The organism is Streptomyces sp. NPDC013187 (assembly GCF_042899705.1).
GTDB classification, from domain to species: Bacteria; Actinomycetota; Actinomycetes; order Streptomycetales; family Streptomycetaceae; genus Streptomyces; species Streptomyces hawaiiensis_A.
In genome coordinates this window covers 164,805-247,856 of sequence record NZ_JBIBAF010000012.1, presented here as the reverse complement: position 1 = coordinate 247,856, position 83,052 = coordinate 164,805, and the positions used below count along the sequence as shown (strand labels likewise).

The 83,052-nt window shown below is 71.8% G+C and carries 72 protein-coding genes and 3 pseudogenes (1 of these 75 cut by a window edge); 36 read left to right on the top strand and 39 right to left on the bottom strand.

The features are described from left to right. Nucleotides 1-162: 162 nt before the first annotated feature. Nucleotides 163-3,594: an NACHT domain-containing protein gene (locus ACFY5B_RS26420; RefSeq protein ID WP_389973346.1), complete on the bottom strand. Its 3,432-nt coding sequence runs from the start codon at nt 3,592-3,594 to the stop codon at nt 163-165. A gap of 240 nt (nt 3,595-3,834) precedes the next feature. On the opposite strand from ACFY5B_RS26420, the gene ACFY5B_RS26415 reads away from it, so the two are divergent. Next, on the top strand, nt 3,835-4,926 hold the full coding sequence (locus ACFY5B_RS26415) for a GDSL-type esterase/lipase family protein (RefSeq protein ID WP_389973343.1): 1,092 nt from the start codon (nt 3,835-3,837) through the stop codon (nt 4,924-4,926). A gap of 29 nt (nt 4,927-4,955) precedes the next feature. Here the strand turns inward: ACFY5B_RS26415 and ACFY5B_RS26410 are convergent, their stop codons facing one another. The 8 genes from ACFY5B_RS26410 to ACFY5B_RS26375 all read right to left on the bottom strand — a co-directional run bounded on the left by ACFY5B_RS26410 (nt 4,956) and on the right by ACFY5B_RS26375 (nt 16,935). After that, the gene (locus ACFY5B_RS26410) at nt 4,956-6,440 is read right to left on the bottom strand and encodes an MFS transporter (RefSeq protein WP_389973340.1); all 1,485 of its coding nucleotides are present in this window, start codon (nt 6,438-6,440) and stop codon (nt 4,956-4,958) included. Nucleotides 6,441-6,693: 253 nt separating this feature from the next. Further along, entirely contained in the window at nt 6,694-8,097 is a 1,404-nt protein-coding gene (locus ACFY5B_RS26405) for a cytochrome P450 (protein WP_389973337.1), read from the bottom strand. A gap of 131 nt (nt 8,098-8,228) precedes the next feature. Further along, nucleotides 8,229-9,335 (bottom strand): NAD(P)/FAD-dependent oxidoreductase, encoded by a 1,107-nt coding sequence (locus ACFY5B_RS26400; protein ID WP_389973334.1) that lies wholly within the window; start codon nt 9,333-9,335, stop codon nt 8,229-8,231. A 167-nt stretch (nt 9,336-9,502) separates the two neighbouring features. Further along, nucleotides 9,503-10,666 carry a substrate-binding domain-containing protein gene (locus ACFY5B_RS26395; protein WP_389973331.1) on the bottom strand — a complete coding sequence of 388 codons (1,164 nt, stop codon included), beginning with the start codon at nt 10,664-10,666 and terminating at the stop codon, nt 9,503-9,505. 44 nt (nt 10,667-10,710) lie between these two features. Then, nucleotides 10,711-11,769, bottom strand: a complete 1,059-nt coding sequence (locus tag ACFY5B_RS26390) for an ABC transporter permease (protein WP_389973328.1) — start codon at nt 11,767-11,769, stop codon at nt 10,711-10,713. After that, a complete protein-coding gene (locus ACFY5B_RS26385) occupies nt 11,766-13,316 on the bottom strand; it encodes a sugar ABC transporter ATP-binding protein (RefSeq protein WP_389973325.1) in 1,551 nt (516 codons plus the stop codon). Before ACFY5B_RS26385 ends, ACFY5B_RS26390 begins: the two co-directional genes overlap by 4 nt. An 88-nt stretch (nt 13,317-13,404) precedes the next feature. After that, a complete protein-coding gene (locus tag ACFY5B_RS26380; protein WP_389973322.1) occupies nt 13,405-16,368 on the bottom strand; it encodes a SpoIIE family protein phosphatase in 2,964 nt (987 codons plus the stop codon). A 144-nt stretch (nt 16,369-16,512) separates the two neighbouring features. Continuing rightward, a complete protein-coding gene (locus ACFY5B_RS26375) occupies nt 16,513-16,935 on the bottom strand; it encodes a YjbQ family protein (RefSeq protein WP_344464665.1) in 423 nt (140 codons plus the stop codon). Between the two features lie 123 nt (nt 16,936-17,058). Between ACFY5B_RS26375 and ACFY5B_RS26370 the strand changes: the two genes are divergently transcribed. From ACFY5B_RS26370 to ACFY5B_RS26350, 5 genes are all read left to right on the top strand, one after another. Next, nucleotides 17,059-17,142 (top strand): putative leader peptide, encoded by an 84-nt coding sequence (locus tag ACFY5B_RS26370; RefSeq protein WP_349817350.1) that lies wholly within the window; start codon nt 17,059-17,061, stop codon nt 17,140-17,142. A gap of 130 nt (nt 17,143-17,272) precedes the next feature. Continuing rightward, nucleotides 17,273-18,142 (top strand): ABC transporter permease, encoded by an 870-nt coding sequence (locus tag ACFY5B_RS26365; protein ID WP_389973320.1) that lies wholly within the window; start codon nt 17,273-17,275, stop codon nt 18,140-18,142. Then, complete coding sequence (locus tag ACFY5B_RS26360; protein ID WP_389973317.1) at nt 18,115-18,855, top strand: ABC transporter ATP-binding protein; 741 nt, start codon at nt 18,115-18,117, stop codon at nt 18,853-18,855. The genes ACFY5B_RS26365 and ACFY5B_RS26360 overlap by 28 nt, the downstream gene beginning before the upstream one ends. 53 nt (nt 18,856-18,908) lie before the next feature. Next, nucleotides 18,909-19,940 (top strand): ABC transporter substrate-binding protein, encoded by a 1,032-nt coding sequence (locus ACFY5B_RS26355; RefSeq protein WP_389973314.1) that lies wholly within the window; start codon nt 18,909-18,911, stop codon nt 19,938-19,940. A 146-nt stretch (nt 19,941-20,086) separates the two neighbouring features. Continuing rightward, complete coding sequence (locus ACFY5B_RS26350; RefSeq protein ID WP_389973465.1) at nt 20,087-21,163, top strand: NAD(P)-binding domain-containing protein; 1,077 nt, start codon at nt 20,087-20,089, stop codon at nt 21,161-21,163. A 22-nt stretch (nt 21,164-21,185) separates the two neighbouring features. Here ACFY5B_RS26350 and mltG read toward each other — a convergent pair whose 3' ends face one another. Both mltG and ACFY5B_RS26340 read right to left on the bottom strand, forming a co-directional pair. Continuing rightward, the gene (gene mltG / locus ACFY5B_RS26345; RefSeq protein ID WP_389973312.1) at nt 21,186-22,037 is read right to left on the bottom strand and encodes an endolytic transglycosylase MltG; all 852 of its coding nucleotides are present in this window, start codon (nt 22,035-22,037) and stop codon (nt 21,186-21,188) included. Between the two features lie 43 nt (nt 22,038-22,080). After that, nucleotides 22,081-23,883, bottom strand: coding sequence for an ABC transporter ATP-binding protein (locus ACFY5B_RS26340; protein WP_389973309.1), 1,803 nt, complete (start codon nt 23,881-23,883; stop codon nt 22,081-22,083). A gap of 86 nt (nt 23,884-23,969) precedes the next feature. On the opposite strand from ACFY5B_RS26340, the gene ACFY5B_RS26335 reads away from it, so the two are divergent. Continuing rightward, nucleotides 23,970-24,419: a MarR family winged helix-turn-helix transcriptional regulator gene (locus ACFY5B_RS26335; protein WP_389973306.1), complete on the top strand. Its 450-nt coding sequence runs from the start codon at nt 23,970-23,972 to the stop codon at nt 24,417-24,419. 195 nt (nt 24,420-24,614) lie between these two features. Here ACFY5B_RS26335 and ACFY5B_RS26330 read toward each other — a convergent pair whose 3' ends face one another. From ACFY5B_RS26330 to ACFY5B_RS26320, 3 genes and pseudogenes are all read right to left on the bottom strand, one after another. After that, nucleotides 24,615-26,045, bottom strand: a complete 1,431-nt coding sequence (locus ACFY5B_RS26330; protein ID WP_389973303.1) for a cation:dicarboxylate symporter family transporter — start codon at nt 26,043-26,045, stop codon at nt 24,615-24,617. Between the two features lie 172 nt (nt 26,046-26,217). Then, nucleotides 26,218-27,821 (bottom strand): annotated as a pseudogene (locus ACFY5B_RS26325) (peptide-N4-asparagine amidase). Nucleotides 27,822-27,942: 121 nt separating this feature from the next. After that, nucleotides 27,943-28,674, bottom strand: coding sequence for a L,D-transpeptidase family protein (locus ACFY5B_RS26320; protein WP_389973300.1), 732 nt, complete (start codon nt 28,672-28,674; stop codon nt 27,943-27,945). A gap of 404 nt (nt 28,675-29,078) precedes the next feature. Here ACFY5B_RS26320 and ACFY5B_RS26315 point away from each other — a divergent pair, with 404 nt between their 5' ends. The 4 genes from ACFY5B_RS26315 (at nt 29,079) to ACFY5B_RS26300 (ending at nt 33,626) form a co-directional block, all read left to right on the top strand. Then, nucleotides 29,079-30,884, top strand: a complete 1,806-nt coding sequence (locus ACFY5B_RS26315) for an ABC transporter ATP-binding protein (RefSeq protein WP_389973298.1) — start codon at nt 29,079-29,081, stop codon at nt 30,882-30,884. After that, nucleotides 30,881-32,662, top strand: coding sequence for an ABC transporter ATP-binding protein (locus ACFY5B_RS26310; RefSeq protein WP_389973295.1), 1,782 nt, complete (start codon nt 30,881-30,883; stop codon nt 32,660-32,662). Before ACFY5B_RS26315 ends, ACFY5B_RS26310 begins: the two co-directional genes overlap by 4 nt. A 212-nt stretch (nt 32,663-32,874) precedes the next feature. Then, nucleotides 32,875-33,345, top strand: a complete 471-nt coding sequence (locus ACFY5B_RS26305; RefSeq protein WP_344464639.1) for a DUF5709 domain-containing protein — start codon at nt 32,875-32,877, stop codon at nt 33,343-33,345. A gap of 35 nt (nt 33,346-33,380) precedes the next feature. Next, nucleotides 33,381-33,626: a type B 50S ribosomal protein L31 gene (locus ACFY5B_RS26300; protein ID WP_389973292.1), complete on the top strand. Its 246-nt coding sequence runs from the start codon at nt 33,381-33,383 to the stop codon at nt 33,624-33,626. Nucleotides 33,627-33,719: 93 nt separating this feature from the next. On the opposite strand, the gene ACFY5B_RS26295 is transcribed toward ACFY5B_RS26300, so the two are convergent. Then, complete coding sequence (locus tag ACFY5B_RS26295; RefSeq protein WP_389973289.1) at nt 33,720-34,514, bottom strand: metal-dependent hydrolase; 795 nt, start codon at nt 34,512-34,514, stop codon at nt 33,720-33,722. Between the two features lie 145 nt (nt 34,515-34,659). Between ACFY5B_RS26295 and ACFY5B_RS26290 the strand changes: the two genes are divergently transcribed. The 3 genes from ACFY5B_RS26290 to ACFY5B_RS26280 all read left to right on the top strand — a co-directional run bounded on the left by ACFY5B_RS26290 (nt 34,660) and on the right by ACFY5B_RS26280 (nt 39,145). Then, nucleotides 34,660-37,173, top strand: a complete 2,514-nt coding sequence (locus ACFY5B_RS26290; protein ID WP_389973286.1) for a DEAD/DEAH box helicase — start codon at nt 34,660-34,662, stop codon at nt 37,171-37,173. Between the two features lie 38 nt (nt 37,174-37,211). Beyond that, the gene (locus tag ACFY5B_RS26285; protein WP_389973283.1) at nt 37,212-38,084 is read left to right on the top strand and encodes an acyl-CoA thioesterase; all 873 of its coding nucleotides are present in this window, start codon (nt 37,212-37,214) and stop codon (nt 38,082-38,084) included. A gap of 164 nt (nt 38,085-38,248) precedes the next feature. After that, a complete protein-coding gene (locus ACFY5B_RS26280) occupies nt 38,249-39,145 on the top strand; it encodes a DMT family transporter (protein ID WP_389973462.1) in 897 nt (298 codons plus the stop codon). A 150-nt stretch (nt 39,146-39,295) separates the two neighbouring features. Here ACFY5B_RS26280 and ACFY5B_RS26275 read toward each other — a convergent pair whose 3' ends face one another. From ACFY5B_RS26275 to ACFY5B_RS26260, 4 genes are all read right to left on the bottom strand, one after another. Next, the gene (locus tag ACFY5B_RS26275) at nt 39,296-40,081 is read right to left on the bottom strand and encodes an Fpg/Nei family DNA glycosylase (RefSeq protein WP_389973280.1); all 786 of its coding nucleotides are present in this window, start codon (nt 40,079-40,081) and stop codon (nt 39,296-39,298) included. A 10-nt stretch (nt 40,082-40,091) separates the two neighbouring features. Further along, nucleotides 40,092-40,463, bottom strand: a complete 372-nt coding sequence (locus tag ACFY5B_RS26270) for a VOC family protein (RefSeq protein ID WP_389973277.1) — start codon at nt 40,461-40,463, stop codon at nt 40,092-40,094. Between the two features lie 97 nt (nt 40,464-40,560). Next, nucleotides 40,561-41,565 carry a DUF6397 family protein gene (locus ACFY5B_RS26265; protein ID WP_389973274.1) on the bottom strand — a complete coding sequence of 335 codons (1,005 nt, stop codon included), beginning with the start codon at nt 41,563-41,565 and terminating at the stop codon, nt 40,561-40,563. 231 nt (nt 41,566-41,796) lie between these two features. Beyond that, entirely contained in the window at nt 41,797-42,210 is a 414-nt protein-coding gene (locus ACFY5B_RS26260; protein WP_389973271.1) for a roadblock/LC7 domain-containing protein, read from the bottom strand. 104 nt (nt 42,211-42,314) lie between these two features. Between ACFY5B_RS26260 and ACFY5B_RS26255 the strand changes: the two genes are divergently transcribed. Next, entirely contained in the window at nt 42,315-42,743 is a 429-nt protein-coding gene (locus ACFY5B_RS26255) for a PPOX class F420-dependent oxidoreductase (RefSeq protein WP_362045974.1), read from the top strand. A 21-nt stretch (nt 42,744-42,764) separates the two neighbouring features. Here ACFY5B_RS26255 and ACFY5B_RS26250 read toward each other — a convergent pair whose 3' ends face one another. From ACFY5B_RS26250 to ACFY5B_RS26230, 5 genes are all read right to left on the bottom strand, one after another. After that, nucleotides 42,765-43,370: an ATP/GTP-binding protein gene (locus ACFY5B_RS26250; protein ID WP_053674300.1), complete on the bottom strand. Its 606-nt coding sequence runs from the start codon at nt 43,368-43,370 to the stop codon at nt 42,765-42,767. A gap of 126 nt (nt 43,371-43,496) precedes the next feature. Then, a complete protein-coding gene (locus tag ACFY5B_RS26245) occupies nt 43,497-43,907 on the bottom strand; it encodes a DUF742 domain-containing protein (RefSeq protein WP_389973459.1) in 411 nt (136 codons plus the stop codon). A 22-nt stretch (nt 43,908-43,929) separates the two neighbouring features. Then, a complete protein-coding gene (locus tag ACFY5B_RS26240) occupies nt 43,930-44,367 on the bottom strand; it encodes a roadblock/LC7 domain-containing protein (protein WP_389973267.1) in 438 nt (145 codons plus the stop codon). After that, nucleotides 44,364-47,015 (bottom strand): nitrate- and nitrite sensing domain-containing protein, encoded by a 2,652-nt coding sequence (locus tag ACFY5B_RS26235; RefSeq protein WP_389973264.1) that lies wholly within the window; start codon nt 47,013-47,015, stop codon nt 44,364-44,366. Before ACFY5B_RS26235 ends, ACFY5B_RS26240 begins: the two co-directional genes overlap by 4 nt. Before the next feature lie 239 nt (nt 47,016-47,254). Next, complete coding sequence (locus tag ACFY5B_RS26230) at nt 47,255-48,028, bottom strand: MHYT domain-containing protein (RefSeq protein WP_389973261.1); 774 nt, start codon at nt 48,026-48,028, stop codon at nt 47,255-47,257. Nucleotides 48,029-48,180: 152 nt separating this feature from the next. Between ACFY5B_RS26230 and ACFY5B_RS26225 the strand changes: the two are divergent. Continuing rightward, nucleotides 48,181-48,779, top strand: a pseudogene (locus ACFY5B_RS26225) (class I SAM-dependent methyltransferase). A 34-nt stretch (nt 48,780-48,813) separates the two neighbouring features. Here ACFY5B_RS26225 and ACFY5B_RS26220 read toward each other — a convergent pair. After that, a complete protein-coding gene (locus ACFY5B_RS26220) occupies nt 48,814-49,713 on the bottom strand; it encodes an oxygenase MpaB family protein (protein WP_389973258.1) in 900 nt (299 codons plus the stop codon). A 97-nt stretch (nt 49,714-49,810) separates the two neighbouring features. Between ACFY5B_RS26220 and ACFY5B_RS26215 the strand changes: the two genes are divergently transcribed. Both ACFY5B_RS26215 and ACFY5B_RS26210 read left to right on the top strand, forming a co-directional pair. After that, nucleotides 49,811-50,107: a hypothetical protein gene (locus ACFY5B_RS26215; protein WP_389973255.1), complete on the top strand. Its 297-nt coding sequence runs from the start codon at nt 49,811-49,813 to the stop codon at nt 50,105-50,107. A 135-nt stretch (nt 50,108-50,242) separates the two neighbouring features. Next, entirely contained in the window at nt 50,243-51,139 is an 897-nt protein-coding gene (locus ACFY5B_RS26210) for a hypothetical protein (RefSeq protein WP_389973252.1), read from the top strand. A 56-nt stretch (nt 51,140-51,195) separates the two neighbouring features. Here ACFY5B_RS26210 and ACFY5B_RS26205 read toward each other — a convergent pair whose 3' ends face one another. Beyond that, nucleotides 51,196-51,378: a hypothetical protein gene (locus tag ACFY5B_RS26205; protein ID WP_010040978.1), complete on the bottom strand. Its 183-nt coding sequence runs from the start codon at nt 51,376-51,378 to the stop codon at nt 51,196-51,198. A 365-nt stretch (nt 51,379-51,743) separates the two neighbouring features. Between ACFY5B_RS26205 and ACFY5B_RS26200 the strand changes: the two genes are divergently transcribed. Then, a complete protein-coding gene (locus tag ACFY5B_RS26200; protein ID WP_389973249.1) occupies nt 51,744-54,467 on the top strand; it encodes a DEAD/DEAH box helicase in 2,724 nt (907 codons plus the stop codon). Further along, entirely contained in the window at nt 54,464-55,738 is a 1,275-nt protein-coding gene (locus ACFY5B_RS26195; protein ID WP_389973246.1) for an SWF or SNF family helicase, read from the top strand. The genes ACFY5B_RS26200 and ACFY5B_RS26195 overlap by 4 nt, the downstream gene beginning before the upstream one ends. A 62-nt stretch (nt 55,739-55,800) precedes the next feature. Here the strand turns inward: ACFY5B_RS26195 and ACFY5B_RS26190 are convergent, their stop codons facing one another. Both ACFY5B_RS26190 and xylA read right to left on the bottom strand, forming a co-directional pair. After that, nucleotides 55,801-56,151 carry a hypothetical protein gene (locus ACFY5B_RS26190; RefSeq protein WP_389973243.1) on the bottom strand — a complete coding sequence of 117 codons (351 nt, stop codon included), beginning with the start codon at nt 56,149-56,151 and terminating at the stop codon, nt 55,801-55,803. Between the two features lie 150 nt (nt 56,152-56,301). Continuing rightward, nucleotides 56,302-57,468 carry a xylose isomerase gene (gene xylA, locus ACFY5B_RS26185; protein ID WP_389973240.1) on the bottom strand — a complete coding sequence of 389 codons (1,167 nt, stop codon included), beginning with the start codon at nt 57,466-57,468 and terminating at the stop codon, nt 56,302-56,304. 130 nt (nt 57,469-57,598) lie between these two features. Between xylA and xylB the strand changes: the two genes are divergently transcribed. From xylB to ACFY5B_RS26155, 6 genes are all read left to right on the top strand, one after another. Beyond that, complete coding sequence (gene xylB / locus ACFY5B_RS26180) at nt 57,599-59,044, top strand: xylulokinase (protein WP_389973237.1); 1,446 nt, start codon at nt 57,599-57,601, stop codon at nt 59,042-59,044. A 15-nt stretch (nt 59,045-59,059) separates the two neighbouring features. Further along, nucleotides 59,060-60,268 (top strand): ROK family protein, encoded by a 1,209-nt coding sequence (locus ACFY5B_RS26175; RefSeq protein ID WP_389973234.1) that lies wholly within the window; start codon nt 59,060-59,062, stop codon nt 60,266-60,268. Between the two features lie 225 nt (nt 60,269-60,493). After that, the gene (locus tag ACFY5B_RS26170) at nt 60,494-61,093 is read left to right on the top strand and encodes an N-acetylmuramoyl-L-alanine amidase (RefSeq protein ID WP_389973231.1); all 600 of its coding nucleotides are present in this window, start codon (nt 60,494-60,496) and stop codon (nt 61,091-61,093) included. Between the two features lie 118 nt (nt 61,094-61,211). Continuing rightward, nucleotides 61,212-61,610: a luciferase family protein gene (locus ACFY5B_RS26165; RefSeq protein WP_389973228.1), complete on the top strand. Its 399-nt coding sequence runs from the start codon at nt 61,212-61,214 to the stop codon at nt 61,608-61,610. Between the two features lie 3 nt (nt 61,611-61,613). Further along, the gene (locus ACFY5B_RS26160) at nt 61,614-62,786 is read left to right on the top strand and encodes an NUDIX domain-containing protein (RefSeq protein WP_389973225.1); all 1,173 of its coding nucleotides are present in this window, start codon (nt 61,614-61,616) and stop codon (nt 62,784-62,786) included. Between the two features lie 127 nt (nt 62,787-62,913). Beyond that, nucleotides 62,914-64,146, top strand: a complete 1,233-nt coding sequence (locus ACFY5B_RS26155) for a phosphodiester glycosidase family protein (protein WP_389973222.1) — start codon at nt 62,914-62,916, stop codon at nt 64,144-64,146. Between the two features lie 2 nt (nt 64,147-64,148). On the opposite strand, the gene ACFY5B_RS26150 is transcribed toward ACFY5B_RS26155, so the two are convergent. The 4 genes from ACFY5B_RS26150 to ACFY5B_RS26135 form a co-directional block, all read right to left on the bottom strand. Then, a complete protein-coding gene (locus tag ACFY5B_RS26150) occupies nt 64,149-64,343 on the bottom strand; it encodes a hypothetical protein (RefSeq protein WP_104782004.1) in 195 nt (64 codons plus the stop codon). A 389-nt stretch (nt 64,344-64,732) separates the two neighbouring features. Further along, nucleotides 64,733-65,422: a glycine-rich domain-containing protein gene (locus ACFY5B_RS26145; protein ID WP_389973219.1), complete on the bottom strand. Its 690-nt coding sequence runs from the start codon at nt 65,420-65,422 to the stop codon at nt 64,733-64,735. Beyond that, a complete protein-coding gene (locus ACFY5B_RS26140; protein WP_389973216.1) occupies nt 65,397-66,461 on the bottom strand; it encodes a hypothetical protein in 1,065 nt (354 codons plus the stop codon). The genes ACFY5B_RS26145 and ACFY5B_RS26140 overlap by 26 nt, the downstream gene beginning before the upstream one ends. Further along, nucleotides 66,428-66,880: a hypothetical protein gene (locus ACFY5B_RS26135; RefSeq protein ID WP_389973213.1), complete on the bottom strand. Its 453-nt coding sequence runs from the start codon at nt 66,878-66,880 to the stop codon at nt 66,428-66,430. The genes ACFY5B_RS26140 and ACFY5B_RS26135 overlap by 34 nt, the downstream gene beginning before the upstream one ends. Nucleotides 66,881-67,058: 178 nt before the next feature. Here ACFY5B_RS26135 and ACFY5B_RS26130 point away from each other — a divergent pair, with 178 nt between their 5' ends. After that, nucleotides 67,059-67,388: an ankyrin repeat domain-containing protein gene (locus ACFY5B_RS26130; protein ID WP_389973210.1), complete on the top strand. Its 330-nt coding sequence runs from the start codon at nt 67,059-67,061 to the stop codon at nt 67,386-67,388. 208 nt (nt 67,389-67,596) lie between these two features. Here ACFY5B_RS26130 and ACFY5B_RS26125 read toward each other — a convergent pair whose 3' ends face one another. The 5 genes from ACFY5B_RS26125 to ACFY5B_RS26105 all read right to left on the bottom strand — a co-directional run bounded on the left by ACFY5B_RS26125 (nt 67,597) and on the right by ACFY5B_RS26105 (nt 72,667). Continuing rightward, nucleotides 67,597-68,484, bottom strand: coding sequence for a phosphatidylinositol-specific phospholipase C/glycerophosphodiester phosphodiesterase family protein (locus ACFY5B_RS26125; protein WP_389973207.1), 888 nt, complete (start codon nt 68,482-68,484; stop codon nt 67,597-67,599). Between the two features lie 202 nt (nt 68,485-68,686). Next, on the bottom strand, nt 68,687-69,787 hold the full coding sequence (locus ACFY5B_RS26120; RefSeq protein ID WP_389973204.1) for an acyl-CoA dehydrogenase family protein: 1,101 nt from the start codon (nt 69,785-69,787) through the stop codon (nt 68,687-68,689). Continuing rightward, the gene (locus ACFY5B_RS26115; protein WP_389973201.1) at nt 69,766-70,983 is read right to left on the bottom strand and encodes an acyl-CoA dehydrogenase family protein; all 1,218 of its coding nucleotides are present in this window, start codon (nt 70,981-70,983) and stop codon (nt 69,766-69,768) included. Before ACFY5B_RS26115 ends, ACFY5B_RS26120 begins: the two co-directional genes overlap by 22 nt. Next, a complete protein-coding gene (locus ACFY5B_RS26110; protein ID WP_389973198.1) occupies nt 70,980-71,945 on the bottom strand; it encodes an NADPH:quinone oxidoreductase family protein in 966 nt (321 codons plus the stop codon). The genes ACFY5B_RS26115 and ACFY5B_RS26110 overlap by 4 nt, the downstream gene beginning before the upstream one ends. A gap of 149 nt (nt 71,946-72,094) precedes the next feature. Next, on the bottom strand, nt 72,095-72,667 hold the full coding sequence (locus ACFY5B_RS26105; RefSeq protein WP_389973195.1) for a helix-turn-helix domain-containing protein: 573 nt from the start codon (nt 72,665-72,667) through the stop codon (nt 72,095-72,097). A gap of 77 nt (nt 72,668-72,744) precedes the next feature. Here ACFY5B_RS26105 and ACFY5B_RS26100 point away from each other — a divergent pair, with 77 nt between their 5' ends. The 8 genes and pseudogenes from ACFY5B_RS26100 to ACFY5B_RS26065 all read left to right on the top strand — a co-directional run bounded on the left by ACFY5B_RS26100 (nt 72,745) and on the right by ACFY5B_RS26065 (nt 80,468). Further along, complete coding sequence (locus tag ACFY5B_RS26100) at nt 72,745-73,722, top strand: NAD(P)/FAD-dependent oxidoreductase (protein ID WP_389973192.1); 978 nt, start codon at nt 72,745-72,747, stop codon at nt 73,720-73,722. 267 nt (nt 73,723-73,989) lie between these two features. Further along, nucleotides 73,990-75,528, top strand: a complete 1,539-nt coding sequence (locus ACFY5B_RS26095) for an ATP-dependent DNA ligase (protein ID WP_389973190.1) — start codon at nt 73,990-73,992, stop codon at nt 75,526-75,528. Continuing rightward, nucleotides 75,525-75,983 carry an NUDIX domain-containing protein gene (locus ACFY5B_RS26090; RefSeq protein ID WP_389973187.1) on the top strand — a complete coding sequence of 153 codons (459 nt, stop codon included), beginning with the start codon at nt 75,525-75,527 and terminating at the stop codon, nt 75,981-75,983. Before ACFY5B_RS26095 ends, ACFY5B_RS26090 begins: the two co-directional genes overlap by 4 nt. A gap of 76 nt (nt 75,984-76,059) precedes the next feature. Beyond that, nucleotides 76,060-77,445: an NADP-dependent succinic semialdehyde dehydrogenase gene (locus tag ACFY5B_RS26085; protein ID WP_389973184.1), complete on the top strand. Its 1,386-nt coding sequence runs from the start codon at nt 76,060-76,062 to the stop codon at nt 77,443-77,445. Nucleotides 77,446-77,470: 25 nt separating this feature from the next. Further along, entirely contained in the window at nt 77,471-77,707 is a 237-nt protein-coding gene (locus ACFY5B_RS26080; protein WP_033307522.1) for a DUF6213 family protein, read from the top strand. Nucleotides 77,708-77,912: 205 nt separating this feature from the next. After that, nucleotides 77,913-79,010 (top strand): annotated as a pseudogene (locus ACFY5B_RS26075) (type III polyketide synthase); the annotation flags it as partial. Continuing rightward, complete coding sequence (locus tag ACFY5B_RS26070; RefSeq protein WP_389973181.1) at nt 79,007-79,936, top strand: cytochrome P450; 930 nt, start codon at nt 79,007-79,009, stop codon at nt 79,934-79,936. The pseudogene ACFY5B_RS26075 and the gene ACFY5B_RS26070, both read left to right, overlap by 4 nt. A gap of 7 nt (nt 79,937-79,943) precedes the next feature. Further along, on the top strand, nt 79,944-80,468 hold the full coding sequence (locus tag ACFY5B_RS26065) for a cupin domain-containing protein (protein ID WP_389973178.1): 525 nt from the start codon (nt 79,944-79,946) through the stop codon (nt 80,466-80,468). A 9-nt stretch (nt 80,469-80,477) separates the two neighbouring features. Here ACFY5B_RS26065 and ACFY5B_RS26060 read toward each other — a convergent pair whose 3' ends face one another. Next, entirely contained in the window at nt 80,478-81,704 is a 1,227-nt protein-coding gene (locus ACFY5B_RS26060; protein ID WP_389973175.1) for an acyl-CoA dehydrogenase family protein, read from the bottom strand. Nucleotides 81,705-81,876: 172 nt separating this feature from the next. Between ACFY5B_RS26060 and ACFY5B_RS26055 the strand changes: the two genes are divergently transcribed. After that, the gene (locus ACFY5B_RS26055) at nt 81,877-82,521 is read left to right on the top strand and encodes a TetR family transcriptional regulator (RefSeq protein ID WP_389973172.1); all 645 of its coding nucleotides are present in this window, start codon (nt 81,877-81,879) and stop codon (nt 82,519-82,521) included. A gap of 90 nt (nt 82,522-82,611) precedes the next feature. On the opposite strand, the gene def is transcribed toward ACFY5B_RS26055, so the two are convergent. Next, nucleotides 82,612-83,052: the 3' portion of a peptide deformylase gene (gene def, locus ACFY5B_RS26050; protein WP_389973169.1), read on the bottom strand. The gene runs 105 nt beyond the window's last position; only the last 441 of its 546 coding nucleotides appear in the window; its start codon lies beyond the right edge, outside the window; its stop codon occupies nt 82,612-82,614.

The window sequence follows — 83,052 nt, the reverse complement described above, 5'->3', positions numbered from 1 at the left end:
GTCGGGCCCCGGACTCACACCTCCTGGCCGCGACGGGTCGGGCCCCGGACTCACACCTCCTGGCCGCGACGGGTCGGGCCCCGGACTCACACCTCCTGGCCGCGACGGGTCGGGCCCCGGACTCACACCTCCGGTCAGGCGAAAACGGCGTGGCGCCGCTGCTCACCGCGGCCGTGCGTTGTGCTGTGCCCGATGCCCCATCGACTCCCAGAACGCCCGCAACTCCGCGATGCTCGTGCGGCGCTGCCAGGACGCCCTGCGGTGCAGGCCGGAGCGGGAGTGGGACAGGAGGGTGGCCTGGGCCCGGCAGAAGGCCTCGCCGAGTTCGACCCGCTGGCCGTCGAGGCCCTTGGGCGGGTAGGGGCACAGCTCGAAGGCGCAGTCGTCGCGGCAGTTGGATCCCGCCTGGGAGGACGCCGTGCGGACGGTGGTGCGGCCGGGGTCGAGCGGGCTGCGGTCCAGGGTGAGGCAGGGCGGCAGGTCGGGGCGGGCGGTGTGCCGCAGACGGCGGATGCGGTCGGTGGGCCAGTCGCCGCGCTCGGCCAGGTTGAGAAGCAGCAACACGTCGGCGAGGAGCTGCTGCGCGCTCGGGTGGAGGGCGCTCCAGCCGGTGGAGGGCGGGATCCAGAGGTTGTGCTTGCGGGCCTCACCCCGGGACGTCTGGGAGCCGACGTGCGCCGCGACGCCCGACTCGTCGACCCACAGGAACCGTTCGGGCTGCCGGGTCTCGAGCGCCCACACGCACAGCTGCCCGGCCGCCGTGACGAAAGGGTGCTCCGGTTCGCCGTCCGGCCGGGCCAGCCATTGGCGGACCTGCTGGGCGGGGTCGGAACCGTGGCCGCTCGAGGGGCGTGAGGTCGTGGCGCCGTCCGGCAGGTCCCACAGGGTCAGCGCGTGCAGCAGCGTCAGGCGTGTGAACCAGAAGCGGGTGCGCTTGAGCATGTCCCAGGCCTGCTCGCTGAGGTACTCGCGGGCTTCGGCCCGGGCGTGCGGATGGCGGTGCCGCCGGTTCGCCGCGTACTTGAAGCCCTGCGCGAGTGCAACCTCCACGTTGAGGTCGAGTGCGGCGCGCGCGTCCGGGCTGTCCTCGGGGATACCGACGCGGCGCACCCAGCTCTCCAGGAACGCGTAGGGGGTGTCCTGGTGCCGGTGGGTGGTGACCGAGCCGACGAGCAGCGGGACCAGCCAGGCGCACAGGGTGTTGTCCCGCCACTGCCGTTCCTCGGCCTCACGGTCCTCGCGCTCCCGTCGCCGTTCCTTACGCCGCTGCTGGTCACGCTCCTTCAGTTCCCGCTTCATACGGGCGACCTGGCCCTCGCCGTGCCGGCGGCGTCGGCTCTCCCGCTCGCCGACGACCTCGGGCTGCTGGCCGCCCCACATCTCCTCCGTCCAGTCGGGCTCCCGCTCCACCCGCCCCGTCTCGACCACCTGCGGTCCGCGCAGCCTGGGCTGGAGCGCCTCGAAGGCGAGGTCGCCGCCGGCGCCGATCTCCTGCGCGATGGCGAGACGGACGGCGTACGAGGACTCCAGGCGCGCGATCTCGAACAGTTCCAGGTAGGCGGGCCGCAGGGTCTGACGCTGGGCGACCCCGCGCATTGCCTCGCCGAACCGGGTCACGAGCAGGGCCTTGGCGGTTTGCAGGGTGTGCGGGTCGCGGGCCCGCAGCTCCGGCCAGGAGGTGCACAACCGCATGGCGATCAGGTGCTGCTCCGGCTCGGCGTCGACGCTGTCGATCTCCAGGGCCGCCGCGTAGAGCTCCAGGGCCTTGCTGTGCAGGGTGCGGCCGAAGAGGGGGCGCACCTCCTGCTTGTCGTCGTTGTCGTGTCCGGAGGTGCGAACCGACTGGGCCTGGCAGGCGGCCTCCATCAGAAGGTCGCGGGCGGCGCTCACCGGGCACCAGCAGGTCCCGTCCGGGTCCGTGGCGCCCGGCTCGTCGTGGACGCACGCGCCGTCCGGCAGCCGGGAGTGCAGCACCATGGCGATCAGCAGCTCCCGTCCCGGACTGCGCAGGGCCGCCGGGAAGAACGATCCCTCGCGGGGCTCGTCCGGGACGTCGGGGTGGATCACCGCGTTCAGGAAGCGGGCGCCCAGCTGGGCCTGGATGACGCTGTGCTGGAAGCGGACGCGGTCCCCGCCGAGCTCGACCAGCTCCATCCGGCCGCCCCAGTGGGCGGCGAGCCTGAGGTCGATACCGCTGTCGCCGACCCTGCGGGCCAGTTCGCGGACGATCTCGGGGAAGCGGGAGCTGGCGGGGTCCTGCTCGTTGACGACGTCGGCGAAGCGCACCTCGGAGGTGTCGAGGGCGAGTCCCACACACGCCAGCGCGGACAGGTAGTGGACGGTCGCGCGGCGCTCCTCCGGGGAGAGCGGCAGGTGCGGCCGGAAACGGCCGCTGATGAGGGCGCTGAGCCAGGTCTCGAACAGATGGAACCGCAAGGACGCCCGGTCGCCGCCCCTGGTCTCCACCGCCTCCTCCTCCGTGGGGACGCTGAGGGCGCGCTCCAGCAGCCCCTGTTCGTGCAGTTCGGCCGCGATCTCCAGATAGGTCGGGGCCTCGGAGATCCCGGCCCGCTCGACGATCCAGTCCAGCCGCTGGCGGTCCTCCCCGGCGCCCCCGGAGGAGATGTAGGTGAGGGCGGCCTCCTCGCTCAGCGGCTCCAGCTCGGTGAGGGAGGCCTCCATACCGCGCAGTGAGTCGTGCGGCCGGGAGGTGATGATCAGCGGCAGCCCCTCCTCGTTGGCCCGGCGGATGGCCAGCCGGATGACGGTGTCGCGCTCCTCCGTCAGGGCTTCCGTGGTGAGCGCTTCGTCCAGTCCGTCCGCGAGCACCACGATCCGGCCCTGCTGGCTCAGCCGCCGCCACACCTTCTCCGCTTCGGCGGCGGAGCGGATGGTGCCCTGCACCTCCCGGCAGAAGCGGTCGAAGGCCAGTTCGCGGAAGTCGAGATTGTTTTCGGCGGCGCGCAGCCGCAGCGGCACGGGCACCGCCCCGCGCTCCGCGAGCCGCTGCGTCAGCAGCACCACCAGCGCCGTCTTGCCGGTGCCGATGCCGCCGACGACGACGTGCGTTCGGCGGAAGCGGCGGTCGCGGAGGTCCTCCATGAGGACCGAGCAGAGCTGGTCGCGGCCGACGACCCGGCCGAAGATGCCGCCCGCGGTCTCCACGAGTTCGTGGGGATCCTCCAGTGCCTTGCGCACGTACGCCCGGCGCACGTGTCGGAAGCGGAAGAACAGGTAGGTGACGGTGGCCAGAGCGAGGGTGAGGAACGGCATGAAGAGCGACTGCAGGACGGTGCAGCTGAAGCCGTCGCGGCCGTCGCACTGATCGTCGATCCACCGGACAGGCGTTTGGACCCCCTTCTCCTGCGGCAGGCTGACGAGGGCCGTGATGGCCAGGAACAACAGGAGCAGCGCCCCGATGAACGTCAGCACCAGCAGTGCCACGTATGCGCCGTTCTTGCGGACCCGCCAGGTCCTGGTCCGGTCGTAACCCTGCCGCATCAGCCGGTGCCGGTGCAGGGCGGCGCGGACGCCGAGCCCGTCGCGCAGCAAGCGCCCGAGCCGCCGGTGGGGTGGTCCTCCTCCTTCGTTCACCCTGTGAGCCTTCCGCCGCGAACGCTGATCAGAGCGCCGACGGCCTCGGATTCACCCGACGGAAGCGCCGCGGGCACCCGCCACCCGGCCGTATGGCGCCGCTGCCGCGCGAGAGGCAGCCGGGTGCTTCCCCCTGGACTCCCCTCAACGACTGCGCGCTTGACGCTGAACCGTTTCACTGCTTCCCTCGAATGGCTGCCTATGGGAGCGCTCCCAGTCGTCCTACGTGAAGGGAACCCCGTGCAGACCTCCCCCCACACCGTCCCGAGACACACCCTGCCGGCCCTCCTCGCGGCCGTGCTCATGGCCTGCCTGCTCTCCTGGGCCGACGGCTCGCCCGCGCGGGCCGCCGCGGCACAGACCGCCTTCACCGGCACCACGGTGAAGGCGGCGGCCCCCGGACAGCCCGGCGACCCGAACATCAAGTTCGTCGGCCGCTGGGACACCAGCAGCTCCTCCACCGCCTACACCCCGTACTGGGCGGGCGCGTACTACCGGGCCGGCTTCACCGGCAGGACGGTCAAGCTGAAGCAGCGCGGCACGATCGACCTGTGGGCGCGGATCGACAACGGTCCGGTGAAGTTCTACGACGACGTCAAGGGAACGGTGAACCTGACCCCGTCGGCGCTCTCCCCCGGCAACCACACCCTCCAGGTCAACTACCAGGTGGTGGCGGGGTCGTACAAGGGTGACGCCGTCTTCCAGGGACTGGTCCTGGACAGCGGCGCGACGACGTTCGCGCCGCCGGCCCCGGCCAAGCTGGTCGAGTTCGTCGGCGATTCGATCACCGTGGGGACCACGAGCTCGCAGAACGCCCGTACCGCCTACGGCTGGCTGATCGGCGAGCGATTGGGCGTCGAGCACACGCAGATAGCGCAGGGCGGGGCGTGTCTGGTGGCCGCGGCGGACGGATGCGTGGGCCTGGAGCGGCAGTTCAGCAAGCTCAATCCGAACGCTTCGACGCCCGACTGGAACTTCTCCCGCTACCGGGCCGACGCGGTCGTCATCAACCTCGGCACCAACGACGTCGGTCACGGCGTGAGTTCGGCGCAGTTCCAGTCGGCGTACAGCAGTCTGCTGCGCAAGGTGCGGGCCGCCTATCCGCAGGCGTGGATCTTCGCGCTGGAGACGTTCCGCGGGCGGTTCGTCCCGCAGACCGAGGCCGCGGTGAAGGCCGCCGTCGCCGGGGGTGACGCGCGGGTCTCCTTCGTCGACACCACCGGCTGGCTGGGCTCGGGCGATCTGACGGACTCGGTGCACCCCAACGACCGGGGACACCGGGTCATCGCCGACCGGCTGGCGCCGGTCATCGCGGCGCGGATCGGGTCGTAGCGGACCTGACAGGGGCGGGCCTCACCTCCTCACATCGGGCCGGGGCCTGCTCCTCCTCCCTTGAGGCGTTCCAGGTCGGAGGGGCGGACCTGGATGACGACCAGGGCGATCAATGCGGCCACCGCGGTGAAGATCGCCGCCATGATGAAGGCGGCCGAGACACCGGAGGTGAGGATCTCGTCGGACCAGGGTTTGGGCAGTTGCCCGGTCTGTTCGAAGCGGATGCGTTCGGCCGGGGTCGCCTGCCGGAGGAAGTCCGGGATCTGCTCCTTCGCCTCGTTGGTGCTGGCGGTGCCGTACATCGTGACCAGGATGGACAGACCGAGGGAGCCGCCGACCTGCTGGGTGGCGTTGAGGAGTCCGGAGGCCGCCCCGGTCTCCGGCGTGGACACGTTGGACAGCGCCATGAGGGTCAGTGACACGAACTCCATGCCCATGCCCAGGCTGAAGACCAACATCGGACCGAGGACGCTGCCCGCGTACGTGGAGTGAACGTCGGTCAGGGTCAGCCAGGCCAGACCGGCCGCCGCCAGGATCGCGCCCACCACCATGAACGGCTTGGGCCCGTAGACCGGCAGGAACCGCGAGGCCAGTCCGGCACCGACGGCGATGACCGCGCTGACCGGCAGGAAGGCGAGTCCGGCCGCGAGCGGGCTGAACCCGAGCACGTCCTGCACGAAGAGCGTGAGGAAGAAGAACATGCCGAAGATGGCGGCGGCCAGGCACAGCATGATGCCGTAGGTGCCCGCACGGTTGCGGTCGGCGAACATGTGCAGCGGCGTGATGGGCTGTTTCGAACGTCGCTCGATCATGATGAAGGCCGCCAGGACCACGACCGCCCCGGCGAACGAGGCGAGGGTCAGGGCGTCCCGCCAGCCTTCCTGCGCCGCTCTGATGAAGCCGTAGACGAGCAGCACCATGCCCGCGGTGGAAGTGAGTGCGCCGGCGATGTCGAAGCGCCCGGGGTGGCGTTCGGACTCCCTGATGAAGCGCGGTGTGGCGAGCACGATGAGCAGGCCGATGGGCACGTTGACGAACAGCACCCATCGCCAGTCCAGCCACTCCACCAGCATGCCGCCGGCGAGCAGGCCGATCGCGCCGCCGCCGGCCGAGACCGCGGCGAAGACCCCGAAGGCACGGTTGCGTTCCGGTCCCTCGCGGAAGGTGGTGCTGATCAGGGCGAGCGAGGTCGGGGAGGCGATGGCACCGCCCACGCCCTGCAGGGCGCGTGCGCCGAGGAGTTGGCCGGAGTTCTGGGCGAAGCCTCCGAGCAGGGAGGCGAGCGCGAAGAGCAGCACGCCGAAGATGAAGACGCGCCGCCGGCCGAGGATGTCGCCGGCCCGGCCGCCCAGCAGCAGCAGACCGCCGAAGGTGAGGGTATAGGCGTTGACCACCCAGGACAGGCTGGTGGTGGAGAAGTCCAGCGCACTCTGGATGTGCGGCAGCGCGATGTTCACGATGGTGATGTCGAGGACCACCATCAACTGGCACGAGGCGATGACGAGAAGTGCCATCGTGTTTCCGCCACCACCGGATTCCCTGGTGGTGGTCGCCTGTGGTGAAGCCGGCTGCGGGCTGCTGCCTGCGGTGTCCACCGTTCGACGGTACGCCCGGCCCCCGCACCCCACCACTCGATCACTGTCGGCCACAGCCGGCCCGGGACCGGCTCGGACGGGGACGTCGGTTGCGGAGCGGCCCACCGGTGGCCGCAACCGGATCCGCGGTGGGCCGGCCCGCCGCGGGCCCTCGCCGCTCGGTCCGCGCGGCTCAGCGGCCGCCGCGGATGAGGCCCGTCAGATACCGCCACAACGAGGAGCGCTGCCGGGCGGACGGGTCCGGCAGGACCTCCTCGGCCACCCCGGGTGCGGGGTCGTCGGCCCACGGTCGCGGGGGCGGCGCGGAGGCGAGTTCGTAATGCACGGGCAGGGAGCGCAGGCCACGCATGAACGGCGAGGAGCGCCAGGGCAGTTGGTCGGCGGGCAGCGCGAGGTCGAGGTGGTCGAACCGCTCGAACAGGCGCCCCACGCCGGCCGCCGCGACCGCCGAGGCGAGTTCCCGAGCCGGGCACTGACGCGGCCCGGCTCCCCAGGAGAGGTGGGCCCGGGTGCTGATGGTGGTGCCCGAGGCGATGTGGTCGGCGAAGAGCGGGTCGGCGTGGGCGGCTCCCGGGGAGACCCACACGGGGTCGCCGGCCCGGATCGTGTAGTTGCCGAGGGGCGTGTCCCGGGCCGCGAAGCGCGGGACGAAATTGACCAGGGGCGGCTTGCGCATGACGACCCGGTTCATGCTCTCCCTGACCATCCCGGCGGACAGGCTGGCGCGCACGCTGCCCTCGCCCGAGATGACCTCCACGACGGTGTTGGAGATGAGGATGCCGACGTGGTCGGACGTCATGCCGAGCAGCATGAACAGCTCGCGGGCGAGCTGGTCGAGCGAGAGGTCCGGGTGGGCGGCCAGCAGGTACGAGGGGAAGTCGTCGCCCGGCTTCTGGAGCTTCAGCGCGGCCAGTTCGGCCAGTGTCGCCAGCAGGCGTTCCAGCGCGGCCTCGGCGTCCTGGCCCGCGTCGAGCACCCGCCACATGTCCATCAGCGCGTCGTCGCCCTGCGAGCCGGGGAAGCCCAGCAGATGGCTGGCCACCATCAGCGGCAGCGGCCGGGAGAACTGCGCGGACAGGTCCGCCACACCCGTTTTGCCGCCCTGTCCGACGAGGGTGATCAGTTCGTCGGCGTAGGCGGTGACGGCGGCCTTCAGGCGTTTGGCCTGGGGGTGACGGGGGTCCTGGAAGGGCTTGAGGGCGACGTCCCAGGCGGTGCGCAGCGGCCGGTAGCCGGGGCCGCCCTGGATCAGGATGTGGTTGACCTCCAGGGAGGGTCCGAGCGGCCAGTCGGCCGGAACCCGGCCCTCGGCGCGGGCCCGCCAGTTCTCCAGGCCCTTGGGCCAGCCGTCGTCGTCCTGGAGCACCTGGAGCGATTCGCGGTAGCCGAGGACCAGCCAGGCCGGCACCCCCAGCAGATCGACCGGCGCGACCGGGCCGTGCTGTTGCCGCAACCGTTCGTACACGAGCGCGGGACGGGTCTCGTAGTCCCTGGTCAGCAGCGGTTCGGGAGCGAGCGCCTCCAGTCCCGTGCCGTCCAGGTCCACGGATCCGCCGTCACCCCGCTGGGATTCCATTTTCTTGCCACCCTCCGACACGCCCTGTACCGGCACACCATCAGCCGGTAGCCGGAAACGGTGGGGACCCTACCCCAGGCTGAACTCGCGGGTAACGACCGGGGGTGGGGTGGTGGGGAGGGCCCGGCCGGTCAGGCGGCCGTGTACCCGAGTTGACGGCGCATGTAGGGCGTCATGAGGCTCTTCGCCTTGGCCAGGGTGGTGGTGCGGCTGCCGAGGACGGCGGACTCGCCGCCGGGCACCGGCAGCACGGTCAGTCCGTCGGCGGACCCGAAGGGCACGATGAGCGGGGTGCGCCGGGTCGGGCGGTAGAGGCGCGGTTCCCTGCGGTGCTTGCCCGAACTCTGCAGGTAGGTGCGGATGTTGTGGGCGGCGGTGTCGGCCTGGGCGAGGGCGGCGGGGGTGACCTTGAGTTCGCTGACGTCGTTCACGTCGCCGACGGCGAACACGTCCAGCCTGCCCTCCACCCGGAGCGTCCGGTCGACCTTCACGCGGCCGGCCGCGTTGAGCCAGTCGCCGTGTCCGGCCAGGCGCAGCCAGAGTGTGTTGGGGGTGGTGCCCGTCGCCCAGAAGGACAGGTCGGCCTCGACGATCGTGCCGCGGGCGTCGCGGTAGGTGCCGAAGTCGGTGCCGGGCGACATGAAGGAGTCGAGCAGCACCTCGACGTCGTGGGACTCCAGCCAGGCCAGGGCCTTGCGCCCCGGGCGGGCGTTGCCCGCGGAGTCGAGCAGCGCGGACCCGGAGTGGGCGAGGGTGACCCGGGCGTCCGGGCGGGCGAGGCGGATCTCGGCGCTGAGTTCGACGCCGCCCGGGCCGCCGCCGACGACCAGGACGTGCTCGGCCGTGGCGACCTCGCGCTGGTGCTCGGCGAACGACTTGGCCGCTTCCTCGGTGGTGGTGCCGGTGAAGCGGGCCGGTTCGGGATAGTCGGCGCCGGTGGCGATCACCACCACGTCGTAGGGCAGCCGCTCGCCGGTGGCGAGGACGACCTGCCGCTCGGCGGTGTCGACGCGGACGGCCTTGCCGGTGACCAGGCGGCCGTGGCGCAGCAGCCGGTCGTAGGGGATGAAGGGCGTGTGCGTCCACTCGGGGTGCACCCCGGCGCGCAGGGAGGCGATGCGGTGGAAGAAGACCTCTTTGCGGTCCACCAGCGTGACCCGGGCCGTGCCGTCGAGCCGCCTGGCCAGCCGGACACCGGCGTAGCCGCCGCCGATCACCACTACGTCGCCGTCGAACACACCGAGTCTCCTGTGCCTGGTGGGGGAAAGCGAGGGCCGCCGCGGACGGGCCCCGCTCGGATCGACCCCCGACGGCCACTCGACTGACGTGACAGTAGCGCTTGAAACTTAAAGGGATTCCGAGGTTCCGTGCATGTTCCGTGAAGGGATGGGCACCTGAACGGCCGTCACTTCCCCCAGATCTCGCGGTAGGCCTCCCGGTAGCCCGACGGGTCCCAGGCCGTGGCCCCTTCGCTGTTGTCGGCCGTCGCGATGTGCACGGGGGCCACGTACCCGCTGTGGGGGCGGCCGGAGAAGGCGCGGTTGAACTCGTCGACGATCTGCCAGCCCTGCAGGGACAGCGGTTCGGGCACGGTGGCGGCCTGGTACTGCTCACTGTTGACGCGCTGGAAGGCGGACGGGTCGCCGTCGCCGGCCCCGATGTTGAACGGCGGGCCGGACCCCTTCTCGCCGGCGGCGCGGAAGGCCGGGGCGGCGTCGGCGAAGTACAGGTCGTTGATGGCCACGGAGTGGGTCCAGCGGTCCTGGAAGCGGGAGAGCAGGGAGGAGATCTCCCGGGGGGTACGGCTGCTCGCGTCGGGGATCGGGATGTTCTCCACCGAGAGCAGCCTCACGCCCTGGCAGTCGGCCAGTTCCTCGCGGATCAGGTCGGACTTGTTCCGGGCGAAGGGGATCGACGCGTCGGTGATGAGCACGACTCCGGCGCGGCCGTTGGAGTCGGAGATGATCCACTGCGCGCTGATGCGGGCCACGTCCTCGACGCGGGTGGTGACGTTGGTGAAGAGGTCGGGCCGGCGGCTGGGGCCGGGGTCGGGGACCGCGTGCCAGCCGATCAGCGGAATGCCCTGGGCGTTGGCCCGGGCGGTCTGCTGGGCCGTCGAGTCGGGGTCGAACCCCCCGATGACGATGCCCGAAGGCCGCAGGGCGACGGCTTCGCTCATGGCCGCCTGGATACCGGCCGGGGTGCCGCCGCCGTCGATCACCCGGACGTTCCAGCCGATGGCACGTGCGGCGTCACGCACTCCGTCGGCCGCGCCCGCGACACCGGGGTTGGTCATGGTCTGGGCGACGTAGACCAGGGTCTTGCCGGACACCGCCCGGGGGCCGCTGGTGGGTCCGCCCCAGGGGATGTCGGTCCGCTCGGCCCGGGCGACGGCCTCCCGGGCGCGGGTGTGGACGGCGGGGCAGCCGCTCGGGCCCGTGGTGCTCTCGTCGGCGTCGTCGGAGGAGCCGCGTTCGCAGCCGGTGAGGACGGCGACCGTGGCCAGCAGGGCGCAGGAGGCGAGCCGCGCGGCGCGGACTGCGGGGGCGGCCTTGCGGGTGTGGTGCACGGGAGCTCCAGTGAGGGTCGACGCGGCGGGGCGAGCCACGAGGGTCAGGGCGGGGCCGTGCCGCCCTCTCGCGCGGGAGAGGACGGGGGTGGCGCGGCGGGCGTGTCGCGGGCCGCGCCGCCGCGCAGCCGGCGGCGGGCGGCGTATCCGGCCAGGCCCACGGCGATGAGCAGGGTGCCGCCGTTGAACAGCGGGACCGTCCAGAACTCGGCGCCCAGCTGCGCGATCCCGGTGAGGCCGACGGCGAGGACCGCGACGGCGACGACGGTGCCGAGGGCGTTGGGCCGGCCGGGTTTGATCGCGGTGGAGCCGAGGAGGGCGCCGACGAAGGCGGGCAGCAGGTAGTCGAGGCCGACGCTCGGGTTGCCGATCTGCTGCTGGGCGGCGAGCAGCACCCCGGCGAAGCCGACGATCAGGCCCGAGGCGGCGAACGCGTAGACGGTGTACCTGCGGGTCGGGATGCCCACGAGGTCGGCGGCGCGCGGGTTCGACCCGACGACGTACAGGTAACGGCCGAGCGGCAGCCGCTCCAGCACCAGCCAGAGGGCGGCAGCGAGGGCGAGCACGTAGAAGGCGGGGACCGGGAGGCCCAGGAACGAGGAGTCGTAGAGGTCGGTGAACCCGGGGGGCAGGCCCTGCGGGCCGGGGACGATCCGGCCGCCGTCGGTGATCCAGCCGGTCACGGCGTACATCATGCTGCCGGTGCCGAGGGTGGCGATGAAGGAGTCGATCCGGCCGAACTCGACGACGGCACCGTTGAGGACGCCCACGACCAACCCTCCGGCGAGCACGGTGAGGCAGGCGAGCGGCCAGGGCCAGCCCTCGTTGACGACGAGCTGCAGCACCATCACATGGGCCAGGCCCAGGCCGTAGCCGATGGAGAGGTCGAACGCGCCGGTGACGACGGGCACGGTGGCGGCGAGCGCGAGGACGGCCGGGATCGACTGGTTGGACAGGATCGAGTCGAGGGTGTCCAGCGTGGGGAAGGTGTCCGGCAGGGCGAGGGAGAAGGCCAGGTAGAGCAGGGCGGTGAGGGCGAGCAGGCCGTAGGCGCCGATGTGGTGGCCGCCGGGCCGGCGCCGCGGCCGGGGCGGGGCCGTCACGGGTGCCCGGCCTGGGACGGGGGCATGGCCGAGGCCGCCCGGGTGAGTCCGGCGACGGTGAGCGCGGGGCCGCGCAGCTCGGCCGTCACGGTTGCGCGCACGAAGACCAGCGTGCGCCGGCACACGCTCGCCACCTCCTCGAAGTCGGTCGACAGCAGCAGCACCGCGAGGCCCGCCTCCAGCGCCTCGTGGAGCAGGCGGTGGATCGCGGCCTTGGCGCCGACGTCGACGCTCGCGGTCGGCTCCTCCAGGATCAGCAGCCGCAGATCCGCCCGCAGCCAGCGACCGAGCACGACCTTCTGCTGGTTGCCGCCGGACAGGGTGGCGATCGGCGTCTCGCTGTCGCGGGGGCGCACCGAGAAGCGGTCCATCAGGGCGGCGGCCCGGGCCCGTTCGCCGCGGGGGCCGATCCAGCGCGGTGCGGGCGGGCCTCCCACGCGGGGGTTGGCCAGGAGGTTCTCCCGCACGGTCAGCTCGGCGAGGCAGCCCTCCCGCAGCCGGTCGCCCGGCACCAGGCCGACCCCGAGGGCTACTGCCTCCGCGACCGTACGGGGGTGGTACGGCCGTCCGTGCAGCACGGCTCGCCCGTCCAGGAGGGGGCGGGCACCGGCGAGGGCGCGGCCCAGGTCCATGTGCCCGGCGCCGGAGAGGCCGACCAGGCCGAGGACCTCCCCGGCGGCGAGTTCGAGGGACACGGGCCCGGCCCGGGCGGTGCGCACGCCGTCGAGGCTCAGGACGGGGGGTGCGCCGGCCGCAGTTCCGGCACGGCGGTCGGCGGCCGGTTCGTCCACCTCGCCGACGATGTCGTGAACCAGGCGCGCGGGGCCGCGCTCGGCGAGCCGGCCGTGACTGACGAGCCGGCCGTCACGCAGGACGGCGAAGGTGTCGGCGACCCGGTAGACCTCGTCCAGGCGGTGGCTGACGTAGAGGACCGCGTGTCCGCGGTCGCGCAGCTCGTGCAGGACGCGGAAGAGCCGGTCGCAGTCCGCGGCGGGCAGGCGGGCGGTCGGCTCGTCGAGGACGATGAGCCGTGCGCGTGCGGCCAGGGCCCGGGCGATCGCCACCAGCGAGCGGTCGGCCGGCGCGAGATCGGAGACCGGCGTGTCCGGATCGAGGTGCGCGGCGACGATCCGCAGGGCCTCGACGCAGTGCGCGCGGGTGCGCCGCCAGGAGATCAGCCCGGACCGGCGCCCGTACCCGGTGGTCAGGGCGATGTTCTCGGCCACCGTCATCCACTCCACGAGACCGAGGTCCTGGTGGATGAACGACATGGCCCGGGTGGCGGTGGGGGTGCCGAGGGACTCCCCGGCGACGGTGACCTGCCCCGCGTCGGCGTGGTGGACTCCGGCGAGGATCTTGATGAGGGTGGACTTCCCGGCGCCGTTGGGCCCGAGGAGGGCCAGGACGCTGCCGGGGTGGACGTCGAGGTCGGCCCCGGCCAGCGCGACGGTACCGCCGAACCGCTTGCTGAGTCCGCGGATCCGGACCAGGGGCTCCGGCCCGAAGGGCGAAGCCGTCTGCGGGGGCGTGTCGGGAGCGTCGCGCACTCGATCAAATTACAGCATTCCGGGCATTTTTCAGCCTGCTACGGCTCCGATGGGGAGTGGCCCGCCCGGCGCCCGGCCGATGGTCGCCTCACACCGCGCCGAGCCCGCACTCGGCCCAGATGACCTTGCCCTCGGGCAGGTAGCGCGTGCCCCAGCTCTGCGACAGCTGCGCGACGAGGAACAGGCCGCGTCCGCCCTCGTCCGTGCTGGCCGCCCGCCGCAGGTGCGGTGCGGTGTTGCTGGCGTCGGAGACCTCGCAGATCAGGGTCTGGCCGTACAGCAGCCGCACCCGGATGGGCTCGGCGCCGTGCCGGATGGCGTTGGTGATCAGCTCGCTGAGGATCAGCTCCGCGGCGAACGCGGTCTCGTCGAGCCCCCGGTCCGACAGCCATCGCACGGCGGCCGCCCGGACCTCGCCGACGAGGACCGGGTCGGCGGACAGCTCCCAGGCGGCGATCCGGTCGGGGTCCATGGCGTGGACGCGGGCGACGAGCAGGGCGATGTCGTCGTGCGGGTGCGCGGGCGCCACGGTGTCCAGGACGGCCTGACAGGTCTCCTCCGGGGCACGCTCGGGATGGGCCAGGGCCTCGCGCAACTGCTCCAGGACCACGTCGACGTCGCGGTGCCGGTCCTCGATGAGCCCGTCGGTGTACAGCACGAGCTGGCTGCCCTCCGGAAGGTCAACCTCGACGGCGTCGAAGGGCAGGCCGCCCAGGCCGAGCGGGGGCCCGGCGGGCAGGTCGGGGTAGGTCACGGTGCCGTCGGGATGGACGACGGCGGGTGGCGGGTGGCCGGCACGGGCCATCAGGCACCGCTGCGCCGTCGGGTCGTAGACGGCGTAGAGGCAGGTCGCACCGATGACGCCGGCGCCCTTGCCGTCGGGGTCCTCCCGGTCCAGGCGGCCCACCAGGTTGTCCAGGTGGGTGAGGACCTCGTCGGGCGGGAAGTCGAGCTCGGCGAAACTGCGGGCGGCGGTGCGCAGCCGGCCCATGGTGGCCGCGGAGAGCATGCCGTGGCCGACGACGTCGCCGACGAGGAGGCCGACGCGGGCGCCGGAGAGGGGGATGACGTCGTACCAGTCGCCGCCCACGTCGGACTCGGCGGGCAGGTAGCGATGGGCGACCTCGACGGCGTCCTGGTCGGGCAGGCCGTGCGGGAGGAGCCGGCGCTGGAGGGCCAGGACCATGGTGCGCTCATGGGTGTAGCGCCGGGCGTTGTCGATGGACAGGGCGGCGCGGGAGGCGAGCTCCTGGGCCAGGGAGCGGTCGTCGTCCCCGAAGGCGCTGCCCGCGCGGTAGAAGGAGGCGACACCCAGGACGACACCGCGGGCGAGCAGCGGTACCGCGATGAGGGAGTGGACGTGGGCCAGCAGATGTGCGGTGTGCTCGGGGTCCTGGGCGAGCCAGCCCGCGGCGGCGTTGAGATCCGGCTCCAGCACGGCCTCGCCGCTGCTGAGGCAGCGCAGCTGGGGCGTGGTCGGGCCGAAGTCGACGCGCTTGCCGGGGGGCGTGAAGGGCAGGCCCTCACGGATGCCGTGGACGACCGTGCGGCGCAGGTCGGCGATGGGGTCGGCGGACTCCTCGCCGCGCAGCACGGCGTCGGGCAGGTCGATGGTGACGAAGTCGGCCAGTCCGGGGGCAGCGGTTTCGGCCAGCTCCTCGGCCGTGCGGCGCACGTCCAGCGTGGTGCCGATGCGGGTGCTGGCCTCGGACAGCAGCTCCAGACGGCGGCGCGCGGCCAGGGCGTAGGCCCCGACCTGCGGCTCCCCCAGCATCACCAGTCCCCGGGCCGGGAAGGCCTCCCCCGGCTGCTGCTCGTCGGCGGCACTCCCGCCGCCGTCGGCCGCGGGGGCCCCGTCGGGCTCGGCAACGCCCCGAACCCCGTCGCTCGGGACGGCCGCACCCGGCTCGACGCGACGCCGACCGCCGCCGACCGTGCGGAGCCCGTCGGTGCCGTCGGGACCCGCCGTTGCGCCGTCGCCGCCGGGCGTCACGGCCGGGCGGGGCGATGCGGTGAGGTGCCCGGTCGGCAGGGTGAGCGCCGGGCGCGCGAGGGAGAGCGCGACGGCGGAGGCGCCGAGGCCGGGCAGCTCGTCCGTCTGGTGCGGTATGACGAGCGGCTCCCCCGCCGGGAAGTCCGGCAGCAGGGCCTCGATGGCGAAACCCCGGACTCCGGAACCGCTCGTCACCGGACGGCTCACCAGCGTCACCCGCCGGCCGTCGGGGAGGGCCACCTCGGCGGCGCCGCGCTGCGCACCGGAGATCAGCTCGGCGGCCTTCTCCTGGAGGATGGCCTGGTCACGGGGGTGGAACTCGTTCGCCAGCGCATCCAGCGCCATACCTCGGTGCGAACCGGCGGCCTCGGCTCCGGTGGCCAGGTACGTCCGCAGCAGGGCCTGCTCGCGCGCGGAGCTCTGCCCCAGCAGCCGCCGCTCGATCCCCTCGGCCGCCCGCCGGATGGCGACCCCCAGCGCGGGCCGCTCGAAGGCGCGCGGATAGCCGAGGCACAGGACGCCCTCGATGCGCCCGCTGAGCGGGTCCCGGACGGGCATCGCGACGCAGGCGTTCTGCTGGGAGCGCTGCGCGAAGTGCTCGGCGCCGTAGACGCGGATGAGCTGTCGCTCCGCCAGGGCCAGTCCGATGCCGTTGGTGCCGGCGACCTGCTCGGCGAACACGAACCCCGGGACGACCTGGATGGCCGGGAGGCTCCGGGCCATCGACGCGTCCCCGAAGCGGCGCAGCAGGACCGTCCCGTTCGCGTCGGCGACCGAGATGTTGACCTGACTGCCGGCGAACGTGGACTGCAGCCGGTCGAGCACCGGCACGGCCGCCCGGACGATACGGCCGCCCGCGTCGAAGTCCTCCCGGTAGGGCAGGTCGAAGGTGTCCGGCGACAGTCCCAGGGACCGGCAGCGCCGCCACGAGTTCAGGATGGACGCCCGTACGCCCGTCTCGACGGGCTCGCCCTGGAGGAACAGCTCGCGCAGACTGACGGGCCCCGTGCCGTCCGTCGCACGCCCCGCCGGCCTGGGTTCCTCGCCGGACCGAACCACGCTTCGCCTCACTTGCGCCCGCGGTAATCCGCTGCTCGGAAGAGAATCTGGCATTGATGAGGATACGGGCATTACGGGCGGTCGTCACGGCGCGCCGGGGTCCCGGGGGGCCGGCGGCCGGGAGCCGGGACGGCGGGACCGCGCTCACCCCAGGAAACTCAGCCGCACCTTCCGTTCAGGGTTGTCCTTGTTGGTGTCCACCAGGCACACCGACTGCCAGGTGCCGAGCTCCAGCCGGCCGCCCAGCACGGGAAGGGTGGCGTGGGGCGGGACGAGGGCGGGCAGGACGTGGTCGCGGCCGTGGCCGGGACTGCCGTGCCGATGCTGCCAGCGGTCGTCGGCGGGCAGCAGGCTGTGCAGCGCGGCCAGGAGGTCGTCGTCGCTGCCGGCGCCGGTCTCCAGGACGGCGATGCCGGCCGTCGCGTGCGGCACGAAGACGTTGAGGAGGCCGTCGCGGCCGGCCGCCGCCTCACGCAGGAAGGACTCACAGTCGCCGGTGATGTCGAGGACCCTCTCGGCCGCTCCGGTGCTGACGTTCAGAACTCGGGTGGTGAAGACATCTGACATGCCCCCATCCTGACGCACGCGCCGGACTTTCACCGGGCTCTGCCGGGCCGAGTGGCGATACAGGCGTCCCATTGATCGAGACGCCGTTGACCGTGTGCATGCCGGCTGGCTAGGTTCGGCCGCATGTTGCGTTCAGCCCTGCTCACCACGCGCGGTCACATCGACCTGCTGCGGGTGGCCTCCGCCGCGTGTCGCCGCGGCTGCTGACGCCCTTCCCCTCCTCCCTCACGGCTTCCTCACCTTCGTTCCGCCTGCCCGGAGATCACTTCTGATCGCCTGGGCACGGCGGCGGTGAGGCACGCCTGTCCCGGCCCGCGCTCTCCCCCGTGGATCACTCATGAGCATCAGTCATGCCCCACCCGTGTCCGAAGAATCCGACATTTCGCCTGTATCGGGTTCCGATCTCGACCTCCAGCCCCTCGTCCCCACCTCTTCCCGCCGCGCCCGCATCCCGCGCTGGCTGCGCCGCACCACCGGCCCGGTGCTGCTGCTGGTGTTGTGGCAACTGCTGAGCAGCACAGGCGCGTTGCCCCCCGACGTGCTCGCCTCGCCCAGCCGGATCGCCCAGGTCGGCGGAGACATGCTGGCCGACGGTTCACTGCCCACGGCCATGGGCACCTCGCTCCAGCGGGTCGCGGTCGGGCTGCTGCTCGGCTTGGTCGTCGGCACCGGACTCGCCTTGCTCTCAGGTCTGTTCCGGATCGGCGAGGACCTCGTGGACGCGCCCGTGCAGATGTTGCGGACCGTGCCGTTCGTGGGGCTCATCCCGCTGTTCATCATCTGGTTCGGCATCGGCGAGGCCCCCAAGGTCGCCATCATCACGCTCGGCGTGACCTTCCCGCTCTACCTCAACGTCTACGCCGGAATCCGCGGTGTGGACGCCCAGTTGATCGAGGCCGGCGAGTCCCTCGGACTGTCGCGGTGGGGACTGGTGCGGCACGTCGTCCTGCCCGGTGCCCTGCCGAGCGCCATGACCGGCCTGCGCTACTCGCTCGGCATCGCCTGGCTCGCGCTGGTCTTCGCCGAGCAGGTCAACGCCGACTCCGGCATCGGGTTCCTGATGGTGCAGGCGCGGGACTTCCTGCGGACCGACGTGATCGTGGTCTGCCTCGTCGTCTACGCCTTCCTCGGCCTGCTCGCCGACTTCATCGTCCGCTCTCTCGAAAAGGTGCTGCTGCAATGGCGACCGACGTTCACCGGCCGGTGACCCCCCAGGCGGTCCACGTCGAGGGCCTCACCCGTTCGTTCGACGGCCGGGCCGTCATCGACGACCTGCGACTGGACGTCCGGCCGGGCGAGTTCGTGGCCCTGCTCGGCCGCAGCGGCTGCGGCAAGTCGACGTTGCTGCGCATCCTCGCCGGGCTCGACCGTGACATCGAGGGCACCGTGCTGGTCCCCCGCCGCAAGGCCGTCGCCTTCCAGGCACCGCGGCTGATGCCGTGGAAGAAGGTGTGGCGCAACGTGCTGCTCGGTCTGCCGGGCAAGCCCGAGCGCGCCGTCGCCGAGCAGGCCCTGGACGAGGTCGGCCTCGGCCACCGCACGGACGCCTGGCCCAAGACCCTCTCCGGCGGTGAGGCCCAACGCGCGTCCCTGGCCCGGGCGTTGGTGCGTGAACCCGATCTGCTGCTGCTCGACGAGCCGTTCGGCGCGCTCGACGCTCTCACCCGGATCAAGGCCCAGCGGCTCGTGGGCGAGTTGTGGCAGCGCCGCGGCTGCGCGGTACTCCTCGTCACCCATGACGTCGAGGAGGCCGTACTGCTCGCCGACCGCGTCCTGGTGATGGACCGCGGGGTCATCGCCCACGAACAGCGCATCGACCTGGACCGCCCCCGCGACATCACCGACCCCCGCTTCGCCGCCCTGCGCGCCGGTCTCCTCGAACGTCTCGGCGTCGAGGCGACGGCCGCCGAAGCCGCCTGACCCTCCCCGCGTACCAGCCGTACGCCCGTACGACCCACACGAACGGAACCACCATGCGACGACGACGCCTCTTCCCCACCGCCCTGCTCCTGCCCCTCGCCCTGCTGCTCACCGCCTGCGGCGGCACCTCGGCAGCCGACACGTCGGAGGGCCGTGTCGACGGCAAGGGCTCCGTGACGCTCGACGTCGGTGACCAGAAGGGCGGTTCGGAGGCCATCCTGCGGGCCGCCGGGGAGCTGAAGAACCTCGACTACAAGATCAAATGGTCGACGTTCACCTCCGGCCCGCCGCTGCTGGAGGCCATCAACGCCGGGGCCGTCGACACCGGAGGCGTGGGCAACACCCCGCCGGTCTTCGCGGCCGGCGCGGGTTCGAAGATCAAGGTGGTGGCGGCCTGGCACGGCACGTCCAAGGGCGACACCATCCTCGTCCCGAACGACTCCCCCCTCAAGAGCCCCGAGCAGCTCAAGGGCAGGTCGGTGGCCGTCGCCCAGGGTTCCTCCGCGCACTTCCAACTGGTCGCCTCCCTCAAGAGGGCCGGACTGACGCTGAGCGACGTCAAGGTCAAGTACCTCCAGCCGGCCGACGCCCTGGCCGCGTTCACGTCCGGCAAGGTCGACGCGTGGGCGGTGTGGGACCCGTACACCTCACAGATCCTCCAGGGCGAGCAGGGGCGGGTGCTGACCGACGGCGACGGCGTGACCAACGGGCACACCTTCCAGGTCGCTGCCCCGGCCGCCCTGAAGGACAAGAAGAAGGCAGCCGCCCTCAAGGACTACCTGGAGCGACTGCGGCGCGCGTACACCTGGGTGTACGACCACGAGGAGGAGTGGGCGAAGGTCTGGGCCGAGGACACCGGGCTCCCGAAGGACGTGGCGCTGGCCGCGGTGAAGCGCACCTACGCGACGCGGATCGCGGTCGCCGTCGACAAGCCGCTGATCGCCTCCGAGCAGGAGATCGCCGACACCTTCACGGCGTTGAAGCTCATCCCGCGCAAGATCGACTTCGCCGAGTTCACGGACACGCGCTTCAACGGCGGCCTGCCGCCGTCGACGACCCAGGCGCGTCCTTCCACCGGTTCGTGACGCGGTCGTAGCGAGTCCCCCGCCGCCTGGCGGGGGACCACTCGGGGCCGCCCGCCGGAATGGTCCATGGGGAAGATCCATGGGGAAGATCCATGGGGAAGATCCTCGGCGGGAAGATCCACCGTCCCGCTGCGGTTAGTAGAAATGTGAACAACGCACGCGAGGTCGAGGTAGTCGTCATAGGAGCAGGTCAGGCCGGTCTGGCCGGCGCCTATCACCTGCGACGATCCGGTTTCGAGCCGGACCGCGACTTCGTCGTGCTGGACCACTCCCCCGGCCCCGGCGGCGCCTGGCAGTTCCGCTGGCCGTCGCTGACGTACGGCAAGGTGCACGGCATGCACGCGCTGCCGGGCATGGAGCTCACGGACGCGGACCCGTCACGACCGTCGGCCGAGGTGATCAGCGCGTACTTCGACCGCTACGAGCGGGCCTTCGACCTGCGGGTCAGGCGCCCGGTGGGCGTACGGGCCGTGCGCGAAGGACCGGGCGGACGGTTGCTCGTGGAGACCTCGGACGGCGTGTGGTCGGCGCGGGCGCTGATCAACGCGACCGGCACCTGGGACCGACCGTTCTGGCCGCGTTATCCGGGCCAGGAGACCTTCCGCGGGCGGCAGTTGCACACCGCTCAGTACCCCGGGCCCGAGGAGTTCGCGGGGCAGCGGGTCGTGGTGGTGGGCGGCGGCGCCTCGGGCACCCAGCACCTGCTGGAGATCGCCTCGTACGCGTCGGCCACCACCTGGGTCACGCGGCGCCCGCCGGTCTTTCGGGAGGGGCCCTTCAACGAGGACGCGGGCCGCGCGGCGGTGGCGCTCGTCGAGGAGCGGGTACGGCAGGGACTGCCGCCCCGCAGTGTCGTCTCGGTCACCGGGCTGCCGCTCAACGACGCGATCCGGCAGGGCATCGAGGACGGGGTGCTCGACCGGCAGCCGATGTTCGACCGGATCACTCCCACCGGTGTCGAGTGGGCCGACGGGCGCCACCTCGACGCGGACGTCCTCCTCTGGGCCACCGGCTTCCGCGCCGCGATCGACCACCTCGCACCGCTCCGGCTGCGCTCCCCCGGCGGCGGCATCCGCATGGAAGGCACGCACGCGGCCGCCGATCCCCGCGTCCACCTCGTCGGCTACGGCCCTTCGGCCAGCACCATCGGGGCCAACCGGGCCGGCCGCGCGGCCGTACGGGACATCAGGCGACTGCTGGACCGCGAGCCGGCCGCGGCATGACACAGGCGGGGGCACGGGGCCGTCATCCGGCCGCCCGGGACCCGCTCTTCTTGCTCTGCGCGTTGAACTCCGCGACGTTGCGCTGATGTTGCTGATAGTCCGCCGTGAACCGGGTGTCGCCCGGGCGGACGGTGACGAAGTACAGCCAGTTGCCCGCGGTCGGATTGACGGCCGCGCGCAGCGCCTCCTCGCCCGGGCTGCCGATCGGCGTGGGTGGCAGGCCCATGCGCTGGTACGAGTTGTAGGGGCTCTCGATCCGGGTGTCGCTCTCCGTCGTGCGGAGGGCGGAGCGATTGAGGGCGTAGTTGATGGTGGAGTCCATCTGCAGGGGCATACCGCGTTCGAGGCGGTTGAAGATGACCCGGGCCACCTTCCCCATGTCGGCCCTGGTGGCGGCCTCGGCCTGGACGATGCTCGCGATGGTGACGGCCTGGTACACGTTCATGGCGTTGCGCTGCGCCCCGGCGGCGATGGGCGCACCGTTGAACTTCTCGTTCGCGGTGTCGACCATGAGCGCGAGGAGCTTGTCCGGAGTGGTCGTCTCCTGGAGCGGATACGTGGCCGGGAAGAGGTATCCCTCCGGATTGCCCTCGGCGTCGTTGGGCAGCTTCAGCGCGGCCTTGTCCAAGGACTTCTTCGTACTGCCGGCAGGCAGGGAGAGGGCCTTGTCGACGGCCGCGTAGACCTGGCTCGCGCGCCAGCCCTCCGGGACGGCCAGAGTCGTGGGCCTGCTCTCCTCCTCGGTCCCGGTCCGCAGGGTCAGCAGCGGCACCGCCACGGCGGTACCGACCACGACGGCTCCGGTCGCGACGAGGGCGATGCGGCCCCTGCGCGTCAGTCGAATCGTGCTCCGTGGCGGAGTGTTCTTCTCCATGCGGGCACGGTAACCCCCATAGCGGCATAAACCCGGCATATTTTCATCTTGTCGGCTCCAGTTGGGCGTCCCGGCGTACGAGTGCCGCATACCGGCCGCCCTCCTCCATGAGGTCCTCGTGCGTACCGCGTTCGACCGCGCGGCCCGCGTCGAGGACCACGATCTGGTCGGCCCCCCGCACGGTCGAGAGCCGGTGGGCGATGGTGAGGGTGGTGCGGTCGGCCGACAGGGCGTCGATGGCGTCCTGGACGGCCGCCTCGGTCCGGGTGTCCAGCGCGCTGGTGGCCTCGTCGAGGATGAGAACCGGCGGGTCGCGCAGGATGGTGCGGGCGATGGCCAGGCGCTGCTTCTCACCGCCGGAGAAGCGGTGACCGCGCTCACCGACGACGGTGTCGTAGCCGTCGGGCAGGGCCGCGATGTGGTCGTGGATCTGCGCAGCCTTCGCCGCTCGGTGGAGCTCCTCGTCGGTGGCGTCGGGCTTGGCGAAGCGCAGGTTCTCGGCGACCGAGGCGTGGAAGAGGTACGTCTCCTGCGACACGACGCCGACCGCGCGCGCCAGGGTGTCGAAGTCGAGGTCGCGGACGTCGGTCCCGTCGAGGGTGACGCGGCCGCCGGTGACGTCGTAGAGCCGGGGCACGAGGTAGCCGAGGGTGGACTTGCCGGCACCGGTGGGTCCGACGACGGCGAGGCTGCCGCCGGCCGGGACGGTGAGGTCGATGCCGTCGAGGACCGGGCCGCCCTTGTCGTCGTAGCCGAAGGAGACGTTCTCGAAGCGGACCTCGCCCTTGATGCGGTCGAGGCGGACCGGGTCGGGGCGCTCGGTGATGTCGACCGGGAGGTCGAGGTACTCGAAGATGCGCTGGAACAGGGCGAGCGAGGTCTGGATCTGCACACCGGTCGACAGCAGACTGACGGCCGGGCGGAACAGGCCCTGCTGGAGCGAGACGAAGGCGACGATCGTGCCGATGGAGACCGCGGGGCCGCCCAGTTGGAGGGCCATACCGGCGGTCCAGTAGATGACGGCGGGCAGGGCGGCCATGACGATCGTGATGACGGCCATGCGCCACCGGCCGGCCATGTTCGACCGCACCTCCAGGTCGACGAGCTCCTCGGACTCGTCGGCGAAGGACTTCGTCAGCGAGTCCGAGCGGCCCATCGTGCGGCCGAGCAGGATGCCGCTGACGGAGAGCGACTCGGTGACGGTGGCGGCCATGGCGGCCATCTGTTTCTGACGCTGGGTGGTGATCTTCCGGCGTTCGTTGCCGACGCGGCGGCTGATCCACACGAACACCGGCAGCAACAGCAACGAGACGACCGTCAGGCGCCAGTCGAGGGCGATCATCGCGACGATCGTGGCGACCACGCTGGTGACGTTCGAGACCAGGGAGGTCGCGGTGGAGGTGACGGTCGCCTGCATGCCGCCGATGTCGTTGGCGATGCGGGACTGCACCTCGCCCGTGCGCGTACGCGTGAAGAAGGCGAGGGACATGCGCTGGAGCCGGCCGTAGACGGCGGTGCGCAGGTCGTGCATGACGCGCTGCCCGACCGTCGTGGAGATCAGGGTCTGCAGAACCCCGAAGACGCTGGTGAGGACCGCGCTGAGGATCATGCCGAGGGCGAGCAGGCTGAGCAGGCCCGTGCGCCCTTCGGGGATCGCGACGTCCAGGATCTCCTTCAGCAGGAAGGGCGTGGCGACCGAGACCAGGGACGCGGCGCCGACCAGCAGGCCGACGATCGCGAGACGGCCCCGGTAGGGGCGGAAGAGGCCGAGGATGCGGCGGACCTGCCGGGGCTGCTCCTTGGAGTCGGCCGGCGGGGTCCAGGGGGCTTCACGGTCGGGATGCATGGGCTCCTACGAGGGATGCGGCGGATCGGATCACAGCTCATTGTTACCTATACTCACAATGAACTGCATCCTGATATTGTTCCCGCATGACCACGCCCGATCCCGACGGTCTGCTCGCCGAGCAGTTGCTGCGGCTCACCCGCCGGGTGCACCGCATCCAGAAGCGCCACTTGGAGCACCGGGAGCTCGGCATCACCCCGGCCCAGTCCCGTCTGTTGCGCACGCTCGCGCACTGGGGCTCGCCGCCGCGCATGGCCGATCTGGCCGAGCGCCTCGAGGTGGTGCCGCGGGCCGTGACGACGCTGGTGGACGGCCTGGAGGCGAGCGGCAAGGTCCGGCGGGTCCCGGACCCGGCGAACCGGCGGGTGATCCGCATCGAGCTGACGGACGACGGCCGGGGCGCGCTGCGCGAGCTGCGGGCGGCGCGCAGGTCGGCCGCGGAGGAGATCCTCGCGCCCCTGTCGGAGGATCAGCGGAAGGCGCTCGGGGGGTTGCTGGACACGCTGATCGACGGGACACCGGTGCAGTCCTGCTGACGGGCGGAACCACCGAACACCGGCACGGCCCAGCCGACCGGCGGAACCGCAACACCGAACACCGGCACGGCCCAGCCGACCGGCGGAACCACGACAGCGGACACCGACAGGGCCCAGCCGACCGGCGAGAGCACGACGCGGCCGCGGCCTCCGCTCGTCCTGCCGGAGCGGAGGCCGCGGCCCACTCGGTTCTGCTCAACCGGCCTCGGGCGCGGGCTCCTTGAGCTCCTTGGGCTTCTGGGCCGGGATGCCCGGCGCCAGCGCCTCGGTGCCGGTCTCGCCGCCGAGGTCCTTCTCAGCGCCGACACCCTTCTCACCGTCCTCCGGCGCGGAGGTGTCCTTTCCGTCCAGCGTCCTCTTCGCCCGATCGATGTCCAGGGCCCCCTCCCAGCGGGACACCGCGAAGACGGCGACGCAGTTGCCGAGCAGGTTCGTGACGACGCGCATCGAGTCCATGATGCGGTCCACGCCGAGCAGCAGCGCGACGGCTCCGGCGGGGATCGCCCCGAGGGACGAGGCGGTCGCGGACAGCGCGAGGAACGCCGAACCCGGAATGCCCGCCATGCCCTTGCTGGTCAGCATCAGCACCAGCACCACGGTGATCTGCTGGCCGAGGCTGAGGTCCACACCCACCGCCTGGGCGATGAACAGCGTGCCGATGGACAGGTACAGCGAGGCGCCGTCGAGGTTGAAGGAGTAGCCGGTGGGGAGCACCAGCCCCACGGCGTCGTCGCGGGCGCCGGCCCGGCGCAGCTTCTGCATGACGCGGGGCATCACCGACTCGGTGGACGCGGTGCCGAGCGCGAGCAGCATCTCCTCGCGGATGTAGCGCAGGAACTTCCAGAGGCTGAGCCCGGTGACGAGCTTCAGAGCGACGGCGAGCAGCGCGACGAACAGCGCCGCGGCCACGTAGCAGAGCACGATGAGCTTGGCGTACGTCCTCATCACGCCCAGGCCGTAGTTGCCGACCAGGTGGGCCATCGCGCCGAACACCGCGAGCGGGGCGAGCCGCATGATGAAGCCGACGACCGCGAAGATGATCTCCTGGGCCTGCTCGATCGCGGGCAAAATCTTCGGCACCCTGGTGTGCCCGAGGTGCAGCAGGGCGGCGCCCACCAGGCAGGCCAGAATGAGGACTTGGAGCAGCTCGTTCTCGGCGAAGGCCCCGACGAAACTCTGAGGCAGCGCGTTCAGCACGAACTCGGCCGTCGTGGGCAGCTGGCCACCGCCCGTCGTCTCGTCGACCGCAGCGGTGTTCAGCGAGGAAGGGTCGACGTTCATGCCCTTGCCCGGGCCGACGACGTTGGCGGCGACGAGTCCGATGACCAGGGCGGCCGTGGAGGCGATCTCGAACCAGATGAGGGCCTTCACCCCGATCCGGCCGAAGGCCTTCAGGTCACCGGCCTTGGCGATGCCGACGACGACCACGCAGAACACCAGCGGCGAGATCACCGTCTTGATGAGCCGGGTGAAACCGTCGCCGAGCGGCTGGAGAGCCGTGGCCGTGTCCGGCCACAGCTTTCCGACGACGATTCCGAGGACGAGCGCGCAGGTGACCTGCACGAAAAGCGAGGTGCGCACAGTGCGGGCGACGCGTCGCGGGAGGGACGGTACGGAGGGCGGCACGAAGCCTCCTAGGGGGGACGGGACACATCGAAGCCGGAGGGGACTTCTGTGATGCGGAATGGGGATTCCGCTTCCGACACCCTGAAGGCTTTCTTGATCGCGCACAAGACCGCAGCGTTTCAGCCAAGTAAAACGTCATGAGTGACACACGTCACACGTCTCGGTGTTCACCTCAGCAACGGTTTCGTTCTTCCGTGAGCACCCCCTGCACGGCGGTCAGGGTGCGGTCGTAGCAGCCGCGCGAGCCGTACAGCCGGTAGCGCTCGCTCGTGGTGCCGACCGCGTGGCGCTGGTCGCGCGGCACGTTCGCCGTGTAGGTCGCGTCGCCCGTGTACGAGTTGTCGAGCCGTGACCACGCGGTGCGCCGCCCGCCGTTCGTCCCGACGACCGTGGCGCGGTCGCCGAGCCTCAGTACCGTGCGCAGGCGGTCGCCCGTGCCCAGGATCGTCGTGCCGTCCATCGTGTAACTGCGGTGGGTGCGCGTGGTGCGTGCGCCGACGGTCACCGACTCGTCGTCGGTCCAGACGGCTTCGAGAGCGTCACGCGTCTCGCCGTCGGTCCAGCGGTGCGTGGAGGTACCGGTCAGCGAGCGGCTGACGGTGGTCCTGACGCGGCCGTGCGATGTGTCGACGTAGCCGCCGACGGTCAGCCGGTGGGCGCCCTCGGTGTCCACCCGGTGCTCCGAACCCGGCGTATACGCGGATGAGTCGGTGAGGTCTTCCGCCGTGTGCGCGGTGAGCTTTCCGGTGACCCGCTCGCGCTTCTCGTCCTGCCAGACGAGGACGTTCACGGGCGTGCTCCAGCCGCTCTGCCCCTCGGGCACACCGACCACCGAGACCTCGACGCGGTGCGGGCGGCCGTCATTCAGGATCCCGGCGAAAGGGGTGAGGTCGTAGGTGATCGGCTTGATGTCGAGGGCACGCGGGCCCGGGATCACGTACCAGAGGAACGGGTTGGACCAGCCTCCGGTCCACACCGTCGGGAAGGGGGTGGCGATGCCGGCGAGCCGGCCGTCGACACCATCTGCACCTCCCGGTACGGGCCTTGGCCGGCCTTGCAGGAGTAGGGCGCCGGTTCGGGCACGGTCAGGTACCAGTACTCCTCGCAGCCGCCGCCGGACCCGGTCGCGTACACCTCGGCGAGGATGCGCTCGCTGTTGCGCGGGGTGGTGAGGGCCGAGCCGCCGGCGAGGGTGAGGACCCGGTCGGGGCTCTTCGGATCGGGTCGGCCCTGGTAGAACGTCAGCGTGACCTTGACGTCGAGGACGCCCGTGTAGGTGTCGTCGACGACGTTCCCGATGAGCATCTCGACCTCCCGGCTCGTGCGGAAGGTGTCGCTGTAGCGCGTGACGTCCTTCTCCACGGACCACTCGATGCCGTCGGGTGAGGGCTGCGGGGTCGACGTCCGGAAGATCTCCACGCCGCCGACGTGGAGGTAGCCGAGCCGGTCGTACTGGCGCCCCTTGACCTTGCCGTCGAGCCGCAGCACCACCTTGCTCCAGCGGTCGCCGCAGCCGCCGGGCGGTGTGTAGGTGCCGCGGTACGGGGTGAAGTCCCGGAACTGCGCCTGGGCGAGGGTGACTTCGCAGGATTTTCCGGCGGGCTTCGTGACGGGCGGCGCGGCCGTGACCGGGTCGTGCCAGTCGGTGCCGAACTCGGCGGGGACGGCGGCCGCCCGGGCCGGGACGTCCGCCGCCCCGGCGGGAGTGGTGCCGAGGAGGGTGCCCGCCAGAAGGGTCGCTCCGGCAAGCATGGACATGACGATCCGTCTCTTCATGGGCGGTGTTCTACGGGGAGTCGGCCACCCGCGCAATGAGGACCAGGCCTGTCGGCTGGATCAGGTCGGCCGGAAGTGACTGCGCCTCTCGGCCGACCCGAGCGGGGCCAAACGACAGGCCCTAAGCCGCCAGGTCCGCCCTGTCCCCCATGACGACCACGGGGCGCTGTCGCGGGTCGAGCGTGCGCAGCAGGTACCTCATCGCCTGCTCGGGCATGCTGACGCAGGCCGACGTGCCGCTGCCGTGGTCCATGTGCAGCCAGATCCCGCCACCCTTCTTCTCGCCCTCGGGGCGGGTCTGATCGTTCGGCGGGGTGCCCTTGACGCGGTTGTAGTCGATGGCGATGACGTAGTCGAAGTCGTGCCAGTACGACTTGGCCCACCAGCGCGGGGCGGCGAAGGCGGCGGAGCGGGTGTACGGGAGCCGGGAGCCCGGGTCCGGCAGCACGCCGCCCGCGTCGCTGAGGGTGAACACACCCACGGGGCTGCGGTCGTCGTCCTCGTGGTGGTCGGTGGTCCAGCCCTTCTTGCCGTTGTGCCCGGGCCAGCCGCGCTCCCGCTGCCAGGTCGAGCCGTGCTTGGTGTACAGAACGACGATGGAATCGGCGGAGTCCTTCCCTTCGCCGTAGACCGCGACGACCTGGTGGGAGCCGGACGGAATCCGCCGCTGGAGCCGGTCGCCGACGCCGGGGATGCGCGTCGGGGCGGCCGTGGCCGCGGGGGTGCGGGCCGCCCGGCGCGCGGCTTGTGTCCCCCCACTGCCCTCCGCGCCGCCGCAGGCGGACAGAGCCGTCAGGAATGAGACGAGCACCACCGTCGCGGCCACCGCTCGTCGTACGCCACCACTGTGCATCGCTCCATGGTCGCACCGGGGTCCGGGCGGCGGCGATCGGAGGCCCGGACGGTCGGTGCGCGACGGGTGCCGGCCGTCGCCGGCCGAGTGCACCCGTCCGTCGGCCGGTTGCGCACGCAGGACGGCTGATTCCGCGCGGTTGTCGGCCGGTTGCGCCGGCAGGACGGCCGGTTCCGCCCGGTTGTCGGTGGTTTAGCACAGGCAGGACGGCCCGTTCCGCAGGGTTGTCGGGGTTGCGCACGGCGGACGGCCGGTTCCGCACGGCGGACGGAAAACCGTTTGCCTCCGGCCGCGTCGCAACGCGAACCTGTCACGGTTTGCTGCCGTCGTCGGCGGCCGCCCTCGCTCTCCCGTCGACCCGCCTCCCGACCCCTTCGCCCCCTGACACGAGCCACTGGGACGTCATGCAGATCAAAGACCTTCCGTACCCCGACCCGGGCGTCCCGGACGCGCGTTCGGGCCCCCGATTCCTGTGGTGGCTCTTCCGGAATCAGCTGGGCGGTCAGCTCAAGTCGCTGAGCTGGGGGCTGCTGCACTTCGCCTCCGTCGCCGCCCTGCCGTTCTGTGTCGGTGTCGCCGTGCAGGCCGTCGTCGACCGCTCCGGCTCCGGGCTCGCCCTGGCGGGCGGGCTGCTGGCGCTGGCCTGCGTGGGCAACGCGGTCGGTGACACCTTCCTGCACCGCACCGCGATCACCAACTGGATCACCGCGGCCGCGCGCGTCCAGCAACTGCTCGCACGCAAGGCCGCCCATCTGGGCTCGGCGCTGACCCGGCGGGTCGCGGCGGGCGAAGTGGTGGCGGTGTCGACGGGTGACGTCGAGAAGATCGGCTGGTTCGTCGAGGCCCTGTCCCGCTTCACCGCGGCCCTGGTCACCATCGTGCTGGTCTGCGTCGGCCTGCTCGTCTACCAGCCGGCGCTCGGCGTGGTCGTCGCCGTGGGACTGCCCGCGCTGGCGCTCGCCGTGCTGCCGCTGCTGCCCCGCGCCACCCGGCGCGCCGACACCCAGCGCGAGAAGGCCGGACGCGCCACCGAACTGGCCTCCGACACCGTCGCCGGTCTTCGGGTGCTGCGCGGCATCGGCGGCGAGGAGCTGTTCCTCGACCGCTATCGCAGCGCCTCCCAGGAGGTCCGCCACGCGGCCGTGCGCAGCGCCCGGATGTGGGCCCTGATCTCCGCGATCCAGGTCCTGCTGCCCGGCCTGCTGCTCATCGCCGTCGTCTGGTACGGCGTGGGGCTGGCGCGCGAGGGCCGGATCACCGTCGGCGAACTGGTCACCGTCTACAGCTCCGTCATGGTCCTCACCTACCCCCTGCGGCACTTCGAGGAGATCGCCATGGCGTACTCCTTCTCCCGGCCCTCCGCCAAGCGGGCCGCGGGAGTGCTGTCGCTCCAGCGGCCCACGGACACCGCCGGATCACGCGCGGCCGAGGTCCCGTCGGGCGACCTGTACGACCCGGAGACCGGGCTGCTCGCGCCCGCCGGGCGGCTCACGGCCGTGGTGTGCGGCGACCCGGACGCCGCGGGCCTGCTGGCGGAACGGCTGGGCGGACACCCGTCCCAGGAGGGCGCCTCGGTGCTGCTGGGCGGGGTGCCGCTCGACGAACTGCCGCTGGACAGCGCCCGTACGGCCGTCCTCGTCCAGGACAAGGACCCGGTGCTGCTGTCCGGCACGCTGCGCGAGCTGCTCGACGTACCCGCGTCGGGCGCCGTCCGGCCGCAGGAGGCGCTGGAGGCCGCGCAGTGCGACGACGTGCTGGCGGCGCTGGTGCAGGGCTCGCTGGGCGCGGCCGACCCGATGGACGCCCGGATCACCGAACGCGGCCGGTCCCTGTCCGGCGGTCAGCGCCAGCGGCTCGCGCTCGCCCGGTCGCTGGTCACGGACCCGGAGGCGCTCGTCCTGGACGAGCCGACCTCGGCCGTCGACTCGCACACCGAGGCCCGGATCGCGCAGGGCGTGCGGGAGTTGCGCGCGGGGCGCACGACCGTGGTGTTCACCTCCTCCCCGCTGCTGCTGGACCGCGCGGACCGGGTGGTGTTCCTGCACGACGGCGAGGCCGTCGCGGTCGGCACCCACCGTGAGCTGGTGCGTACCGAGCCCCGCTACCGGACGGTGGTCACCCGCGAGACGGACGACGAGGCCGCACTGAACGGCTCCGTCGCCCTGAAGGACGTACTGCAGGAACTGGAAGAGATCGAGGAGAAGGCATGATCGGCGTCGCGCCACCGGCGTACGACCCGGCGGCCCCGACGACGGCGAACACCCTGCCGGTCGGCGCCCCCGAGACCGTCCGCGCCTACGTGGCCGAACTGCTGCGCCGGCACCGGCGGGCGTTCCTGTTGCTGGTCGCCGTCAACACGGCCGCCGTGATCGCCTCGATGGCCGGGCCCTGGCTGCTGGGCGGACTGGTGGAGCGGGTGTCGGACGGCGTGGAGAACCTGCGGCTGGAGCTGACGGCCGGGCTCTTCTTGGCCGCGCTGGCCGTCCAGGCCGTGTTCGTCCGTCAGGTGCGGCTGCGCGGCGCGATGCTGGGTGAGCGGATGCTGGCCGACCTGCGCGAGGACTTCCTCGTCCGGTCGGTCGGGCTGCCGCCGGGGGTGCTGGAGCGGGCCGGGACCGGCGACCTGCTGTCGCGCATCACGACCGACATCGACCGGCTGGGCAACGCGATGCGCGAGGCCGTGCCGCAGCTGTCGATCGGCGTGGTGTGGGTGTTCCTGCTGATGGGCGGACTGGTGATCACGGCGCCGCCGCTGGCGCTCGCCGTGCTGCTCGCCCTGCCGCTGCTGATCGTCGGCTGCCGCTGGTACTTCCGGCGGGCCCCCTCGGCCTATCGTTCCGAGGCCGCCGGGTACGCCGCCGTGGCCGCCGCGCTCGCCGAGACCGTGGACGCCGGGCGCACCGTCGAGGCCCACCGCCTCGGCGAGCGCCGTGTCGCGCTGTCGGAGCGCCGGATCCGGGAGTGGACGGCCTGGGAGCGGTACACGCTCTGGCTGCGGTCGGTGCTCTTCCCGGTCATCAACACCACCCACGTGACCGTGCTCGCCTCCGTCCTGATGATCGGCGGCGTGTTCGCCCTGCACGGGTGGATCGACGTCGGCCAGCTGACGACCGGCGCGCTGATCGCCCAGATGCTGGTCGACCCGGTGGGCATGATCCTCCGCTGGTACGACGAGTTGCAGGTCGCCCAGGTGTCGCTGGCCCGGCTCGTCGGGGTCCGGGACATCGAGCCGGACGCCGGGGATCCCACCGTGGCCCCCGAGGGACGCCATGTACACGCCGACCGGGTGCACTTCGGGTACCTGGAGGGCGTGGACGTCCTGCGCAAGGTGTCCCTGGAGGTCGCCCCCGGTACCCGGCTGGCCCTGGTCGGCCCCTCGGGTGCGGGCAAGTCCACGCTGGGACGGCTGCTCGCCGGGATCTACGCGCCCCGGGACGGCCGGATCACCCTGGGCAGCGCCGAGCTGTCCCGGATGCCCGCCGAGCGCGTCCGCTCCCACGTGGCCCTGGTCAACCAGGAGCACCACGTCTTCGTGGGCTCCCTGCGCGACAACCTCCGGCTCGCACGGACCGGTGCCGTCGACGCCGAGCTGTGGGCGGCGCTGGGCGCGGTCGACGCGGACGGCTGGGCCCGTGCGCTCGACGAGGGCCTGGACACCGAGGTCGGCTCGGGCGGTCTGGCGCTCACCCCGGCCCAGGCCCAGCAGATCGCGCTGGCCCGCCTGGTGCTGGCCGACCCGCACACGCTGGTCCTGGACGAGGCGACGTCGCTGCTCGACCCGCGCGCGGCCCGCAACCTGGAGCGCTCCCTGGCCCGGGTGCTCGACGGCCGCACCGTCGTCGCCATCGCCCACCGGCTGCACACCGCCCACGACGCGGACGTCATCGCCGTCGTCGAGAACGGCAGGATCAGCGAGCTGGGCAGCCACGACGAGCTGGTCGCCGCGGACGGGGCGTATGCGGCGCTGTGGAGGTCGTGGCACGGCTGAGCACCTCGTCGGGCGACACGGCCGCCCGCCTCTCAGGGGGGCGGCCGTGTCCTTGGCGTTGCGCAGTCACGAACCGGGGTGGAAGGCTGGAATCAGGCACCGGCTCGGGGGACGCCCGGAGATCAGAGGTCCGGGCGGCGTCAGTGCTCCGCGGCGGGGACCCGGCACGGGCCCCGTGGATACGGGCCCGTCCCCACCCCCTGGAGGTACCCGTGAACAGCTCCGACGGCTGGGGAGACGACGTCTACCAGCCGGACCAGGACGAGCAGAGGGAGGACACGGGGCTGCTCGACGCCGAGGACACCCTGGAGAACGACGGCGTCGACGATCCCCTGGACCGGGGCTGGTCCCCTCCCGAGCGGCCCTGGGCCGTCGAGCACCTCGGTGTGACGGCGGCCGAGCGGCAGCGGGGCGAGACGCTGGACCAGCGCCTCTCCGAGGAGCTGCCGGATGCCGCCGCCCCGGACGGCGACGGCCTCGGGGACTGCGCGGGCACCGACGGGGAACTTCTGGACAACGAGGTCGGTGCCGAGCGCTCCGGCCGGCTCGTGGCACCCGACGAGGGCGCCCACGAGGACGAGGAGGAGGCACTGGTCGCCATGGACGTGGGCATCGACGGCGCCGCCGCGTCGGCCGAGGAGGCCGCCGTGCACATCGTCGACGAGGACACCCTGTCCGGCTGATCGCAGAACCGGCCCGAGGCGCTCGAGGAGCATCCATGCAGCAGGACAAGCACCCCGACTACCACCCCGTCGTCTTTCGTGACCGCGCCGCCGGGTACGCGTTCCTCACCCGGTCCACCGCGACCAGCGACCGGACCATCGAGTGGGACGACGGCGAGACCTACCCGGTCGTGGACGTGGAGATCTCCTCGGAGAGCCACCCCTTTTACACGGGCAGGGCCCGCACGGTGGACTCGGAGGGCCGGGTCGCCGCGTTCGAGCGGCGCTACGGCGGCGGCTGAGGCGCGTTTCGGGACCGCGCTCGGATGAAGTCGCGCTCTGAAGTCAGGCTCAGATGAGGTCGGCTCAGATGATGGGCCCGGCTGAGGTCGCGCTCAGATGAAGTTGAGCGCCGCCGCGCAGCCCACGCCGCCGAGCAGCATGAACACCGGCATCAGCACCTTGAGCTCGACCCAGCTGCCCGCCCGGAAGCGCAGGGCCTTCGGGGGCCCGACCGGGTACCAGCGCTTGCGCCCGACCGGGATGGGCCACAGGATCGGGCAGCCGGACACGGTGAGCGCGTCCCCGATGTCGTGCACGATCGCGCCCAGCACCACCGGCAGCCCCAGCCACAGGTACTCCTGGCCCGGTGCCGTGAACAGCCAGTCCGCGCCGTTGCCCGGCTTGTCCAGCACGCCCGCGAGGATCCACGCGGTGGTCGCGGCCAGCAGCCACACCAGGACCTCGCTGCTGGAGCCGCGGGTCGCCCGCCACAGCAGGCCCTCGATGGCCAGGACCATGTGCACGAAGAGGACCGCGAGCACGCCCCAGCGGTCGCTGGTGATCGCCACGACCGAGGTGCCCGCACCGATCAGGACCGCCCACAGCCAGGTGTGCGTCAGCGTGCGGTGCCCGCCGGAGCGGCGCGGGTCACCCTGCTTCTTGGTGGCCTTGTAGACGGCGTACGACAGCTTGTCGACGATCTCGCACAGCCAGCGCGACACCGGTCCGAAGGACCGCGAGATGGTGGCCGCCTTGTGATCGAGGTCCGGGGCGAGAGCCGCTCCGGCGCAGATCAGGGCACCGACGAGGAGGACCGGCCAGGGCATCGGGTGCCCGGCCGCCGCGGCGGCCGCACCGACGCCGAGCCAGGCGGCGGCTCCCGACAGTGAGTGTGCTGGTCCCATCATGGCCGTGGCCCGCCTCATTCCTCATCTGCCGCTGTCCAGTTGACCGGGCACGCTGACGTCCCGTCGGCGCCCCAGCGTAGCGTTCGTGATCTTCGGGCCCGCAGCCGATTCCCGCATCGGGCATCGGGCCGGGCAAGATGGGGGCGTGACCCTCATCGATCAGCTGCCGCGGACCCCTGACCCCGACGCCCTGTACGAAGCCTTCGAGTCGTGGGCCGGCGAGCGGGGTCTCACGCTCTACCCCCACCAGGAGGAGGCGCTGATAGAGGTGGTCTCCGGTGCGAACGTGATCGTGTCGACGCCCACCGGCTCCGGCAAGAGCATGATCGCGGCGGGCGCGCACTTCGCGGCCCTCGCCCGTGACGAGGTCACCTTCTACACCGCACCGATCAAGGCGCTGGTGTCGGAGAAGTTCTTCGAGCTGTGCAAGATCTTCGGCACCGAGAACGTCGGCATGCTGACCGGCGACGCGTCGGTCAACGCCGACGCCCCCGTCATCTGCTGCACCGCCGAGGTGCTGGCGTCGATCGCGCTGCGCGACGGCAAGGACGCCGATGTCGGCCAGGTCGTGATGGACGAGTTCCACTTCTACGCCGAGGGCGACCGCGGCTGGGCCTGGCAGATCCCGATCCTGGAGCTGCCGCAGGCGCAGTTCGTGCTGATGTCGGCGACGCTCGGCGACGTCTCCTTCTTCGAGAAGGACCTCGCCCGCCGCACCGGTCGTCCCACGGCGGTGGTCCGCTCGGCGACCCGGCCGGTCCCGCTGTCCTACGAGTACCGGTACACCCCGCTCACCGAGACGCTCACCGATCTGCTCTCCGCCCGGCAGGCGCCCGTGTACATCGTGCACTTCACGCAGGCGCAGGCCGTGGAGCGGGCGCAGGCGCTGATGAGCATCAACATGTGCTCGAAGGAGGAGAAGGAGCAGATCGCCGAGCTGATCGGCAACTTCCGCTTCACCACCAAGTTCGGCCGCAACCTCTCCCGTTACGTCCGGCACGGCATCGGCGTCCACCACGCCGGCATGCTGCCCAAATACCGCCGCCTGGTGGAGAAGCTCGCGCAGGCCGGTCTGCTGAAGGTCATCTGCGGCACCGACACGCTCGGCGTCGGCGTCAACGTCCCCATCCGCACCGTGCTGTTCACGGCCCTCACCAAGTACGACGGCACCCGCGTACGTACCCTGCGGGCCCGGGAGTTCCACCAGATCGCGGGCCGCGCCGGGCGGGCCGGGTACGACACGGAGGGCTTCGTCGTCGCGCAGGCCCCCGAACACGTCGTCGAGAACGAGAAGGCCCTCGCCAAGGCGGGCGACGACCCGAAGAAGCGCCGCAAGGTCGTCCGCAAGAAGGCCCCCGAGGGCTTCGTCGCCTGGTCGGAGCAGACCTTCGAGAAGCTCATCGGCTCCGAGCCGGAGCCGCTGACGTCCCGGTTCCGGGTGACGCACACGATGCTGCTGTCCGTGATCGCCCGCCCCGGCAACGCCTTCGAGGCGATGCGGAGGCTGCTGGAGGACAACCACGAGCCGCGCAAGCAGCAGTTGCGGCACATCCGCCGGGCCATCGCGATCTACCGCTCGCTGCTGGACGGCGGCATCGTCGAAAAGCTCGACCAGCCGGACGCCGAGGGCCGTATCGTCCGCCTCACGGTCGATCTCCAGCAGGACTTCGCCCTCAACCAGCCGCTGTCCACCTTCGCGCTCGCCGCGTTCGAGCTGCTCGACCCCGAGTCCCCGTCGTACGCCCTCGACATGGTGTCCGTCGTGGAGTCCACGCTCGACGACCCGCGGCAGATCCTCGCCGCCCAGCAGAACAAGGCGCGCGGCGAGGCCGTGGCCCAGATGAAGGCGGACGGTGTCGAGTACGAGGAGCGCATGGAGCGCCTCCAGGACATCACGTACCCGAAGCCCCTGGAGGAGCTGCTCTTCCACGCGTACAACACGTACCGCAAGAGCCACCCCTGGGTCGGCGACCATCCGCTGTCGCCGAAGTCCGTGATCCGCGACATGTACGAACGGGCGCTGTCCTTCACCGAGTTGGTGTCCCACTACGAGCTGGCCCGTACCGAGGGCATCGTGCTGCGCTATCTCGCCAGCGCCTTCAAGGCCCTCGACCACACCGTCCCGGACGACCTCAAGTCCGAGGACCTCCAGGACCTGATCGCCTGGCTGGGCGAGATGGTGCGCCAGGTGGACTCCAGCCTGCTGGACGAGTGGGAGCAGCTGGCCAACCCGGCGGAGATGACGGCCGAGGAGGCCCAGGAGAAGGCCGACGAGGTCAAGCCGGTCACCGCCAACGCGCGCGCCTTCCGTGTGCTGGTCCGCAACGCCATGTTCCGCCGCGTGGAACTGGCCGCCCTCGACCAGGTCGGGGAGCTGGGCGAGATGGACGGGGAGTCCGGCTGGGACGCCGACGCGTGGGGCGAGGCGATGGACAAGTACTGGGACGAGTACGAGGATCTCGGCACCGGCCCGGACGCCCGCGGCCCCAAGCTGCTGCTCATCGAGGAGGAACCGGACAACGCCCTGTGGCGGGTCCGGCAGATCTTCCACGACCCGAACGGCGACCACGACTGGGGCATCAGCGCGGAGGTCGACCTCACGGCCTCGGACGCGGAGGGCCGCGCGGTCGTCCGCGTCACCGACGTCGGCCAGTTGTGACGGGCCGGGCAGCAGCGAGCACAGGAGAATCCCACCCCATGACGACCAACCCTGCCGAGAGGCTCGTCGACCTGCTCGACCTGGAGCAGATCGAGGTCAACATCTTCCGCGGGCGCAGTCCGCAGGAGTCCCTGCAGCGGGTCTTCGGCGGTCAGGTGGCGGGGCAGGCGCTGGTCGCCGCCGGCCGCACCACCGAGGGCGACCGTCCCGTGCACTCGCTGCACGCGTACTTCCTGCGTCCCGGCCGGCCGGGCGTGCCGATCGTCTACCAGGTCGAGCATGTGCGCGACGGGCGGTCGTTCACCACCCGCCGGGTCACGGCCGTGCAGCAGGGCCGCACGATCTTCAACCTCACCGCCTCCTTCCACAAGCCGGAGGAGGGCAGCTTCGAGCACCAGCTGCCTCCCGCCCGCAAGGTTCCGGACCCGGAGTCCCTGCCCACCGTCACGGACGAGATCCGCGAGCACCTGGGCGCGCTGCCCGAGCAGCTGGAGCGGATGGCCCGCCGCCAGCCCTTCGACATCCGTTACGTGGACCGGCTGCGCTGGACCGTCGAGGAGGCCCGCGACGCCGAGCCGCGCAGCGCCGTGTGGATGCGCGCGGTCGGGCCGCTCGGCGACGATCCGCTCGTGCACACCTGCGCCCTCACCTACGCCAGCGACATGACCCTCCTGGACGCCGTCCGCATTCCGGTCGAGCCGCTGTGGGGCCCGCGCGGCTTCGACATGGCGTCGCTGGACCACGCCATGTGGTTCCACCGCCCGTTCCGCGCGGACGACTGGCTCCTCTACGACCAGGAGTCGCCGATCGCGGTCGGCGGCCGTGGCCTGGCCCGGGGCCGGATCTACGACCGTGAGGGCCGTCTCGTCGTGTCCGTGGTGCAGGAGGGGCTCTTCCGGAAGCTGGGCTGACCTCCGCCGCCGGGCCCTGCCCGCCGGGTGCCTGTCTGCCAGGGGCCTGTCTGCCGGGGGCCCTTTCGCCGGGGTTCCGATCGCGCCCCTGACCGGATCCGGCGACCATGGCAGGAGCAGGCACCGCCGACGTCACACGCCCGCCGATCCGGGAGGTGACCACGCTGCACTCCGTGCTCCCCGTCGTGTTCGCGATCTGCGCCGCCTTCAGCAACGCGGTCGCGACCGTGCTGCAACGCAAGGCGGCGCTCACCGTGCCCGCCTCCCAGGGGTTGCGGGCCGGGCTCATCGTCGATCTGCTGCGCCGGCCTGTGTGGCTGGCCGGCATCCTCGCGGTGATCGGCGCCGCCGTCTGCCAGGCGCTGGCCCTGGCCACCGGGCCGCTGACCATCGTGCAGCCGCTGTTCGTTCTGGAGCTGCCGCTCACCCTCATCGTCGCCTCTCTGCTGATGCACCGGCACCTGCCGGGAAGGGGCTGGCTGGCCGTCGCGGTGGTGGTGGCCGGGCTGGCGGTCGCGCTCGCCGCCGCCTCCCCCGCCGGCAACCGCACTCATGTGGCGCTGGACCGCTGGATTCCCGCGCTCGCCGTGTGCGCGGGGGCGGTCGCAGCCCTCGCCGTCGCGGCTCTCCGGCGGCCCGAGGGCCGTGCCCGGGCGGCCTGCCTGGGTGCCGCGACGGCGATCAGCTACGCGGTGACCGCGGCACTGATGAAGGCCGCCACCCACATCCTCGACGACCAGGGCCTCGTGGGCTTCCTCACCGCCTGGCAGACGTACGCCTTCGCCGCCACGGGCGTGTGCGCGCTGTTCCTGCTGGAGAACGCCATGCAGGCCGGCCCCCTGGTCGCCTCGCAGCCCGCGCTCACCCTGGGCGACGCCCTGGTGAGCCTCGCCCTCGGCATCACCCTGTACGAGGAGACCATCCGCTCCGGATGGTGGCTGCTGCCCCAGCTGATCGGCGTCGCGCTGATCGCCGCGGGCGTGCTGGCGCTGGCGCGCATCCCGTTCACACAGTCGCTGGTGGCCCCCGACGACGAGCGCGAGACCGCTGCGGCGCCCTGACCCCCAGGCCCACGACGGGACGCCGCGGCGAGCAGGCGGATCATGACCGGCGGGGCCGGTGACAGCTCGGCCGGGGGCAGCTCGGCCGGGGGCAGCTCGGCCGGGGGCGGTACCGCGGTGGCCCGCGCTGTCGGTCCGGCTTTCGCCGCGTCACCCGTCCGGCTGGCACCGCGGGCACCACACCGTGCCCCGGCCCGCCATACGGGTCCGGCGCAGCCCGGCGCCACACCGCGGGCACCTCGGGTCACGCTCGTCCCGGTGACCGGTGAGCCAGGAGTCACGCGGCGGTACGCAGCCGGCGGCGACGGACGAGCGCAGGGTGCGGCGCATCTCGCTGTACAGGCGACGGCGGTCCTCCGGGGTGAGATCACGCGCCCCGTGGTCGGGGCGCAGCCGGGCCCGCCACAGAATCTCGTCGGCGAGCAGATTGCCGAGCCCGGCGAGCACGGACTGGTCGGTGAGTGCCGTCTTGAGGTGCCCCCGGCGTGACGAGAGCACTTCCTCGAATTCCGCACGGTCCACCGCCAGCGCATCCGGCCCCTGCCCGCGCAGCAGCCGGTCGACGTCGGACTCGTCGTGGGCCAGCCACAGTCCCTGCAGTTTGCGCTGGTCACGGAAGCACAGCCGGCGGCCGCCGCCCAGCGTGAACAGGACGCGGTCATGTGACTCGACGGGATCGTCGACATGCCCGCAGACCAGCCGCCCGGTCATGCCGAAGTGCAGGACGAGAGTGGGACCGCCGGTCCGGGCGAGCAGCCACTTGCCGTGCCGCTCCGGCGTACCGAACCGCCGCCCTTCGAGTGCGTCCCTCAGCCTCCGGGTGTCGACGCCGTGCAGCACACCCGGGTCCCGCACGTCGACCCGGCGGATCACACGTCCCTTCACGCAGGTCTCGATCACCTGCCGGAAGCCTTCGACGTCGGGAAGCTCGGGCACGACCGGCGCGTCAGGTTTCCTGCAGGACGGAGAGCACGTTCCCCGCCGGGTCGGTGAACCAGGCGATCAGCGGGCCGCCACCCCGGAAGATGCCCTTGTCGTCCGTCTTGAGGTGGTCGTAGCGCTCGAAACGCACCCCTCTCCTGCCGAGCTCGTCGACCGCGGCCTCGATGTCGTCGACCGGGAAGTTGAGGATGGTGAACGTCGCCGGCGTGTGGTCCGGCTTGGGGTAGACCAGGGTGTCCCGGTCACCGGCGATGTGCAGGATCAGCAGCCCGTTCTCCTCCGACACCCGGAGCCCGAGTGTGTCGGCGTAGAACGCCTTGGCCGCGTCGATGTCGTCCACCGAGAACCCGCTGAACGCCTTCGTCGTACCGAACATGTCGCCTCCCTGAGTCAGTCTCCTCAGGGTGTGACCCCGGCGCATCCGGAAAGTCATCGGTCGCCGGGGCGCCCGGGGGTGACGCCGTACCGCCGGGTCACCCCACCGGCCGCCGGCCTCTGCGGCGGAACCAGCTCCGCAGGCCGTGCGGAGGTGTGCATTTCGAGGGCGCGGGCCGTTTCGCCGCCGTGGCGGGGGACGAAGCGGGGGATTCTGCTGCTGATGGCGGGGTCCGGGCTGAGACGAGCGGCCTTGGACTCGGTCGCGGTGCCGGGGGTGCGGTGGAGGGCTCCAGCGCTGGTGGCGGTGTCGGAGAAGGTGCCTTGGTGTGGGGGTCGTGGCGTCGGGCCGTGTCCAGCGTGTGGGTCAGGTCCGCGCGGAACCAGGCCACCTCGTCCGGTTCGCTCGCCGTCATCAGCGTCGCGGCCAGTTCGGCGGTGGGTGAACCGGGGGTGCCGTGCACCGGAAGCCGGGGACGGTGGCGGGCCAGCCGGGCTCGCTCTTCGGGGTCCCGGACGACGTCCGCCACGTCGGCCGGGTCGAGGAGGGAGGCGACCGCCGCCGCGCGCGCCCACGGGTCGTCACCGGCCTGCCGCGTCAGGAACCCCACGTGACGCCCGCGCCAGTTGCGGGACCGCCGGTCCACTCCGGCCTTCAGCCCTTCGCGGATCTCCAGGGGTGTGCGGCGGGCGGCCAGCAGCCGGGCGTTGCTTCTCTCGGCCGCGAACTGCCTCAGTTCTTCGACCAGATACAGCCAGACGACGGTCCGGTAGCGATTCAGGTAGAACGTCACCGGCACCAGCAGGCCGTAGCGCGCGAGGCTCGTGAACCTGCTGGGCGCCACTCCCATGAGCTCGGCGCCCTCCGTGGTGCCGGCGGTCGCGACGCGTTCGCGCAGGGCGCCCGGGAAACCGTCCCCGGACCGCAGCCGGTCGATCTCGGCCCGGGCCACATGCCTGCCCCCGCCTCCCTCATCCGGAACGGTCCGGATGAGCCCCAGGTTCACCGCGAGGTCGAACTCGCGCCGCTTGAGCTCCAGTTCACGGGCGGCTCGGCCCGGGGCGCAGGTGGTGCGGTCGGATGTCGTGCTGATACGTGCCATGGTCGGTCTCCCCCGCGGAGTCAGCGGCTCACGCCGTGTGCGGTGGCCTGTGCAGTGGCCGTGCGCGGTGGCCGTCTTCGATTGCCGTCTTCGATTGCCGTCTGCGACAGCCGTTCGCGGTGGCCGTTCGCGGTGGCCGTTATTGCGGTGGCCGTGAAAAAACCGTAGCCGCTTCGGCGGATCTCGTGGCGGGCCTGTGGATAACTCCACGGGGGATGATGAACGTGCAGGTCAGAGGTCTGTGAGCGGTTTTGGTTCGGGCTGGCGCGCATCGACGTCGAGGCGCTCGCCGACCCGATTGACCAGCAGTGTCATCTCATAGGCGATCTGGCCGATGTCGGCCTCCGCGCCGCTGAGGACGCACAGACAACTGCCCGCGCCGGCGGCCGTGACGAACAGCACCGCGTCGTCGAATTCGATCATCGTCTGGCGTACGTTGCCCGCGCCGAAGTGCCGTCCGGAGCCCTTGGCCAGGCTGTGCAGCCCGGACGACACGGCCGCGAGGTGCTCGGCGTCCTCGCGGCGCAGTCCGGTGCTCGCGCCGGTCACCAGGCCGTCGTTGGACAGGACGAGTGCGTGCCGCACTTCGTGGACGCGCTCGGTCAAGTCGTCCAGCAGCCAGTCGAGTCCCTGGTTCTGCGCCATCTTCCGTTCTCCCCGTTTTCTCCCCGTGCGAATTTCCTCCTGGCCGGAGGATCTCCTTGCCAGCCTTCCCCACGACCGCGGTCGGGGCAAGGAGGATGGGAGCCATGGCAGAGAAGATGACCGACGCGCAATGGCGGGAGTTCGTTTCCCACGGAACCCGCACCGCAAAGCTCTCCACGGTCCGGGCCGACGGCAGCCCGCACGTGGTTCCTATCTGGTTCCTTCTGGACGGCGACGAGGTGGTGTTCAACACCGGCAAGGACAGCGTGAAGGGGCGCAACATCGTCCGGGACGGCCGGATCGCCCTGTGCGTGGACGACGACCGGCCGCCGTACTCCTTCGTGGTACTGCGGGGCCGGGCCCGCGTCTCGGAGGACCTCGACGAGATACGGCACTGGGCGACCCGGATCGGCGCCCGGTACATGGGCGAGGAGCGCGCCGAGGAGTTCGGTGCGCGCAACGGCGTCCCCGGCGAACTCCTCGTCCGCGTCACCGTCGACAGGGTGCTGGCGGAGCGGGACGTCGCGAACTGACCGCGCGGCCCCCGCCTTCGCTCAGCCGACCGAGTCGAGCAGCCGGGCGGTGTGCATCCGCCCGGCGTACTCGACGAGCCGGATCAGCACCTCCTTTCCCGAGTCGCGGTCCCGGGCGTCGCACAGCACCACGGGTGTGCCCCTGTCGAGGTCGAGTGCGCGCGAGACGTCCGGGGCGCCGTGCCGCCGGGCGCCCGCGAAGCAGTTGACGGCCACGACGAACGGGATGCGCCGGTGCTCGAAGTAGTCGACCGCGGGGAAGCAGTCCTCCAGGCGGCGGGTGTCCGCGAGGACCACCGCACCGAGCGCCCCCTGCGACAACTCGTCCCACAGGAACCAGAAGCGGTCCTGGCCCGGCGTGCCGAACAGGTACAGGGAGAGGCCGGACCGGATGGTGATGCGTCCGAAGTCCATGGCGACGGTCGTCGTGGTCTTGTGGTCCACGCCGTCGGTGTCGTCCACCGACTGCCCTGCTTCGCTAAGGAGTTCCTCGGTGCGCAGCGGCCGGATCTCGCTGACGGCGCCCACCAGGGTGGTCTTGCCGACGCCGAATCCGCCGGCGACCAGAATCTTCAACGCCAGCGCGGCGGTCTCGCCGTCCGGGGCGTCGGAGTGCTCGGAGACCATTGATCACTTCTCTCAGGAGTGCCGGGTGTCGGCAGTGCCGGGTGCAGGACGTGCCGGGTGCAGGGTGCAGGACGTGCCGGGTGCAGGGCTTGCGTCGGTGGTGCGGTTTCCGTCGGTGCGTCGGGGCTACAGCGCTCTCAGGCCGTCGATCACCTCGCGCAGGATGCGTTCGTCGGGCAGCTGCGCCGGTGGAACGGGACGGCTGACGGTGACGCAGCCGAGTTCGAGGAGATCGCCGAGGAGGACCCTGACCACGCCGACGGGCAGGTCCGCACCTGCGGCGAGTTCGGCGACCGACTGGGTCTCCGGGCGGCACAGCTCGATGAGGTTGCGGTGTTCCGGGCCGAGCGGGGCGTCGTCCACCCCGGGTGCCCCAGGGTCCAGCGTGACCAGGGCGATCAGGTCGAACCGCACGCCGGTGGGGCCGGGCCGGGTGCGTCCGCCCGTCATGGCGTAGGGGCGGACGAGCGGGCCGGCCTCGTTGTCGTACCAATGGCTGCCCTGCTCACGCGGGGTGCCCGTCATGTCCTCGGTCATCTGCACGGACCGTTCTCCCGGTTCATCCGGCGGCGGGTGGCCGCGCGGCAGTGCGGGGCGCCGTGCCGAGGTGCTCGCCGACGCGTTTGACCAGGCGGGCCATCTCGTAGGCCACGAGGCCGATGTCGGCGGTGACGGCGGTGAGGAGGGCGAGGCAGGAGCCGTCGCCCGCGGCGGCCACGAACAGGAAGCCCTCGTCCATCTCCACCATGGTCTGGCGGACTCCGCCGGCGCCGAAGTGCCGTCCCGCGCCCTTGGCGAGGCTGTGGAAGCCCGAGGCGACCGCGGCGAGGTGCTCGGCGTCCTCACGGCGCAGGCCGGACGAGGCGCCCACGGCGAGGCCGTCGTTGGACAGCACCACGGCGTGCCGTATGTCGCTCACGCGGAACACGAGATCGTCCAGCAGCCAGTCGAGTTCGCCGGATCGCGGGGCGGACTGTGTGCTCGGGTCCTGGATCATGCGGGGTCTCCTTCGCTGCTGTCACTGCCCGCCGCGTGGCCCGGAGTGGTGTCGCGGCCGGGTTGCCTCCCGCCGCCGCGCGCCCAGCCGTCGCGGTAGGCGGCCATGCGGTCCCGTACGAGTTCGGGCGTTCGCTCGTCGTCCAGGGGCGCCGGCACGGGCGGCTGTTCCTCGGGGCGCTTGTCGCGCAGTTGGGGAGCGAGGCTGGCCTGACGTACGCGGCGCGGAAGGTCGTCGTAGTCTTCGGGCTGCTGCGGTGGGCGGTGCAGTCGCAAGGTGGCGACTCCTGGAGGTGGGGTCTGGCTCGGGGTCTCCGCGTGACGCGGGCCGTCCGCGTGATCTGAGATCTCCACGTGGCGCGGGCCGTCCGAGTGACCTGAGGTTTCCGCGTATCGCGAAGTCTTCGCACGGCGGGAGAGATCGGCGTGCGGCGAGGTCTCGGGCTCCGAGACGGATGGCACGGGAGCCACCAGGGCCCGCCGGTCGCTCTGGGCGGGGACGGCGTCCTGGAGCGGGGGATCGCCGGGCACGCGCGCATATGCGCGCGCCTCGGGCTCCTGCCGCGCGGGTTCCACCGCTTCGGGGGAGTGTGATGCCGCACCCGTGTGCAGGACAGCGGTGGGCAGCAGGACGACCGTGGTGGTGCCGCCGTACGGGGAGGTCCTCAAGTGGACCTTGACCTCGTGCCGGGCGGCGAGCCTGCTGACCACGAACAGGCCGAGCCGGTCGCTGTCGAACAGGTCGAGCGCCTCGGACTGGGCGATGCGGCGGTTGGCTTCGGCGAGGGTCTCCTTGCCCATGCCGAGGCCGCGGTCCTCGACCTCGACGGCGTAGCCGTTGCCGACGGGTTCGCCGGTGACGCGCACCCGCGTGTGGGGCGGGGAGAACTGGGCGGCGTTCTCGATGATCTCGGCCAGCAGATGGGTGAGGTCGGCGACGGCCGCGCCGGCGACGGCCGCCTCGGGAAGTTGCCGTACCTCCACGCGCGCGTAGTCCTCCACTTCGGAGACGGCCGCGCGGACCACGTTCGTCAGGGACACCGGCATGCGCCAGGCCCGGCCCGGGGCGGCCCCGGAGAGGATGATCAAGCTCTCCGCGTGGCGCCTCATACGGGTGGTGAGGTGGTCCAGGCGGAAGAGGTCGCTCAGCTCGTTCGGATCGTCGGAGCGGCGTTCCATGCTGTCGAGGAGGGACAGCTGCCGGTGGACGAGGATCTGGCTGCGGCGGGCGAGGTTGACGAAGACGCCGGAGATTCCGCTGGCGAGTTCGGCGCGTTCCACGGCGGCCCGCAGCGCTGCGCGGTGCACGGTGGTGAGGGCCTCGGCGACCTGCCCCGTCTCGTCCTCCGCCGGCGCTTCCGGCGGTGCCTCGGCACGGATGTCGATCTCCTCGCCCGCGCGCAGTCTGCGCATGGCGTCGGGCAGTTTCCGCCGGGCGATCTCCAGGGCAGTGTTGCGCAGGCCTTCCAGTTCCACCACGAGGCCGCGGCCGATACGCACGGAGATGACGAGCGAGGCGGCGACGGCGGCGAGGCCCAGCAGGACGGCGGCGCCGGCCGGGGTGAGCAGTCCTCGGGTGAACGGGTCGGCCCGCTCCGCGACCCCGCGTGCCGCGTCGTCCTCGATGGTGCGCATGCCGTTCTGCACGCGCGCGTGTGCCGTGTTCCAGCTGCTCTCGGGTGCCGCTTCGACCGCCTTCGCGCCCGGCCCCCGAGCGAGGACGATGTCCTCGGCGTCGCCCAGACCGGCGTAGGCGCTGCTGTCGGCGAGGGCCTCCCATGCGGAGCGTTCGACGCCGCTCAGGTCCGCGACGGCCGATGCGGTGAGCGTACGGCGCAGGTCGACGGCCCCGGTGAAGAGCCGCAGTCGCTCCCCCGTCAGGGTGCCGTCCAGGCGGGCGCTCGCCAGCAACGCGTCCTCCTGTGACAGCGCCTCGCCCGCGCGGGCCAGTTCGAGCAGCACGCGCGCGTCGGACCCGAGGTCGGCGTCCCGGATGCCGGTGAGGGCGCCTCCTACGCCGAACGCGGCCGAGATGGTCCGGGTGTAGCGGTCGTACGTCTCGGTCCAGCCGGCGCGCCGGTCCCGTACTTCGGTGCGCAGTGGCCGCAGTTGCTCGGCACCGGAGACGAACGTCTTCAGCCGCCGGGCGACCCCGGCGGGCAGTTCCCCGCTGTCGGCGACGGTGGTGCCCTGTCCGAGCCGTAGTTTCGCGACGGCCCGGTCGGTGCGCCGGGCGAGCTCGTCCAGTTCGTCGGTCCGGACGGCGGACGGGTCGGTGGCGTGCCGTACGGCGGCGGCGCGTTCGGCCTGGAGGGCGGTGACGGCGGCGGAGACGGGGGCGCGGACCGTGGCGTCGACGCGCTGGACCTGCCTGAGCCGGGAGACCTCCTGGGCGGTGGTGACGGTGGCGTATCCCCACAGGGCCAAGAGGGACACGACCGGCACCATCAGCAGGCAGACGATCTTGGCGCGTACGGTGCGGGGGCGTATGTGCCAGCGCTCCGCGCGCGCGGGCGCCTCGTCCTGCGCGGCGTCCGGGGGCGTGTCGGGGCTTTCGTCGGCCGGTGGCCCGGCGTGCGCGCGGCGTCCGCGCACGGGAGGGGGCGGCGCCTCGGCGCCTGCCGTGGGGGTCCTACGGGGTGTGCGCATGGACTCCTCGCTCGGGAGTGGATCGGAGGGCTGAGGGACGCGTCCTGGCAGGGGCACCCACGAAGTTCGGAGCGCATGGCCCGACCGCGAGGGGGCTGTCCATGCGGGTGGGTGCGCCACCGCCGGCCGGACCGTTGACGGCCCCTCCTTGTCCGCCGGGCGCGCTCGCCGCGAGGCGCGCCCTGGCACCCGGGCCGCTCAGCGGCGTCTGCGCTCCGCGGTCTCGGGCCGCCTCGGGGCTAGGGGGCGGCGCTCTGAACCGGGCGCTGAGCCGAAGCGGACGCCGCGCGCTCCCCCGCTGTCGGCGACAGCGCGACGAAGGCCGACGTCAGGAAGAGGTAGGAGCCGAGGCCGACGGCGAGGGGGAAGATGAACTGCATCGCCGAGGCCCCGGGCAGGACCTCCCCGGAGGGCGTGACGCGCACGCCCACCGCGAACATCCCGGTGTAGTGCATGCTGCTGACGGCGGCGCCCATGATCAGGGAGGCGATGGTGACCGCCACGGGCGACTTGATGTTGAGGGCAGCCCACAGGGCCGCCGTGGCGGCGACGACGGCGATCAGCACGGAGAGCGCTACGAGCAGCGGGTCGTAGGTTACGTCGCCGTGCAGCCGGACGGCCGCCATGCCCAGGTAGTGCATGCTCGCGACACCGAGGCCGGTGGTGAGCCCGCCGACCAGCAGGGCGCGGCCGCGGTCCTTGCCGTAGCCGACGGCGAAGACACCGGCGCAGACGACGACCATGGCGACGAGCAGGCTCAGCAGTGTGAGCGGCACGTCGTAGCGGATGTCGGTGCCGGTGACGCCGAAACCGAGCATGGCCACGAAGTGCATGGTCCAGATGCCGGTGCCGATCGCCGAGGCGGCGGTGACGAGCCAGTTGCGGCGCGAGCGCCCGGTGGTGGCGAGCGCGCGGACAGTGCAGCGCAGTCCGAGCGCGGCGCCTGTGCAGGCCATCACGTACGACAGTGCGGGGGTCAGCCACCCCAGGGCTGCGTGGTCCAGGTGTCCCATGGCCCCGGGACGCTAGACCCGGCACCGACACACGAAGGGGGCGCATTTCGAAAGGTGTTGGAATATGACCCAAGGGTGTACCGGAACGATCGGGTCACGCTCGAACGTGTGCGCTGAGGCGTCATCCGTGCCGGTGAGGAATCATGCGGTACATGAGCGACGAGCAGACGCGTGTCCAGGAGTTCTTCACCGCCCGCGCCGCCGACTGGGACAGCCGCTTCCCCGACGACGGTCCGGCTTACGCGGCCGCGGTCGCCGAGCTCGGACTGCGTACCGGCGACCGGGTGCTGGACGCGGGGTGCGGCACCGGACGCGCCCTGCCGCCCTGCGAGCCGCCGTCGGGCCATCGGGAGTGGTCCTGGGGGCCGATCTGACGCCGGCCATGTTGCGGGAGGCCGTGCGGGCCGGACGGGACCGTGACGGGCAGTTGCTGCTCACGGACGTCGCCGCGCTGCCCCTGCGCTCGCGGTCGCTGGACGCCGTGTTCGGGGCGGGCCTCGTCTCGCACCTCGGGAGCCCGGCCGAGGACCTGCGGGAGCTGGCACGCGTGGTGCGCCCCGGAGGGGTGCTGGCGCTGTTCCACCCGATCGGCAGGGCGGCTCTCGCGGCACGCCACGGCCGCGCGCTGACCCCGGACGATCTGCGTGCCGAACCCAACCTCCGCCCGCTGCTGGCCGGTTCGGGATGGCACCTGACGTCGTACGTCGACGAGGAGTCCCGTTTCCTGGCACTCGCCGTACGCCAGGACTGAGCCACCGCGTCGCCACGCCCTGGGCCGCGCCGGGTCACCCCGCCCGGGCATCCGGCGCGGCGTGCCGCACCGGGCAGCCCCGGACGCCCGGGACCGGGCGGGTGCCCAGGTCGGCGATCCGGTAGCCGTACGGGTAGCCCTTGATCTCCCGGTTCTGGCGGGCGAAGTGCGGGGTACGCCGGGGCGGCAGCAGGCGGACGGCGCGGCCTCGGAGCCGGACGGCGCGCCGCACCCACGCGCGCGTGGTGGCGCTCGGCGGCGTGTAGCGGAAGGCGTGCAGCAGCGAGTCGTCGAGCAGCGCGAGGGTCGTGGTGCGCAGCAGGGGCGCGAGGGGGCCGGGGTACCAGGAGGCCATCAGGCGGAGCGTGGCGTCCGAGACGCGCCGGGCGTCCTCGTCCCAGGCGAAGTGAGCGGCCTCGTACGAGTCGAGGCAGCTCTCGAACTCCTCGTAGGTCTCGGGGATCTCCTTGATTCCCATGTGCCGGCCCAGCGTGCGGTAGTGGACCACACTGGCGACGATCTCGTGGCGTGACATCCTGCGCCAGCCATAGGCGTCGATCCACCGCTTGGGCATCACGACGAACGTGCAGAGCACGTAGCGCATGTCGTCGTCGCTGATGTCGTAGCTGCGGTGCATCTGATTGATGCGGCGGATCGCTGTCCTGCCCTGATCACTGCCGAAACCGTGCTCGACGATGGCGTCCAGCAGCAGCGAGGTGTCGTCGTAGCGCTTCTGCGTCCGGTCCGTGAGCTCTGCCGTGCGCGCGAGCAGCCTGCCGATGCCGGGTACGGCGTACGTGCGGTAGAGAGCCAGCTCCAGGGCGCGTGTGAAGTCCCAGGGGAACTCGTAGGCGACGCTGAGCCGGTAGATCTCCGTGGCCTCCTCGTACGGGTCCATCCGCCGGATCTGTTCGAGCCGTGAGAAGCGCTTCACCGCTCCGTCCCCCTTCTGCCACAGGTTCGGTAACTTTACGTTGGTGACCGGGAGATGAACGACCGGGCACGGCAGAGGCAGGGGGAAGGTGGTCAGCATGTGGGGCAGGTTCCGCAAAGCCGGGGGAAAAGTCGCCGATGTCTTGCGCACGGAGCCGAAAGCCGGTGGGGACAAGCGTCCGCACAATCTTTTCGAGGCGGCGGCGACCTATGTCACGGCCTCCGCGGAGAACCAGCCGGAGCGGGCCGACGAAGCGGCCGGCTGGGTGTCGCCGGAGGCGCTGTCGTTCGGCGTGAACGAGCTGGCCTGCCGGGCCGTGGTCGCGCTGGCCCGTGAGCGCGGTCAGTCGCCGGAGACCGTGGCCCGCGGGTTGCTGGGGCTGCCGGTGGCATGAGGTGCGCCTCCAGGACGGCCGATTCGCCCCGTCCGCCGGAAAGCTGCAGCTCCGAGTGCGCCTGCGAGGCCGTGACAAGGGGCTTGCGGGCGCATTAGGGTGCGCGCCGGTGGACGAACCGATGGGGAGGCTGGGATGGCCGGGACGGACGAGGAAGCCGTCGCCGCCGCGGACGATGCGCTCTATGTGCTCACGGCGGTGCTTTTGACGCCGGCGAAGTTCCCGAGCGTGCTGGGCGACGACTACCCCGAGGCATGCGCGGCGCTCGGCCTCGCGCCGCTGGCCGACGGGTACGGGCTGGTGCTCGGCCAGGACGGCGAGGGCGCCCGGTGGACGGTGGCCATCGACGACGTCTCGCTGGTGGCCGTCGCGATCGCGTCCTGGGACTGCGGCATGGAGTACGAACTGTCGCCCGACGAGCGCACGGTCGTCGCGGCCCTGCCCGGGTGGCCTCTCGCGGTCGCCGTCGCGGCCCCCGGGGTGCCCGCACCGCACGATCCGGGTCCGGAGGCCGACGACCGGCCCCCGCTGGCCCCGCCGGACACCGGTGTCTGGGGGCCCGCCCAGCGGCGTCTGGGCGCGGACGAGATCGCACTGCAGTGGGCCACATGGCGGGAGCAGGTCGACGACACGGCGTTCCGGACGCCGGAGTCCCCCGAGGCCCCCGGACCCCAGGAAGACGAGGGTGGCGCGACCGACGGTCCGGACGGGAGGGGGGCGGCCGACGGACCTGAGGCACTCGGGGGGAACGCGCAGACGGGTGGCCACAGCGGCATCCGGCGCGTTCTCGCGGAGGCCCGCTCCTACATCGACTCGCCGCCGCCGCTGGGCCGGGTCCGGTCGTCCTTCGCCTCGGGTGACGCCCGGACCCTGCGGGCCGACGGTCCGGGCTGGTCGCTCGTCGCGAGGACCGACGACATCGCGTTCCTACTGCTCGACGAGGAGCCCGGCGAGGTCCTGCCGGTGGGCAGGGGGCCGGAACTGCCGGGTCTCCTCGAGGCACTGGACAAGATGGCCGTACGGCCGAACTGAGCCGGTGCGGCCGGGCCCCCCTGCGGTGCCCGGCCGGGGCGTGCGGAGCCGGGGCCTCAGCGGCCGAGTTCCTTGCGGGTGGCGCGCCGCAGCCTGCGCCGCTGCGATGGGTCGAGTGTGAGGTACGCGGCGGCCGGGACTCCCAGGATGATCAGGAGCGATGCCCACCAGGGCAGCCAGATCAGCAGGATGAGCCCGACCGCCACACCGCCCGCGGCGATCTTGGCGTTCTTCGACATGTCTGTCGCCTCCTTCGCGGCCACTGCCGCTCTCTGTCTCGAAAACGGACCCGCTTCCACGGCGGTTCCGGACCGCGACCCTGAGACATCCCTGAGGTGCGCCCCCGACGCACCCCTGAGACCTCTATGGTGACCCAGCTCACAGCGCAGCCATACCCATGCGTGCCGAAAGTGTTGTACTCTCGGCGGCTCCGCTCTCACTAGTCAAATTTGAGGACTACGTCATAGCCGAGCATCAGAATCACCCGGCACCCTCCGACGACGACTCCGAACTGGCCCTCTGCCGCTCCGTGTTCCTGCCCGGGGATCCCGCACGCACCGGCAGCGTCGCCTTCTGGCGGCCCGACGGCGCTCCCCCTCCGGCGATGGCGTCCGCGTCCGTCACGGACCTGACGGTCGCCGTGCCTCACGACAGTGGGGTCGAGGAGATGAGCCTGCCCGCCGTCCTGGTACCGGTTCGCACGGCCTTGCCGGTCCTCACGCGCGCGCGTGCCGACGGGCAGGGCCACCGATCCACCGTCTTCTGGGGCGCGGCCGCCCTGCACGCCCTGCACCTCGTGGCCCGCGGACTGCTGTTGCCGGGGCTGTCCGCGGGAGACCACGACGCCTGGCGCACGGGTCCGCTGCGCGCCCAGGACATCGAGGCCGTGCGCCGCCTCGCCGCCGCGATGCCCCCCGAGGCGCACGCCGTGCCCCTGGGAAGCCCCGGGCCGACGCGGTTGCCCGACCCGGAGCAGCTCCTGCGCGCCTTCCTCGACGCGGTGGCCGACTCCCTGCCCCGCTCCCCCGCCGCGCCACTGGTGACGGGCGGCCCCGCCTACGCCTCGCCCGATCCCGTGCGGTTGCCCGAGCAGCGCGCCTGGGCCGCCGATGTCGCCGCGGGCCACGACGCGGGGGTCCGGTTGTCGCTGAGGATCGAGGTGGACGGGCTCATCGACTCGGCGGACGACGGCGCGGGGGTGACGTTCCGGGCCGTGCCGCAGGTGCACAGCGTCAGCGATCCGGCGCTGGTCGCGGACGCCGCGGACGTCTGGGCCGGGTCCCAGGGCGAGGCCTTCGGCCCACGCGCTCGGATGGACGCGCTGCTCGCCCTGCGCCGTGCGGCCCGGGCCTGGGCCCCGCTCACGCCTCTGCTGTCGGCGACCGTGCCGGACGCGGCCGAACTCGCCGACGAGGAGGTCACCGAGCTTCTCGGAGCGGGTGCCCGGGCGCTGAGCGCGGCCGGGGTCGATGTGCACTGGCCGAAGGGACTGTCCCGTGAGCTCAGCACGCGCGCGGAGGTGGGGCCAGGCCACGGCGAGCCGGAGTCCGGCGCGCCCCTCGCGGCCATGCCGTCGTTCCTGTCGGCCGACGCACTGCTCGCCTTCACCTGGTCCTTCGCCCTGGGTGACAGGCGACTGGACCGGGAGGAGCTGGACCGTCTCGCCGAAGCGAAGCGCCCGGTGGTACGGCTGCGCGACCAGTGGGTCCTGATCGACCCTCAGGAGGCGCGCCTGGCCCGCTCCCGTCAGGACCGCCGGGTGACGCCGGTGGACGCCCTGGGTGCGGCCCTGACGGGCTGGGCGGAGGTGGAGGGCCGCCGGGTCGAGGTACGGCCCACCGGGTGGCTGGCGGATCTGCGGGAGCGGCTCGCGAGCCCCGAGGCGCAGCAGCCCGTGGAGCAGCCCGTCGCCCTCGCCGCCACCCTGCGGGACTACCAGCGGCGAGGCCTGAACTGGCTCGCGAGTATGACGTCGCTCGGCTTGGGCTGCTGTCTCGCCGACGACATGGGACTCGGCAAGACGATCACGCTCATCGCCCTCCACCTGCACCGCCAGTCCGACGCACGGTCCGCCGGGCCCACCCTGGTGGTCTGCCCGACGTCCCTGATGGGCAACTGGCAGCGCGAGATCGAACGGTTCGCCCCCGGCACACCGGTGCGGCGCTTCCACGGGACTCGGCGCGGTCTGGACGACCTGGCCGACGGGGAGTTCGTGCTCACCACGTACGGCACGATGCGCCTGGACGCGTCCCGGCTCGCCGGGGTGCCGTGGGGCATGCTCGTGGCGGACGAGGCCCAGCACGTGAAGAACCCGTACTCCTCGACCGCGCGCGAACTGCGTTCCATCGGCGCACGTGCGCGCGTGGCGCTCACCGGCACTCCGGTGGAGAACAACCTGTCGGAGCTGTGGGCGATCCTCGACTGGACGACTCCGGGGCTGCTGGGCCGGCTCGGAGCATTCCGCCGACGGTACGCGGAGGCCGTGGAGGGCGGCCAGGACCCGGCCGCGGCCGACCGGCTGGCCCGGCTCGTACGGCCGTTCCTGCTGCGTCGCCGCAAGTCGGATCCTGGGATCGCGCCCGAGTTGCCGCCGAAGACCGAGACCGATCGGGCCGTGTCGCTCACCCAGGAGCAGGTGGCCCTGTACGAAGCGGTGGTACGGGAGGCGCTCGCGGAGATCTCCGGCGCCGGCAGCATGGCGCGGCGGGGCCTGATCGTGAAGCTGCTGACCGGGCTCAAGCAGATCTGCAACCATCCGGCGCAGTACCTCAAGGAGGAGCGCCCCGTGATCGCCGGGCGCTCCGGGAAGCTGGAGCTGCTGGACGAGCTGCTCGACACGATCCTCGCCGAGGAGGCGGGCGTGCTGGTCTTCACCCAGTACGTACAGATGGCCCGTCTCCTGGAACGGCATCTCGCCGCCCGCGGCACACCCTCGCTGTTCCTCCACGGAGGGACACCCGTCGCCGCGCGTGAAGCCATGGTGCGGCGCTTCCAGGACGGCGAGATCCCGGTGTTCCTGCTGTCGTTGAAGGCGGCGGGCACCGGACTGAACCTCACCCGGGCCGAGCACGTCGTGCATTACGACCGCTGGTGGAACCCGGCCGTCGAGGCGCAGGCCACGGACCGCGCGTACCGCATCGGACAGACCCGGCCCGTGCAGGTGCACCGGATCATCGCGGAGGGAACGATCGAGGATCGCATCGCCGACCTGCTGCTGCGCAAGCGGGAGCTGGCGGACGCGGTCCTGGGGGCGGGCGAGGCGGCGCTCACGGAACTGACGGACGCGGAACTGGCGGATCTGGTCGAACTGCGAGGAGGCCTGCGATGACACGGCACGAGGGCGACACGGAACGCACCTTCGCCGCACTGCCGCCCGCGCACGGGAAGGGCTTCGCGGAGACCTGGTGGGGCCGGGCCTGGCTGCAGGCTCTCGAAGGCACGGCGCTGGACTCGGCGCAGCTCAAGGCGGGCCGGCGGCTCGCCCGCTCGGGTGCGGTCGGCGCGGTGTCGGTGCGCCCGGGGCGACTCACGGCCGTCGTACAGGACCGCGACCGTACGGCGCACCGGGCCGACGTCCTGCTGGAAGAGCTCTCGCCCGAACGATGGGACCGCTTCCTGGACATGGCGGCGGAGCGGGCCGGTCATGTGGCGGCGCTGCTGGACCGGGAGATGCCGCCGCACCTGGTCGAGGACGCCGGGGATGCGGGCATCGACCTGCTGCCGGGACTGGGCGATCTGGAGCCGGAGTGCGACTGCGGGGCCTGGGACCACTGCGGGCACACGGCGGCACTCTGCTACCAGGTGGCACGCTTGCTGGACCAGGACCCCTTCGTGCTGCTGCTGATGCGGGGGCGTACCGAGAGCACGGTGCTGGAAGATCTCCAGAGGCGCAGCGGCGCGTCCGCCGCGCAGGCGTCGGCGCCGGAGGGCGTGGACGCGGCCGAGGCGTACGCGGCCGGTGACATCCTGCCGCCGCTGCCGCCGCTGCCCGCACTGCCAGGCGAACCGGGGGCACCGCCGTCCCTCGACACCGAGACGCCGCCCGCCTCCGGCCTCGACCCCGTCGCGCTGGAGTTTCTGGCCGCTCGGACGGCCGTACGGGCCCACGGCCTGCTCAGGGAGGCGCTTCGGGGTGGCTTCCCCGCGGAGCTGCCGCCGGCGCAGGACGCGGTACGGCTGGCCGCGGGCGATCCCGGGCGGGATGTGGCCGGCCGGCTCGCCGACGGGTCGGGGCGCGGCCGTGAGGGGCTGGCTACGGCCGTGCGCGCCTGGCGTCACGGCGGGACGGCCGCTCTGTCCGTCCTCGACGAGGAGTGGCGCGTGGAGGGCGAGACGCTCGCACGCGCGCGAGCCGCCCTGGACTCGGCCTGGGACCCCGGTGAACGACCGGAACTGCGGGCACGGGGCAACCGGTGGACGGTCGTCGGGGCGCCGGTCCAGCTCCGCCTGGGCCGGGACGGCCGCTGGTGGCCCTACCGCAAGGAAGGTGGCCGCTGGCAGCCCGCCGGAGGCGCCGCCCAGGATCCGGCGACGGCCCTGGCCTCGGTGACGGCCCCGGCTTCGGCGGAACTCGCGCCGAGAGAAGAAATCTCCCCGTAGGGGGTCGACCCGGAACAAGCACGCCCGGTCGAAACCTTCGAGGGGACAGGCTGGCGCAGATGTCAGGGCAGTAGCTCGCCGGGGTCCAGGGACGGGATCAGCGATTCGAGGCCGCTCGGCAGATCACTCGGCAGATCGCTCGGCAGCCGGGTCGGGAAACCCGACGGCAGCCTGGTCGGCAGCTCGCTCGGCAGTCTGGTGGGCAGCTCCGTGGGGAGGGTGTAGGACGGGGCGGGTGAGCGAGTCGTGCTCTCGCCGGACGGACCCTGGTCCGACGAGTCGCCCCGGCCCGAGGCCATGAGCACCACGAGAGACACGGCTGCCACGGCCACGAGCGCGGCGAGCAGGATGAACAGCGGATTCCGGCGCCGGGGAGGTCCGGGCGGGTGGGGCGGTACGGGCGGCAGGGCCATACCGACCAGCCTCGCCGCGCACCGCTCACGCCGGGAGGGGCGTACGGAAGCTGATACGGACTCATGGCGTGGATCGCACGATTCCGCGGTACGACCGGGCCCGTCGACCGGCCGGAGTGACCGGTCGACGGGCCCGCACGCGCGCGTGGCTCAGCCACGCGCCCCCAGCAGGTGATCCATCGCCAGCTGGTCCAGGTGCTCGAACGCCATGCCGCGCGCGGCAGCCGCTTCCACGTCGAACGCCTCGAACGCGGACCGGTCGGCGAGCAGCGCCTGGAGGCCGTCCGCGGCGGTGGGCTGGGCCAGCTCGTCCAGACGGGCCGCGCGCAGCGCCTCCTGAACCTCCGGGTCGGCACGGAAGGCGGCGGCGCGCTCCTTGAGGATGAGGTAGTTGCGCATGCAGCCGGCCGCCGACGCCCAGACGCCGTCGAGGTCCTCGGTGCGCGGCGGCTTGAAGTCGAAGTGGCGGGGTCCGGCGTAGCCCGCCGACTCCAGCAGGTCGACCAGCCAGAACGCGGCGCGCAGGTCGCCGGCGCCGAAGCGCAGGTCCTGGTCGTACTTGATGCCGGACTGGCCGTTGAGGTCGATGTGGAACAGCTTGCCCGCCCACAGTGCCTGCGCGATGCCGTGCGGGAAGTTCAGCCCGGCCATCTGCTCGTGCCCGACCTCGGGGTTCACGCCGTACAGCTCCGGGCGCTCCAGGCGCTCGATGAACGCCAGGGCGTGGCCGACGGTGGGCAGCAGGATGTCGCCGCGCGGCTCGTTCGGTTTGGGCTCGATCGCGAAGCGCAGGTCGTAGCCCTGGGAGGTGACGTACTCGCCGAGCAGGTCGAAGGCCTCCTTCATCCGGTCCAGGGCCGCGCGGACGTCCTTGGCGGCACCGGACTCGGCACCCTCACGGCCGCCCCAGGCCACGTACACCTGGGCGCCGAGCTCGACAGCGAGGTCGATGTTGCGGATGGTCTTGCGCAGGGCGTAGCGGCGCACGTCGCGATCGTTGGCGGTGAACGCGCCGTCCTTGAAGACGGGGTGCGTGAAGAGGTTGGTGGTCGCCATCGGGACCTTCATGCCCGTGGCGTCCAGCGCCTGCCGGAAGCGCTTGACGTGGTTCTCGCGCTCGGTGTCGCTCGAGCCGAACGGGATGAGGTCGTCGTCGTGGAAGGTGACGCCGTGGGCGCCCAGCTCGGCCAGGCGCTGCACCGTCTCGACCGGGTCGAGGGCACGCCGCGTGGCGTCGCCGAAGGGATCCCGTCCCTGCCAGCCGACGGTCCACAGGCCGAAGGTGAACCTGTCCTCGGGGGTGGGCTGGAAGCTCATTCCGCGGCTCCTTGCTCGCTGAGGCTATTTCGTCATGCCGATTTACAAATTAGTATGCGAGCACCTCTCTGGGAAGAGACGAGGTGCCTCCGAACGGAGACACCTGCCGCGCGCAGTAGGGAGAAGCCCGATGTCAGCAGCCGAGGGTCCGCTCGTCGTCGGTGTGGACTCGTCCACCCAGTCCACCAAGGCGCTGGTCGTCGACGCGTCCACCGGCCGGGTGGTCGCGAGCGGTCAGGCGCCGCACACGGTGTCCTCCGGAGCCGGGCGCGAGACCGATCCACGCCAGTGGTGGGACGCGCTGTGCGAGGCCCTGGGCCAGTGCGGGGAGGCGGCTCACGAGGCCGCCGCGGTGTCGGTGGGCGGGCAGCAGCACGGCCTCGTCACACTGGACGGCCATGGCGAGCCGGTGCGGCCCGCCCTGCTGTGGAACGACGTGCGTTCGGCCCCTCAGGCCCGGCGGCTGACGGAGGAGCTGGGTGGAGCGAAGTTCTGGGCCGAACGCACCGGAAGCGTCCCCGCGGCCTCCTTCACGGTCACCAAGTGGGCCTGGCTGGCCGAGCACGAGCCGGAGGCGGTACGCGCCACGAAGGCCGTGCGCCTCCCCCACGACTACCTCACCGAGCGGCTCACCGGGCAGGGCACGACCGACCGCGGCGATGTCTCCGGGACGGGCTGGTGGGCCTCCGGGACCGAGGCCTACGACGAGGAGATCCTGGCGCACGTGGGGCTCGACCCGGCTCTGCTGCCGCACGTGGTCCGGCCCGGCGAGATCGCGGGCACGGTGCGCGACAGCCACGACCTGCCGTTCTCCAAGGGCACGCTGGTCGCGCCCGGCACCGGCGACAACGCCGCCGCGGCGCTGGGCCTGGGGGTGCGTCCCGGTGTCGCGGTGATGAGCCTCGGCACCTCGGGCACGGTGTACGCGGTGTCGCAGCGGCGGCCCGCCGACCCGAGCGGCACGGTGGCGGGTTTCGCCGACGCCCGCGGCGACTGGCTGCCACTGGCCTGCACCCTCAACTGCACGCTTGCCGTCGACCGCGTGGCGGCGCTGCTGGGCCTGGACCGTGAAGCCGTCGAGCCCGGCACGGCCGTGACGCTCCTGCCCTACCTGGACGGTGAACGCACCCCGAACCTGCCGAACGCCTCCGGCCTGCTGCACGGCCTGCGTCACGACACGACCGCGGGCCAACTGCTCCAGGCCGCATACGACGGTGCCGTGCACTCCCTGCTCGGGGCGCTCGACCTGGTCCTCGACGAGGACGCGGACCCGTCGGAACCGTTGCTGCTGATCGGCGGCGGCGCCCGGGGCACCGCCTGGCAGCAGACCGTGCGGCGGCTGTCGGGGCGCCCGGTACAGGTGCCCGAGGCCAGGGAACTGGTCGCGCTCGGCGCCGCGGCTCAGGCGGCGGGACTGCTGACCGGGGAGGATCCGGCGGCGGTCGCGCGCCGCTGGGACACGGCGGCCGGGCCGGTGCTCGAGGCCGTCGAGCGGGACCAGGAGACGCTGGCCAGGATCGCCGGGGTACTCTCCGACGCGGCTCCGCTGCTGGAGCGGCCCACGGACACCCACTGAGGACTGGCGTCAGGCATGACCGCACCGCTGCACGAGGCCCGTCCCGCAGGGCCGGGACGCGCCCTGCCCGACACCCAGCAGGGCATGCGCCGCCGCAACCTCTCCCGCGTCCTGCACACCGTCCGCGCCGAGGGGCCGCTGTCCCGGGCCGCCGTCGCCTCGCGGATCGGCCTGACCCGGGCGGCGGTCTCGACGCTCGTCGACGAGCTCGTCCGCTCGGGGCTCCTCGAAGAGCTGGGGCCCGAGCGGCCCGGCCGGGTGGGACGGCCCGGTTCCGCGCTCGCCGTGAGCGGACGCGGTCCGGCCGGCATCGGCGCGGAGGTGGGCGTCGACCATCTCGCGGCCTGTGCCGTCGACCTGCGCGGCACGACCCGGTCGCGGGCGATACGGCAGGGAGCGAACCGCGGCCGCTCCCCTCAGCCCGTGCTCGCGGAGCTCACCGACCTGATCCGGCAGGTCGTCGACGAGGCGCAGGGCGAGGGCCTGTATCCGGCCGGACTCGCCGTGGCCGTGCCGGGTCTGGTGGCGCGCGACGCCCGGACCGTCGTGCGCGCCCCGAACCTCGGCTGGCTCGACACGGACCTCGGCCCGCTGCTGCCCGCGGACATCCCGCTGACCGTGGACAACGAGGCCAACTTCGGTGCCCTCGCCGAGCTCTGGCTGGGTGACGGCACCCCCGGCGACTTCCTGCACGTCTCGGCGGAGATCGGTATCGGCGCGGCGGTCGTGGTGGACGGCGGGCTGCTGCGCGGAACGCGTGGTTTCGCGGGCGAGTTGGGGCACGTGCCGGTCCAGCCGGACGGGCCGGAGTGCGCCTGCGGCGGGCGGGGCTGCCTGGAGCAGTACGCCGGTGAGGAGGCCGTGCTGCGTGCGGCCGGTCTGGAACCCGGCGAGGACAGGGTCGGGCTGCTCGCGGGGCGCGCCGCGCAGGGCGACGAGGAGGTACGGCGTGCCCTGCGCGACGCCGGTACGGCGCTGGGCGTGGCCCTGACCGGGGCGGTCAACCTGCTCGACCCGGAGAGCGTGGTCCTGGGCGGCGAACTGTCCGGGCTCGCGCCCTGGCTGCTGCCCTCGCTGCAGGACGAACTCGCACGCCGGACGGCAGGCCCCGCCTGCCCCGTGTCCGTGTCGCGGCTGGGCCCTCAGGGGCCACTGCTGGGAGCCGCCCATTCGGTGATCCGGGCGGTGCTGGACGACCCGGCGGCGTTCGCCGGACAGGCCTGAAGCCGCGCGTCGCCACCGGTCACGGGCAAGGCTCCTCCTGCCCTGACCACCCGGCCGGGTGAGGGAGTTGTCCACAACAGGGGGTCCGTCCACCGAATCTCGCCGCTCTCTCCGGGCCGGCCGCCAGGCGCCGTAACTTGATCACGCGGGCCGCGACCGCAACGGCCGCAGCTCCGCGCAGTTGCGCACCAGACACCCTCCTGTCGAGCCGGAAGGCACCCACCCATGCCACAGAGCACCCTTTTCCCCAGCAGGCGGCACATCCTCGCGGGCGCCGCCCTCACCGCCCTCCCCTCCGGCCTGCTCTCCGGCACCCGGGCCCACGCCCGGCCCCACGTCGTCGATCACCCCGGAGCGGCGTGGCAACCGGCGAGCCGCAGCAACTACACGCCGTCCAACCGCCCACGGGCCCATCCACTGCACTACGTGATCATCCACGTGGCGCAGACGACCTACGCCGGCGCCCTGTCCGTCTTCCGCAACCCGGGGAGGAGGGTGTCCGCGCACTACGTCGTGCGTTCCTCCGACGGGCGGGTCGCACAGTGCGTGCGGGAGTCCGACATCGCCTGGCACGCGGGAAACTGGGACTACAACACCCGCAGCATCGGCATCGAGCACGAAGGCTGGGTGAGCCGGCCCGGGTACTTCACCGACGTCATGTACGAGCGCTCGGCCCGGCTGACCGCGGCGATCTGCCGGAGGTACGGCATCCCGAGGAATCGCGAGCACATCATCGGCCATCACGAGGTCCCGGGCAGCGACCACACCGACCCGGGCCGGCACTGGGACTGGAAGCGCTACCTCAGACTCGTCAAGTCCGCCTGATTCCCCCTCGTCAAGTCCGCCCGGAATCCCGGCAGCTGCTCCGGCCATCCACCTCACGTCCCGGTTACAAATCGCTCAACCTCTGGTTGCGGACCGGTAAGCAGGCGACGATGGGGCCATGACTCTGGCCCAGCGCGCCATGGAGCGCCTGCAGGCCTGGCCCGACCTCAAGGCGGGCCCGGCGAGTTGCGGTACCGGAAGGGCTCTCCGTTCCGTCCGTGACGAGATAGTCCACTTCCACTCCTCACGGGACGTGGATCTTCACCTCACCCGCCGGGCCATACAACGCTTCCACTACGACCTCGCCGGTTCGAGCGCGATCCACCTGCTGCCCGGATCGTGCTGGGTGACGGTCCACCTCGACTGCGAGGCGGACGTCGATCTGCTGCTGAGTCTGACGAGCATCGCCCTCAAGGCTCACCAGACCCCGCCGGCCGACGACGACGGACCGCGGCTCGCCACGTGCAACTACCACCGGGTCACGGTGCTGCCGCGTGACGCCGTGGCGGGTGGCTGAGCCTTGGGGGAAGAACCGGAGGTGGTCAACGCCGAGGCGTGGGACGCGTACGGAGCTCACCATCTGCGACGGGGCACGGTGCCGCCCGAGGCGGCCCGGATCGACTGGGGGTTCGCGGGCGGCGGGCCCGGGAGCGAGGTTCTCGGGGAGCTGACGGGCCGGCGGGTGCTGGACCTCGGCTGCGGTCCGGCCCGGCACGCCGCCCATCTGGTGAGGGCCCACGGGGCGCTGGTGGACGCGGTCGACGCGTCGGCCGGGCAGTACGAGCGGGCCCGTGCCCGCTACGGCTCACTGCCCGGGCTGCGGCTGGTCCTCGCGGACGCGGTGGAACATCTGCTCACGGCCGAGCCGTACGACGTCGTCTATTCCGTCAACGCCGTCCCGTACATCGATCCGCACCGGCTGCTGCCCGTCCTGGCCGGAGCGCTCAAGCCGGGTGGCAGGTTCTGCTTCACGGTGCTGCACACCAACAGCCGGGGTGACGGGCCGTCGGACCGGGTCGCCGCCCGGCCGGAGATCCTGCGGCTGGCGGAGGGCGGGGAAGTCACCGTCCATATGTGGGTGCTCGCCCCGGAGCTCTGGACGGCGCTGCTGACCGAGTACGGGCTGCGTGTGGAGGGGATCGACGTCCTCGACACTCCGGAGGACGGCAACCGGGCCTCCTACCGGCTGTTCCGGGTGACCCGGCCGGTCCGGGTGTCCTCCCGGCCACGCGTCGACAAACCGCCGCCCGTGCACGCCGCGCTCGGCGTGGGTGCCGTCCTGTACGGGCCGCGCGGTCTGCTGCTGGGCAGGCACCGGCGCGGGACGTGGGAGCTGCCCGGCGGGACGGTGGAGCCCGGGGAGTCGTTGCAGGAGACGGTCGTGCGCGAGCTCGGCGAGGAGACGGGGCTCGTGGCGCGGCCCGGGGACGTCCGGCTGCTCGGGACGCTGCTGGACGACGCGGGAGGTGTCGTCCGTATGACCGTGGCCGCCCGGGTCACCGCCTGGCGGGGCGACCCGTCTGACCAGCCCGGGGAGAGCGTGGGCCGCTGGCGGTGGTTCGCCCTGGACCGGCTGCCGGAGCAGCTGTTCGTGTGCAGCGCGCAGGCCCTCACCCTGTGGCGGCCCGGGCTGCCGATCGACCACACGCCGGCGCATGTCACGCCGTTCGACACCGGAACGGGTGAGAGCTGAGGCACCCAGAGGGGTGCGTTTTTTCAGCCGTTCCCGCGTAGTGCGCGCTCAGCCGCCCTGCCGGACCGCGCCGTCTGGTGCACTGCCTCTGAGGGTCCCGACAGTTGACGAGGCATCAGGGGGCACGGTGGCAGGTCGTCGCAGGCGACGGGGAGCAGGCAGAGCGGTACTGGCGTTTGTCACGGCGTTCGGCGCACTGGTCGGTGCGGGACTGGCGGGGGCGGCTCCGGCCGGTGCCGTCCAGAAGGGCGGACGGGTCGCGCCGGGTGTGACGTACGAGGAGTTCGACATCGAGGCGGCGAGGGGGGTGACGCACGCACATGTGCTGAGGGTCGACCTGGGCAACCCCGGGGTAAGGGTCGATCTGCTGTACCCGGGGGCCGTGGCCGCCCGTGCGCGGGTCTCGGCGATGGCGGACACCCAGGGCGCGGTCGCCGGTGTGAACGGCGACTTCTTCAACATCACCGAGACGCAGCATCCAGGCGTGGAGGCGACCGGCGCGAGTGTGGGCCCGGCGATCGCGGCCGGGCGAACGCTGAAGGCGGCCGTGCCGAAGGGGCAGCGTTTTGGGCCGGAGCTGCCGCCCGGCACGACCACCGAGGACGTCTTCGGCGTCGGCGCCGACGGGCGGGCCCGGCTGGACCGGCTGGCGCTGGCCGGTTCGGTCCGTACGGCCGGGGCGCGACTGCCGCTCGGTGGGCTCAATCAGTACGCGCTGCCGGTGGGTTCGGTCGGTGCGTTCACCTCCGAGTGGGGCAGCGTGTCGCGGGTGCGCGCCACCTGCGGCACCGACACGGATCGTGCCGCCCCGTGCAGCACGGACACCTACGAGGTGACGGTCCGCGACGGCATGGTCGTCTCGGCCGCCGACACTCCGGGCAGCGGCCCGATCGCCGCGGGGACCACCGTGCTGGTCGGTCGGGAGGCGGGCGCCCAGCAGCTGCGCAAGTTCTCCACCGGCGAACCGGTCGAGGTCGAGCACAGCCTCGTGGCGGCGGACGGCGTCGCGTACCGGCTCGCCCTCGGCGGCTACCCGGTGCTCTCGGACGGACAGCCGTTGCCGGGGCTGGACGACACGGCCTCGGCCGTCCGTACGGCCGTGGGGATCGCCGACGACGGGCGCCGTGTACTGCTGCTCGCGCTGGACGGCGCCGCCGCCTACCGCAGCGGTCTGACGATCGCCGAAGTCGCCGCCACCATGCGGAAGCTGGGGGCACAGGACGCGTTCAGCCTGGACGGTGGCGGATCGTCAACGCTGGTCGCGCGGAAGCCGGGCGCGAGCGCGGTCTCCGTGCGCAATCACCCCAGCGGCGGCGCCGAACGCCTTGTCCCGAACGGCATCGGCGTGTTCTCGGGCTGAGCTCAGGGCCGCAGACCGCTGACGATCTCCGCCGTCGCCGTGATGCCGCTGTGGATGGTGGGGGCGATGCTGGTGCTGGCGAGATAGAAGCCGAGCAGCAGGCAGACCAGCGCGTGGGAGACCTTCAGCCCGCCGTTGCGCAGGAAGATCACCGCAAGGATCGCGAGCAGCAGCACCACAGAGATGGAAATGGCCATCGTCAACTCCTCCGCCACGCCGCCATGTCCGGTTCACGGCGTTCGGCCGCAAGTGTGGCGTAGCGGAGGGTTCGTTCGGGCGGCTGACCTGTCCGCCGAACGTGTGGTGTCCTGCTGTCGCTCCAAGAGGTCATCTCATGTGGTGTGTCTGCGGTAGCAGATGAGGGTGCAGGCGATGCCGGCGAAGGCCAGGAGGTGTTCGGCTTTGCGTTCGCAGCGGCGGAGGAGGCCGGCTGCATCCGGCGAGCCAGGGCATGGTGCGTTCGATCGTCCAGCGGTGGCTGCCCAGCCGCGTGGAGGACCGCCGCCCTGAGGAGGCGGCCGAGGCTGCGGCCGCAGCGCACGTGACTCTCTGTCTGGTTGCTCCTGCTCGAGAGCGTGAGGACATCTCAGGAGGCTGGACGGAGGATCCTGATTTCCATCAGGGCTGAAATAAGAGCCGTCTTCTCATCATCACTCAGGTCACCGGGCAGCTCTCTGACGTAGAAGGCGCCGGTATGGGCGATGAATGTCAGCGCATCCTCGGCAAGCCTGTTGACGGAAAACAGAGTTTCACCGCTCGGAGTCAGCAGGTCCACCATGTCCAAGTCTGCCCGGACTCTGACTGACCCAACACTGTCATTGATGACCCGCCGACGGATCGTGACAGTCTCTGCGTCCAGCCAGATGTTCGGCAACTGCAGACCGTAGAGCTCCTTGTAACGATCCGCGAAGAGCATGAATGATGTTGCGGTCGCCGGCTTCTCTCGGCCGTCCGTCGGAGAATTGCTCGGACTGTGAGGCATATACCTACCGAAATATTTATGACAAAACTCCATGTACTGCCGAGTGAAGAGGATGAATTGATGCCATGCTTCGTCGACGCGCAGGGAGTACATAGGCCACGGCGTTCCACCGCTCACGCTTACGAGTACGAGGTATCGTTTGACTTCTTCAAAAAGCGCTTGACCTTCCTCCGGCGTGTCTACGATATGATCTTTGACTAGCTTCTCGATAACAAATGGAGCCTCGTAGGACAGGGCGCCGAAAACCTGCCGTGAGTCCGATGCGACCTCAATCTGACGCGCATGCATAATCATCACCAATTTTCACGTACAGGCCAGTCTCCACCAGAGCGTCTGCAATGTGCAGGCGCTCTTCCGGAGATAGATTTCCCGGCATATCATCGATTGTGAACTTTTGCTCCTTGGAAACAAAGGCGATCGCCTCGCACCCGAGGCTGTCGACAGCTAGTTCCTCGAACGAGCCACTCGGAGTCTCCGCACAGAGAACCGCCATCCCGGCGTCGAGGCGGTAACTCAGCTCAAGGTCCGTGTGCACACGTTCCAGTGCAAACCCGTGTCGGGTCGGATTGCCAGACTCAGGCATCTCGGTCATGAAGCCACCGAGAGCGGCACATTTATCCGAAAGGGACGAGGCTTTCGCACTGTTCAGGGAAGGAAGCATATTGCCGATGGCGCGAAGGCGCCTTACCCGTCGCCGCGTTTCAATGACCTTTCGGTAGACGTGGTCGCTGTTCGTCCGGTCGAGTCCCGCCTTCCCCATGAGGCCGGGTAGGGGATCGCCGCATCCATCGCCCGGGTCCTCGCCGTCCCTCGGGCTGGTCATATGGAAAGAAAGCGACCAGCGCGACGAATTATTGATCGGAGCATGGATGCTTGGTTTGTAGATGTAGCCGACTTTCCCGGCGGAGGCGGGAAAGCGATTCTTGGGAACCAACTCTCGACGAGAATAAGATTCCTCGCGGTCGTAGGTCACCACCTCGAGTTGATTGCGGCAGACTGCAGTAATCGTCCAAGCTGTGTGCTCGTGTGGCCCTGGCGAGCCTCCCGGGGACCAGTACCCAAAAGCGAATCGAATCCCGAGCCCCGGCATTGTGAAGAACGGCACCAATCCCGGCCGCAAGTCATTTCTCTCGATCAGCTGCAATTCCAACTGAAGGCAGCTCGCGAGGAAGTCGTCATCGAGGACGGCATCCTGGATACTCGATCTCGCAGCGAGAACGGCTCGGAGTTCCGGGTGGTCCCGCTCGCCGTCCGAGGGGAACTCGAGTGCCTGCAGTGCTGTACACAGATCGTCGAATCTCACCGCAGCGGAACCCAGCAGGACGACGTGCACACATCGCAGGGCGGCGAATAGCAGGGCTCGCAATTCGAGGTGCATACATCGCGTTCTCGAACGTGCATGCGGAGTCTTCCCTTTCTGGATTCTCGCATCTCACCCTTCAGGGGACCGTTCGAGGGTTCTGATTCCTCGACTCGATTGATGAGGACTTCGGCATCCTTCTTGACCCAGAGAATCACGCCTCCGAAAGGGGAATGCGGCGCCTCGGCGTGGTGCAGGATGTCAGCCTCCGGGATCTCCACCTTGTCAGACAGGCGGTCGAGACGCTGGTAGATGACAACAGTGGCGTCATCGTCCGACGGGCCGACGAATCCCCGAATAATCCTTACATTGTTCCCCACGTCTTTCTCGATGAGCGTGGCCACCAATGGGTTCACTGGAATCTTGGAATGTGAGTAGCCTGTGCTGGCCATGCCGATCTCCCGGGAAGTCGAAGGTGGGGACGCTGCGATTGTGCAACGGATGCTCTGGGATTCAGAACCGCCGCGCCAGACAAGATCGGCCACATGGCCCTAACAGCTCATTTCAATTGCTGAGCGGAGGCTGAGAAGAGCGCTGGCCGGACAGTGTCCGCAATGGTTGAATGCCGCCGTGGAGAGCATCTGGACGCCAGCGCATCAAGCGGTGGAGGACGAGGACGCAGGGGCTTTGGCTCAGTTGCTGGCCAAGGGAGTCGACCCCGACGAGGTGTGCGGCAACATGACGCTCCTGATGCACGCCATTGACGTGGAAGGTGACGGTGCCTTGCAGTGCGGTGACCCGCTGACGGCGCATACCACCGCTGTGCTTTTGGCCTTCGGTGCCGACCCGCAACTGCCAGGACCTGACGGGCAAACGCCCATGGACCTCGCCGTTCACTACGGCCATGACCTTGCGGTCGAGTTGTTGCTCGGGCACATGCCGGATACCGCGCGCCGATAAGCATCGTCGCAGGTGGGCATGCAGACGCCGTCGGCACGGCGAGGGCCCCAGCCCCGGAGATTCCGACAGGAAGGGGCAGGCCGTTCCGGTCGGTGATCAGGTGGAACTGCGAGTCGTTTGTGCCCCGGTCGACAGGATTGGGACCTGTCAGGCCCCCCACAACTCGTCCGGCACAGCCGCTCAGCGATCCCCACGACAGGCCACAGGCCTATCCAGCCAGATGAGACGACTTCTGAGCCGCCCGCCGGGCGTCGAGGAACGCCTCCAGGCCGGCGAGGTCGTCGGTGTTGAGGTGGTCGACGCCGGCGGTGAGCAGTTCGCCCCACACCGCGTCGCGGGCGGGTCCGGGCAGGTCCGGGGTGGCCCAGAACCGCACCCGCTGACCGCGCTTGTGGGCGGCCTCGGTGATGCCCCGCAGCTTCTGGCGCTCGGCGTCGGGGAACGGACCCACGCCCTGCCAGGTGAAGTTCAGCGCCCAGTTGTCGCTGATCAGCGGGATGAAGGAAGCGGGCGCCGGGCTGCCCAGGTCGGCGAGGCGGCCGTCGTAGAAGGCGCGCCGGACGGTCTGGGCCTCCATGGGCGCCCGGGCGGCGCGGTCGCCGGAGATCACGGCGGTGACCGGACCGCGGTGGACCCGGCCGTGGGTGTACGTGGTGAACAGGTGCCGGTGGCGCCGGAGGCGGCGGTCGAGTGCGCGGTACGTCGAGGCGCCCTCGGTCTTGATGTCAATGAGCAGTTGCAGCGATCCGCGGTATCCCCGGTACACCGAGCCGTGGTGGGCCCGGACGCGGGCGGCGAGCGGGCCGAGGTAGAGGGACTCGAGGGTGCGCGACGGGTCGAGGTCATCCGGGTCGTGGGCGACGAGGAGCTGGTCGCCCACGAGGTAGATGTCGGCCTCGACGCTGCCGAAGCGGTGGTCGAGGGCGTCGAACAGCGGGCGGGGGTGCTCGTAGTCGTTGTGCGCGTGGGCGCGCCACAGCGGGCGGGGACGGTGCGTGCGTTCGTCCGCCGGTGCGGGGGCGGCGGGCAGTGCGATCGAGCCCGTGAGGGCTGCGCAGAGGGTGGTGAGGGCCGTGCGACGGGTGGTGAGGGCCATGCTCTGCCTCCCTGAAGATGCCGTACGGGGACCCTGCGAGTATGGGGTCCGCACAGCTCAAGGAGCAGGCCTGCGCACGGAGTTGGCCGGACTGCCGCCACGGGTTCACTTCCCCGGGCCGGCGTGCACGGACAGGCCCGCCCCTGGTGGGACGGGCCTGTCCGGATTCCCTCGGCAGTTCCCGAAGTTGGAAAGAGCAACGTCAGGGGGCCTGGAGGTCGACCAGTGCGGCGAGCGCCTCCCGGTGGGCACCCGGCGTGCCGTAGGCGATCGAGTCGGCCTTGGCGCGCTTGAGGTACAGGTGCACGGGGTGCTCCCACGTCATGCCGATCCCGCCGTGCAGTTGCAGGGCCTCCTCGGCGGCACGCACGGCCACGGGTGCCGCGTAGGCCTGGGCGACGGTGACGGCCACGTCGACGTCCTCGCCGTTCGCCAGGGCGTCGGCGGCGTTGCGGGCGGCCGCGCGGGTGTTGACGACCTCCAGCCACAGCTGGGCCAGCCGGTGCTTGACGGCCTGGAAGCCGCCGACGGGCCGGTTGAACTGCTTGCGTTCCTTGAGGTAGCGGACGGTCTCCGTCAGCGTCCACTCGGCCAGCCCGAACTGCTCGGAGGCGAGCAGCCCGGCGCCGGCGCGCAGGGCGCGGCGTACGGCGGGTTCGGCGTCGCCCAGCAGCCGGCCCGGCACTCCGTCGAGGGTGACGGTCGCGAGCGGCCGGGTCAGGTCCAGGGAGGTGTGGGGCGTGACGGTCGCGGCGGTGGCGTCGACCGCGTACAGACCGCCGTCGTCGGCCGGCACGAGCAGCACGTCCGCGACGGCGGCGTCCGCGATGCCGGTGAGTTCGCCCTGCAGCAGCCCGTCCTCGTGCCGGACGACCCGGTAGGCGGCGCCCGGCACGGCGTTCAGGGCGACCGCGAGGGCGCCGATCGTCGCCCCCGTCGCGAGGTCGCGGAGCAGGTCCTCGGTGCCGCAGGCCAGCAGGGCCTCGGTGGCGACGACCGCGCTCGTCAGGTACGGCACGGGCGCGACCGCGCGGCCCAGTTCCTCCAGCACCACGGCGGCCTCGCGGTGGGTGGCGCCCTGGCCGTCGAGCTCCTCGGGCACCAGCAGGCCGGCCAGGCCCATGCCGTCGGTGAGGGCCTTCCACAGGGCCAGGTGGTGGGGGGTGTCCGACTCGGTGCGGGCGATGACGCCCGGGGCGTCGCAGTGGTCGGTCAGCAGGTCGCGGACGGCGGCGCGCAGCGCCTCTTCCTCTTCCGAGTACAACAGGTCGCGCTCGTTCTTCACCGGGCCAGGTCCTTCCATGCGACGTCCTTGTCGGTGCGCGGCTCGGCGGGCAGGCCGAGGACCCGCTCGGCGACGATGTTCAGCAGGACCTCGCTGGTCCCGCCCTCGATGCTGTTGCCCTTGGAGCGCAGGTAGCGGTAGCCGGCGTCACGGCCGGTGAAGTCGACCAGCTCCGGGCGCCGCATGGTCCAGTCGTCGTAGAGCAGGCCCTCCTCGCCGAGGAGTTCCACCTCCAGGCCGCTGATCTCCTGGTTGAGGCGGGCGAAGGCCAGCTTCATGCCGGCGCCCTCGGGGCCGGGCTGGCCCGCGACGAGCTGCTGACGCAGCCGCTCCGCGGTGAGGCGGGAGACCTCGGATTCCACCCACAGCTTCAGCAGCCGCTGGTGCAGGTCGTGGGTGCGCAACTCGGGCCGCTCGCGCCAGGTCTTCGAGATCGGGCCGATCATGCCGCCCTCGCGGGGCAGCCGCATACCGCCGATGGCCACGCGCTCGTTGTTCAGGGTGGTCTGCGCGACTTTCCAGCCCTCGCCGACCGCGCCGAGGCGGCGCGTGTCCGGGATGCGGACGTCGGTGAGGAACACCTCGTTGAACTCGGCCTCGCCGGTGATCTGCCGCAGCGGCCGCACCTCGACACCCGGGTCCGTCATGTCGCACACGAAGTACGTGATGCCCCGGTGCTTGGGCACCTCCGGGTCGGTGCGCGCGATGAGGATCGCCCAGCGCGCCACATGGGCACTGGACGTCCATACCTTCTGCCCGTTGACGACCCAGGCTCCCCCACTCTCGGCTTCGTTCGAGCGGGAGGGGCCCCCGTCCTCCCGTACGGCCCGGGTGCCCAGCGCGGCCAGGTCGGACCCGGCCCCGGGCTCGCTGAAGAGCTGGCACCAGACCTCCTCACCCGTCCACAGGGGCCTGAGGAAGCGCCGCTTCTGCTCCTCGGTGCCGTACTGAAGGATCGTCGGCGCGGCCATGCCGAGGCCGATGCCGATGCGCCGGGGGTCGTTGTCGGGCGCCCCGGCCGCGGTCAGCTCGGCGTCCACGACGGCCTGCAGGGAGCGGGGAGCACCGAGCCCGCCGAGGCCCTCCGGGTAGTGAACCCAGGCGAGTCCCGCGTCGAAGCGGGCCCGCAGGAAGTCCAGGCGGTCGGTGGAGGCGGGCGGATGGGCGGCCAGCAACCCCCGGGTACGGGTGCGCAGTTCCTCGGCGTCGGTCATGCCGCCTCCTCCATGACGACCGCGATCCGGCCGGTGGTCACACCGTCCGCCACCTTCTGTACGGCGTCCGCCGCCCCAGCGAGCGGCACGCGTTCGCTCACCAACGGCTTGATCGCGCCGCGGGCGGCCAGCTCGGTGAGCTGCTCGTGGCAGTGCTGGACCAGCTTGGGGTTCTTGGTGTTGTACAGGCCCCAGTGCAGGCCGAGGATCGAGTAGTTCTTCACCAGGGCGTGGTTCAGGCCGGGGCTGGGGATCGTGCCGCTCGCGAAGCCGACGACGACGATCCGCCCCTCGAAGGCGACGACCTTGGCGGACTGCGCGTAGGCCTCGCCGCCGACCGGGTCGTAGATGACGTCGGCGCCCCGGCCGCCGGTGGCCTCCTTGACGGCGGCGACGACGTCCTCGGACCGCCGGTCGATCACGACGTCACAACCCAGCTCTCGGGCGACGGCCGCCTTCCCGGGGCCGCCGACGACACCGATGACGGTGGCGCCGGCGGCCTTCCCGAGCTGCACGGCCGCGCTGCCGACCCCTCCGGCGGCAGCGTGGACGAGCAGGGTCTCGCCGGCCTCCAGACCGGCCCGGCGGTGCAGACCGAACCAGCCGGTCTGGTAGCCGATGTGCAGGGCCGCGGCCTCGGCGTCGTCGAGGGCGTCGGGCGCGGGCAGGAGCGCGGCGGCGTCCGCGACTGCGTACTCGGCGAAACCGCCGTGGGGCAGCGCCGGGTTGGCGATGACGCGGCGGCCGTCCTCGGTCTCGCCGCAGATCTCCACGCCCGGAGTGAACGGCAGCGGCGGCCTGACCTGGTAGTGGCCGCGGCAGAGCAGGGCGTCCGGGAAGTTGATGTTGGCCGCGCGTACCTTCAGCAGGACCTGGCCGTCACCGGGGGTGGGCGGCTCCACGTCCTGGAGCCGCATCACCTCGCCCGGCTCGCCGTTCTCGTGCACTTGCCATGCCTGCATGCGGGGCCTCCACGGGGGACTGCTGTGTCTGACCGGGGTCGGTTCGCATACTAAGCGGTCGCTTGCCCATGAGGGAACAGGTGCCGGGCAAATCCCGCACGGAGCGCTTGGGCCACGTGTCCTTCTCCCGCCCGGAGGTTGCCCGTGTGTCACGCGCCCTTCGGCCGCGCCCGCACGTGCATCCGCTCACCCTGCGGCCCGAACAGGCTGAGGAACTCCACCGGCCCCTCCCCCGTCGACCCGAACCAGTGCGGCACCCGGGTGTCGAATTCGGCGGCCTCCCCCGCCGTGAGCACCACGTCGTGCTCGCCCAGCACCAGGCGCAGCCTCCCGGACAGCACGTACAGCCACTCGTAGCCCTCGTGCGTCCGGGGATCCGGCTCCTGCCTGCGCTTCGGTTCGAGGACCTTGTAGGCCTGCAGGCCACCGGGCTGGCGGGTGAGCGGCCAGTGGGTGCGGCCGCCCATCACGATCGGTTTGGAGCGCACCCGCGGGTCACCGGCCGGCGGGGCCCCGACCAGTTCGTCCAGCGCCACCTGATGGGCGCGCGCGATGGGCAGCAGTAGTTCCAAACTGGGCTTACGCAGGCCGGACTCCAGCCGCGAGAGGGTGCTGACGGAGATGCCGGTGGTCTCGGAGAGCGCCGCCAGGGTCACCTCCCGGTCCTTGCGCATCTGCCGCAGCCGGGGGCCCACTCCCGCGAGTACCTCATCCGTCGTCATGGACGTATTGCAGGTTCGGCAAAGAGGTTTGTCAATCCCGCAGGGCCGGGGCGACGCTCGGCAGCGGAGGTGGTCACATGACCGAGAAGTACGCAGTGGTGGTCATCGGCGGGGGTGCGGCGGGCCTGGCCGCGGCGCTGGTGCTGGGGCGGGCCCGGCACCGCACGCTGGTGGTCGACGCGGGCGAGCCGCGCAACGCGCCCGCCGCGCACATGCAGGGCTACCTGACGCGGGACGGCATGCCGCCCGCCGAGTTCCTGGCGCTCGGCCGGGAGGAGATCGCGCGCTACGGCGTGGAGCTGGTGCGGGACCGGGTGGTGGATGTGGCGCGAGGTGAGGACCTCACCGGGGTGGAGGGTGAGGGCTTCACCGTGGCACAGGGTGAGGACTTCACCGTGGTGCTGGCCGGCGGCCGGACCGTGCGGGCCCGGCGGCTGGTCGTCGCGACCGGGCTGAAGGACGAGCTGCCCCCGGTCGCCGGGGTGGCCGAGCGGTTCGGCCGGGACGTGCTGCACTGCCCGTTCTGCCACGGCTGGGAGGTGCGCGACCAGCCGTTCGGGGTGCTGGCCACCGGTCCGGCGAGTGTGCACCAGGTCCTGATCGTGTCCCAGTGGTCGAAGGACGTGCGGTTCTTCCTGCACACGGTCGCCGAGGAGGAACTGTCCGACGAGGATCTGCGCCGGCTTGCCGCGGCCGGGGTGGAGGTGGTGCCCGGGGAGGTGGCGGAGTTGGTGATCGAGGACGACCGGCTCACCGGCGTCCGGCTCGCGGACGGCACGACGCATCCTCGCTCGGTGCTCTTCCTCGCGCCACGGGCCGTTCCGCAGACCGGCCTGCTGGAGCGGCTGGGCGCCGAGCTGCACGAGACGCCGTTCGGCGCGTATCCGGTGGTCGATCCCACCGGGCTGACGACCGTGCCGGGCGTGTGGGCCGCGGGCAACGCGATCGGCTTCGCCGAGCAGGTCGTGCACGCGGCGAGCGGCGGATACCGGGCGGCGTCGGCGATCGTCGGGGACCTGCTGATGACCGACCTGGACGCGGTCGCCCGGGCATAGAGCCATCGGCACGTCGCCGGGGGCCCGTGCGGTCGCCCCGCAGAGACATCGGAACGCCGCCGGGGCCCCCGTAGAAACATCAGCACGCCGCCGGGCGCCCCGTAGGAACATCGGCACGCCGCCGGGGGCCCGTAGGAACATCGGCACGTCGCCGGAGGCCCGTGCGGTCGCCCCGTAGAGGCGTCGGTGCCCCGCCAAGGCCCCCACCATCGCCCCCGGCACGACCGCCCAGGTGTAGAGGCCCCGCCTCCGGTGCACCATGGCTGCATGCTGCTGCACCGGCTGGCCCGAGTGTCCCAGGAGGTCGCCGCCACCTCGGCGCGGTCCCGCAAGACGGCCCTGCTCGCGGAGCTCTTCCGGGACGCGGAGGCGGAGGACGTGCCGATCGTCATCCCGTACCTGGCGGGACGGCTGCCGCAGGGTCGGATCGGCGTCGGCTGGAAGGTGCTGAGCCGCCCGGTCGACCCGGCGGCCGAGCCGGGCCTGACCGTGCGGGAGGTCGACGCCCGGCTGGCGGAACTCGCCAAGGTGTCCGGCCCCGGCTCCCAGGCGGAACGGACCCGGCTGGTCGGGGAGTTGATGGGCGCCGCCACCGAGGACGAGCAGCGGTTCCTGCTCGGGTTGCTCACCGGGGAGGTCCGGCAGGGCGCCCTGGACGCGGTGGCGGTGGAGGGGCTGGCGCAGGCGACCGGGACGCCGTCCGCGGACGTGCGGCGAGCCGTGATGCTCGCGGGTTCCCTCCAAGCGGTGGCGCAGGCCCTGCTCGCGGACGGCCCCACCGCCCTCGACCGGTTCCGTCTCACCGTCGGCCGTCCGGTCTGGCCGATGCTCGCGCACAGCGCCTCCTCGGTGGCCGAGGCGGTGGACAAGCTCGGCGCCTGCGCGGTCGAGGAGAAGCTGGACGGCATCCGCGTCCAGGTGCACCGGGACGGCGACACCGTGCGGCTCTACACCCGCACCCTCGACGACATCACCGACCGCCTGCCCGAAGTGACGGCCGCCGCGCTGGAGTTGCGGGGCGAGCGGTTCATCCTGGACGGCGAGGTGATCTCCTTCGACGAGGACGGGCGCCCCCGCTCGTTCCAGGAGACCGCCGGCCGGGTCGGCTCCCGCACGGACGTGGCGACGGCCGCCCGCGCGGTGCCGGTCTCCCCCGTGTTCTTCGACGCGCTGTCCGTCGACGGCCACGACCTGCTGGACCTGCCCTTCGCCGAGCGGCACGCCGAGCTGGCCCGGCTGGTGCCCGAGCCGATGCGGGTGCGGCGCACGCTGGTGTCCGGCCCGGACGACACGACCGCGGCGGAGGAGTTCCTCGCCGAGACGCTGGAGCGCGGCCACGAGGGCGTCGTCGCCAAGGCGCTCGACGCCCCCTACAGCGCGGGGCGGCGCGGCGCGTCCTGGCTGAAGGTCAAGCCCGTCCACACCCTCGACCTGGTCGTCCTGGCCGCCGAGTGGGGCCACGGCCGCCGCACCGGCAAGCTCTCCAACCTCCACCTCGGCGCCCGCACCGCCGACGGCGGCCTCGCCATGCTCGGCAAGACCTTCAAGGGCATGACCGACGCGATGCTGACCTGGCAGACCGAGCGGCTCCAGCAGCTCGCCGTCGAGACCGACGACTACGTGGTGACCGTCCGCCCGGAACTCGTCGTCGAGATCGCCTACGACGGACTGCAGCGCTCCACCCGCTACCCGGCCGGCGTCACCCTCCGCTTCGCCCGCGTGATCCGCTACCGGGAGGACAAGCGCCCCGAGGACGCCGACACGGTCGAGTCGCTGCTCGCCGCGCACCCGGAGGTGAAGCCGTGAAGCGCAGTGCCGGTCTGCTGCTCTTCCACCCAGCCGACGACGGCGTCGAGGTGCTGCTCGGCCATATGGGCGGCCCGTTCTTCGCCCGGCGCGACGCCGGGGCCTGGACCGTGATCAAGGGCGAGTACGAGCCGGACGAGCCCGCCTGGGAGGCCGCCCGCCGCGAGTTCCAGGAGGAACTGGGGCTGCCCCCGCCCGACGGGGAGGCCATCGACCTCGGCGAGGTCCGGCAGACCAACGGCAAGGTCGTCACGGCCTGGGCGGTCCGGGCGGACCTCGACCCGGCGACGATCACGCCCGGCACCTTCCGGATGGAGTGGCCGCCGAGGTCCGGACGGCTGGAGGAGTTCCCCGAACTGGACCGGGTGGCCTGGTTCGGCCTGGAAAGAGCCCGTGCCGTGATCGTCAAGGCGCAGGCGGCGTTTCTCGACCGGCTGGCGGAGCACTCGCCCTGAGGAGACACTCCCGCGTTGCGGTCCCCTCCGCCGCGCGGGAAGGTCGAGACACAGCCCGCTCCGAGGGAGGTCGGTCATGCCCATCGCAACGGTGAACCCGGCGAACGGCGAGACGCTCAAGACGTACGAGGCCATGGACGAGCAGGAGATCGAGCGCCGGCTCCAGCTCGCGGAGGCCACGTTCCGCACGTACCGGACGACGACCTTCGACGAGCGCGCCCGGCTGCTGCACCGGGCCGCCGACCTCCTCGAAGAGGACCAGCAGGACATCGCCCGCGTGATGACCACCGAGATGGGCAAGCCGATCCAGCAGGCCCGCGCCGAGGCGGCGAAGTGCGCCAAGGCGATGCGCTGGTACGCCGACCACGCCGAGGAACTGCTCGCCGACGAGGAGCCCGCCGACTCCGACGTGAAGGACTCCGGCGCCTCACGCGTACGGGTGCGCTACCGGCCGCTCGGCCCGGTGCTGGCGGTGATGCCGTGGAACTTCCCGCTCTGGCAGGTGGTCCGGTTCGCCGCGCCCGCGCTGATGGCGGGCAACGTGGGACTGCTGAAGCACGCCTCGAACGTCCCGCAGACCGCCCTCTACCTGGAGGACCTCTTCCACCGTGCGGGCTTCACGGAGGGCACCTTCCAGACCCTGCTGATCGGCTCCGCAGCGGTCGACGAGATCCTGCGTGACGAGCGGGTCAAGGCCGCCACACTCACCGGCAGCGAGCCCGCGGGCCGAGCGGTCGCCTCCACCGCCGGAGAAATGATCAAGAAGACGGTGCTGGAGCTGGGCGGCAGCGATCCGTTCGTCGTCATGCCGTCCGCCGACGTCGACCGGGCCGCCGAGGTGGCGGTGACCGCGCGGGTGCAGAACACCGGGCAGTCCTGCATCGCCGCGAAGCGGTTCATCGTGCACACGGACGTCTACGACGCCTTCGCCGAGCGGTTCGCCGAGGGCATGAAGGCGCTGAAGGTCGGCGACCCCATGGCCGACGACACCCAGGTGGGCCCGCTCTCCAGCGAGCAGGGACTGCGCGATCTGGAAGAGCTGGTCGACGACGCGGTGCGCAGCGGGGCCCAGGTGCTGTGCGGTGGCGAACGGCCGGACGGGCCTGGCTGGTACTACACGCCGACGATCCTGGCTGGCATCACCCGCGAGATGCGGATCCACCGGGAAGAGGCGTTCGGGCCCGTGGCGACGCTGTACCGGGCGGCCGACCTGGACGAGGCCGTGCTGATCGCGAACGACTCCCCGTTCGGACTGAGTTCGAACGTGTGGACGCGGGACGAGGGAGAGGTGGACCGGTTCGTACGTGACCTGGAGGCCGGCGGGGTGTTCTTCAACGGCATGACCGCGTCGCATCCGGCGTTCCCGTTCGGCGGTGTGAAGCGGTCCGGGTACGGACGTGAGCTGTCCGGGCACGGAATCCGCGAGTTCTGCAACATCACCACTGTTTGGCATGGTGCGTGAGTGTTGCGGGGCTACGATCCCGTCTGTGAACCGCGAAGTGACTCTGCCTCTGATCGTCGACGACCGCGGGACCCTGCAGGTGGCTGCGGCGGATGTCAGCAAGCTCTTGCGGACGGTGGGGGGTCGGTGGGTGCGGCTCGTGGAGGGCGGGGAGTCGGGGCTGGACGAGGACACGGTCGCCGAGTTGGCCATCGAGCTGGCCAAGCTGGCCGACCGGATCGACGTGGCCTGTATCGCGCACAGCAGTGGGACCGCCACCTGAGGGGTGCGGGCGCGTGGGGTGCTCGTGCGGTTTCCCCGCGCCCTCAAGGCACCTGACTCGACCGGGTGCGGAACACGGCGTCCCCGGTACGGAGTAGCTCCGCGCGAAGTCGGCGGACCGGCGGGTGATCGTGAGTGGACCACCCTTGCGGTGAACCACCTTCTGACCGGGGGGCGAAGAGCCTTCCGGGCGGCGAAAGCAGGCGCGGCTCATGGCGACTTTGTGCAGACCCTCGGTGTCCGTTCCAGAGCACGTGATCACGATGGAGGAGACCCTGGAGCTGGCGCGTGAGCGCCACGCCGGGCACCCCCAACTGCCGCTGGCCCTCCGGCTGATAGAGAACACCGGGGTGCGCACCCGGCACATCGTGCAGCCCGTCGAGGAGACGCTGAAGCACCCCGGGTTCGAGGAGCGCAACAAGCTCTACGAGGCCGAGGCGAAGGCCCGGGTGCCCGCGGTCGTCCAGCGGGCGCTCGACGACGCCGAACTGCTCGCCTGTGAAGTGGACCTGATCGTCTACGTGTCGTGCACGGGCTTCATGATGCCCTCGCTCACGGCCTGGCTGATCAACGAGATGGGTTTCGAGCCGACGACCCGGCAGCTGCCGATAGCCCAGCTCGGCTGTGCGGGCGGCGGCGCGGCCATCAACCGGGCTCACGACTTCTGCACGGCCTACCCGGAGGCCAACGCGTTGATCGTGGCGTGCGAGTTCTGCTCGCTGTGCTACCAGCCCACCGACATCGGGGTCGGCTCGCTGCTGTCGAACGGCTTGTTCGGTGACGGCATCGCCGCCGCCGCGGTCCGCGGCCGGGGCGGCGAGGGCGTCCGGCTGGAGCGCAACGGCTCGTATCTGATCCCCAAGACCGAGGGCTGGATCACGTACGACGTGAAGGCGACCGGCTTCCACTTCCTGCTGGACAGGCGGGTCCCTGCGACGATGGAGCCGCTCGCACCGGTGCTGAAGGACCTCGCCGGGGACCACGGGTGGGACGCCTCCGACCTGGACTTCTACATCGTCCACGCGGGCGGCCCCCGCATCCTCGACGACCTCAGCACCTTCCTGCACGTCGACCCGCACGCCTTCCGGTTCAGCCGGGCCACGCTCACCGAGTACGGCAACATCGCCAGCGCCGTCGTCCTCGACGCCCTGCGCCGGCTGTTCGACGAGGGCGGCCCCGAGCACCGGGCGCGCGGACTGCTCGCCGGCTTCGGGCCCGGCATCACCGCCGAGATGGCCCTGGGCCGCTGGCACGGCGGGGACGACGGGCCGCCGGCACAGTGCGGACGAGACGAGGTGACATGAGCGAAGAGACGATCGCCGAGGACCTGATCCCGGTCCCGGACCGGCCCGCGCCCTGCCCGGACGACGCCGACTCCGACCCGGGTGGTGACGCCACTCGCCTCCTGGACCCGGCGGCCCACACCCGGTCGCGCCGCGCGGTCGCCGCCGCGTTCACGGCGCAGAGGGTGGAGCGGGTGCGTGAGCGGTGCCGGCGCATGCTGGCGGAACTGGTCGACGAGCTGCTGCAGGACGGCCCGCCCGCCGATCTGACGGAGGCCGTGCTCAGCCCCTTCCCCAGTGCGGTGATGTGCGAGCTGATGGGCGTCCCGCCCGCCGACCGGCAGGGCATGCACGCCTGGACCCGGTTGATCGTGTCCTGCTCGCACGGCGCCGAGGCCGGAGAGAAGGCCCAGAGGGAGTTGGGCTCCTACTTCTCCGATCTCATCGGCCTGCGCGAGGGCAGCACCGGCGAGGACGTCAGCTCCCTGCTCGGGGCCGCCGTGGGCCGGGAGGAGGTGAGCCCGGACGAGGCGGTCTCCCTCGCGGTCCTCCTCCAGATCGGCGGCGAGGCGGTCACCGACCAGAGTGTCCGATTGTTCTCCGTCCTGCTGACCCGGCCCGACCTCGCCCAACGGCTGCGCGCGGAACCGGAGATCCGTCCCCGGGCCCTCGCCGAACTGCTGCGCCGACTCCCCCACCGCGACGCGGACGTCTTCCCCGGCCCGGGGGCGAGCCGACTCGGTCGCGGCCCGGACCCGCGGGTCTCCTTCGGCTGCGGCCCCCACCATTGGCCCGGTGGCTTGCCGGGCCGGATGGTGTCGGAGCTCCTGGTCGATGCGCTCCTCGACGGCGTACCGGGCCTTCGGCTCTCCGTGCCCGCCGACGAGCTGCCCCTCAGGACGGGCACCCGGCTCCGCGGGCCCGAGTCCCTGCCCGTGACCTGGTGATCCGGCGATGACGGCGACGGAAGGGCTGCTCGTCCCACCCGGCCACGGCCGGATCATGGAGACCCCCGCCCAGCGCGTCACCTTCAAAGTGACCGGCGCGCACTCCCGCACGGCATCCACCTTCGAGGTGGTCGTGCCCCCGGGCTTCGACGTCGGCGCCCATGTGCACAGCCGCAGCGAGGAGCTGTTCTACGTGCTCGAGGGCGAGCTGGACGTCCTCGCCTTCGAGCCGCGGATCCGCACACCCGACAACTGGCGGACGTGGGAGTCCACCTCGGGCAACCGGGTGGTGCGAGCGACGCCCGGGACGGTGATCGCCGTGCCCCCGGGATGCCCGCACGCGTTCGCCAACCCGACCGACACACCGGCGAAGGTGTTCTTCCAGGCGAGCCCGCCGCCCGACCACGAGCGGTACTTCGAGGAACTGCTGGAGATCCTCGGCGGCGGGGGCCCGCCGGACCAGGCGGCGATCGCGGACCTACGGGCGCGCTACGACATCGAGCAGCTGACGCCGCTCCGGCACCGCTCGTGATCAATACAGCTAGCGGATGGGCACGCCGGCGAGGGTCCGGGCGATGACCAGCCGCTGGATCTCGCTCGTGCCCTCGAAGATGGTGTAGATGGCCGCGTCCCGGTGCATCCGCTCCACCGGGTACTCCCGGGTGTAGCCGTTGCCACCGAGGATCTGGATCGCCTGGGCCGTGACCTTCTTGGCCGTCTCGCTCGCGAAGAGCTTGGACATCGAACCCTCGGCCGCCGTGAACGGCTTGCCGTTGATCGCCATCCAGGACGCGCGCCACACGAGCAGCCGGGCCGCGTCGATGGACGTCCGCATGTCGGCGAGCTGGAAGGCGACGCCCTGGTTGTCGATGATCGGCCGGCCGAACTGCTCGCGCGTCTTCGCGTAGTCGAGGGCGACCTCGTAGGCGGCGCGGGCCGTGCCGACGGCCATGGCGCCGACCGCCGGGCGTGAGGCCTCGAACGTGGCCATCGCCGCGTTCTTCACGCGCTCCCCGCCCTGCCGGGCCTTCTCCCGGGCGCGGGCGAGCCGCTCGTCGAGCTTCTCCTTGCCGCCGAGCAGGCAGGAGCCGGGAACGCGCACGTTGTCGAGGATGACCTCGGCGGTGTGCGAGGCGCGGATGCCGTGTTTCTTGAACTTCTGCCCCTGGGACAGACCCGGCGTCCCCGGCGGCACGATGAAGGAGGCGTGCCCCTTGGAGCCGAGCTCGGCGTCGACGACCGCGACGACGACATGGACGTTGGCGATGCCGCCGTTGGTCGCCCAGGTCTTGGTGCCGTTGAGCACCCACTCGTCCTTGGCCTCGTCGTACACGGCCCTGGTGCGCATGGAGGCCACGTCGGAACCGGCGTCGGGCTCGGAGGAGCAGAAGGCGGCGACCTTGACATCGTTGGCGTCGCCGTACATCTGCGGGATCCAGGTGCCGATCTGTTCCTCGGTGCCGTTGGCGAGGACGCCGACGGCGGCGAGGCCGGTGCCGACGATGGACAGGGCGATGCCCGCGTCGCCCCAGAACAGCTCCTCCATCGCCATGGGGATGCCGAGACCGGTCGGGTCGAAGTACTGCTGGGCGTAGAAGTCCAGGGAGTAGATGCCGACCTTGGCGGCCTCCTGGATGACCGGCCAGGGAGTCTCCTCACGCTCGTCCCATTCGGCGGCCGCGGGGCGGATCACATCGGCCGCGAAGCCGTGCAGCCAGTCCCGGACCTCCTTCTGTTCGTCGTTGAGCTCCATGGTGAACTCGGCCATGTCGTCCCCTCCAGCGGCACACGTGCATGTTACTTGCGGTAACACCAGTCTGTTACCGGCGGGTAGTCGAAGTCAACTCCTACCGACCGGTCGGCACCCGTTCGGTGTCGGGGGCACGCTTCAGTGTTAGTTTTCGCAGGCGTCATGGAAACAGCACGGGTGGGGAGAGACCATGGACACCACGCAGCGGACCGATCAGCAACGGTCCGCCGACCGCCGCCGGCGTGAGCTGCTGGAGGCCGCCGACCGGGTGGTGCTGCGCGACGGACCGCAGGCCTCGATGAACGCGATCGCGGCGGAGGCCGGCATCACCAAGCCGATTCTCTACCGGCACTTCGGCGACAAGGGCGGACTTTACGCGGCCCTTGCCATGCGGCACACGGACGCCCTGCTGGACTCGCTGCGGGCGGCGCTGGACGCGCCGGCGGACCGGCGGGAGCGGGTCGAGGCGACGCTGGACACGTACCTCACGGCGATCGAGGCGCGGCCCCAGGTGTACCGGTTCTTGATGCATCCGGCCGAGGGGAGCCAGCCGGGCGATTCGGGCTTCGACGTCGGCAAGCACAGTGCGCCGTTGCTGCGGCGGATGGGTGAGGAACTGGCGCAGGTCATCGAGGAGCGGCTGGATCTCGGGCCGGGCGGGCAGCAGCTGGCTCGCGTGTGGGGGCACGGGATCGTCGGCATGATGCATGCGGCCGGGGACTGGTGGCTGGGAGAACGGCCGTGTTCTCGTGCGGAGTTGGTGCGGAGTCTGGCTGATCTGTTGTGGGGGCGGCTCGCTGCTGCGGGGGATCGGGTGGGGGGTCCCGGGTTCTGACCCTCGCGAGTCGTGTGCGGGCCGGTGGGGGCTGGTCGCGCCCACGCGGCGGAGCCGCATATTGAACACAGCCCCGCGCCCCTCAGGAAGTCACACCACCCTGCGCCACGAAGACCTGGCCACCTGGCGCATCAGTCTGCGGTGGCGCCAGCCCGTGAGGTGGTCCGCATAGATGCGGCCCTCCAGGTGGTCGCACTCGTGTTGCAGGCAGCGGGCGAAGAAGCCCGTGCCGCGGACGGTGACGGGTTCTCCCGTCACCGTGAAGCCCTCGACGACCGCGTGGTCGTGGCGTTCCGTGCCCGCTTCCAGGCCCGGCAGGGACAGACAGCCCTCCGGGCCCCGGATCACCACGCCGTCCTTTTCGGTCAGGCGTGGATTGACCACATGGCCCACGTGACGGACGTCCTCGTCGTCCGGGCAGTCGTAGACGAAGACCCGCAGCGCCTCGCCGACCTGGTTGGCGGCGAGGCCGACGCCCTGGGCGGCGTACATCGTCGCGAACAAGTCCTCCACGAGGCGGGCCAGTTCGGG

What these genes read in the sequence shown, in the direction of transcription:
- ACFY5B_RS26410 (WP_389973340.1), bottom strand. Translation starts at nt 6,440, where the DNA reads ATGGCACTTCTCGTCATCGCCTCGTGCCAGTTGATGGTGGTCCTCGAC.
- ACFY5B_RS26405 (WP_389973337.1), bottom strand. Translation starts at nt 8,097, where the DNA reads ATGGAATCCCAGCGGGGTGACGGCGGATCCGTGGACCTGGACGGCACG.
- ACFY5B_RS26375 (WP_344464665.1), bottom strand. Translation starts at nt 16,935, where the DNA reads ATGTCAGATGTCTTCACCACCCGAGTTCTGAACGTCAGCACCGGAGCG.
- ACFY5B_RS26370 (WP_349817350.1), top strand. Translation starts at nt 17,059, where the DNA reads ATGTTGCGTTCAGCCCTGCTCACCACGCGCGGTCACATCGACCTGCTG.
- ACFY5B_RS26365 (WP_389973320.1), top strand. Translation starts at nt 17,273, where the DNA reads ATGAGCATCAGTCATGCCCCACCCGTGTCCGAAGAATCCGACATTTCG.
- ACFY5B_RS26360 (WP_389973317.1), top strand. Translation starts at nt 18,115, where the DNA reads ATGGCGACCGACGTTCACCGGCCGGTGACCCCCCAGGCGGTCCACGTC.
- ACFY5B_RS26355 (WP_389973314.1), top strand. Translation starts at nt 18,909, where the DNA reads ATGCGACGACGACGCCTCTTCCCCACCGCCCTGCTCCTGCCCCTCGCC.
- mltG (WP_389973312.1), bottom strand. Translation starts at nt 22,037, where the DNA reads ATGGAGAAGAACACTCCGCCACGGAGCACGATTCGACTGACGCGCAGG.
- ACFY5B_RS26340 (WP_389973309.1), bottom strand. Translation starts at nt 23,883, where the DNA reads ATGCATCCCGACCGTGAAGCCCCCTGGACCCCGCCGGCCGACTCCAAG.
- ACFY5B_RS26335 (WP_389973306.1), top strand. Translation starts at nt 23,970, where the DNA reads ATGACCACGCCCGATCCCGACGGTCTGCTCGCCGAGCAGTTGCTGCGG.
- ACFY5B_RS26320 (WP_389973300.1), bottom strand. Translation starts at nt 28,674, where the DNA reads ATGCACAGTGGTGGCGTACGACGAGCGGTGGCCGCGACGGTGGTGCTC.
- ACFY5B_RS26315 (WP_389973298.1), top strand. Translation starts at nt 29,079, where the DNA reads ATGCAGATCAAAGACCTTCCGTACCCCGACCCGGGCGTCCCGGACGCG.
- ACFY5B_RS26310 (WP_389973295.1), top strand. Translation starts at nt 30,881, where the DNA reads ATGATCGGCGTCGCGCCACCGGCGTACGACCCGGCGGCCCCGACGACG.
- ACFY5B_RS26300 (WP_389973292.1), top strand. Translation starts at nt 33,381, where the DNA reads ATGCAGCAGGACAAGCACCCCGACTACCACCCCGTCGTCTTTCGTGAC.
- ACFY5B_RS26295 (WP_389973289.1), bottom strand. Translation starts at nt 34,514, where the DNA reads ATGATGGGACCAGCACACTCACTGTCGGGAGCCGCCGCCTGGCTCGGC.
- ACFY5B_RS26285 (WP_389973283.1), top strand. Translation starts at nt 37,212, where the DNA reads ATGACGACCAACCCTGCCGAGAGGCTCGTCGACCTGCTCGACCTGGAG.
- ACFY5B_RS26270 (WP_389973277.1), bottom strand. Translation starts at nt 40,463, where the DNA reads ATGTTCGGTACGACGAAGGCGTTCAGCGGGTTCTCGGTGGACGACATC.
- ACFY5B_RS26265 (WP_389973274.1), bottom strand. Translation starts at nt 41,565, where the DNA reads ATGGCACGTATCAGCACGACATCCGACCGCACCACCTGCGCCCCGGGC.
- ACFY5B_RS26260 (WP_389973271.1), bottom strand. Translation starts at nt 42,210, where the DNA reads ATGGCGCAGAACCAGGGACTCGACTGGCTGCTGGACGACTTGACCGAG.
- ACFY5B_RS26255 (WP_362045974.1), top strand. Translation starts at nt 42,315, where the DNA reads ATGGCAGAGAAGATGACCGACGCGCAATGGCGGGAGTTCGTTTCCCAC.
- ACFY5B_RS26250 (WP_053674300.1), bottom strand. Translation starts at nt 43,370, where the DNA reads ATGGTCTCCGAGCACTCCGACGCCCCGGACGGCGAGACCGCCGCGCTG.
- ACFY5B_RS26245 (WP_389973459.1), bottom strand. Translation starts at nt 43,907, where the DNA reads ATGACCGAGGACATGACGGGCACCCCGCGTGAGCAGGGCAGCCATTGG.
- ACFY5B_RS26240 (WP_389973267.1), bottom strand. Translation starts at nt 44,367, where the DNA reads ATGATCCAGGACCCGAGCACACAGTCCGCCCCGCGATCCGGCGAACTC.
- ACFY5B_RS26235 (WP_389973264.1), bottom strand. Translation starts at nt 47,015, where the DNA reads ATGCGCACACCCCGTAGGACCCCCACGGCAGGCGCCGAGGCGCCGCCC.
- ACFY5B_RS26230 (WP_389973261.1), bottom strand. Translation starts at nt 48,028, where the DNA reads ATGGGACACCTGGACCACGCAGCCCTGGGGTGGCTGACCCCCGCACTG.
- ACFY5B_RS26215 (WP_389973255.1), top strand. Translation starts at nt 49,811, where the DNA reads ATGTGGGGCAGGTTCCGCAAAGCCGGGGGAAAAGTCGCCGATGTCTTG.
- ACFY5B_RS26210 (WP_389973252.1), top strand. Translation starts at nt 50,243, where the DNA reads ATGGCCGGGACGGACGAGGAAGCCGTCGCCGCCGCGGACGATGCGCTC.
- ACFY5B_RS26205 (WP_010040978.1), bottom strand. Translation starts at nt 51,378, where the DNA reads ATGTCGAAGAACGCCAAGATCGCCGCGGGCGGTGTGGCGGTCGGGCTC.
- ACFY5B_RS26200 (WP_389973249.1), top strand. Translation starts at nt 51,744, where the DNA reads ATGGCGTCCGCGTCCGTCACGGACCTGACGGTCGCCGTGCCTCACGAC.
- ACFY5B_RS26195 (WP_389973246.1), top strand. Translation starts at nt 54,464, where the DNA reads ATGACACGGCACGAGGGCGACACGGAACGCACCTTCGCCGCACTGCCG.
- ACFY5B_RS26190 (WP_389973243.1), bottom strand. Translation starts at nt 56,151, where the DNA reads ATGGCCCTGCCGCCCGTACCGCCCCACCCGCCCGGACCTCCCCGGCGC.
- xylA (WP_389973240.1), bottom strand. Translation starts at nt 57,468, where the DNA reads ATGAGCTTCCAGCCCACCCCCGAGGACAGGTTCACCTTCGGCCTGTGG.
- xylB (WP_389973237.1), top strand. Translation starts at nt 57,599, where the DNA reads ATGTCAGCAGCCGAGGGTCCGCTCGTCGTCGGTGTGGACTCGTCCACC.
- ACFY5B_RS26175 (WP_389973234.1), top strand. Translation starts at nt 59,060, where the DNA reads ATGACCGCACCGCTGCACGAGGCCCGTCCCGCAGGGCCGGGACGCGCC.
- ACFY5B_RS26170 (WP_389973231.1), top strand. Translation starts at nt 60,494, where the DNA reads ATGCCACAGAGCACCCTTTTCCCCAGCAGGCGGCACATCCTCGCGGGC.
- ACFY5B_RS26165 (WP_389973228.1), top strand. Translation starts at nt 61,212, where the DNA reads ATGACTCTGGCCCAGCGCGCCATGGAGCGCCTGCAGGCCTGGCCCGAC.
- ACFY5B_RS26150 (WP_104782004.1), bottom strand. Translation starts at nt 64,343, where the DNA reads ATGGCCATTTCCATCTCTGTGGTGCTGCTGCTCGCGATCCTTGCGGTG.
- ACFY5B_RS26145 (WP_389973219.1), bottom strand. Translation starts at nt 65,422, where the DNA reads ATGATTATGCATGCGCGTCAGATTGAGGTCGCATCGGACTCACGGCAG.
- ACFY5B_RS26135 (WP_389973213.1), bottom strand. Translation starts at nt 66,880, where the DNA reads ATGGCCAGCACAGGCTACTCACATTCCAAGATTCCAGTGAACCCATTG.
- ACFY5B_RS26125 (WP_389973207.1), bottom strand. Translation starts at nt 68,484, where the DNA reads ATGGCCCTCACCACCCGTCGCACGGCCCTCACCACCCTCTGCGCAGCC.
- ACFY5B_RS26120 (WP_389973204.1), bottom strand. Translation starts at nt 69,787, where the DNA reads ATGGAAGGACCTGGCCCGGTGAAGAACGAGCGCGACCTGTTGTACTCG.
- ACFY5B_RS26115 (WP_389973201.1), bottom strand. Translation starts at nt 70,983, where the DNA reads ATGACCGACGCCGAGGAACTGCGCACCCGTACCCGGGGGTTGCTGGCC.
- ACFY5B_RS26110 (WP_389973198.1), bottom strand. Translation starts at nt 71,945, where the DNA reads ATGCAGGCATGGCAAGTGCACGAGAACGGCGAGCCGGGCGAGGTGATG.
- ACFY5B_RS26105 (WP_389973195.1), bottom strand. Translation starts at nt 72,667, where the DNA reads ATGACGACGGATGAGGTACTCGCGGGAGTGGGCCCCCGGCTGCGGCAG.
- ACFY5B_RS26100 (WP_389973192.1), top strand. Translation starts at nt 72,745, where the DNA reads ATGACCGAGAAGTACGCAGTGGTGGTCATCGGCGGGGGTGCGGCGGGC.
- ACFY5B_RS26095 (WP_389973190.1), top strand. Translation starts at nt 73,990, where the DNA reads ATGCTGCTGCACCGGCTGGCCCGAGTGTCCCAGGAGGTCGCCGCCACC.
- ACFY5B_RS26085 (WP_389973184.1), top strand. Translation starts at nt 76,060, where the DNA reads ATGCCCATCGCAACGGTGAACCCGGCGAACGGCGAGACGCTCAAGACG.
- ACFY5B_RS26070 (WP_389973181.1), top strand. Translation starts at nt 79,007, where the DNA reads ATGAGCGAAGAGACGATCGCCGAGGACCTGATCCCGGTCCCGGACCGG.
- ACFY5B_RS26065 (WP_389973178.1), top strand. Translation starts at nt 79,944, where the DNA reads ATGACGGCGACGGAAGGGCTGCTCGTCCCACCCGGCCACGGCCGGATC.
- ACFY5B_RS26060 (WP_389973175.1), bottom strand. Translation starts at nt 81,704, where the DNA reads ATGGCCGAGTTCACCATGGAGCTCAACGACGAACAGAAGGAGGTCCGG.
- ACFY5B_RS26055 (WP_389973172.1), top strand. Translation starts at nt 81,877, where the DNA reads ATGGACACCACGCAGCGGACCGATCAGCAACGGTCCGCCGACCGCCGC.